At 48.9% G+C, this 115,343-nt stretch carries 83 protein-coding genes, 16 tRNA genes, 1 rRNA gene and 1 pseudogene (1 of these 101 running past the window's edge); 80 read left to right on the plus strand and 21 right to left on the minus strand.

Features of this window, described 5'->3' with window-relative positions; genetic code table 11:
- Position 1 precedes the first annotated feature (1 nt).
- From BN3279_RS03755 to BN3279_RS03845, 19 genes are all read left to right on the plus strand, one after another.
- A 23S ribosomal RNA gene (locus BN3279_RS03755) occupies positions 2-3,058 on the plus strand.
- 122 nt (positions 3,059-3,180) lie between these two features.
- A tRNA-Asn gene (locus BN3279_RS03760) sits at positions 3,181-3,253 on the plus strand.
- Positions 3,254-3,319: 66 nt separating this feature from the next.
- Positions 3,320-3,411: transfer RNA gene (locus tag BN3279_RS03765), tRNA-Ser, on the plus strand.
- Positions 3,412-3,420: 9 nt separating this feature from the next.
- Positions 3,421-3,495 (plus strand) — tRNA-Glu (locus BN3279_RS03770).
- Positions 3,496-3,563: 68 nt separating this feature from the next.
- Positions 3,564-3,639, plus strand: a tRNA-Val gene (locus tag BN3279_RS03775).
- A 15-nt stretch (positions 3,640-3,654) separates the two neighbouring features.
- Positions 3,655-3,728: transfer RNA gene (locus BN3279_RS03780), tRNA-Met, on the plus strand.
- A 16-nt stretch (positions 3,729-3,744) separates the two neighbouring features.
- A tRNA-Asp gene (locus tag BN3279_RS03785) sits at positions 3,745-3,821 on the plus strand.
- A gap of 19 nt (positions 3,822-3,840) precedes the next feature.
- Positions 3,841-3,916: transfer RNA gene (locus BN3279_RS03790), tRNA-Phe, on the plus strand.
- Positions 3,917-3,938: 22 nt separating this feature from the next.
- A tRNA-Thr gene (locus BN3279_RS03795) sits at positions 3,939-4,014 on the plus strand.
- A 3-nt stretch (positions 4,015-4,017) separates the two neighbouring features.
- A tRNA-Tyr gene (locus BN3279_RS03800) sits at positions 4,018-4,103 on the plus strand.
- A 13-nt stretch (positions 4,104-4,116) separates the two neighbouring features.
- Positions 4,117-4,190, plus strand: a tRNA-Trp gene (locus BN3279_RS03805).
- A gap of 33 nt (positions 4,191-4,223) precedes the next feature.
- Positions 4,224-4,299, plus strand: a tRNA-His gene (locus BN3279_RS03810).
- Positions 4,300-4,322: 23 nt separating this feature from the next.
- Positions 4,323-4,394, plus strand: a tRNA-Gln gene (locus BN3279_RS03815).
- Positions 4,395-4,405: 11 nt separating this feature from the next.
- Positions 4,406-4,480: transfer RNA gene (locus BN3279_RS03820), tRNA-Gly, on the plus strand.
- 11 nt (positions 4,481-4,491) lie between these two features.
- Positions 4,492-4,565: transfer RNA gene (locus tag BN3279_RS03825), tRNA-Cys, on the plus strand.
- 10 nt (positions 4,566-4,575) lie between these two features.
- A tRNA-Leu gene (locus tag BN3279_RS03830) sits at positions 4,576-4,661 on the plus strand.
- 21 nt (positions 4,662-4,682) lie between these two features.
- Positions 4,683-4,761, plus strand: a tRNA-Leu gene (locus tag BN3279_RS03835).
- A gap of 209 nt (positions 4,762-4,970) precedes the next feature.
- On the plus strand, positions 4,971-5,549 hold the full coding sequence (locus BN3279_RS03840) for a TetR/AcrR family transcriptional regulator (RefSeq protein ID WP_059049326.1): 579 nt from the start codon (positions 4,971-4,973) through the stop codon (positions 5,547-5,549).
- A 146-nt stretch (positions 5,550-5,695) separates the two neighbouring features.
- Positions 5,696-6,544 (plus strand): SDR family oxidoreductase, encoded by an 849-nt coding sequence (locus BN3279_RS03845; RefSeq protein WP_059049327.1) that lies wholly within the window; start codon positions 5,696-5,698, stop codon positions 6,542-6,544.
- A 139-nt stretch (positions 6,545-6,683) separates the two neighbouring features.
- Here BN3279_RS03845 and BN3279_RS03850 read toward each other — a convergent pair whose 3' ends face one another.
- Positions 6,684-9,761 (minus strand): family 43 glycosylhydrolase, encoded by a 3,078-nt coding sequence (locus tag BN3279_RS03850; protein WP_059049328.1) that lies wholly within the window; start codon positions 9,759-9,761, stop codon positions 6,684-6,686.
- 202 nt (positions 9,762-9,963) lie between these two features.
- Between BN3279_RS03850 and BN3279_RS03855 the strand changes: the two genes are divergently transcribed.
- The 9 genes from BN3279_RS03855 (at position 9,964) to BN3279_RS03895 (ending at position 20,243) form a co-directional block, all read left to right on the plus strand.
- Entirely contained in the window at positions 9,964-10,641 is a 678-nt protein-coding gene (locus tag BN3279_RS03855; protein WP_059049329.1) for a response regulator transcription factor, read from the plus strand.
- A 43-nt stretch (positions 10,642-10,684) separates the two neighbouring features.
- Positions 10,685-11,668 carry a HAMP domain-containing sensor histidine kinase gene (locus BN3279_RS03860; RefSeq protein WP_059049667.1) on the plus strand — a complete coding sequence of 328 codons (984 nt, stop codon included), beginning with the start codon at positions 10,685-10,687 and terminating at the stop codon, positions 11,666-11,668.
- Between the two features lie 70 nt (positions 11,669-11,738).
- On the plus strand, positions 11,739-12,611 hold the full coding sequence (locus BN3279_RS03865; protein ID WP_232436749.1) for a DegV family protein: 873 nt from the start codon (positions 11,739-11,741) through the stop codon (positions 12,609-12,611).
- Positions 12,612-13,051: 440 nt separating this feature from the next.
- Positions 13,052-14,206: a sugar ABC transporter substrate-binding protein gene (locus BN3279_RS03870; RefSeq protein ID WP_157686438.1), complete on the plus strand. Its 1,155-nt coding sequence runs from the start codon at positions 13,052-13,054 to the stop codon at positions 14,204-14,206.
- 49 nt (positions 14,207-14,255) lie between these two features.
- Complete coding sequence (locus BN3279_RS03875; protein ID WP_059049331.1) at positions 14,256-15,146, plus strand: carbohydrate ABC transporter permease; 891 nt, start codon at positions 14,256-14,258, stop codon at positions 15,144-15,146.
- The gene (locus tag BN3279_RS03880) at positions 15,143-15,973 is read left to right on the plus strand and encodes a carbohydrate ABC transporter permease (protein ID WP_059049332.1); all 831 of its coding nucleotides are present in this window, start codon (positions 15,143-15,145) and stop codon (positions 15,971-15,973) included. Before BN3279_RS03875 ends, BN3279_RS03880 begins: the two co-directional genes overlap by 4 nt.
- 33 nt (positions 15,974-16,006) lie before the next feature.
- A complete protein-coding gene (locus BN3279_RS03885) occupies positions 16,007-17,566 on the plus strand; it encodes a glycoside hydrolase family 3 N-terminal domain-containing protein (RefSeq protein WP_059049333.1) in 1,560 nt (519 codons plus the stop codon).
- Positions 17,567-17,636: 70 nt separating this feature from the next.
- Complete coding sequence (locus BN3279_RS03890; protein WP_059049334.1) at positions 17,637-18,806, plus strand: ROK family transcriptional regulator; 1,170 nt, start codon at positions 17,637-17,639, stop codon at positions 18,804-18,806.
- 75 nt (positions 18,807-18,881) lie between these two features.
- On the plus strand, positions 18,882-20,243 hold the full coding sequence (locus BN3279_RS03895; RefSeq protein WP_059049335.1) for a hypothetical protein: 1,362 nt from the start codon (positions 18,882-18,884) through the stop codon (positions 20,241-20,243).
- 59 nt (positions 20,244-20,302) lie between these two features.
- Here the strand turns inward: BN3279_RS03895 and BN3279_RS03900 are convergent, their stop codons facing one another.
- The 7 genes from BN3279_RS03900 to BN3279_RS03930 form a co-directional block, all read right to left on the minus strand.
- The gene (locus tag BN3279_RS03900) at positions 20,303-21,667 is read right to left on the minus strand and encodes an alpha-L-fucosidase (RefSeq protein ID WP_059049336.1); all 1,365 of its coding nucleotides are present in this window, start codon (positions 21,665-21,667) and stop codon (positions 20,303-20,305) included.
- A gap of 25 nt (positions 21,668-21,692) precedes the next feature.
- On the minus strand, positions 21,693-22,577 hold the full coding sequence (locus BN3279_RS03905; protein WP_059049337.1) for a carbohydrate ABC transporter permease: 885 nt from the start codon (positions 22,575-22,577) through the stop codon (positions 21,693-21,695).
- An 18-nt stretch (positions 22,578-22,595) separates the two neighbouring features.
- Complete coding sequence (locus BN3279_RS03910) at positions 22,596-23,495, minus strand: ABC transporter permease (protein ID WP_059049338.1); 900 nt, start codon at positions 23,493-23,495, stop codon at positions 22,596-22,598.
- Between the two features lie 96 nt (positions 23,496-23,591).
- Complete coding sequence (locus tag BN3279_RS03915) at positions 23,592-25,280, minus strand: extracellular solute-binding protein (RefSeq protein WP_059049339.1); 1,689 nt, start codon at positions 25,278-25,280, stop codon at positions 23,592-23,594.
- 127 nt (positions 25,281-25,407) lie between these two features.
- The gene (locus tag BN3279_RS03920; protein WP_059049340.1) at positions 25,408-27,078 is read right to left on the minus strand and encodes a response regulator; all 1,671 of its coding nucleotides are present in this window, start codon (positions 27,076-27,078) and stop codon (positions 25,408-25,410) included.
- Complete coding sequence (locus BN3279_RS03925; protein ID WP_059049341.1) at positions 27,071-28,837, minus strand: sensor histidine kinase; 1,767 nt, start codon at positions 28,835-28,837, stop codon at positions 27,071-27,073. Before BN3279_RS03925 ends, BN3279_RS03920 begins: the two co-directional genes overlap by 8 nt.
- A gap of 140 nt (positions 28,838-28,977) precedes the next feature.
- A complete protein-coding gene (locus tag BN3279_RS03930; protein WP_187377733.1) occupies positions 28,978-29,619 on the minus strand; it encodes a GntR family transcriptional regulator in 642 nt (213 codons plus the stop codon).
- Positions 29,620-29,913: 294 nt separating this feature from the next.
- Here BN3279_RS03930 and BN3279_RS03935 point away from each other — a divergent pair, with 294 nt between their 5' ends.
- The 5 genes from BN3279_RS03935 to BN3279_RS03955 are packed head-to-tail and all read left to right on the plus strand — an operon-like array spanning position 29,914 to position 34,026.
- The gene (locus tag BN3279_RS03935; RefSeq protein ID WP_059049343.1) at positions 29,914-30,837 is read left to right on the plus strand and encodes a phosphate/phosphite/phosphonate ABC transporter substrate-binding protein; all 924 of its coding nucleotides are present in this window, start codon (positions 29,914-29,916) and stop codon (positions 30,835-30,837) included.
- A 4-nt stretch (positions 30,838-30,841) separates the two neighbouring features.
- Positions 30,842-31,666, plus strand: a complete 825-nt coding sequence (phnC, locus tag BN3279_RS03940; protein ID WP_059049344.1) for a phosphonate ABC transporter ATP-binding protein — start codon at positions 30,842-30,844, stop codon at positions 31,664-31,666.
- Positions 31,659-32,459, plus strand: a complete 801-nt coding sequence (phnE, locus tag BN3279_RS03945; RefSeq protein WP_059049345.1) for a phosphonate ABC transporter, permease protein PhnE — start codon at positions 31,659-31,661, stop codon at positions 32,457-32,459. Before phnC ends, phnE begins: the two co-directional genes overlap by 8 nt.
- 19 nt (positions 32,460-32,478) lie before the next feature.
- Positions 32,479-33,261, plus strand: coding sequence for a PhnE/PtxC family ABC transporter permease (locus BN3279_RS03950; protein ID WP_059049346.1), 783 nt, complete (start codon positions 32,479-32,481; stop codon positions 33,259-33,261).
- 18 nt (positions 33,262-33,279) lie between these two features.
- Positions 33,280-34,026 (plus strand): tyrosine-protein phosphatase, encoded by a 747-nt coding sequence (locus tag BN3279_RS03955; RefSeq protein WP_059049347.1) that lies wholly within the window; start codon positions 33,280-33,282, stop codon positions 34,024-34,026.
- A gap of 19 nt (positions 34,027-34,045) precedes the next feature.
- Here the strand turns inward: BN3279_RS03955 and BN3279_RS03960 are convergent, their stop codons facing one another.
- The gene (locus tag BN3279_RS03960) at positions 34,046-34,750 is read right to left on the minus strand and encodes a helix-turn-helix domain-containing protein (protein ID WP_232436750.1); all 705 of its coding nucleotides are present in this window, start codon (positions 34,748-34,750) and stop codon (positions 34,046-34,048) included.
- Positions 34,751-34,976: 226 nt separating this feature from the next.
- On the opposite strand from BN3279_RS03960, the gene BN3279_RS03965 reads away from it, so the two are divergent.
- Entirely contained in the window at positions 34,977-36,227 is a 1,251-nt protein-coding gene (locus tag BN3279_RS03965; protein WP_059049348.1) for a MalY/PatB family protein, read from the plus strand.
- A 430-nt stretch (positions 36,228-36,657) separates the two neighbouring features.
- On the opposite strand, the gene BN3279_RS03970 is transcribed toward BN3279_RS03965, so the two are convergent.
- Together BN3279_RS03970 and BN3279_RS03975 are read right to left on the minus strand one after the other, a co-directional pair.
- A complete protein-coding gene (locus tag BN3279_RS03970; protein ID WP_148466807.1) occupies positions 36,658-37,542 on the minus strand; it encodes a hypothetical protein in 885 nt (294 codons plus the stop codon).
- Positions 37,543-37,566: 24 nt separating this feature from the next.
- Positions 37,567-40,131 carry a GH39 family glycosyl hydrolase gene (locus tag BN3279_RS03975; protein WP_059049350.1) on the minus strand — a complete coding sequence of 855 codons (2,565 nt, stop codon included), beginning with the start codon at positions 40,129-40,131 and terminating at the stop codon, positions 37,567-37,569.
- Between the two features lie 498 nt (positions 40,132-40,629).
- Between BN3279_RS03975 and BN3279_RS03980 the strand changes: the two genes are divergently transcribed.
- The 8 genes from BN3279_RS03980 to BN3279_RS04015 all read left to right on the plus strand — a co-directional run bounded on the left by BN3279_RS03980 (position 40,630) and on the right by BN3279_RS04015 (position 49,563).
- Complete coding sequence (locus BN3279_RS03980) at positions 40,630-42,093, plus strand: sugar ABC transporter ATP-binding protein (RefSeq protein WP_232436751.1); 1,464 nt, start codon at positions 40,630-40,632, stop codon at positions 42,091-42,093.
- A gap of 54 nt (positions 42,094-42,147) precedes the next feature.
- Positions 42,148-43,068 (plus strand): ABC transporter permease, encoded by a 921-nt coding sequence (locus tag BN3279_RS03985; RefSeq protein WP_187377734.1) that lies wholly within the window; start codon positions 42,148-42,150, stop codon positions 43,066-43,068.
- A gap of 35 nt (positions 43,069-43,103) precedes the next feature.
- The gene (locus BN3279_RS03990) at positions 43,104-44,243 is read left to right on the plus strand and encodes a sugar ABC transporter substrate-binding protein (RefSeq protein ID WP_059049353.1); all 1,140 of its coding nucleotides are present in this window, start codon (positions 43,104-43,106) and stop codon (positions 44,241-44,243) included.
- A 68-nt stretch (positions 44,244-44,311) separates the two neighbouring features.
- Entirely contained in the window at positions 44,312-45,292 is a 981-nt protein-coding gene (locus tag BN3279_RS03995; RefSeq protein ID WP_187377735.1) for an ABC transporter permease, read from the plus strand.
- Positions 45,293-45,329: 37 nt separating this feature from the next.
- Entirely contained in the window at positions 45,330-47,033 is a 1,704-nt protein-coding gene (locus BN3279_RS04000) for a glycoside hydrolase family 3 protein (protein ID WP_059049355.1), read from the plus strand.
- A gap of 15 nt (positions 47,034-47,048) precedes the next feature.
- On the plus strand, positions 47,049-47,927 hold the full coding sequence (locus BN3279_RS04005; RefSeq protein WP_059049356.1) for an alpha/beta hydrolase: 879 nt from the start codon (positions 47,049-47,051) through the stop codon (positions 47,925-47,927).
- 5 nt (positions 47,928-47,932) lie between these two features.
- Entirely contained in the window at positions 47,933-48,607 is a 675-nt protein-coding gene (gene pgmB, locus BN3279_RS04010; protein WP_059049357.1) for a beta-phosphoglucomutase, read from the plus strand.
- Between the two features lie 176 nt (positions 48,608-48,783).
- Positions 48,784-49,563: an ABC transporter ATP-binding protein gene (locus BN3279_RS04015; protein ID WP_059049358.1), complete on the plus strand. Its 780-nt coding sequence runs from the start codon at positions 48,784-48,786 to the stop codon at positions 49,561-49,563.
- Between the two features lie 29 nt (positions 49,564-49,592).
- Here BN3279_RS04015 and BN3279_RS04020 read toward each other — a convergent pair whose 3' ends face one another.
- The gene (locus tag BN3279_RS04020) at positions 49,593-50,474 is read right to left on the minus strand and encodes a LysR family transcriptional regulator (RefSeq protein WP_059049359.1); all 882 of its coding nucleotides are present in this window, start codon (positions 50,472-50,474) and stop codon (positions 49,593-49,595) included.
- 155 nt (positions 50,475-50,629) lie between these two features.
- Between BN3279_RS04020 and BN3279_RS04025 the strand changes: the two genes are divergently transcribed.
- From BN3279_RS04025 to BN3279_RS04055, 7 genes and pseudogenes are all read left to right on the plus strand, one after another.
- Positions 50,630-51,466, plus strand: coding sequence for an ABC transporter permease (locus BN3279_RS04025; protein ID WP_059049360.1), 837 nt, complete (start codon positions 50,630-50,632; stop codon positions 51,464-51,466).
- 79 nt (positions 51,467-51,545) lie between these two features.
- Positions 51,546-52,388, plus strand: coding sequence for an ABC transporter permease (locus BN3279_RS04030; protein WP_059049361.1), 843 nt, complete (start codon positions 51,546-51,548; stop codon positions 52,386-52,388).
- Positions 52,389-52,448: 60 nt separating this feature from the next.
- Positions 52,449-53,456 carry an ABC transporter substrate-binding protein gene (locus tag BN3279_RS04035; protein WP_059049362.1) on the plus strand — a complete coding sequence of 336 codons (1,008 nt, stop codon included), beginning with the start codon at positions 52,449-52,451 and terminating at the stop codon, positions 53,454-53,456.
- 10 nt (positions 53,457-53,466) lie between these two features.
- Positions 53,467-54,255, plus strand: coding sequence for a class II aldolase/adducin family protein (locus tag BN3279_RS04040; protein ID WP_082672952.1), 789 nt, complete (start codon positions 53,467-53,469; stop codon positions 54,253-54,255).
- A 368-nt stretch (positions 54,256-54,623) separates the two neighbouring features.
- On the plus strand, positions 54,624-55,946 hold the full coding sequence (locus BN3279_RS04045) for an LLM class flavin-dependent oxidoreductase (protein WP_059049364.1): 1,323 nt from the start codon (positions 54,624-54,626) through the stop codon (positions 55,944-55,946).
- Entirely contained in the window at positions 55,943-56,914 is a 972-nt protein-coding gene (cysK, locus tag BN3279_RS04050) for a cysteine synthase A (RefSeq protein WP_059049365.1), read from the plus strand. The genes BN3279_RS04045 and cysK overlap by 4 nt, the downstream gene beginning before the upstream one ends.
- Positions 56,915-56,929: 15 nt before the next feature.
- A pseudogene (locus BN3279_RS04055) lies at positions 56,930-58,302 on the plus strand (gamma-glutamyltransferase family protein).
- A 64-nt stretch (positions 58,303-58,366) separates the two neighbouring features.
- Here the strand turns inward: BN3279_RS04055 and BN3279_RS04060 are convergent.
- Positions 58,367-60,352: a Na+/H+ antiporter gene (locus tag BN3279_RS04060; protein WP_059049366.1), complete on the minus strand. Its 1,986-nt coding sequence runs from the start codon at positions 60,350-60,352 to the stop codon at positions 58,367-58,369.
- A gap of 361 nt (positions 60,353-60,713) precedes the next feature.
- On the opposite strand from BN3279_RS04060, the gene BN3279_RS04065 reads away from it, so the two are divergent.
- The 10 genes from BN3279_RS04065 (at position 60,714) to BN3279_RS04105 (ending at position 71,474) form a co-directional block, all read left to right on the plus strand.
- Positions 60,714-61,895: a cation:proton antiporter gene (locus BN3279_RS04065; RefSeq protein WP_059049367.1), complete on the plus strand. Its 1,182-nt coding sequence runs from the start codon at positions 60,714-60,716 to the stop codon at positions 61,893-61,895.
- Between the two features lie 96 nt (positions 61,896-61,991).
- On the plus strand, positions 61,992-62,594 hold the full coding sequence (locus BN3279_RS04070; protein ID WP_059049368.1) for a TetR/AcrR family transcriptional regulator: 603 nt from the start codon (positions 61,992-61,994) through the stop codon (positions 62,592-62,594).
- 367 nt (positions 62,595-62,961) lie between these two features.
- Positions 62,962-64,077 carry a radical SAM/SPASM domain-containing protein gene (locus BN3279_RS04075; RefSeq protein WP_059049369.1) on the plus strand — a complete coding sequence of 372 codons (1,116 nt, stop codon included), beginning with the start codon at positions 62,962-62,964 and terminating at the stop codon, positions 64,075-64,077.
- Positions 64,074-64,364 carry a PqqD family protein gene (locus tag BN3279_RS04080; protein ID WP_059049370.1) on the plus strand — a complete coding sequence of 97 codons (291 nt, stop codon included), beginning with the start codon at positions 64,074-64,076 and terminating at the stop codon, positions 64,362-64,364. The genes BN3279_RS04075 and BN3279_RS04080 overlap by 4 nt, the downstream gene beginning before the upstream one ends.
- Entirely contained in the window at positions 64,357-65,712 is a 1,356-nt protein-coding gene (locus BN3279_RS04085; RefSeq protein WP_059049371.1) for an MATE family efflux transporter, read from the plus strand. The genes BN3279_RS04080 and BN3279_RS04085 overlap by 8 nt, the downstream gene beginning before the upstream one ends.
- A gap of 169 nt (positions 65,713-65,881) precedes the next feature.
- Positions 65,882-66,049 carry an aspartyl-phosphate phosphatase Spo0E family protein gene (locus BN3279_RS23330; RefSeq protein WP_082672931.1) on the plus strand — a complete coding sequence of 56 codons (168 nt, stop codon included), beginning with the start codon at positions 65,882-65,884 and terminating at the stop codon, positions 66,047-66,049.
- A 98-nt stretch (positions 66,050-66,147) separates the two neighbouring features.
- Positions 66,148-66,969, plus strand: a complete 822-nt coding sequence (locus tag BN3279_RS04090) for an oxidoreductase (protein ID WP_089153425.1) — start codon at positions 66,148-66,150, stop codon at positions 66,967-66,969.
- A gap of 86 nt (positions 66,970-67,055) precedes the next feature.
- Positions 67,056-67,715 carry a TetR/AcrR family transcriptional regulator gene (locus BN3279_RS04095; protein WP_059049373.1) on the plus strand — a complete coding sequence of 220 codons (660 nt, stop codon included), beginning with the start codon at positions 67,056-67,058 and terminating at the stop codon, positions 67,713-67,715.
- Positions 67,716-67,903: 188 nt separating this feature from the next.
- Entirely contained in the window at positions 67,904-69,739 is a 1,836-nt protein-coding gene (locus BN3279_RS04100) for an ABC transporter ATP-binding protein (RefSeq protein ID WP_059049374.1), read from the plus strand.
- Complete coding sequence (locus BN3279_RS04105; RefSeq protein ID WP_059049375.1) at positions 69,732-71,474, plus strand: ABC transporter ATP-binding protein; 1,743 nt, start codon at positions 69,732-69,734, stop codon at positions 71,472-71,474. Before BN3279_RS04100 ends, BN3279_RS04105 begins: the two co-directional genes overlap by 8 nt.
- Before the next feature lie 69 nt (positions 71,475-71,543).
- Here the strand turns inward: BN3279_RS04105 and metE are convergent, their stop codons facing one another.
- Positions 71,544-73,823, minus strand: coding sequence for a 5-methyltetrahydropteroyltriglutamate--homocysteine S-methyltransferase (gene metE / locus BN3279_RS04110; RefSeq protein ID WP_059049376.1), 2,280 nt, complete (start codon positions 73,821-73,823; stop codon positions 71,544-71,546).
- A 117-nt stretch (positions 73,824-73,940) separates the two neighbouring features.
- Complete coding sequence (locus tag BN3279_RS04115; protein WP_059049670.1) at positions 73,941-74,852, minus strand: LysR family transcriptional regulator; 912 nt, start codon at positions 74,850-74,852, stop codon at positions 73,941-73,943.
- 492 nt (positions 74,853-75,344) lie between these two features.
- Between BN3279_RS04115 and BN3279_RS04120 the strand changes: the two genes are divergently transcribed.
- From BN3279_RS04120 to BN3279_RS04160, 9 genes are all read left to right on the plus strand, one after another.
- Positions 75,345-76,133, plus strand: coding sequence for a FadR/GntR family transcriptional regulator (locus BN3279_RS04120; protein ID WP_059049377.1), 789 nt, complete (start codon positions 75,345-75,347; stop codon positions 76,131-76,133).
- Positions 76,134-76,148: 15 nt separating this feature from the next.
- Positions 76,149-77,333 carry a M20 metallopeptidase family protein gene (locus tag BN3279_RS04125; protein WP_187377736.1) on the plus strand — a complete coding sequence of 395 codons (1,185 nt, stop codon included), beginning with the start codon at positions 76,149-76,151 and terminating at the stop codon, positions 77,331-77,333.
- A gap of 18 nt (positions 77,334-77,351) precedes the next feature.
- Complete coding sequence (locus BN3279_RS04130) at positions 77,352-78,902, plus strand: ABC transporter substrate-binding protein (RefSeq protein WP_059049378.1); 1,551 nt, start codon at positions 77,352-77,354, stop codon at positions 78,900-78,902.
- Positions 78,903-78,982: 80 nt separating this feature from the next.
- Entirely contained in the window at positions 78,983-79,900 is a 918-nt protein-coding gene (locus tag BN3279_RS04135) for an ABC transporter permease (protein ID WP_089153426.1), read from the plus strand.
- An 81-nt stretch (positions 79,901-79,981) separates the two neighbouring features.
- On the plus strand, positions 79,982-80,851 hold the full coding sequence (locus BN3279_RS04140) for an ABC transporter permease (RefSeq protein WP_392396837.1): 870 nt from the start codon (positions 79,982-79,984) through the stop codon (positions 80,849-80,851).
- A gap of 36 nt (positions 80,852-80,887) precedes the next feature.
- Positions 80,888-81,859 carry an ABC transporter ATP-binding protein gene (locus BN3279_RS04145; RefSeq protein ID WP_059049379.1) on the plus strand — a complete coding sequence of 324 codons (972 nt, stop codon included), beginning with the start codon at positions 80,888-80,890 and terminating at the stop codon, positions 81,857-81,859.
- Entirely contained in the window at positions 81,856-82,863 is a 1,008-nt protein-coding gene (locus tag BN3279_RS04150) for an ABC transporter ATP-binding protein (RefSeq protein WP_059049380.1), read from the plus strand. Before BN3279_RS04145 ends, BN3279_RS04150 begins: the two co-directional genes overlap by 4 nt.
- Complete coding sequence (locus BN3279_RS04155) at positions 82,860-83,606, plus strand: creatininase family protein (protein ID WP_059049381.1); 747 nt, start codon at positions 82,860-82,862, stop codon at positions 83,604-83,606. Before BN3279_RS04150 ends, BN3279_RS04155 begins: the two co-directional genes overlap by 4 nt.
- Positions 83,607-83,640: 34 nt before the next feature.
- A complete protein-coding gene (locus BN3279_RS04160) occupies positions 83,641-86,106 on the plus strand; it encodes a S9 family peptidase (protein WP_232436752.1) in 2,466 nt (821 codons plus the stop codon).
- Between the two features lie 96 nt (positions 86,107-86,202).
- Here BN3279_RS04160 and BN3279_RS04165 read toward each other — a convergent pair whose 3' ends face one another.
- From BN3279_RS04165 to BN3279_RS04175, 3 genes are read right to left on the minus strand one after another with little or no spacing between them, the layout of a single operon-like run.
- Complete coding sequence (locus tag BN3279_RS04165; RefSeq protein WP_059049382.1) at positions 86,203-88,029, minus strand: ABC transporter substrate-binding protein; 1,827 nt, start codon at positions 88,027-88,029, stop codon at positions 86,203-86,205.
- A 38-nt stretch (positions 88,030-88,067) separates the two neighbouring features.
- The gene (locus BN3279_RS04170) at positions 88,068-89,549 is read right to left on the minus strand and encodes an ABC transporter permease (protein WP_059049383.1); all 1,482 of its coding nucleotides are present in this window, start codon (positions 89,547-89,549) and stop codon (positions 88,068-88,070) included.
- 13 nt (positions 89,550-89,562) lie between these two features.
- Positions 89,563-90,966, minus strand: a complete 1,404-nt coding sequence (locus tag BN3279_RS04175; RefSeq protein ID WP_059049384.1) for an ABC transporter permease — start codon at positions 90,964-90,966, stop codon at positions 89,563-89,565.
- A gap of 176 nt (positions 90,967-91,142) precedes the next feature.
- On the opposite strand from BN3279_RS04175, the gene BN3279_RS24330 reads away from it, so the two are divergent.
- From BN3279_RS24330 to BN3279_RS04195, 4 genes are all read left to right on the plus strand, one after another.
- Positions 91,143-92,882 (plus strand): ABC transporter ATP-binding protein, encoded by a 1,740-nt coding sequence (locus BN3279_RS24330; RefSeq protein ID WP_059049385.1) that lies wholly within the window; start codon positions 91,143-91,145, stop codon positions 92,880-92,882.
- A 179-nt stretch (positions 92,883-93,061) separates the two neighbouring features.
- Positions 93,062-94,732: a spore germination protein gene (locus BN3279_RS04185; protein ID WP_059049386.1), complete on the plus strand. Its 1,671-nt coding sequence runs from the start codon at positions 93,062-93,064 to the stop codon at positions 94,730-94,732.
- A gap of 54 nt (positions 94,733-94,786) precedes the next feature.
- A complete protein-coding gene (locus BN3279_RS04190) occupies positions 94,787-95,890 on the plus strand; it encodes a GerAB/ArcD/ProY family transporter (RefSeq protein WP_059049387.1) in 1,104 nt (367 codons plus the stop codon).
- Positions 95,883-97,076, plus strand: a complete 1,194-nt coding sequence (locus tag BN3279_RS04195; protein WP_059049388.1) for a Ger(x)C family spore germination protein — start codon at positions 95,883-95,885, stop codon at positions 97,074-97,076. The genes BN3279_RS04190 and BN3279_RS04195 overlap by 8 nt, the downstream gene beginning before the upstream one ends.
- A gap of 65 nt (positions 97,077-97,141) precedes the next feature.
- Here the strand turns inward: BN3279_RS04195 and BN3279_RS04200 are convergent, their stop codons facing one another.
- The gene (locus tag BN3279_RS04200) at positions 97,142-99,232 is read right to left on the minus strand and encodes a GxGYxYP domain-containing protein (RefSeq protein ID WP_089153431.1); all 2,091 of its coding nucleotides are present in this window, start codon (positions 99,230-99,232) and stop codon (positions 97,142-97,144) included.
- A gap of 263 nt (positions 99,233-99,495) precedes the next feature.
- On the opposite strand from BN3279_RS04200, the gene BN3279_RS04205 reads away from it, so the two are divergent.
- The 8 genes from BN3279_RS04205 (at position 99,496) to BN3279_RS04240 (ending at position 114,218) form a co-directional block, all read left to right on the plus strand.
- On the plus strand, positions 99,496-100,728 hold the full coding sequence (locus BN3279_RS04205) for a GntR family transcriptional regulator (RefSeq protein WP_059049390.1): 1,233 nt from the start codon (positions 99,496-99,498) through the stop codon (positions 100,726-100,728).
- 212 nt (positions 100,729-100,940) lie between these two features.
- Positions 100,941-101,939: a carbohydrate ABC transporter permease gene (locus BN3279_RS04210; RefSeq protein WP_059049391.1), complete on the plus strand. Its 999-nt coding sequence runs from the start codon at positions 100,941-100,943 to the stop codon at positions 101,937-101,939.
- Positions 101,911-102,834 carry a carbohydrate ABC transporter permease gene (locus BN3279_RS04215; RefSeq protein WP_059049392.1) on the plus strand — a complete coding sequence of 308 codons (924 nt, stop codon included), beginning with the start codon at positions 101,911-101,913 and terminating at the stop codon, positions 102,832-102,834. Before BN3279_RS04210 ends, BN3279_RS04215 begins: the two co-directional genes overlap by 29 nt.
- 44 nt (positions 102,835-102,878) lie before the next feature.
- The gene (locus tag BN3279_RS04220; protein ID WP_059049393.1) at positions 102,879-104,324 is read left to right on the plus strand and encodes an extracellular solute-binding protein; all 1,446 of its coding nucleotides are present in this window, start codon (positions 102,879-102,881) and stop codon (positions 104,322-104,324) included.
- A 26-nt stretch (positions 104,325-104,350) separates the two neighbouring features.
- Positions 104,351-107,398: an alpha-mannosidase gene (locus BN3279_RS04225; protein ID WP_059049394.1), complete on the plus strand. Its 3,048-nt coding sequence runs from the start codon at positions 104,351-104,353 to the stop codon at positions 107,396-107,398.
- A 21-nt stretch (positions 107,399-107,419) separates the two neighbouring features.
- The gene (locus BN3279_RS04230) at positions 107,420-109,687 is read left to right on the plus strand and encodes a hypothetical protein (protein ID WP_059049395.1); all 2,268 of its coding nucleotides are present in this window, start codon (positions 107,420-107,422) and stop codon (positions 109,685-109,687) included.
- 48 nt (positions 109,688-109,735) lie between these two features.
- Complete coding sequence (locus BN3279_RS04235) at positions 109,736-111,766, plus strand: glutaminase family protein (RefSeq protein WP_059049396.1); 2,031 nt, start codon at positions 109,736-109,738, stop codon at positions 111,764-111,766.
- Between the two features lie 220 nt (positions 111,767-111,986).
- The gene (locus BN3279_RS04240; protein ID WP_059049397.1) at positions 111,987-114,218 is read left to right on the plus strand and encodes a heavy metal translocating P-type ATPase; all 2,232 of its coding nucleotides are present in this window, start codon (positions 111,987-111,989) and stop codon (positions 114,216-114,218) included.
- Positions 114,219-114,220: 2 nt separating this feature from the next.
- Here the strand turns inward: BN3279_RS04240 and BN3279_RS04245 are convergent, their stop codons facing one another.
- Both BN3279_RS04245 and BN3279_RS04250 read right to left on the minus strand, forming a co-directional pair.
- A complete protein-coding gene (locus BN3279_RS04245) occupies positions 114,221-114,598 on the minus strand; it encodes an ArsR/SmtB family transcription factor (RefSeq protein ID WP_059049398.1) in 378 nt (125 codons plus the stop codon).
- 185 nt (positions 114,599-114,783) lie between these two features.
- Positions 114,784-115,343: the 3' portion of a YitT family protein gene (locus tag BN3279_RS04250; protein ID WP_059049399.1), read on the minus strand. Its footprint extends 283 nt past the window's final position; only the last 560 of its 843 coding nucleotides appear in the window; its start codon lies beyond the right edge, outside the window; the stop codon is at positions 114,784-114,786.

Genomic DNA, 115,343 nt, shown 5'->3' on the forward strand with positions numbered 1-115,343 from the left:
TGGTTAAGCTACTAAGAGCACACGGAGGATGCCTAGGCGCTAGGAGCCGAAGAAGGACGTGGCGAACAACGAAACTGCCTCGGGGAGCTGTAAGCAAGCATCGATCCGGGGGTGTCCGAATGGGGAAACCCGGCTAGGTTAATACCTAGTCACTCACTGCTGAATACATAGGCAGTGAAGAGGCAGACCAGGGGAACTGAAACATCTAAGTACCCTGAGGAAGAGAAAACAAAAGTGATTCCGTCAGTAGCGGCGAGCGAACGCGGAGAAGCCTAAACCAAGGAGCTTGCTCCTTGGGGTTGTGGGACGTCTCACACGGAGTTATAAAGGAGCATGTTAGACGAAGAGGTCTGGAAAGGCCCGCCAAAGAAGGTAAAAGCCCTGTAATCGAAAGTGTGCTCTCTCCGAGACGGATCCCGAGTAGTGCGGGGCACGTGAAACCCCGTATGAATCCGCCAGGACCATCTGGTAAGGCTAAATACTTCCTAGCGACCGATAGTGAAACAGTACCGTGAGGGAAAGGTGAAAAGCACCCCGGAAGGGGAGTGAAATAGATCCTGAAACCGTGTGCTTACAAGAAGTCAGAGCTCTATTAATGAGTGATGGCGTGCCTTTTGTAGAATGAACCGGCGAGTTACGTTTGCAAGCAAGGTTAAGGTGAGAAGCCGGAGCCGTAGCGAAAGCGAGTCTGAATAGGGCGTTTTAGTTTGTAGGCGTAGACCCGAAACCGTGTGATCTACCCCTGTCCAGGGTGAAGGTGCGGTAACACGCACTGGAGGCCCGAACCCACGTATGTTGAAAAATGCGGGGATGAGGTGGGGGTAGCGGAGAAATTCCAATCGAACTCGGAGATAGCTGGTTCTCCCCGAAATAGCTTTAGGGCTAGCCTCGGTGGAATAGTCGTGGAGGTAGAGCACTGATTGGGTGCGGGGCCCGCCAAGGGTTACCAAGCTCAGTCAAACTCCGAATGCCATAGACTACTAACCGGGAGTCAGACAGTGAGTGCTAAGATCCATTGTCAAAAGGGAAACAGCCCAGACCATCAGCTAAGGTCCCCAAGTGTGTGTTAAGTGGGAAAGGATGTGGAGTTGCACAGACAACCAGGATGTTGGCTTAGAAGCAGCCACCATTGAAAGAGTGCGTAATAGCTCACTGGTCGAGTGACTCTGCGCCGAAAATGTAACGGGGCTAAACACACCACCGAAGCTATGGCTTGATACTTAAAAGTATCAGGGGTAGGGGAGCGTTGTATATGCGTTGAAGGTGTACCGTAAGGAGCGCTGGAGAGTATACAAGTGAGAATGCCGGTATGAGTAACGAAAAGATCAGTGAGAATCTGATCCGCCGAAAGCCCAAGGTNGGGGTAGGGGAGCGTTGTATATGCGTAGAAGGTGTACCGTAAGGAGCGCTGGAGAGTATACAAGTGAGAATGCCGGTATGAGTAACGAAAAGATCAGTGAGAATCTGATCCGCCGAAAGCCCAAGGTTTCCTGAGGAAGGCTCGTCCGCTCAGGGTAAGTCGGGACCTAAGGCGAGGCCGAAAGGCGTAGTCGAAGGACAACAGGTGGAAATTCCTGTACCACCGTAATCCGTTATGAGTGATGGGGTGACGCAGTAGGGTAGTGACGCAGGCTGATGGATGCCTGTCCAAGCAGTGAGGCTGGTGTGTAGGCAAATCCGCACACCGTAAGGCTGGGCTGTGATGGGGAGTGAAAATTACAGTAGCGAAGGTCATGATCTCAGACTGCCAAGAAAAGCCTCTAACCAGGAGAAGGTGCCCGTACCGCAAACCGACACAGGTAGGCGAGAAGAGAATTCTAAGGCGCGCGGAAGAACTCTCGTTAAGGAACTCGGCAAAATGACCCCGTAACTTCGGGAGAAGGGGTGCCCCGGTAGTGTGAATAGCACGAGGGGGCCGCAGTGAAAAGGCCCAAGCGACTGTTTAGCAAAAACACAGGTCTGTGCGAAGCCGCAAGGCGAAGTATACGGGCTGACGCCTGCCCGGTGCTGGAAGGTTAAGGGGAGCGGTTAGGAGCAATCCGAAGCTGTGAACCGAAGCCCCAGTAAACGGCGGCCGTAACTATAACGGTCCTAAGGTAGCGAAATTCCTTGTCAGGTAAATTCTGACCCGCACGAATGGCGTAACGACTTGGGCGCTGTCTCAACGAGAGATCCGGTGAAATTTTAATACCTGTGAAGATGCAGGTTACCCGCGACAAGACGGAAAGACCCCATGGAGCTTTACTGCAGCTTGATATTGGACTTTGATACGATTTGTACAGGATAGGTGGGAGCCTAGGAAGAGGGAGCGCAAGCTTCCTTGGAGGCGCCGTTGGGATACCACCCTGATCGTATCGGAGTTCTAACCTGGTACCGTGAACCGGTATGGGGACAGTGTCAGGTGGGCAGTTTGACTGGGGCGGTCGCCTCCTAAAGAGTAACGGAGGCGCCCCAAGGTTCCCTCAGAATGGTTGGAAATCATTCGCAGAGTGCAAAGGCAAAAGGGAGCTTGACTGCGAGACTGACAAGTCGAGCAGGGAGGAAACTCGGGCTTAGTGATCCGGTGGTACCGCATGGAAGGGCCATCGCTCAACGGATAAAAGCTACCCTGGGGATAACAGGCTTATCTCCCCCAAGAGTCCACATCGACGGGGAGGTTTGGCACCTCGATGTCGGCTCATCGCATCCTGGGGCTGAAGTAGGTCCCAAGGGTTGGGCTGTTCGCCCATTAAAGCGGTACGCGAGCTGGGTTCAGAACGTCGTGAGACAGTTCGGTCCCTATCTGTCGTGGGCGTAGGAAATTTGAGAGGAGCTGTCCTTAGTACGAGAGGACCGGGATGGACGCACCGCTGGTGTACCAGTTGTTCCGCCAGGAGCATAGCTGGGTAGCTAAGTGCGGAAGGGATAAGCGCTGAAAGCATCTAAGCGTGAAGCCCCCCTCAAGATGAGATTTCCCAATTAGTAAGACCCCTTGAAGACGACGAGGTTGATAGGCCTGAGGTGGAAGTGCAGCAATGTATGGAGCTGACAGGTACTAATCGGTCGAGGGCTTATCCAAAACAACTCCGAAGCGTGGCGTCAGGCTGAATAAGCCGTGAAGAGCACTTCAGGAGAACTAATTCGCAAATTCGTTTCGTATCCAGTTTTCAAGCGATTAAACGCTTGAAAACTTCATAATGATCCCTGATAGCTCAGTTGGTAGAGCACTCGACTGTTAATCGAGTTGTCACAGGTTCGAGTCCTGTTCGGGGAGTCAAGTTCCCAGGAAGTAGGTTATACTTCCGAGATATACTTCATTGCTTCCTGGGATCTTATATCTGGAGAGGTGTCCGAGTTGGCCGAAGGAGCACGATTGGAAATCGTGTAGGCGTCACAAGCGTCTCGAGGGTTCGAATCCCTCTCTCTCCGCCATAATATTTAGGCCCGTTGGTCAAGGGGTTAAGACACCTCCCTTTCACGGAGGTAACAGGGGTTCGAATCCCCTACGGGTCACCATTTTCTTGAAATCATAGCTTGATTTACTCTGTTATGATCTGGTACAATAGAACTTGTCTTTTCCCATTGGAGGCTTAGCTCAGCTGGGAGAGCATCTGCCTTACAAGCAGAGGGTCGGGGGTTCGAGCCCCTCAGCCTCCACCATAAGAATTTTACTGACGCGGGGTGGAGCAGCCCGGTAGCTCGTCGGGCTCATAACCCGAAGGCCGCAGGTTCAAATCCTGCCCCCGCAATTGCAATACCTAGTGTGGAGCCGTGGTGTAGAGGCCTAACATGCCTGCCTGTCACGCAGGAGACCGCGGGTTCGAATCCCGTCGGCTCCGCCATTTAACTTATTTTATGTAAGGCTCGGTAGCTCAGTCGGTAGAGCAGAGGACTGAAAATCCTCGTGTCGGCGGTTCGATTCCGTCCCGAGCCACCATTGTTTCACTGACAATTGAAGAGCCGGTGTAGCTCAACTGGTAGAGCAACTGACTTGTAATCAGTAGGTTGGGGGTTCAAGTCCTCTCGCCGGCACCACATGGAGGCTTAGCGAAGTGGCCAAACGCAGCAGACTGTAAATCTGTTCTCTGACGAGTTCGGTGGTTCGAATCCATCAGCCTCCACCAGTTTTACCTATCTAGGGGCATAGTTTAAAGGTAGAACAAAGGTCTCCAAAACCTTTGGTGTGGGTTCAATTCCTGCTGCCCCTGCCACTTTTTCTAAACAACTTAATATTTGTCTTTATGGCGGTCGTGGCGAAGGGGTTAACGCACCGGATTGTGGCTCCGGCATTCGTGGGTTCAAGTCCCATCGATCGCCCCATTTTTATCTAAATAATTGAATATTGGGGATTAGCCAAGCGGTAAGGCAACGGACTTTGACTCCGTCACTCATAGGTTCGAATCCTATATCCCCAGTCTTTTTATATGCGGACGTGGCTCAGCGGTAGAGCATCGCCTTGCCAAGGCGAGGGTCGCGGGTTCGATTCCCGTCGTCCGCTCCATTTTTTTATATGGCGCCATAGCCAAGTGGTAAGGCACAGCTCTGCAAAAGCTTTATCCCCAGTTCGAGTCTGGGTGGCGCCTCCATCTTAACTATGCGGGAGTGGCGGAATCGGCAGACGCACAGGACTTAAAATCCTGCGGTAGGTGACTACCGTACCAGTTCAAGTCTGGTCTTCCGCACTTTGAACAACCTTATAATGCGCCGGCGTGGCGGAATGGCAGACGCGCTCGACTCAAAATCGAGTGGGAAACCGTGGAGGTTCGAGTCCTCTCGCCGGTATAACTGTAACACATGAGACAGCCCCCCTAGATTCCAAATCTAGGGGGGCTGTTTTATTTTGTTTACGGCCTAACTTTCTACCGCGGCACATTTTAATTGCGAGGCAAAGTGTAGCTCTAGAACATCCTTTCGACTACGGAAATATAAAGTGTCATCCTCATCAACTGTTCCAAATGGACAGACAAATATAGCGTTGTTATAATCAAGTTATGAATACTTATGAGAAAATACTCGCAGCAGCTCTTCAGGTTCTTGAAGAGGAAGGCGGAGCAAAGTTTTCCACACGAGCCGTTTGCACGATTGCCCAGGTTTCGGCGCCTACGCTCTACCATCATTTTGGGAATGCTGATGGGCTGTTGAGTGCGGCTATCATGGAGGCTTTCCAGCAGTTGCTTCAAAGAAAAAGCACTGCCGTGCTGTCCAGTCATCCACAGGAGGCGCTTCGGCAAGGGTGGGACAATTTTGTGGGATTCGCTGCAACTCGACCCCGGCTGTATTCGGCGATGATGGGGCGTTTGCTTGAAGGCGCTCAAATTGAGGCTGCTGCAAGGGCATACCAGTTACTAGTGCATAACGTTCAGGCTATTGCAGACGAAGATCAATTGGCGGTGCCTTTGGAGACGGCAGCGGGATTGATTTGGGCCTCTGCGAATGCGGCCTCTTTATTACACGTAACGGCCGAAACTCGTAAGACGCCTCCACCCGAGCCGTCCGTTATACACCTTATTCGAGAAAGTGCCATGCAGCTTATATTAAACTCAGACGATGAAAAGGAAGGGCTTCGATGACGGAGCCCTTTTTGCGTGTTTATACGCCATAATTTACTCCTTTAAATTTTATATAGCAGTGCTATAGACATTGTATTATAGCACTGCTATAATACCGATATAGCGGTGTTATAGTGAGCCGCTTCTGATTCTTAAGGAGGGTTACTATGTCATCCAAAAATCAAGAGCTAGTAGTAGTTACTGGTACGTCTAGCGGCATCGGTTTTGCTACTGCAAAACGTCTGGCGGAAGAAGGTTATCATGTGCTTGCAGGTGTTCGGCGCCAGGAAGATGCCGATAAAATCAGCCAGAAGAATATTGAAGCAGTAATTGTCGATTTAACTAATGTAGACACATTAAAGGAATTGGCAAAGAGAGTGAAAGATGATCCCTATCATCGTCCTTTGAGGGCGGTTGTAAATAATGCAGGCATCGCCATCAATGCTCCCTTGGAAATGGTCCCGCTTGATGAATTGCGCCGTCAGATTGAAGTCAGTGTCATTGGTCAGGTTGCAGTTATTCAGGCGCTCGCTCCTGCCTTACTAGCTAGTGGTGGTCGCGTAGTAAACATTGGTTCGCTTGGTGGCAAAATCTCAATGCCGGGGTTTGGCATTTATTCGGCGGCGAAATTTGCCATGGAGGCAATTAATGATAGTCTCCGCAGAGAAATGGCCTCATCAGGGCTGAAGGTCATTATGATTACTCCGGGTGGCGTTAGCACAAGGATGTCTGAGCAAGGGATTACGACAGCAGAAAGGCTCGCCAAGCTGATGACTCCAGAACAGCATCAGCGTCATGACCGTCTCTTCGCCGCTGTGAAAGCTCAGGCAGAAGCCTGGGCGAGCCATGGTATTTCCCCTGAGAAAGTGGCAACAGTCATTTTACGTGCTATTCAAGATCGCAAACCCAAAACCCGATATGTAGTTGGTCGTGATTCCGTACTACTGACTCGCTTGGTACGGTTTTTACCAGACCGTGTACTTGACCGGATGCTCCGTAGCCAGATGAATTTGTAATAATAACTATTTATAATTAGAATACTCGCATTAGGCAGGATATTATCGTGCTCTGCCTAATGCGAGTGTTGTCAGTAGGACATTTTCTCGTCTGCTTCTTTACCTAAATCATTTGTTCAACCTTTATAGCTAGTATTGCTTATTGGGTAACCTGTATAATGCTTACCATAAATTCATCAAAGTCGATCGAGGCATTAGCATAGCCATCGATGCCGAACCGCTGGCCTGTCAGCATGCTCCCACCGGTGTGGCGGAAGCTGTAGTCCGTTGCGACCGCCACATCATTGATGTAGACGGTATAGGTCTTGGCATTCCAGTTGGATACCATCTTAATGCTGTACCAGGTATTCAGTGAGAAGTTTTGAACGCTTTTCTTCGAGCCCCCATCTTGTGCAATGATTTTATCCCCATCAAAAGCGGTGACCATGGAATAGTTGCCTGTACCACTGTCGTTTCTGACCATAGCCCCATTGGCATAAGGGAAGGTACTGTTCAATCGGGCGCGATATTCAATGACGATACGCTGATCAGCTTCAGCCTTTACTTCGCCTGTAAACGGCAGGAATAGATTGGCTTTGCCCGAAGTTGCGGTTGTCGTCAGTCGCAGAAATTTGTTTCCGTCCTCTTGTTGCACAGTGGCGGTCGCCCCATTAGTCAGATCTTCGGTGGTGAAGCCATAAGGATATTTGCCTACGGTGTCGCCAGAGAAATCCCGGTAGGCGTTATAAACCACGCCATCTTGAATGTTATGGAGTGAACCTAGCAAATCGGCTTCCGCTTGAGCTAGTTGCTCCAGTTCCTCGTCATACTGCTCCTTGCTTAAATCAGCATTCCCGGCCAACTCGTCTGCATGATCCACTTGAGCCACGAAGGCATCATATTTCAATTGGCTGTAGTTGCCCAGCCCCTCACCCAAAGGGTAGGAGAAATTAGCTAGTTTCTGGCGGAGTTGAGCCACAATTTCATCAAGTCCCCAATTAGGAACAATTTCTAAGGGAAGGGTAGAGGTATAATGCTGTCCCTCCAATTGCAGGGTAACAGGTACCTGAATGGTGCCAAGTGAGCTGAGATCAAGCCCGGCCAGTTCCCAACTGACGAGATCAGCCTCTTTGGATACATGATTAGCAACGACATCAACAACGTTAGGCGGGGTAGGAATGACTCCGGAAGGCGTTCTCACGATAGAGATCACGTCAAGCATATCGGAAGCCGAAGTTACCGTTAGTTTATGTGTTGCTATCTTGCCGTTGTATTCGGCAGTAATAACCGTTGTGCCTGGCTGTATGGCATATACCGTTTGGGTGACCGTATCGGCCTCAATCCTGGCTACGTCGGGATCGCTGCTGGTATACTGAGCATTGGCTGTCACATCTTGAACTTCATAGTTGTTATAGTGTGCGGTTACCAGAAGTGGTTCACTTGCCTGCCATCTGGTCAGGATGTGGCCCAATCCACTGATGCTGACGGACTGCACAGATTTAGGCTCGGGCATAACGGTGACGGCGGCTGTCGTTGTTTTCCCGTTATACATCGCGGTGATGGTGGTGCTGCCTGCTCCGATTGCCTTAACCTTAGTTCCTTCGTCAATGATGGCGACGTTCGTATTAGAAGAACTAAGTACAAGGCCTGTATCGATAGCCGTATAGGTAGTGCCTGTTACCGTATAGAGAGGGAGACTGCGGACTTCACCGAGCCCTAACGTGAATCCCGGAGAATCGAATAAAATTGCCGATGTATCCAGTGGGAGCAGATCGATACTGTCGATTTCGGCAAAATGATTTCCCTTGGAGAAGCGAAGGACATTATTCCCTTCCTCCAGATAGACCTTTGCGGTGGAGGCTCCCCAACGATTGGAGCCGGAATAGACCATGTTCATGTTAGCGCCGGAGTGGCCGTTAACCGATAAGAGGTAGGAGGCTTCCGCCGCATTGGGGGAACCGTTGGCATTACGTACAGACAGTATATAAAATCCAGTGTGAGGCACGTTTACAGTAAATTCGGCATAATCATTAGCGTTGTTAAAATTAGCGACCTTCATTCCGCCAGAAGCTGTGGCTTCCCGTCTGACGCTAGGAAAGGTTACACCACTTGGGTCTTTGACCAGCACTGCATTCTCCGCTTCATAGCGCTGCCGCATGGGTTCGCCTGAAGGTATGTTGATGGGGATATTCGGATCGACAGGCTCCCCCAGATTGGGTGTATTGTCTCCATTCCAGGTGAATGGCTGTGTGCGGACATTGCGGGTCCATCCAGAACCAGGCCAACGGGCGGAATGGTAGATAATCCAGTCTTCCGTCCCGTCAGGAGACGTGACAATACTGTGATGGCCTGGTCCGTAAATACCATTGGCGCTAGAGAAGATAGGCTGATCCCGCTTGACCCAGGAGGCAGGCTCCATTAAATCATCGCTGATGCTGGCGGTAATAAGCCCCAGGCAATAACTGTCGGTCCAGCTTCCATTAGCGGAATAGACCAGGTTGATGGTATTGCCCTTAATGGTAATTTGCGGACCTTCATTAATTCGTCCCGGAGATGATTCCCAATCATAATCAGGCGTTGAGATTAAGACTCGCTCTGAGCTAATGGTTCGCGGATCGCTCATCTCGGCAATATATAAATTTTGAAAGCTCCCATCCGTTTCTTCCCATCCGGACCAAATAAAATAAAGCTGATCATTGACCTCCAGTGCTGTACCATCGATAGCCCAGCGGTCGGAAGAGTCGGTAATTTTCCCTTTGAACTCCCAGGTTCCGGTCAGCGGGTTATCACTGGTATTTTCCAGCACATACATGCGGTGATTGGCATTCGTTCCGTTGTCAGCGGCGAAGTAAATATACCATTTGTAGTTGCCGTCGGTGTCTTTGAGGTAATGCATTTCAGGGGCCCATATGTTGGAACTGTACATAGTATTTTTAACCGGTGTCCAAGCAAGGCTTCTCTCGCCTGCTTCAATTCCAGTGATGGTCTTCGCTCTGCGAATCATGATGCCACTGGCGTTAACAAATACGTTATAATAATAGCCGTCCGTGTGCTTATAGACCCAGGGGTCAGCGCCTGTTTGCATAATAATATTATAGAAATCCGACACCTGTGCTCCTTCCGGTGCCGTTGCTGAAGCTGGGGGCTGCTCCGCTTCCGCTGCCGCTGCACTCCATTGGGGCAACATTAGCAGTAGGGCGAGACTGAGCCACACATACTTGAATTTTCTCCTGATCATTTACAGTCCTCCTTGGATTTGAAATGAAATCGCTTTCAAGGTTAACGACCTCATTATACCTTTCGAAAAAAATTAAAAACTGTACAATTTTTAGTTTTTTCTGTAATTATTTTGGGGAAAATCAGCTATCATCCGTATCAATTGAATCTAACTTGAATGAATCATGTTATTCTGTTAATAACTTTACTGGGAGATGGTGCAAATGTTTAGCATTTTAGTAGCCGAAGACGACCAGGCATTAAGAACACTGTTCTGCACAGTATTATCCAAGAACGGTTATGCCTGTTTTGAAGCGGAAGATGGTGCGGAGGCATTGGATATTCTAGACAAGCAATACATTGATCTTATGATTTCAGATGTTATGATGCCGAATATAGATGGATATGAATTAGTAAAAAACATTCGTGATATGGGACACCATATGCCGGTGTTGCTGATTACTGCCAAGGGGGCCTTTGAGGATATACAGAGTGGCTTTCGGGCGGGTACCGATGATTATATGATTAAGCCGGTGAATGTCAATGAAATGATATTACGCGTTCAGGCTTTGCTTAGACGAGCAAGAATTGTAAATGAAAAGAAGCTGCAATTTGAGGGCATGGAGTTATTTTATGATGACCTGACGGTCAGCTTGAATGGTGAAGATATGGTTATTCCGCAAAAAGAGTTCTATCTATTGTACAAGCTGTTATCCAACCCCAACAGAGTTTTTACCAAGCAGCAGCTTATGGATGAAATCTGGGGGATGGACACAGAGAGCACTCCCCATACACTGGACGTGCATATGAGCAGAATTCGGGATCGCTTCAAGGAGAACGCACCATTCGAAATCAAAACGATTCGGGGACTTGGATTCAAAGCGGTGAAGCGAAGTGAATAAGTTCAGGGACAAGCTAACTATTTCACAAATATTTGCACTGATTATGGCAATTATTATTACAGTGTCAATGGTGCTCACTTTCCTGATTATATACATTTTGCTGCGGGTGACGGAAAGTCCGTTAACGGGAGTGATTACCTCCTCCATGTTCATTGCTATTGTGAGTATTGTCGTCGGAACCTTGCTCTCTTCTTACGTATCCAAGAAAATGTTGCGTCCCATTCTAAATATTAATGATGCAGCAAAGAAGGTAGCTAGAGGTGACTTCACAGTGCGTTTGGAGGAAGGCAGTATTGCCAATGAGATTCGAGAAATTGCGGAAAATTTTAATCTTATGCTGCGGGAGTTATCCAATACGGAGACGCTCAGAAATGACTTTGTCAGCAATGTTTCACATGAATTCAAGACCCCTCTTTCGGTGATTGAGGGCTATGCTATGTTATTGCAGGATGAGACCCTGACCAAGGAAGAAGAGAGAAAGTACGTAAGAACTATTTTAGAGAATACAGGCAGGCTGACAGAGTTGACGCAAAGTATCCTTTCTTTATCCCAGATTGAAAATCAGGAGATTATTTTGCAAAAGGAACGATTTCAACTGGATGAGCAAATTCGGCGTGTTCTGCTAGACTTTGAAAGTATTTGGGAGAACAAGAATCTGACTATAGATATCAATATGGATGAAACCTATATATATGGTAGTCAATCCCTGCTAGCCAGGGTGTGGAGTAACTTGATCGATAATGCGATTAAATTTTCCGATCAGGATGGGCTTTTGTCGATTGAATGTTATGAGGAAGGCACTAACATTGTTGTCATCGTAAAAGATACGGGCATTGGTATGGATGAAGTGGTGATGAAGCATGCCTTTGACAAGTTCTATCAAGGAGAGCGTTCCCACCACGTGAAGGGCAATGGCCTTGGTCTGGCGCTGGTACATCGGATTGTCACCTTATGCGGAGGTACGGTGTCCCTAAAAAGCGAGAAAGGCAACGGCACAGCCGTAATGGTAAAATTACAGAAAAGTTAAGCTTTAGTTGAAGGTAATTGAGAAAAAGTTGAGATAAGGCTGATAAAATAAGTACAATGGTTAAAATGAAATGCTGAATGAAAGAAACAAAAATGATGGGGTGGAGCGTTTGAGTCATAAAATTGTAGTTGATAGTTGTTGTGATGTAACTCCGGAGTTAAGTGAAAGCTTGGGAATAGTTACGGTCCCGCTAACCATAACGTTAGGAGACAAGAACGTTGTAGACGACGAGCAGCTTGATTTGCCGAGCTTTATGGAAGAAATGAAAAATTGCACAGGTAAGGTGGGGTCTGCTTCTCCTTCGCCTATGTTATATAAAGAAGCTTTTCAAGGTGCGCCATCCTCTTTTGCAGTTACGATCTCCAGCCACCTGTCCAGCTCATATGCAAGTGCTGTGCTTGGAAAGTCCATGATAGAGGAAGAAGACGCGAATGCTGAGGTGCATGTATTTGATTCAAAGAGCGCCTGTGCTGGTGAGGTGCTAATTGCCGTGAAGCTGGCTAAAATGATCAAAGAGGGTCATCAAAGATCTAAAATTATCTCCACGATCGATAGCTTTATTCATGATATGAAGACGTATTTTGTGCTAGATAACTTTGATAATTTATTGAAAAATGGAAGGCTCAATAAAATAACGGGTAAATTAATCTCGGTGCTTAACATTAAGCTGATCATGAAAGCGGATGATGGAAATATCGGTCTGCATTCTCATGTGCGCGGACAGAAGCAAATTGTTGAGAAGCTGGCAGATACGATTGGCAAGAGTGGCAAAGACACCCGAGGAGAAAGCATGGTTATCGCTCATTGCAACAACCCTGGACTTGCTGAAAAGTTGAGAGACAAAATCAAAAGTCAGTTCCATTTCGATGAAATCCTGATTGTCCCGACAAGAGGAATCAGTTCGGTCTATGCCAACGAGAAGGGCATTGTTATGGCATTTTAAACTTTAGTAAATCAGACAAAAAGAGACCTGCAGCCATCATGGGCGCAGGTCTCTTTTTGTCTGATAGTGTGTCTATCATCACAATATTCAGAAGCGCAATTTAGATGTATCCGCTTTACCATGGCAATTTATGTAATGTTCATGTTAGATATATGTGATGAAAGCTGATTGACAGGTTAAAACAAAAAGCATATATTATTAATAAGTCCAGTGGACGTAATAATTATACTTCTTATGAATAGGAGGATCCGAGCGGTTTTTTGGCGGTAAGTAAATGAGTTTAGGTTCTAATTTACTATTTCGAGGGGGGCATTTCAGAAATGCGTTCAAAAGCGATCTTGCCATTATTTTTTTGTTTTGTAATCGTTCTCGTAGCTGCTTGTGGCAACAATTCTTCCAAAGGATCTCAACCGTCGTCAACTGGTGATACTCCATCCGAAGTGAAAACCATTAAGTTCTGGCAGTTCATGGGCTCCATGGATGACAGTACGGATATTAACATTGCTCCAATCATTGAAGAATTTGAAAGCACCCATCCTGGAGTGAAGGTTGATGTACAGCAACTCACTTGGGATAACGGGTTGGACAAAATTACTACGAGCTTTGCTGCTGAAGAGGCGCCTGATGTGGTGGAACTTGGCAACACCTGGGTTACACAGTTTGCTTCCCAGGATGTGCTACTGGATCTATCGGACAAGGTGTCCAGCATTAAGGACCAATACGTTGGTTGGGATGGTGTAACCTACGATTCCAAAATCTACGGTGTACCTTGGTTATTGGGGACACGCGCATTGTTCTACAACAAAGAGCTGTTTGAGCAAGCTGGCCTGGACCCTGAGAAGGCTCCAATGAACTGGGAAGAGCTGAGAGCAGCAGCCGCTCAAATCACAGAGAATACGGGAGCCAAAGGCTTTGGTATCGCTGCGGGAGAGGCCGAGACTCCTTGGACGCAATTCTCTATGTTCCTATGGAGCAACGGCGGGAATTTCCTGAATGCGGATGAAACGGCTAGTGCCTTAAACGAACCGGCGGCAGTCGAAACGCTTGAGTATGTTCAAGAGCTGTCCAAAGTATCGCTTGTCGCTCAAGATGGCATGATTGGCCAGGAATTTGCGGCAGGGAACGTAGGGATGTTCATCTCAGGTGCCTGGAATCTACGGGGGTTAGCGCAGAATGCGCCTGATCTGAAATGGGGAGTGGCGGAAATACCGGTAGCGCCAGCAGGTAACTCGGTGTCCTTCTCGGGAGGAGAAATTTTGTCCATCTCGGCCAAGACAGAGCATCCTGAGGAAGCTTATCAATTTGTTGAATTCATGACCAGTAAGCAAAATGCAATGAAGATTACAGAGATTGCTACCTCCGTATTCCCAGCCTTCCCGGGAGTAGAAGCTGATCCGTTCTTCGCGGACAAGCCGGAGATCGCTATATTTGCCAAGCAGGTTGCTACGGCTCAGAATCCACCTTCTCTGAAGGCATGGCAAAAAATCTCTGAAGAGGTTACGACTGCGGTAGAGAAAGCTGTATTGCAGCAAACTTCTGCAGCAGAAGTATTACAGACTGCCTCCGACAACATTAATAAATTGCTCGCAAGATAAAAATCAAGGGGCAAGGGGACGTTCATCCCCTTGCCCATGGAGGTATAACATGAACACAGCAGGCCGTAATAAGCTGCGCCAAAACGCCACAGCTTATCTGTTTCTATCGCCGTGGCTATTATCGTTTCTGGTATTCAGTTTGTTTCCAATTATTTTCTCGTTATATCTTAGCTTTACTGAAACCGGATTGCTTAAGCTGGAGTCCAATTGGGTGGGAATCACGAACTATTTGGATACGCTAAGCGACCCTGTATTTAAGAAAGCCTTCTGGAATACCTTGTACTTCGTGGCTGTGACGGTTCCAATTACTACGGTACTGTCGATGGTGTTGGCTATTGCTGTGAACAGCCGCATCCCCGGCAAAATCTTCTTCCGGGTTTCGTTCTTCATGCCAACCGTGACTTCAGTCATCGTCGTATCCATGATGTTCATGCTGCTGTACGCACCTTCCGGAATCTTGAACTCGATTCTAGGCACTTTTGGCATTCAGAAGGTGCAATGGCTCCTGGACATAAGAACAGCATTTCCTTCTATTATGGCGATGTCGATTTGGACGGCCGTGGGCTTCTACATGCTGATGTACGTGGCTGCCCTGCAATCGATTCCTGCCAGTCTGTATGAAGCGGCCATCATTGATGGGGCGGGGTTATGGAGCCAGTTCATGAATGTGACTTTACCACATTTGCGGCATATGAGCATTTTGGTTATTGTCATGAACACCATCAACTCGCTACAAGTCTTCTCTGAGGTGTATGTCATGACCAAGGGGGGGCCTCTGAACTCAACGACCACGATGGTGTTGTACATGTACAATACGGCATTCTCCAGCTTGCAACTGGGTAAAGGGTCGGCGATTGCCTATATCTTAATGATATTCATTATGCTGATATCGGCCGTTCAGATGTGGCTGATGCGTATTAATAAGGGGGTAGGAGAATGAGTCACCGGCAATCAACCTTGCGTACATCCATCGTCTTCCTGGTGCTCCTGATCCCTCTGATCGTTATGGTATTTCCGTACCTGTATATGATTAGCATGTCGCTAAAAGGCGATGGCATGATCATCAAGAGCTTCACGGATATCTTCCCCAAACAGATCACGTTACAAAATTATGTGGATGTGCTGGGCAGCGGGCCGTTCGGCCGTTATTTCCTGAACAGTACGATTATTGCCGTATCCGTAGTGGTCGGGAACATTATATTTGGCTCTATGGTCGGGTATGCTTTTGCGAAGCTGACCTTTGTGGGGAAGAATGCCCTGTTCATGATTATCCTGTCTACGATGATGATTCCATTTCAGGTCACCCTGATTCCGCTCTTTCTCTTAATGAGGGAACTGGGCTGGATTGATACTTACGCAGCACTTATTATACCTAATCTGATCGCGCCAATGAGCATCTTTCTCATGAGGCAGTACATGTCCGGTTTGCCCAATGAAATTATAGAAGCAGCCAAGATCGATGGTTCAACGGAATTCGGCGTATTCTGGCGTATCATCCTTCCGCTGGCGAAGCCGGCCGTGGGTGTGCTCATTATCGTGCAGTTCCTGGGATCATGGAACAACTTTATTTTCCCTCTGATTCTGACCAACTCTGAGCATATGAGAACATTGCCGTTAGGCTTAGCACTGTATAAAGGCTTCAACTCCATTGATTGGGTGCATATGATGGCAGCATCTTGCATCTCAACCTTGCCGGTCCTGCTGGTATTTATTATTTTCCAGAAATATATCATTGCAGGGATGACCAGTGGAGCCGTGAAAGAATAAATGCATTTAAGATCGTTCGGAGGTTCTATATCTATGAAAGTCAATAATGAAGACATGGCTACAATCAAGCTTAGCTTACGGGAAAAGGTAGGGAAAATGTGCGTGATTGGAGTACCTTCCTTGAAGGCGGGAGAACCGTTTCAGGAACGGCAGCAAGCGTACGGGTTTGGCGGAGCCGGCATCTTTCCGCATAACATTAACACCGAAGCCCAGGTACAGCAGCTCGTCGCAGAATTTCACCAACTTCATGAATCGCGCAGTGAGTCCGGTCCCTATTACATTTCAGTAGATGAAGAGGGAGGGAGCTTATCCAATTTCAAAGCCTTCTACCCTTATATCCCCGGCAATCGGGCCATTGCGTCAAGTGGTGATCCGGAAGCCGCCTATATGCAGGGACAGATTATTGGAAGCCAATTGCATGCGCTTGGCATTCCGATGGACTGGGCCCCTGTACTGGACGTGAATACCAACATCAACAACCCTGTCATTGGGGTCAGATCCTATGGGGAAGACCCGGAGACTGTAGGCAAGTATGGACAAGCCTTTATTCGCGGCATGCATGAAGCCGGGGTTGCAGTAACGGCGAAGCATTTCCCGGGGCATGGACAGGTCAGTGGGGATTCCCACTATGTGTTGCCCGAATGTCCGCTCACGTTGGAGGAGCTTGGCAAGGGACCGCTGCTGCCATTTGTGGATGCAATTCAATCCGGCGTAGATTCAATCATGATGGGCCATCTGGTATTTCCGAATATTCCGGAATCCCAGGGGCTTCCTGCTTCACTGAGTCCATTTTTTGTTCAGGAACTGCTTCGCGGGCAATTAGGCTATGAGGGGGTGATCTGTACCGACGATGTGGAGATGGGGGCGATTAAGGACAATTATTCGCCTGAGGAGATTGGTGTTATGGCGGCGAAAGCCGGTGTGGACCAAATTTTGATGTGCCATACACCTGAATTCCAGGAGCGTGTGGTCGCAGGAATCGTGGAGGCCATTGAGCGAGGAGAGCTTGCGGAGGAGCAAATTGACCAGTCCATCGCCAGAATCAGACATTTACATCAGTCATTTGAACGCTATCAGCTTGCAGCCAAGCCACTTCCTCGTGAGCAATGGGAGTCAGAGTCTTTAAAGCTGGCTAGTCGAACGGTTGTGGTGGAGCGTGATCCACAGGGGATGCTCCCTATGAACAAGAACCAACGTTATCTGCTAATTTTGCCGAAGCAAGAGAAGCTGACAGTAGCCGACAATTCTAGCGATTCCGAGATGATTCTTGCTCGGTTACTAGAAGAAGCTGGCTTTCAGGTGCAATCAAGCACATGCTCGCTGGACCCTCAGACGGAAGAGATCACGGCCCTCACTGAACAATTACAGGATTATGATTGCATCATTCAGGGAACGTTGAATGCGCATCTGTTCGGTGGGCAGACGGCTCTCGCCCAACAATTGCAGGCTACCCATAAGCCATTATTACATCTGGTCTTAAGAAATCCTTATGATGTAGACTGCCTTTCGAAGGCTGCGGGAGTAGTCATGGTCGGCTCTACCTCAGACTATTCAGTGAAGGCGTTAACCGGGATTCTCGTAGGAAAAGCTTGATCGATATAAATGTTAGAATTTGAAAAATATGATAAAATAGACGCATCATTGCAAGAAGAGAAGGGGTATTATGGCTGTGACGATGAAAGGTAACCTTCAGTTAATGAAGGAAATTAATACCGCAACCATACTTAATTTGCTTCACCGCAAGCAGCGGTTGTCCAGAGCGGAGATTTCGAAGATAACGCGTCTCAGCGCAACGACGGTATCCGGTCTTGTGGAGGAACTCATTGCTGATAATATGGTCGAGGAAGCCGGGGAGCAATCCATGGTTGGTGCCGGCCGCAGAGCTATGAGCCTGCAAATTAAGCCCAATGGCGGTTACGTGGTGGGCGTCTCCGTCGGGAATACCTGGCTAGTATGTGCTGTATTTAATTTAATTGGTGAGAAGATATCAGAGTATAAGATTGAAGTCCGTACGGGGAATGAGGCAATCATTGGTCAGATCGATGCTTCTATCCAAGCCTGTATAGCGAAGGTGCCTGGCCTCAAGCTGGAGCTAGTCAAAGGGATTGGGATTGCGGTTCCAGGTATCATCAATGAGTCGGGCGAAGTTATTACGCTTTCTAATTTTCTGAAAATTAAAGATTTAAATGTCAAAAGCGAGCTGTCCAGCAAATATCCAGACATACCATTTCAAGTGACTAACGATTCCAATGCTGCTGCATTTGCGGAAATGCATGGCGGGGCTGGCGAGAACAGAAACCACCTGCTATATTTAACCATCAATGAAGGGATTGGCTCCGGGCTAGTGCTTAACAAGGAAATCTTCTCCGGATATATGGGCGCCGTTGGCGAAATTGCTCACATCCCGATTAACTCCAGTGGTGGGAGCATCGAGACAGTAATTACAACACCCTTTATTATGGAACGCTGCAAGCAGGAAGCCAAGACAATTGGAGTGAAAATTCCTGACTCTATGGAAGATATCTTACGGAGATATGAAGCCGGAGAAGAATGGCTCCAGCCTATATTTAAGCAAATCTTGTATGTGTCGACGCTGCTGGTGGCGACGGCTGTTAATTTTATCAGTCCTGAGGTGGTAGTTATCGAGGGCTGGATGATTGATTCGGAATTGTTCTTCGAGAAGCTGCGTGATAATCTCGTACAATTCCCGTTCCCGCTGCCATTTGCACCAGAGCGCTTGATTGCGTCTTCATACAGAGAAGAGGGCTCTTTGCACGGCTCGGCGACGTTGATGCTTCAGAAGTTATTCAAGGCTCCTTCAGTGTTACAGTGAAGGTGCGGAGTTCTGTATAGGGTTGAATAAATATTTTGTCCATTGAACCAAATAAATAGGAAAGAAGGCGAAGGGATGAAAACGAACGTAGTTGGAAGAGTGCTGAAGGTTTGGGTGGCCTTGTTGTTACTGATTGGCGTGTTGCCTGTCATGAAGAGTTATGCGGCAGAGACTAATCTAGTCACGAACGGAGGTTTCGAGTCGAATTTGGCGTCCTGGTCCAATTGGGACGGCGTAACCACCGTGACTTCCCCTGTGTACGAAGGCAGCCGTGCGGCACGGTTAGGCACGGGTGAAAGCGGCGCAGGCCAGATTATTGACGGAATTACTCCCTCCACCAAATATGAGCTTTCCGGGGCAGGACGGGTAAGTGTCACGGGAGAGACAGTGATCCTTGGCGTTGATTGTCTGGATGTCAACGGGGTTAGATTGGCAGGCGGGAAGTTTGAGTTGTTCTATACGACAACGGCTTACGCACCCAAGACGCTGACCTTCACGACGATTCCGGGTACGGCCAAGCTTCAAGTGTATATTTACAAAAATCCGAATATTGGCGGATATGGCTATATAGACGATATTTCTCTCACTCAAGCTACTCCCGATAATGGCACTGGCGGGGGAACGAAAGCGCTCTGGGTATGGGAATTGTCGGACTTGGCAACTCCCGCAGCACGTTCTGAACTCATTCAATTCTCATTATCTAAAGGAATTAACATGCTTTATGTGAATACGGGGACCAATTTGACGACGAACCCGGACCACTATCGTGCTTTCATAGCGCAGGCACATGCTAACAATATGCAGGTAGAGGCTCTGGATGGTCAGTCAGATTGGGTGCGAGCAGAGAACCATCATATTCCTCTTGGCAGATTGCAGGATGTGATTGATTACAATGCAGCTTCTGCGGTGAATGAACGGTTTGATGGTATTCATCATGATAATGAACCCTATACCCTGCCTGATTGGTCGACAAATAGACAAGGATTAAGTGTCGATTATCTTAATTTGGCAGCGAAGTCCCAGCAACTTCTGACAAGCAGCGGCTCTTCCATGACCTTCTCGGGAGATATTCCGTTCTGGTATGATACGTTCTCGATCACTCATAATGGGGTGACCAAGGAAATGCATAAGCATGTTCAGGACGTTATGGACTATGTAACAATTATGGATTACCGTGATTTCGCTGAAGGGCCGGATGGCATTATCCAGAACGGGCAGAACGAGGTTGACTACGGCAGTACCATTGGCAAGAAGGTGGTTATTGGAGTAGAGACCTATGATGTGCCGGGCGATCCGGAGTTCGTCACCTTCTACCAGGAGGGCGAAGCCTACATGAACCAGGAACTGGAGAAGGTAGACGCCTATTTCACCGGCTCTGATGGATACGGTGGGCTAGCCATTCATTACTACACCACTTATAAGAACATGTTGCCTTAACACGGGCCTTACGCAGAAAGAAGCCAATTCTCGTCATCCACGGGAATTGGCTTCTTCTATTACTGTGACCACAGACGAAATACTAGCGCGATAGGAGCCTGCTCTTCAAGCTGAATATCGGCGGGAAGAGATACCTCAATCCCTTCATCTGTTTGATGAGATTGAAGACTTTCCGAACCGCTAACGAGATCCACCCTTTGGATTTTGCTGGCTAGCGGAATGAGAATTTTACTCTCCAAACGCTCAGCCTCCTGATAGAGAGCGAGCGCATAGACATGCTCTGCCTTGCGGGTGAAGAAGAAGCGTCCGCTGGCGTGGAGGTCATGTATTCGGGTACCATAGATGGCCTCCCCATGTAACCCCAGCCATTGCCCCAGTCCCTTGATTCGATCAATGGCTGGTGCGGGCAATCTTCCGTCAGGTTGAGGGCCCACATTTAACGCGAGGTTGCCCCCTTTAGCCACCGTTTCAATCAGCAGATGAACCAACTCGCGTACGGATTTGTACTGGTCCTCATATTTGAAGGAGAAAGAAGTGCCCATCGTAATGCAGCTTTCCCACGGAATATCCATCGGTTGCTCAGGAACGGTCTGTTCCGGAGTTACAATATTTTCATAGGGTCCTCCTACCGTGCGATCGGCTGTCAGCAACCAGGGCTGGTGCTGGCGCATCCGGTCCACCAATTCGCCGAGCCTGATATCCTGCTTGCGCTCTCCGCCGCGAACCCACCCAGCATCAAGCCACAATAGATCAATTCGTCCGTAACGGGTGAGTAATTCCTCTAGCTGACGATGGGTGAACTGGACAAATTGTTCCCAAAGCCAGGGCTGCTTCTCGGGGTCATAGGAAGGCCCGCGCCACATAAAGTCGCCACGCTCCATTCCAGGTGTCCAATAGTAGGGAGTGTGCCAATCCGCCTTGGAGAAGTAGGCGGAAATAGCCAGTCCTTTGGTGCGAAAAGCATTGAACAGCTCCCGGCAAATATCCGCATATTGATGAAGGTGAAAGGGAGTATCCGGTCCTGTAATCCGGTAATCGGTCGTATGGGTATCCCACATGCAGAAGCCATCATGATGTTTGGTTGTGAACGTCAAATATTTGAAGCCATTCTCGGCGGCTAGCTCCGCCCATACCTCGGGTTGAAAACGGATGGGATTAAACGTGCGGTTCAAATCAAAATACTCCCGTTTGAAGCCGGCCATATCCGTGGTCCAGTCCACATCATCCCGTGACCAGGTACCATCCTCATCACTAAGCGCCCAGGACTCCACCAGTCCGATCTGGGAGTAAGGGCCCCAGTGCATCATCAGCCCCAGCTTCTGATCCTTGAACCATTCCAGCCGCTCTAACAGCAGCGGGTTGTCCGGCTTAACCCAACTGGATTCCGTACTATAATGGTGTACCCCTTCCAGCAGTTCGCTCATATCTCGATCCCTCCAGATTTCACAACTATTCCTTCACACTGCCCATCACGATCCCCTTAACGAAGAAGCGCTGGAGGAACGGATATACACACAGGATTGGCAGAGCGCCGATAAAGATTTGAGCAGCCTTGAAGGTCCGATTGGATACCTCCGCCAGCATGGCGGCCTGATCCGCGGTCACCTTGGTCAGATTCTCCTGTACAATGACGGTCTGCAAGTAACTGGAGAGCGGATATTTCTCCGGCGTGTTCATCAGCAGCAAGCCGTCGAACCATTCATTCCACTGTCCAACGACCGTGAACAGGGTTACTGTAGCCATGGCCGGCAAGGAGAGAGGCGCGTAAATTCTCCACAGACTGGTCATATAACCGCCACCATCGATGAAGCTGGCTTCCTCCAGCTCTTTGGGGAGCCCCCGGAAGAAGTTAAGCAGCAGGATGACATTGAACACGGCAACTGCGCCCGGGATGACGAGTGCCCAGAGGGTGTCAATCAACCCCGTATCACGAATGGTCATATATCTGGGAATCAAACCGCCGGAGAACAGCGTAGTGAATACGAAGAACCAGGCGTATTGTGTACGGAAGGCAAAATCCTTGGCTTCCTTGGACAAGGGATAGGCAATCAGCAGCGTCAGCAACATACTGATGCTCGTACCCAGTACGACGCGCTGTACGGTAATCCACATGGCCTTCAGAAATTGCGGTTTGGTCAGCACATATTCATAAGAGCTGAGTGTAAAGTCGACCGGCCACAGCCCGACCATTCCTGCGGTTGCCGGTCCCTTGGAACTGAACGATAGAGCGAGAATATGGACCATAGGCAGAACACAAAGCAGCCCGAGTGCAATCAGAAAGGTATAGTTGCAGGCCATAAAAATTTTGCGGCTAAGTGATGGTTTGATATGCATGCCCTATTTCCTCCCCGATTAAAATATTCTGTAGTTAGCAAATTTGGATGCCAAAGCATAAGAGGTGGTAATAAACACGAGTGAAACGATAGATTTAAAGAAGCCGACCGCTGTACCTACACCATACTGTGCGTTCTGCATCCCGATTCGATAAATGAAGGTATCCAGGACATCGCCGCTCTGGTAGACCTGCGGACTATACAGGTTAAATACCTGGTCGAAGCCGGCGTTCAATACATTCCCCAAGGAGAGTGTAGCCATCAGGATGACGATGGGCATCATGCCCGGCAGGGTGATGTGAATTGTTTGCTTCCAGCGACTGGCACCATCTACGGTGGCCGCTTCATACAAACTCGGATTAATCGAGGACAAGGCCGCGAGATATACGATGGTGCTGAACCCGAATTCCTTCCAGATATCGCTCATGACCAGGGTATAAGGGAACCATTTATTGCTTCCCAGAAAGAAGATCGGTTCAACGCCAAACCAGCCCAGCACCTGATTCACAATCCCGTTGGTGGGAGATAAAATATCGATTAAGATACCGCCGAGAATAACCCAGGACAGGAAGTGGGGCAAGTAAATGAGCGTCTGCACGCCCCGCTTGATCAGTTCGTTGCGAAGTTCATTCAGCAACAGGGAGATGGTGATGGGAGCGATAAGTCCGGCTCCAATCTTCATAATGGAGATAAAGATGGTATTCCAGATAATCTGTCCGGTCTCCGGTAGCGCAAATACATAATGGAAGTTATCAAGCCCAATCCACTTGGAGCCGAACAATCCCTTGAAGGGTGTGAATTTCTGAAAGGCCATTGCAATTCCGACCATGGGCCAATAGCTGTAGATGAGTACCAGAATAACTCCTGGAAGAATCATCAGATGAAGCGGCCATTGACGACGAAATTTTTTGGCGAGCATAGCGGATCATCCTCCTTGGGGGTTTTTGGGGGAAAAGAAAGAGGAGAGGGATGAATGGACTCCTCTCCTCCTGATCAATCAGTTACTTCGGATGGTTTATTTGGATGCATTCCATTCGTTGACTTCTTCCGTGATGGCATCTCCGCCAAGCTTCTTCCAATTGCTTACGAAATCATCGAAGGAATCGGGACTGGCTTCGCCAAGAATAATTCGAACGAAGGTTTCCTGCTCCAGCTTATCCAGCGTAGCTTTCCGGTCCGCCATCGTTTCGGTCGGTGCACCAACGAAGCTGTTGCTGATCACTTTTTTCTGATCGTTAAGCTCGCGCAACTGTCTCATGGAGCCGTCTGGACCATTGGCTACATACCCGGACCATCCGGCTGGATTAGTGCCGTCAAGGAAAGTCTGGAATTCCTTGAACATGATCTTTGTCTCCGAACTGGAGATGGCGGCATCGCTGTTCGTTTTCAAAGCCTCTTCCAATTCCTGCTGACGAATCAAATCCTTATTCGGATTAACGACCTCAACCAGGGAGTATTTATTCACTCCGATGGACACCTCATCAACGATGACTTGACCGTAAGTATCAAATTCAGCTTCATCGCTGTACAATTTTTGATAATAGAGGTTAGCCAGCTTCACAATGACTTCCGGATGCTCATAATCCTTGGTCAACACATAATAGTGACTAACGGAGAATGGCATTTGTACGGTAGCAGTACCGCCGTCCACAGAAGGGATCGGATATGATTTCCACTTTACACTTTCATCTTCTTTGACCATATCCCAGAACGGCCAGGCCGGATACCAACTTGGCCCTACCACCATACCAATCTTGTGGCTAGTGATGGATTCAAACATTTTAATCGTATCTTTAACCCCGAATTCCGGGTCAATCAGCTTGTTCTTGTACATTTCCTGCAGCTTGGTGAGAGTTTCCTTCACCTCAGGCTGAATGCTGCCATACTCCAGCTTGCCATCCTTCTCAATCCAAATCCCGGGGTAGGCTTCGAAAGAATTGAACAACCCGAGGGAAGTGGTAGCGAGTCCGATATCTTTGGTCAACCCGATGCCGTAGGTATCCGATTTACCGTTGCCGTCAGGGTCCTGGCTTTGGAAGGCCTGAGCAATCGCTACTACATCATCGAACGATTGAGGGTCTGGCAAGTTCAACTTCTCCATCCAGTCCTCTCTTACCCAAAGAAGTGGGGCAGAGCCACCAATCACCGGCTGGGTTGAAGGGATAGCCAGTAATTTCCCATCAAATGTCGCTGAGGGCAGCGCATTATTCTCAATAGACATTAATTCCTTGAGATCATCACTAGCATATTTCTCAAAGGCATCCGTCAAGTCTGCTAATTGCCCGGCATCCGCCAATTGTCTTAATTGCTCTTCATTAACTTCCATAAAATCGGGCAAGTCGTTGGAGGCGATCGCAATGTTGACCTTGGATTCATATTGCTCCTGGCCTGTAACAATCCATTTATAATTCACGTTAATACCTAAGCTTTTGTAGAAATCCATCCAGACATTGTTATTAATGTCATGTCCATTCGGGAACTTGGTTGATTCACTGACATAGCGAATGGCACTTAGTTCAATCGGAGAATCGTATTTGCCAAAGGGATCGGCATTCTCATTGTTGACAACGCTTTCATTATTACTTCCACTGTCTGCAGCCCCTTGATTAGATGCAGCATTGTTGCCCGTGCCGCAGGCGCTTAATACTAGCGAGAAAGCCATGATCATAACCAGCGTACTTAAACCCAGCTTGCTTTTCTTCATGTGTACCCTCCTCAAGAATCTGCTAGATATTGCTTTTTTCTTCAAGCGTTGTATTCTCTTCTCTTTAAATTATAGAGAGCAGCCCAAGCACGATCTACTTCAAGCTTTTTACATTCCTATCTTCCGTTTACGTATTTTTTAACTCTCGATACTCCTGAGGAGTCAAATGGGTAGCTTTTTTGAAGAAACGATAAAAATAAGGCGGTGAAATGAAACCGACAGAAGCGGCGACTTCATGAATTTTAATGTTGGTGCTGCTGAGCAATTCCTTCGCTTTGGCTAATCTGGCTGCTGTAATCGATTCGGATAGGCCTTCTCCTGTAATTTGCTTGTACAAGCGAGACAAATAGGAGGGGTTGTGTCCGACCATCTCTCCGATCTGGGTTAATGACAAATCGCCTGCCAGATTTTGCTCAATGTAATGATTGACCTTAATGATGACCTCGTGTTGCTGCTCGTATTTATTCTGTTCCTTGTGGGAGAAGATCAGGTCTGATAACTGCCGCAGAAAAGCGCAAGCAGCTTCCCAGGATTCATGTGCCTTGAACTGGGTCAGTTCGTCAAAATTAATCTGCTTCGTTCCACACACTTCCTGGAATTCGACGATATGGGGAATGAAGACGGCAACCAATTCGTAGTATATTTCCATGCGCAGCAAGAACTCATAGCTTCCCGATGAGGCATCCGATACACTCGTCACCTCAGTAAGCAGTGTATAAAATTCTTCCTTCTCTCCGTTATCCAAGCAGCCGCGAAGCAGTTCGATTCTCTTCAAATGAATTCGCGAACGCGCCTTCATGCCGGACTCTACAGCAGGCTGTACTTCGAGAGCCGCCTCGACGAGCAGGGATTCATGGCCAATGCCCAAGCCGCTGCTCAGCAGCTCGCGAAGGGTCTCCAGCTTGGAGGGGAGCTGCTTCCATGACACCCATTCATTAGAAGCGGCAAATGAGGTTTTGAGCTTCAGCAAAGTTCGGCATTCCGTTTGAATTTGTTCCAGCGTCCCGTGAACAAAGCGAGTTACCCGTTTTACGGCTTCCTCATGGCTTTCGCCTGCCTCCAGTTCACCTTCACGGTATTGGAGCAGCCACACCATCTTTGCTCGGTCATATTCCACCGCGATATAAGACACCATAGGACTGAGCAATTCGCTCATAATATTCTCGATGGCATACAGGTATAGAGAACGCATCCCCAAGGAGTCCTGGTCATTCCAGGTATCCACCCGGCACAGCAGCATCAGGGAAGGAAGCTGGGCATGAAGCGGCATATCCAGTTCCTCAAACCGCTCATGGATGTTCTGGGCCTGCAAATATTCAGGTCCACTTTGCAGCCAATCAAGGACAAATCTTTTTTGGAGGAAGGGGAGGGCCTTGCGCATATTCTCTTTGGCTTGGCTGACCAGGCTGCCCGCCTCCATATCCTGATCAAGCAGGCGAATTCCCTTCTCTAGCGCCCTTAGCACGGCATCGTTGCCTTCTGCCTTGAGAATATAATCAATACTGCCCCCTCGGGTAGCCTCTTGAATGTAGGAGAACTGATCGTGTCCGGTCAGGAAAATAATTTTGCAATTGGGCCAATAACGACGGATCTCCTTCTGGAGGGCCAGGCCGCTGAGTCCAGGCATCTTGATATCCGACAAGACGATATCGATCTTTGTGCGCTTGAGCCAGTTCAAGGCCTCGCTGGCGGAGTAGGATTTATAGACCTCCACATCAAGCGTTGCTGCCCCTTCGCACAGGTCCGCTAATCCATCTACAATATAAGGTTCGTCATCAACAATCAGCAATCTATACATCGTGCCTCGTCCCCTTTTCTGGTGGAAGTCTCATCTCGATTTTCAATCCACCCAGGCGGCTGCGTGATAATTGCAATCCTCCGGCTGGACCGAATTTCAGTTGTAAGCGGCGGTGCACATTAAGTAGCCCGGTAACCTCGCTGTTCACCTCAGGACAAGCTAGTAAGTCTCGCAACTGAGTCAGTTTGCTCTCCGTCAGTGCTTCTCCGTTATCTTCTATACAGATGGTCAGGCCATCAGAATTATCAGACATACTAATTTCGATGCGGCCATTCGCTTCCTTGTCCTCAAGGCCATGCTCATAAGCATTCTCAATCAAGGGCTGCAGGACAAGCAAGGGCACGCCGTAGCTGGTATATGCCTCGGGAATTGGCTCCCAGTGAGCCGTAATTCGGTGGCGGAAGCGGATCGTCTGAATATCGACATAAGCTTTGGCATGAGCTACTTCAGCCTCCAAGGCCACATCATCCGAGGCATTTCGTGTTATGAACTTGAAGTATTCCCCTAAGATTCGGGTAAAGCGGACGATATTTTCGAAGTCATGCATTTCGCCCATCTGATGCAACGTAAAGAAGCTGTTGTAGAGAAAATGTGGATTGATCTGCGACTGGAGTTGCTTCAACTCGAAGCGTTGGGAGCGAATCTTCTGCTCGTAGACCTCATCAATCAGTACCTCAAGTCGTTCGACCATCAAATTGAATTGCTCATAAAGATAGCGGAATTCATCATTATGTACATGCGTGAGCTTCACCTGCAAATTACCGATATCAATCTTGCGGAAGGCGCGTACCATACGGTGAAGTGGACGATGAATTCGATTATAAATCCAATAAGAGAATACGATCACGACGATGATTGAGAAGGTGGATAACCCGAATAGGATCATGCGGTATTGACTGAGTGGACCAATGAATTCCGATTGCGGCACAAACATGACCAAATCGGCATTTAAATAATCCGAATGCATGACGCTTGTCCAATAAGCAGCATTGCCAACTGATATATTCTCATCATACGACTGCTTCAGTAAGCGGGCCTCCGCCAAGCCTTCTTGGTCAACCTTGCTCAGAATTTGAGCTCCGAGTTCTTCACCTCCGGCGTTGAAGATCGACCAGCCTTGATCCGAACTGATGATGGCCGCCCCTCCACTACCTGTAGCCAGTGTTAACAGAGCTTGCTGCAAATCCGAAATGGAGAGTTCGGTGACAATGACGAAGCCCGGGTCCTTACCTGAACGTGGATAGTCCGGGTTGGCCAGACCGAGGAGCAGCTTGTGATTCCAGCTAAATATCACATTATTCGGCGCATCGATCAACGCAGCTACTTGATTTTCCGGGAGTGGGTCTACATAAGAGGACTCCTGAATGGTCTTACTGATTAATGGAATATATACTTTGGCAGATTCAATGTATTGATTGGAGCCTTGAAGCAGACGCATCTTATCGTGCAATCGGTTAACAGACTGGAAATATTCCGAGCGGGGCATAGCGGGTGCAATGGTACTTAGCTTTTGCAGATCAGAGTCCTGGGATAGATTGTTCATCAGCATTTTGGTACTGCTTAATTCCTGCTCTAGTGAGCGCATATAGAAGGTCATCCGGGCATGAATGGATTGGGTGTTCTTCTCCCGGACATGATTGGCCCCGGATTCATTCAGAATCATCGCTACAATGTATACGGGGATAATGGCTAACAAGAAGCCCGTAACGAGCTTCGGGTAGATTGAGTTGTTCCATAGACGGCTCACGGGTGCGATCATCCTCCAAAGAAGTTCTTGTAGCCGTTTCTCCTGAAAGGGGCTGGCAGGTCACAGGCAACGGGTTCTTTGTGTTGCGATCATCGTTGATAGGTTGTGGCCAACGAAGAGCAGCATGAAAACACTTCTGGTGTAATTCAATACTAGTAACTTTTGTATATTCTTGAATTCAAAATTGATTCGCGGCTATCCAAGTATTTTTGCCTGCACATTTGCTTGGCCTTGGAGTAATTTGCGGAACAGATTGCTTCATAAATCGATGTATTTAATAGATTGCCAGAATAGTGAATCTGATTAGGGGTTAGCTTCCAATTGACGATACCGAACTGAATCATTTTATCTATTATGGAGTCCATTAATTTGAGTATCACTTGGTTGTTTGCAGCATAGACTAAGCTGCGATTGAATGCCATTGCATGATTGATATAAGCAATATAATCATTTTCTTGCTCTGCCTTTATTTGCGCATTTAAGTGTATTTCAAGTTCCTCGTTATTTAGCGAGGAGTCTCTCTCGATTACGGTATTTATAGCAAATTCCTGCATACACAAAAAGGCCTCTAAAACATCAAAAATCTCCTTTAAAGACAACTCCTTGACAAATATCCCTCTATTTTTGAACGAAGTCACAAATCCCTCTACTTCTAAATGGGCAATAGCACTTCTAATGGGCGTTCTGCTCATACTTAGTGTCTCAGCCAATTCATTTTCCGACAGTAAATCCCCGGGCATATAGTGGGCAGTTATTATTTTTTCTCTGATTTTGCTGTAAGCAACGTCAGCCAAGGATGGAGATGGCATTTTTCATTTCCTTTCCAATAGATTAGCAAAATAATCTTATCTTATATTCTAAGCTCATGCAATCCATTCATAAAGCAATACGCGGACAAGTTACGACGTTGCATTTTTACATGAATATGAATATTTCACTATTCAAAATTTACAATTTCTCGCTATCATTTATAAAATACGAGTTGTATACAACTACTATAAAGGAGGATTAGCTACAGGGTAAAGGACGAAAGGCATTGATGGTGATCAACATATGGGAGTCCACAATTAAGAGGAGGAAATGTTTTTATGTTACTCAAAAAAATATTACTTATGGGTTTGACTGTAGGTTTGGCAACAACGCTTTTAGCGGCTTGCGGAAATGAAAAGGGCACTTCTTCAAAGGGGACTGGCTCAGAAATGCCGGACAAAATTACGATTGTACAAATGCCTGATGAAAACAATCCAGATGCAGGCACCAAAAATGATGCTTTTCGTGAGGCTATGGAAACAACGCTTGGCATAGAGGTAGAGGAGCTAGAGGGCGCTGAATATTCAGTAGGACTTGAAGCTCTGAAGGCTGGCAAACTTGATATTTTGCTCGTCTCTCCTATGAGTTATTATCAGGCTAAAAAAATGGCGGACGTAGATCCGTTGGTTACTACAAAAACAATGGGTGCTGATCCTTATAAAACGGTATTTGTAACGCAAAAATCAAGAACAGATATTAATTCCCTTGAGGATTTAAAAGAAAAAACATTTGCCTTTGTTGATCCGGCATCCTCGTCTGGTTATATGTATCCCAAAGCTAAATTGCTAGATGCTTTAAAGCTTGATACAGAGCAATTGGAGAATCCAGGTTATTTTTTCAAAACAACTGTGTTTTCAGGGAAACATGACACAAGCCTGATGGGTGTTGCTAAAGGTGATTACGATGCCGCAGCAGTAGCATTTCAGACGATTAACATGATGGACAAAGCGGGTTTGATTAACAAGGATGAGATCAAAATTATTGACGAAACGGCAGAAATTCCAAATGCTTTATATGTCATTAGGCAAGATCTGCCACAAGAGCTGAAGGACAAAATCAAGGATTTTTATCTTCAATATGCGGATGAAGTCTATTTTCAAACCTTTTATCAAGATTCCGCTACTCGCTTTATAGAAGCAAAGGATGCCGATTATGCTGAAGTGGAAAAGATGGTTAAAATTTTGAAAATAGAGGAGGAATAGAGTTTTGAGTAGTCCGCTATTATCAATTAGAAATTTAAAGAAAACTTATGATAAGCACAAAACATATGCTCTAAATGGCATCGATATCGAGTTTGACGCAGGTGAATTTGTCGTAGTCATTGGTCCATCAGGCGCGGGTAAATCGACGTTTATTCGCTGTATCAATCGGATGATTGACTCATCTGCAGGCGAGATTGTATTTGATGGAGTGCATATGGAGCAAATTAAAGGACGTTCATTAAAGATGCAGCGTGCTAACATCGGTATGATTTTTCAGCACTACAATTTGATTGATAGAGTGAATGTAATTAAAAATGTATTGTATGGACGCTTAGGTAAAATGTCTCTTTTTCGCAGTACTTTGGGGTTATATAGTGCGGAAGACAAGCGTGAAGCATATGATTTGCTCAAAAAGGTTGGTCTTGAAGAGCATATTTATAAAAGAGCGTCTGCCCTTTCGGGAGGGCAGATGCAACGGGTAGGAATTTGCAGAGCGATTGTGCAGCAACCCAAATTGCTGCTGGCTGATGAGCCGATAGCCTCTTTAGATCCGCAATCTGCAAATGTTGTAATGGATCAGATTAAAGAAATTACGACTGAAAGAAATCTGACGTGCATCGTTAACCTACACCAGGTTGATTTTGCCAAAAAATATGCAAGTCGAATTGTAGGGATAAAAGATGGCTTAGTAGTGTTTGACGGCAAGCCAACTGAACTAACCGAAGATATGATTGCCCATATTTATAAAGGAAAAGAAGAACAAATGACGTTAGCCTCCCAGCAGCACCAAGTTGAACTTAGCGATAAGGAAGTATCTTCATATGCGTAATGAAATTGAAAATGCTGATTTAGCCTTATCAACAGTAAATCGTTGGAAAACAAGTTTGATTGTTTTGCTTGTTGCAGCTATCATTATCGGCGCATTTATTTTGCTGGAAATTAATCCGTGGTCAGCATTTATTGCTGTGCCTGAATTTATCGCATTTTTTGTTAACAATTTTCTACCGCCCAATTTTGATAATATCAATAAATATGTGCCGTTAATTGTCGATACTATTTTATTTGCTGTTGTAGGAACCTATATCTCTGCTGTGCTAGGCTTATTGTTTGGCATTTTACTCTCAGAACAAACAAATAGGTTTGCTTGGCTGAGGTTCACTGTTCGGTTTGTTCTATCGTTCCTTCGCAATGTGCCTGTATTGGCATGGGCAGCACTTCTTGTGTATATATTCGGCATTGGCAATATGGTGGGGCTGATTGCGCTGATTCTGGCAACATTAGGTTTTCTGGCACGTTCTTATTCAGAATCTATTAATGAAATTGCAGGCTCTAAGCTTGAAGCCTTGAAGGCTTGTGGAGCATCATATTGGCAAATTATTATTCATGGTCTGATCCCTCAATTTATACCCGCCTGGATTAACTGGACTTTATTTTCCTTTGAAATCAATATGAGAGCATCTGCTATTTTGGGAATGGTGGGAGCAGGAGGTATCGGGATTATGATCCAGACCAATATGAGATTGTTCAAATATCATGAAGCGCTCTCGTTAATTATTATTCTTGCTGCCATGGTTCTTATTACCGAATACTGCACAAATAAGCTGCGTAAGCTGATTCACTAAGGGAGAGAGGAGGCAGAGGATGAACACGACGGTTAAATTGTCTAGAACGAAGGACAAAATCAGAACAGTTAGCATTACTGTCGCTTTAATCGCTCTTTTTTATGTTAGCTTTACGTCCTTGGATCTGGATATTGGTAAATTTATTACACGCATTGGTGATGCGGGAACAGTACTAAGTAAATTAATGACGATTGATTTGAGCAATATTGGTCCTATTTTATTAGCAATGTTGGCATCAGCGGCAATCGCAATTTGTGGACTGTTTATTGGTTTAATTATTGCCATTATTTTATCATTTTTATCAGCTAGCAATATCACCCCGAATGGAATTTTAGCAGCGTTTATTAAAGGAAGTGTTGCCGTTATTCGAGCTGTGCCTGCCTTAGTATGGATTTTGATGGTAGTGGCAAGTCTTGGCTTCGGCAGTACAGCCGGAATGATTGGGTTAATTATATCAACAGTAGGCTACCTGACCAAAGCATTCACAGCTAGTATTGAGGAACAGGGTTCTAATATTATTGAGGCACTCAAAACGACGGGGGCAGGCTGGATTTCCATTGTAATTAAAGGCTTGCTTCCCAGCGTAATTAGACCATTTATGTCATGGACAGCTATTAAGCTGGAAATTGGTATTGCAGAATCTATCAATCTAGGGATGGTAGGCGTAGCAGGTATCGGAAGTATGTTAATGAAGTCGCTAGGCAGATATGATTATGCCGCTATTTCTACGACTATTATTGTTATATTTATTAGCATGCTGATCGTAGAGATTGTTGTGAATCGATTGAAAAAATTGATCTAAAGGAGTCTATAGGTAACTATGAAGAATATGGTTCATCTACCTTTAAAAAATGCTTTTAACGTAAGAGAATTGGGCGGATATCCGACAAAAGATGGGCAGGTAACTATGTATTGTAGCTTCCTACGCGGGGATGATTTATCAGCATTAGATCAGCAAGACATCGATTTTTTATTAAATTATGGTCTAACCTCAGTTGTAGATTTACGAAGTGCTGCAGAGCTTGATAGTCATCCTGATGCCTTAGCGGCCGTTAGCCCAATTAACTATATTAATATCCCCTTGGTTGGATCTGATGCAGTAAACCCTGATCTTACGAAAGCGAGAACAATACTTCCAGAACAATTTATTATGGACTTTTATCTGGAAATTCTTAAAAGTGCAACGGACGCTATTAAACAGGTTTTTGAATTTATGGCGGCACAGGAAGGATGCGTGTTGTTTCATTGTGCAGCAGGCAAGGATAGAACCGGTATTATCGCGATGTTATTGCTTGGCTTAGCGGGTGTTAGCAAACCGGATATTATTGCTAACTATATCGTTACAGAGGTATATATTAAAGAAAATCCAATACTGCAACAATATCAAGAAGATTTACCATTGGAGCTAATGCAATCCAAGCCAAAGTATATTGAGACAATGCTTGATTATATATTGTCTACGTTTGGAAGTTTTGAAGGTTATCTCATGCATATTAACTTAACGCAAGAGACGCTGTTGCTTGTTAAAAATAAACTTGTTACAGAATCATTTCAATTGCAGTCCTAACAGCGGTGTATGGGACGGATCAAGTCACAGACAGCATGTTATAGAGCTTCATTTTGCGGATATCGTCCTTAGAGATCTTCAATTCGTTAATCATTTCCTTTGTTTCCTCCAAGGGAGTCTTCGAGAATAACATCTTCAGCGCGATGGGCATGAAGGGACGGAAGGATACACCGGACATCAGCCCCCACTTCTGCTCCGATTCCAGAAAGGAAGCCAGAATATGAATAGTGAGCTTCTCCAGGGGCGTTGCTTGATTCGTCAGGATCAGCGTGGTTAGCGTGTCGTAGTGCACGGTGTAGCCGGAATATGAATTCTCGCATTGCAGATAATGCTCGAAATCCTTGACGTTCATGTATAGCAGCGTTTTGTAGCCGCCGCCTTCTGTCTCGGCCATCATATCCACTACGCATCTGACCAGCTTATTGATTCGGCCATCATAGAAGTAGGAATAGAATCGCGTTGAGTTCCGGAAGAAGCTGGCCGGAAGGCTGGGGGTAAGCGGCGCGGGAGTACGAGGCTCCATATACAGCAGTTGCTCTACCTGTACATTCAACGCCTTGGCTATGGCGTATAAGGTCTCTACATCCAAGGTAATGCTGCCGCGTTCATATTTGGATACGGTGGCCTTGCTCTTGAATATGAGAGTGGCCAAATCCTCCACGGAAAGTCCCTTATACTTGCGAATACTCCGGATCTTCTTGCCAATCTCCTCATTAATCTGCACGATCGGTTTCCACTCCTTTAGAGCTGTTTCGTTAGAATACACTAAACTGCAAAAAAACACATACATTGATTTTTTTCATGATTATAGCATGTTTTTCATTGTTAAGTGTATTTAAAAGAAACAAATGTAAGGTTTTGTTTCTTATGGCGATATTATTGTCTCGTGAGGCGATCCTGAGAATATGGAATAATGACTCTAAGAGATTTGGAAGAAGGAGTCGAGCAGCATGAAATACAACTTTGACGAGATTATTGATCGGACAGGCACGAATGCGATGAATACGGACGGCTTCCGTGAATTTATCTTTGGCAATCACGACCCGCAGTCCTTGAGCTTTCCATATCCCGATGAAGAACTGACACGCATGTGGATTGCCGATATGGAATTTGCCACGCCGCCGGAGATTATTGAGGCGATTACCCATCGTCTGGACAGAAGAATTCTCGGCTACAGTCAGGTGTTCGATCCTGCTTATTATCAAGCTGTGGTGTCTTGGACCCGGAGATATTATGATTGGAGCTTCCCCGAGGAACAGCTCTGTACTTCTCCAGGCATCATCCCGGCCTTGTATGAATTGTGCGAGTATATCTGCAAGCCCGATGAGAAGGTGCTATTCCTGACACCATCGTATGCTTACTTTCAGAAGGCAGCGGACCATCATGGTCTGGAGTGGATATCGTCGGAGATGATTTATGATAATGGGCAATACACCATCGATTTCGCAGACTTGGAGCGGAAGGCCAGCGATGAGAAAGTAACCCTGTGCATCTTCTGCAATCCTCATAATCCCACCGGACGTCTGTGGACCCAGGAGGAATTGCAAAGAGTCGGAGACATCTGCCTGCGCAACAATCTATGGGTAATCTCCGATGAAATTCATTGTGATCTTCTACGGCAGGGTCTTACCCATACGCCTCTGGCCAAGGTACATCCGGCCTCGGACAAGATCATCACTTGCATGGCCCCAAGCAAGACATTTAACATGGCGGGCCTGATGTTCTCCAACGTGATTATCCCCAATAAGGAGCTGCGGGAGGTCTGGTGCAAACGTCATTATGCCTTCAAAAACCCGTTAAGCATTGCGGCCACGCAAGCGGCTTATGAGCATGGTCATGATTGGCTATCTGAGCTTAAGAGCTACCTCGACGACAACTTCAAGTTTACACAGGCTTTTCTGGCAGAGCATCTTCCGTTAGCCGTGTTCCAGATTCCCGAGGCAACCTATCTGGCCTGGGTGAATATTAGTCATTATGTGGAGCGTGGAGAGGACTTACCCCTATTCTTTGCCTTGAAGGCAGGCGTACTGCTGGAGGATGGTTCAATGTTTGTGGCTAATGGAGAGGGCTGTATCCGGCTTAACCTGGCCTGTCCAAGGGTAACTTTGCAGAATGGATTGGAGAGAATCGCGGGTCTGTTGAACCAGGAAGCTCAAGCCCGGCAGGAAGTATCACTGGTGGGTCACATATCGGCGATCTGAGGTTCCAATATAAGAGGTAGTTCAAAAAGTCGTCTTCCCAGGACGAAGCTGTTCAAGAAGCGAATTCGACATCGAATCTTGAATTCACCCGGGCCAAGCGTAGGCTTACGTAGCATGTTTCCTTCAGAAACATTGTAGTTGCTCACGTACCCGTATGCTTCCGAAGTCGTTTTCTCCGAAAAAGTGTAGCTCCGCTACTCAGTCCCTGGCTTCATCCAACCTAAAGCGTTTTGAAAAAACGCACATCGGAAGCATAATCTTCGGTCCTGAAAATTCGATTTTTTGAACACGTACTATAAATGAAAAAGCACCGATCCCTAAGCAGAGGGATCGGTGCTTTGTTGATAAAATAGTCACGAATTAATGTTCTACCCCATGACTGTATGTAGAAATGATAGATGGATTAGTTACCACAGGTCCGAGGATTACACTAAGCAGGCAAAAAACTACCATCACGGAAAGATATGTTTTTTTCATGACTCAATTCCTCCTTAAGAAGTTGATGGATCATTGAAGAATATCGCAACTGCTGATCTTCACTAGTCTTGTTGCGAATGGATTCAAAAATGATAGTAAACTTTCTAAATGCTCTGGTGTCACTAAGCAAATTAGAGAATTCCAATCCTTGTAAGATGGTATCTATTGCAATATGATAATGTTTTCTTGCGAGATAATAGATGGATAATTTATTAAGCACTTTCATGATGTATAATGCTCTTTTATGTTTATAGTAATCCATGGCTCTATTCATTTCGATCTTAAACGACGCTAATAAATCGTCAATTTCAAAATCATTCTTCAGCGAAGAATCAATAATGTTAAGTAATCCTGGCATTAGCTCATCCAATCGTGATTCTCTTAGAAACTGAACATAGGGATCAAGGTACTCCAAATTCCCTTCAAGAACATTGACCGCAAGCAAATTAGCTTTGGCGAACATGTTGAAGAAGGAGACCTCTTTGCTTGCCTCTTTACTTCCATCCTCCAGCCAAGAAAGATCGCTATAATTATCTATAAGTTCTTTAGCTTCGCTATACTGTCCCTTATTTTGTAAGGCGATTCCCTTCATTAATTGGCTGTAGCCAACGTAATATACGATATGCCTTTCACAACTGGAACGTTTGATTTTTACATTTTCTTCAGATTCTTGTGTAGTCTGATAGAGCTTGTCCGAGATTTCAATCATTTTGTCCCAGTCTTCCAAGGTATAGGTAGCCTTTAACAAGTCTACCAAGGAATCGACTTTGAGGTCGTTAAGATATAACGAATCCAAAGAAATACCTCCCATCCACATTTTTCCTTTTTTAATTATCATATAGAGTAATTTACCATATGTCAATTATTTGGAATCTCTCCACTTATTGCTGGAATGGGCGGATGGGAATGCAAGGGTGGCCTCCCCCTCATGAATTTCGGAAATTTCGATCAGGCGGATTTCGAAAGGCTCCAGCACCGCTTGAATCGATAATATATCGCTAGTAAAGCATAGCTCTTTTTTAATCCTGGGAATGGAAACTTGTCTGAGGTAATCGATATCTCCAGCCGACCAATCGGCCGCTTGACCCAGATTCAAGGCATTATCATAGGCACTGCCATAACTACGGTTTACGATAGAATGCTTGATCTCGTAATGTCCAACCAAGGGGGCAAGTTCTAGCCGCAGCTCTCGTTTGGTTTTGTTGGGAAAATGGGAATAACGCTCTTTGTGCGAAATGCTGATCGAGATGCCATTAGCGTAAATATCATCATAATGATGGTAATTATGCAGTAGAATTTGATAATTTCCCCCTTGCCGGGTAATAAAATAGCCCTCTCCCTGGTCTATCAGTTCATCTCCAAGCCGGTTCAAGAAGTAAAAGGCGTGATAGGCTGGCTTCTTGATGTTGTTATACGTAAATAAACCAAGCCCGCCGTGGAACAATTGCTGTGGCAACCGGTTCTCTTCATGCATGTCGGTCAGGAGCCAGTAGCCAAAGGAGTCCAGACGATCATAATTTTCGGTAATGTTCTTGATCACGTAAGAGGATTTGAAGCAGGTATCGCTCATCAAGTCCTTGTGAGACACCGTGGAGTTCCACTCCGTCATGTATACCGGCAGATGGGACAAGCTTTCTTCCGAGAGACGACCATGGAGCCGGTCGATAAATTGTTGGAAGGAATCGGTCACCGGGCTAAGGTTAAGCTGCTTGTCCATACTGAGATGGTTGTTCTGCGGCACGAGGTCGATGTCGTAATAATGAACGGTGATAAAGTCAGGCAGACAGGCATGATCCCGGCTGAAGTTCAGGAAAGAGAACAGCCAGTCCTCGCTCTTGTTGTAGGTTGAGAAGGCGGCAGGTCCGCCAAAGGATAACAGCGGATCGATGCTCTTCACCGTGTCGTAGGTATTCTTGTACAGGGAGAAGAAGGTCTCATCCTGCTTGAAGCCAAAGAGCAGATTGGATGAACTGGGCTCGTTCCACACACAGAACATCCAGCTTCGCACTTCCCTGATACCGTAACGTCCGATCAAGTGCCGCGTCAACGCCTCGACTAATCGGTTCCACTTATCCATATCCTTAGGTGGGCTGGTGTTCATGTTGGCGTAGAAGACCGTTTTGGACAAATCACTGGCCAGCTTGCCGGGCATAAATGAAAACTGTACGAGGGGCTTTAAGCCAACGGATAGTAGAAAGTCGAACGCCTTATCGATCAGCCGAAAATTATAGATGGCCTTCCCCTCGGCATCCTCCCCGTACACCATCAGATCATCATCTAATAGCCCATGCATCTTAATGTAATGAAACCCGATTTCCTGCTGGGCCGTACGCAAGGCTTCCTGAACATCGGCATATAGCACTTCCTTCACCCGGCTCACGCCGATGAAGTTCTTGAAGTGATGCTTCAGCTCTACAATCGGCTTGTTCACATTCACCTGGAGGGTGGTGGAGAGCTGCTGCAAATGGGTCTGTGGCGGGATTGCGGCCAAGGGCTCCCCCAAATTATTCTCGATAAACAAAGAAATTTCCTGGTGATAAGAGTGAGGTTCGTCCTGATAATAATTCACAGACTTCTCTTTGGTTGTCTCAATGCTTCCCGATACTTCCTCCGCGTGCTTCTTGCGCCATATACTAGGAAGCTCACCATATTTCTCACTGAATGCCGTTACGAAGGAGCGCACATTGGGGAATCCGTTCTTGGCGGCAATCTTGTCGATCGTCAGCGATTCGTTCAATAAATCGTTTACCGCATAATGCAGGCGCAGATCCTTCAAATATTCACTGAAAGATAAGCCAAGCTTCTTCTTAAAATACTTGGACAGATAAGGAACGGACAGGAACTCTTGCTTCGCCACCTCTTGCAAGGACAGGGGTTCGTTGTAATGGCTGTTCACATAATCAAGAATGCGGCGCAGCCGATCCAGAGCTTCCTTGGGCTGGCGGGTACCCCCTTGTTCCTCACTGCTGAAATGCGTGCATAGCTCGTAAATCAATTCATAGACGAGGGAGGCATTCTTCAAATCAATAAACTCCGAAGCATTGATGTTGTGCTGGAGAATTTGGGCGACGATGCGCTTGATATTTCTGAACATCTCGGGTTGGTTCGTCTTGGCTGTATTACAGTCGAAATACATCTTCTTCAGATCGACAACGACTTCCTTGAGCAACTCCAGCTTGATTTGCAAGGCGACCATCGTGGCGTCTTCGGAATGTAGCTCATGCACTTCGTTGGAATTAATGAGAATCAGGTCTCCAGCGCCTAGCTGATAGGAGATATTGTTGACATTGATATTGACCTGTCCCTTCATGGTTACAATAAGCTCTAAGGACTGATGCCAATGTCGGCTTACACTGCCGATGCGGTGCAGGAAAAACTTGATAGGGAGCTTTTTGGGGAAGTTGATAATCTCATGGCGAAATTCCAAGCTCAAGCACTCCTTGATGGTTGGTTTGTTAATTCCATGCTTTTTTCAGAGTGTACTAAATATTAATGTAATCCACAATGCTAAAGAGTGAAATGTTGGAAATTAATGATTTAGGTTAAATTATTACTCTATCCATGATAAAAACTATAGTTAATATTTAACCTGTTCTATGCTAAGATATTTGGTTTCCCGGGATATAGGAGCTTCAAAGAGAAAAATCAGGACGCTTTCAGTAGAAAGTGTGCTTTTTTGTTGTTTGTGACGCTCATAAGGGGGAGAATTTTAACTTTGTGTCAGCATTTCTAGGATTTGGCGATTATGATTGGTTAAATTATTGCCCTAATGAAGATAAATGAAGCAGTTATAGCGCATTCTTGATCGTGTTACACTTGGGCCACGGGAAGAAAGCGATATCAAAATTGAAGGAAGGTTGACATGGACAAACCCGTTTTTTTAGAAACCAGAAACATCGTGAAGAGATTTAATGAGGTTTTGGCCGTGAACAAGGTGAGCATGAAGATTTATCGTGGGGAGATTCGTGGACTGATTGGTGAAAACGGTTCCGGTAAATCAACCATCTCCGCGATGATCAGCGGCTTGCTGCCGAAGACGGATGGGGACATCTACGTCGAAGGTGAGCCTTATGTTCCCAAGAATCCGCTGGATGCCCGGGCCAGAAAAATCTCCATGATTGTGCAGGAGACCGGAACCATCGGTCCTTTGTCCATTGCGGAGAACATCTTTCTGGGAGATGAGAAGCGATTCCTGCGCAGAGGTTTTGTTGATCGCAAGCGGATGCTTGAGGAGGCAGAGAGAGCGCTGGAGCTTGTGGAGTTTGGCCCGGTAGACGTATCACAGCCGACCTTCACCTTGAATTTCGAACAGCGGAAGCTAATTGAAATCGCGAGAGCGCTGTATCATGAGCCGGAATTGTTCATAGTGGATGAGACGACCACGGCATTGTCGCACGACGGAAGACTTCTGATTCATCGGTTGATGCACAAGCTGCGTGATCTGAATAAAGCAGTCCTATTTATCTCTCATGACCTTCCCGAGTTAATGGAGGTTTGCGATGCGCTGACGATCATGCGCGATGGTGATTTAATTACGACCATAGACCGCGCAGACTTCGAAGAAAATCATATCAAGCAATCGATGGTCGGCAGAGTGATTGAAGGCAACTACTATAGAAGCGATGATGTCGCTTCACGTGGGGAGCAGGCCATGATTCAAGTGAAGGACGTTCACACGGACACCCTTCACGATATTGACTTCGATCTGTACCAAGGAGAAATCCTCGGAATCGGCGGATTGTCAGGCAGTGGTATGCATGAGGTAGGGAAGGTTATTTTCGGTGAGTTGAAGCCACAGCAGGGCGAAGTTATCGTATATGGGCACAAGAATCCTGCGGGGGGAGAATTATCCCCCACCAAGATCAGAAATGTCCAGACGGCGATTGCCAACCGGGTCGGATATGTGTCCAAGGACCGGGATCGGGAGACCTTAATTATGGAAGCCTCGATCAAAGAAAACCTCGTACTGTCGGCCCTCGGGAAGCTAACCCAATTCGGTCTCGTCTTGCCGGGAGCTGAGAAGCAGTTTGCCCGCAAGCAGATGGAGGGACTGAATATCAAGGCCAGCGGGATGAATCAGCGCGTAGGGGAATTGTCAGGGGGCAACAAACAGAAAGTCTCCTTCGGTAAATGGATCGGCAATGATTCCAAGATTCTGATTCTTGATAGTCCAACTCGCGGTGTTGACGTTGGCGTGAAGACCACGATGTATCAACTGCTCTATTCGCTGAAGCAGCAGGGCTATGCGATCTTGATCATCTCGGAGGAACTCCCCGAATTGATCGGCATGAGCGACCGGATTCTGATGATGAAGGACGGAAGAATTAATAAGGAATTCCGGCGGGACGAGCAATTAAGTGAATCTATGCTGATCGACTACATGATTTAGGCAAGGCGGTGAGAAACAACGATGAAACTTTTTTTCAAAAAACATCAACACACGTTGATCCAGTATGCCGGGCTGGTGCTCGTATTGCTCGTGTTCACGCTCATGACGGACGGAGCGCTATTATCTGAATTCAACGTTCGAACGATACTCAAGCAACTCGTTATTTTATTTACGATAACCGTAGGAATGATCTTCATTTTCTCCCATGGGGGGATGGATATTTCGGTAGGGGCGGTGTTGGCGCTAAGCTCCATGGCTGCTATTTACACGATGAATGCAGGGGCACCGCTTGTGCTAGGGATTTTGGTGGCCTTAATCGTATCGGTCACCTGTTATATGGTCAATGTGCTGATTGCCAACCAGTTTGGCCTTATGGCCGCCATTGCCTCATTGGCAATCATGATTGTATCCCGTGGAATCGTTACCTATCAGGTGTCCACCTCCGTGACTAAAATTGCCTTGGTGGATGTCAAGCCGTTAAGGGAATTGGGAAGAAACATGCCTCTAATCGTAACCATTATCGTGCTGGTGGGTGTGGTTGGTTATGTATTGTTCCATCTGACGAAGATGGGCAAGCAAAACAAAGCGATTGGCGACAATACGCTGGCCGCATCACAGAGTGGTGTACGAGTGAAGAGGACCAAGGTTATTGCCTATCTGCTGGCGGGTATCCTGGTGGGGGTCGCTTCGATTCTCTCCTTGTCCCGCTCGGCGGTGATTAGTGAGAACACCGGGATGGGACTGGAGATGGACGTTATCGTCGCGCTGATTCTGGGTGGCATGGCGCTCAACGGGGGTAGCCGTTCCAGAATGAGCTCAGCCTTTGTGGGAAGCATTACCTTGGTATTGCTGAACAATGGTCTGGTGATGGTGGGCGTTCCACCTGAGGTCGTATCGCTGGTGAAGGGTATGATTTTCCTCGTTGTCGTGTTCCTGCTGCTGCGGAGACCGGCCACTGAGGTTATGCCGAGATAAACAACAATAATAGATCAGAAAAGGGGTACATTCAAATGAAAAGAAAACAGTGGATCTTCTCTTTGGTAGCGTTGATGCTTCTGTTCAGTGTAGTTCTGTCCGGTTGTGGCGGGAACGGCAACAGTGCAAACGGCAATGAAGGCGGCAAGGCGAAAGACAACTATACCATAGGAGTCATGCTCTACAATTATACCGATATTCAAGGACAACAAATTAAAGCTTATTGCTCGTATCTGGAGAAGAATTTCAATGTGAAATTCAACTTTGCTACGGTAGGACCTAGTGAAGAAGGACATATCAGCGGTCTGGAGAACCTGCTGGCCTCCGGCGTGGATGCCATCATTAGTGGTTATGATACCGCACTGGAGCAAAGCGTCAGCCTGACGGAAGAAGCCGGTGTCTATTATGCGGTCGCACTGGGTGAAGTGGACGAGAATGTAACGAGTGACTATTTTGTAGGTGGAATCAAGCAATTTGGCGAGAATCCTGAGGAACTGGGAGCCAAATATGCGGAACAAGCTTATGCATCTGGGGCGAAGCATATTGGGATGACGTCATTCCTGGAGTTTGCCTTTGTTGATGCTCCGGCTATTATCAAGGGCTTCACGGATAAGATGAATGAACTGGATACGCAAGGAGAAGTGACCGTGTATCCGACAGAATTCCATTCCTTCGCTCCGGAAAATGCGGCCGATGCCGTGACCAAGGTGATCTCCGATCATCCCGAGGTGGATGCCATTGTAGGCTTGGGTTCCGGTATGGATTATGTGTATCCAGCCATTCTCAACAGCACGAAGCCAGATATTCCACTGCTGGCGCTTGGTTATAACGATAGCGCGGAAGATGGCTTTGCCAGCGGCAAGGTGCTGATGGCCGGAACAAACAACTATGGTCAGCTTGTCGCGAACTCCTTCGCCCAGCTCTATGATCGGCTGAATGGCAAAACGTATTCGGATTGGAAGGCCAATGGCTATATCAGCTATGTCACGATGACTTCCATTGAAGAGGTACAAGATTTCAAAACTTACGTTATTCCGGAAGATCAATCCCAAGGTCCTGTGACGGCAGAGGAATTGAAGAGCGTTATGCTAACGTATAACGATGCAGCCACATGGGAATCGTTGCAGGAGCTGACGAATCGTACACTTGCCGAGATTAAGGCGGCCAGAAATTAAACCATGCTTGCTTTGGGAAAGAAGTTTGACAGGCAAGCGGACAATGGAGTGAAACTATGCAAGCCTCAATGTTGAAATATGCAGTTAACCTGCTAAAGACCTTCATGTTTCCAATTGCTGTGTATCTCAGCTTTCTGGTTATAACGCTTCTCATGAGCAAAACAGGGTACGTATCCTTCGGAGCCTTCGACCGGATTGTACGGGGCAGCGTGCTGACGACGATTACGGCTTATGCCATTGCGTTGCCTTTATCCGGCGGAAGATGGGACTTTGCACCAGGGATCATCATCATGCTCGCCGGCATCATTGGGAGCAATATAACGATTGATCTGGGGCTCGGCCCCGTCATGCTGCTCATCATTACTATCGCGGTTGCCATTGTGCTGAGTTTGTTTGAAGGGCTCCTGTATGTCTGGATTCGGGTGCCTACGATCATTGTCTCGCTTGGCGTGGTGATGATGTATGAGGCGATATCCGGCGTCGTCTATGGAGGTTCAGGTACCCAGCTATTTATGCATGCTAACCTGACGATCTTCGCAAGGTCGCCCTGGATTTATATCCTGTTGGCCGTAGTCATGGTGTTGTTCTATTACCTCCTGGGTCACACCAAATTTGGCTATGATACAAGATCGTTGTCGGCCAATCCGAGACTTGCGGTCAACATGGGCGTGAAGGAGAAGAAGAATATTTTGCTGACCTACCTGGTCGTAGGGGCGCTCCTTGGCATCTCTGCCGTTATTAACGCCTCCACTGTACTGGTATCACCAGCCGGTAATCTTAGCTCCACCGCCTTGATGTTCTCTTCCATGGCTCCCGTATTGATGGGGCTGTACCTTGCGCAATTTACGAATTTGCCGTTGGGCATTTTTGCAGGGGCGCTGGGGATGAATTCCTTATCCTACGGGATGGTGGTCATGGGCATTAACAGTTCCTTGCAAACCGTGGTCATCGGGGTGTTCATTGTAGTCTTTATGGCTTATACCACCAATCAGGAGCGCATCCGTTCCTATCTTAGCCGGATCAAGACAGGGAGAAAAGCGAGCGCATAGAGAAAAGCGAGCATCTGGAGAGGAGAGAGATAAGCGGATGGACATTCATTTGCTACGGCAAAAGCCGTTCAATTTAGAGGAAGAGGATTTGCAGTGGGTGACTTCTACCTTTGAGGGACTGACAACCGATGAGAAGATCGGGCAGTTGTTCTTCATGGTAGGGTACAAGCAGGATGAGCCCTTCCTGACAAGGCTGGCAGGAGACTTGGGCATAGGAGGACTGATGTGCCGGTCGATGGACAAGGAGAGTGTGATGGCCACCGTCTCTACCTTGCAATCTGCCGCCAGAATTCCGCTGCTGATTGCTGCCAATTTGGAAGCCGGGGGCCAGGGCATTACCAAGGATGGGACAAAGATTGGCTCCAATATGACGATTGCCGCTACCGACGATCCCGAGATGGCTTATGAGTTGGGCAAGATTTGTGCCCTGGAGGGCAAGAGCGTTGGCGCCAATTATGCGTTTGCCCCTGTGGTTGACGTGGATTATAACTTCCGCAATCCGATTACCAATACCCGAACCTTCGGGAGTGATCCGGAGCGGGTAAAAGCCATGGGCGCTGCCTATGTACAGGGAGCGCAGGAACAGGGTATGGCGACCTCGATCAAGCATTTTCCCGGGGATGGTGTAGACGAACGGGACCAGCATCTTGTCACCTCCGTCAATACATTGACCACAGATGAATGGGACCGCAGCTTTGGAAGTATCTACCGTCATTTAATCGATGAGGGAGCGAAGACGGTTATGATCGGGCATATCGCGTTGCCTGAATACTCCAAGAAGCTTGATCCGTCGCTGAAGGACGAGGATATTTTGCCCGCCTCGCTGGCCAAAGAGCTACTCCTCGGGTTGCTTCGCGAACAGCTAGGCTTCAATGGCTTGATCTTGACCGATGCCACCACGATGGCGGGGATGAATATTCCGATGCCAAGGCATGAATTGGTTCCACGTTCAATTGAGAATGGATGCGACATGTTCCTGTTCACCAAAAATCTGGACGAGGACGTGGCCTTTATGAAGCAGGGATTCGAGCAGGGTCTGCTGTCAGCCCAAAGGCTGGATGAAGCAGTTCTGCGGATTCTCGGGTTGAAGGCCTCGCTGGCTCTGCATAAATCCAGCAATATCCCCTCTCCGGACACGGCGGAGAATATACTCAGACAGGAGCATCATCTGAATATTGCGGAGCAGGTGGCTGACCGCTCCATCACACTCGTGAAGGAGGAGCAGGGCGTATTGCCTATTACCAGCGGGCGCTTCAAGCGGGTCCTGCTCTATGATATCGAGAGTGAAGCGAATGCTCTGGGCTACAACAAATCGAGCGGATTGGCCGCTTCCTTCATTCCATTATTGGAGGCGGAGGGTTTTGAAGTTACACGCTTCGAGCCCAGCGGCGTTTACGAAGGACTTCAAGGCTCGTCCCGAGACATGCAGGATCGTTACGATTTGATCCTCTACCTGTGCAATCTGGCGACCAAATCGAATCAAACGGCCGTGCGCATCGAATGGATCAATCCGATGGGAGTGAACGTGCCGATTTATATGCAATCTATTCCGACGATCTTTATTTCGACAGAAAATCCTTACCACCTACTGGATGTACCGCGGGTTAAGACCTTCATCAACACGTATGGGGTTAATGACTACACCTTGCCTCTGCTGGTTCGTAAGCTGACGGGGCAATCGGCATTCAAGGGCAAGAGTCCTGTAGATCCATTCTGCGGAAAATGGGATACCCGATTATAGAAAGAAGGAACTCATGTGATTCATGAAACGATAAAACTGTTCGAACATTCTTCGGCAACCTTGACGACTTACGTGCAAGAGGACGGGGAGTATGACCGGAAGGGCCTGGTTCGTCCGGCTATTCTAATCTGCCCTGGGGGAGGTTATGCCTTTATCTCTCAAAATGAAGGCGAGCCGGTGGCACTGGCCTTCGCCAGAATGGGCTATCATGCCTTTGTCTTGACCTATTCCGTGAAAATTGACAATCCGTTCCCAACCGCCCTACGCGAGTTGGCTCAAGCGATGTCTATCATTCGGGCACAGGCTGGTGAATGGCGGGTCGATACAAATGATATTACCGTGGCCGGCTTCTCCGCCGGGGGCAATTTGGCCCTGAGCCTGGGGGTTCACTACCGTAATGCAATCATCACAGATGAGATTGGGCTGACTTCAGAACAGATCAAGCCCAATCAGTTGATTTTGGGTTATCCTGCGGTCACCTTGGAGCCACGTTCTACAGAGACGCCGGCCTTCCTCATTGAGTTGATGGATAAGGGGCTGATGCCGGATTTCCGTGGTCCGAATATTCGGGAAATTCTGATGGGCAAGGAGAATCTCACCGCAGAAGAAGAGCAGTCGCTTAATCTTCTCCCCCTCGTAAGCGGGGACACACCGCGCACCTTTATCTGGGGAACCTATGAGGATACGGTGATTCTGCCAACCGATCTGCTTGGACTTGCCAGCAAGCTCCATGAATATCAAGTGCCTTGTGAATTGCATCTGTTCGAGAAGGGACCTCATGGGATGTCACTGGGTGATGCCACCGTCAAGCCGGAGGATCAAGTAAATGCCCTGAGTCTGGGAAGCTGGGTGGAGCTAAGCCGGAAATGGCTTGAGCAAGGAAGAGGGAGGTAACCAACATGCAGCCGCAAGCTTTTATCTTCGACCTGGATGGAGTCATTACGGATACCGCCGAGTTTCATTATTTGGCCTGGAAGGAAGTTGGGGAAGAGCTAGGCATCCCGGTAGACAGGGAACTGAACGAGCAGCTTAAGGGAGTCAGCCGACTTGAATCTTTAGAACGAATTTTGTCGGCCAGCCCCCGTCCGATAAGTCTGTCGGATGCGGAGAAGGAGCAGTGGGCAACTCGGAAAAATAACCATTACCGTGAATTAATTGAAGCCATTCGTCCCAGCGACATCCTGCCCGGTATCACGGAGTTGCTTGAGGAGATTCAGGCAAGGGGGCTGCGGATCGCCTTGGGATCAGCCAGCCGCAACGCAACCTTTGTCTTGGAGAAGCTGGGACTTACCAAGGCATTCGAGTATATTGTGGACCCTGGACGCATTGCCTTTGGCAAGCCACATCCAGAGACTTTCCTCAATGCTGCCGATGTCCTGGGCGTTCCTTACGCCGCTTGCATCGGCGTAGAGGACTCCGAGGCGGGTATCGAGGCAATCAATCAGGCGGAGATGTTCTCGGTAGGGGTTGGAGCACCGACATTTCTGCATGAAGCGAACTATTTGGTGCCAGATACCTCACGACTCCAGCTTGATGAAATATTGAAGGCATACACTGATTACACGGCTCGTTAAATAAAGTGATGATAAGTAAGATCAGCCATACAGCATCCACCGGGAGATTCCCGGCGGGTGCTGTATTTGGCTAGGGGAGCTCTGTAGGTTGTTGACAGGTCCAAGGGGTTTGGGTATTATTCCTATTAAACAAATAGGAATAATTTAATCTGAGAACAAGAAGGGGAGGGAATCCATTGAGCGAGACATGGCTTGACATTTCCGGTCTGGAGAAGAAGTTCGTTAGCAATCAAGGCGTAGTTCATGCGCTGCATAATCTACATCTGAAGGTGGAAGAAGGCGAATTCATTACAGTGATTGGTCCAAGCGGCTGCGGCAAGAGTACCCTGCTGCGTATTATTGCAGGCTTGGATACGAAGTATGACGGCCAAGTCCAATTGGCCGGGGAACCGATCAAGGCGCCGGGCATCGACAAGGGGTTTATATTTCAAGAGCCCCGGTTGTTTCCCTGGTTAACGGTGGAGAAGAATATTGCCTCCGACCTCTCCCTAGGCAACGCCGAGGTGCGACGCAAGGTAGGGGAACTTATCGAACTGGTTCGCCTACAGGGGTTCGAGAAGTCATTCCCGAAGGAGTTGTCCGGAGGGATGGCCCAGCGGGTAGCGATTGCCCGGGCGCTGTTACGCAATCCGCGTATCTTGCTGCTGGATGAGCCGTTTGGAGCGCTCGATGCCTTCACGCGGGCTCATATGCAGGATGTCCTGCTGGACATCTGGCAAGCGAACAAGACGACGATGATCTTCGTTACTCATGATATCGATGAGGCTGTATTTCTTGCTGACCGAATCGTCATTCTTAAGCCCCGTCCCGGGGAAATACAGAAGGTTATCAAAGTGGATTTACCGTTCCCACGCAAAAAAGCAAGCACAGCGTTCCAGGAATTCCGTTACGCCGTGCTTCGCGAGTTCGAGCAAATCGATGAATTCAGACCGGGCGAGGCCGGCGCTGGTATTTAAACTGAATAATGAATGTTGCCCGGAGGCCTTTATTTATACAGGTAGCGCATGTTCAGCATGAGTTCCTGAATAAAGGCCTCTGTCGCTATGGATGTACTCTGCTTGGAGCGAATCCAATACAATTTGACCTCGACCTTCTCCTTGATGGGAATGGGTAATATTCGCCCCATCAGCACATAAGGGTCCTTGACCAAGGAAATATCAAGGTAGAAGCTGGTAGCCATGCTCTCCGAGATGATATGCTTGGTAGCTTCCGTTCGCGTCGAATGAAAAATTTCCTTGGGCGTACCATGCTTCATCAATTCCATCTTGATGTTATCGGAAATGTTCACCAGCGGGTACTGAACGATGTCGGCCAACGAAAGCTGGCTGTTGCCCGCCAAGGGAGATTCCGGTCCCACGCAAGCCACCAGTTGGCAAGACAGAAATTGCTCCGCCTCCAAATGCTTAAACTCATGCTCTCCCAGTAATCCTACCAATCCCAAATTCAGCTTCCCTTGAATCACATCTTCCTCAATTTCATCGGAATTCGCTTCAATAAGCTCCAGATTCACGTTGGGATATTTGTCCTTATATCGAGACAACAGCTTCGGCAGGAAGCTGTTGCATGCTCCAGGAACCGCCCCGATCCGGATTTGTTCATAGATGAGTGCGGATTGGTTCCTTGCGGTCAGCTTCAGCTTATCCAATCGCTCCAGGATGTCCTGAGCCTGGGCAATAAGCGTCTTCCCGATCTCTGTGGGCTCGGTTCCCCCGCGTTTGCGATGAAATATCTGCACGCCTAGTTCTTCCTCCAGCGTATTCAGAGCATAGCTGATATTCGGCTGGGAGGAATGGAGCTTCTCCGCCGCCAATGAAATAGACCCCGTTTGAGCGATCTCCACCACATATTGCAGTTGTTCAATCCGCACAGGCCATCGCCTCACATTTTAATAGTATAAATTTCATTTATGCAAATATAAAAAAATTATAGTTTACATTATACAGATTTATATGTTTAAATAAACGAAAATAATTCCTAGTATCCTTGTAGGAGTAATAGATAAAAGAGGGGTGATGGTCGAATATGCGGTTTCAAGAGGCGGCAACCGCGAAGTACAATGTGGCAAAAGCAAGCAGGCAGAAGCGGTTAAAGACAGGGATTGGCCGGCATGGCGGATACCTCAGAACGCTCAGGGGTCTGGTCCTTCCTGTGTTGCTTCTGGCGGTGTGGGAATATCTGAGTGCTCACGAATATATCTCTTATTTGCTATTCCCGGCCCCCTCCCGCATTGCCGAGACCTTTATCTCCCTGGTGCAGTCGGGGGCATGGTGGAGCAACCTGGAGATCAGCTTGCAACGTGCGTTACTCGGATTCTTGCTGGGCGGTGGCGCAGGCTTGCTGCTCGGAATCGTTGTGGGGTTGTTCCGCTGGGTGGAACGAACGATGGACCCGGCGGTGCAAATGCTGCGCATGGTCCCCCATCTGGCGGTGACCTCCTTGTTCGTACTTTGGTTCGGTATAGGTGAGACATCGAAGGTGCTGCTAATCGCCAAGGGGGCATTCTTCCCGCTTTATATTAATGTCTTCCTCGGTTTGCGGGGTGTGGACAACAAGCTGTTCGAGGTAACCCGGGTGCTGGAATTCAGCAGGCTCCGTCAGGTCATTCAGCTCATGCTTCCAGCCTCGCTGCCTAATCTCTTCCTTGGTATTCGGATGTCGGTGGCGATAGCTTGGCTTAGTCTGGTGGTCGCGGAAATGATGGGTGCTTCCTCAGGCATCGGCTATCTGATGATGGATGCCCGGGCGATGAGCAAAACACCGGTTGTCTTCGTGGGTATATTCACCTTCACGCTAATCGGCGTGTTGAGCGATTGGCTGATTCGGCGTATAGAACGTTATTTCCTTCGCTGGAAGGACTAAGCCAGGCGAAGCTAATAAATGATCAACGATAGCAAGGGAGCGACTAGTGTCATCGATCCCATAGAAAGGAGGAACCGGAATGAGCAGGCTGGTAAATGCACTGAAATGGCCGAGACGCAGCAAGGATCTGCACGGACGCAGGCCAAGCTCGAAGCGGAAGCTGTCCTTGGGGGAGATTGCTCTGGGTGCAGCGTTGCCGATTGCTATCCTTGCTGTCTGGCAAGTGTTATCCGATCGACAGATCATCGATGATTTGTTCATGCCATCGCCGCTGGTCATTGCGAGCACCCTCGTCGAGCTTGTATTTACAGGTCAGATCTTCGGGCATTTGGGCATCAGCTTATGGCGTGCAGCAATTGGCTTCCTGATTGGGGGCGGGCTTGGTCTAGTGTTGGGCCTTCTGGTTGGATTCTCTAAGCGGACGGAAGAGTATGTTGATCCGTCCTTGCAACTACTGCGGCTGACGCCTAATCTCGCGCTCGCCCCGCTCTTTATTCTCTGGTTCGGCTTTGGTGAGATATCAAAAATCGTAATTATTGCCAACATTGCTTTTTTCCCACTTTATATGAACGCTTATGCTGGTATCCGTCATGTCGATCCCAAGCTTGTCGAGGTCTCCCGGGTGCTGGAATTCAGTCGCATTCGGCAAGTAACGCGATTGATTCTTCCAGCCACGGTTCCCAATCTGCTGCTAGGCCTGCGTTTATCGTTAGCCAGCTCATGGTTGGGCCTGGTCGTAGCTGAAATCATCGGTTCCCAGGAAGGCATTGGTTATTTGATTACCTTTGGCCAATCCAATAACCGCACGGATATTATCTTTGCCGGTATTCTGATCTTTGCGCTCATTGGCAAGCTGGTGGACTCCTTCGTGCGCTGGCTGGAGCGTCGCCTGTTAACCTGGCAGGACAGCTTCAAGGGTTAGTTAACAGGTGAGAGGATTAGGATGAACAACAAGAATCAGAACCAATAAGGAGGAACGATCATGAAAATAAAGAAATACGGGTTCCATTTGGCTCTAGTCGCTGCACTTGCCCTGTTGTTGCAAGGTTGCGGTGCGGGCGCCGCTTCTCCGGGAGGCGAGGGGAACAAAGAGGGAGCGAGCGGTGGCGATACCCCTACCGTCTTGAACTTTGGTTACGTGGGCGGAGCTACCAAGCTGCCAGCCGATGCAGAAGGCTGGGGCTTCCATACAGGCATCATTCAAGAGCATCTCAAGGAGCATGGCATTGAAGAGGTCAACATTACCGGATTTCTGACTGGCCCCGATCTGAATGAATCGCTAATTAGTGGTCGCCTGGATGTGGGCTTATCCGGAGATGCCCCTGCAATCAACGCGAAGGCAGCCGGGGCCAAAACCAGGCTGATTACGCTCCGCACGGTGAACGGCCGCAGCATTCTTGTTGCCCCCGAGAATGGGGCCAAGTCGCTGCAGGATCTGGAGGGCAAGAAGGCGGCTGTGGTCAAAGGCTCAGCGATGCATCGTTATTTGTTAACCATCCTCAGTGAGGCCGGAGTCAACGCGGAAGTCATTAACATTAACTCTACGGGAGACTCGCTGGCTGCCTTGAAGCGAGGCGAGGTCGATGCGGTTGCGACGGTGCCGTATCTGCTGGTGGTGCATCAAATTTTGCAAGAAGGCTTTACGGCCATTCATGATAGCGCCAGTGATCCGAATTTGGCTTTTGCCTCAGCGGATGTGGTGACGGAGAGCTACCTGGAGAAGTTCCCTGAATTCCCCCGAATTTGGAATGAAGCCAGAGAGAAGGCCATTGCGGACCTGAAAGCCAAACCGGACGAGTATTACGCCTGGCTGGCAGAACTGACGGGGGCTCCGGTCGATGTGGTTCCCGAGCTGTATCCGATTGAGGATATTTCCGAGACTGCCATTACGGATGAAGGAGTTCGCCTGATCACCGTATCCAAGGACTTTTTGGTGAAGGAAGGCGTAGCGGCCGGAGATTTTGATGTAGAAGCCTGGATTGCCCGTTAAACTTTATTTTATGATCCGCCAACCAAGGAGGAATTCAAATATGACTACTCAGCCCAAACAACGTCCACGCCCGCAACCGCCTGTGTTTGCAACGCTGGAGGAGGAGCGGCAGCATCGGAAGGAGCGCCTCGCCGCAGCCTTCCGGATCTTCTCGAAGCTGGGCTTCGATGAAGGAGTGATGGGCCATCTGGTTGCCCGCGATCCGATTCTTACAGATCACTTCTGGGTGAACCCGTTTGGCGTAAGCTTCGCCTTGATCAAGGCCAGCGACCTGCTGCTGCTTAACTATGATGGAGATATTGCTTACGGGGAGGGCTTTGTGCATCCAGGAGCGATGCTGCTGCATCCCAAGCTACTCAAGCTACGCCCGGATATCGTAGCGGCAGGACACACTCATTCGGTATATGGCCGTATCTGGTCCACTTATGGCAGGCTGCTGGACCCGATTACGAACGAATCGGCTGTTTTCTTTGAGAAGCATGATATTTATGACAGCCATGCGGGCGGTGAAGGGGAGAACCTGGTCAAGGCGCTCGGTACGGATAACCGGGGATTGATTCTCAAGAATCATGGCATTGTGACAGTGGGTCATAGTGTCGATGAAATGGCTTACTGGTTCGTTTCCCTGGAGAAAAACTGCCAGGTACAGATTCTCGCAGAAGCCTCAGGTACCCCGCAGCCGCTGGACGCCGAGGTGGCGCGCGGTATCGCTGCCCGCACCACACCTGCATCCGGCTGGCTGAGCTTCCAGCCGATGTACCAAAGCATTGTTAAGGAGCAACCGGATTTGTTGGGTTAACTGAGGCTGCTAAGACTGGACAGAGTTTATGTGAAACACAAGGGGCAGCGATTTGCTGCTTACTATAAGTTGAATCAAAGAAGGATCAAAACAAAAACCAATATACCTCTAACGCGCTTTAACGGGAAATCCTCCCGCTAATTCGCCTGTATTTTACTAAATATCATAAATAGCGGGAAATCCTCATGTTAATTTTGGGCTTTTCCCCAGAATCGACCATTTCATAATAATTAGCATGAGAAATTCCATATAAATCCCCAATTTTGGCGGATATGAGCAATTTAACGGGAGGTTTTCCCTATAACAAGAAAGCTATACCCTTAAGCATCAATTTGTATTATATAGTCAGAAAAAGGAGGAGATTGGGCATGGCAGAGCGTCAGTTGAAATTAGGTATTTTTCTTCAAGGAGGAGGCGGACACTGGAAGGACCCGGACGTCCGGGCCGATGGCGCCGCCAATATTGCTGCTTATATCGAATCGGCGCGCATTGGTGAAGCGGGCAAATTTGATTTCGGGTTCATTGCCGACTCGGCATTTATTAGCGAAGATTCAACGTGGCCCTTCTTGAGCCGATTGGAGCCAATGACGGCGCTCGCCGCCATTTCGTCCGTGACCACGCACTTGGGTCTGGTAGGCACATTCACTACCTCCTACAGCGAGCCGTTCACAACCGCACGACAATTGGCGTCGCTGGATGTAATCAGCCGTGGCCGGGCCGGGTGGAACGCCGTTACCTCCGCGCTGGAGGGAGTCGCCCGCAATCATGGTCATGACAAGATTCATGATCATGCACTACGCTACCGAATTGCCCATGAATATATTGAGGTGGTCAAGGGATTGTGGGATTCTTGGGAGGATGATGCCTTTGTCCGTGACCGGGAGCGCGACGTTTACGTCGATTTGAACAAGATGCATACGCTAAATCATCGAGGAGAATTCTTCTCCGTCCAAGGGCCGCTGAATATGGAGCGTTCCCCGCAGGGACGGCCCATCGTCTTCCAGGCCGGAGCTTCCGAGACGGGCAAGGAACTAGCGGCCAAGCATGCTGATGCCGTATTCTCCACATGGACGAGTACGGGAGACCTAGAGGAAGCGCAGAACCATTATAGAGACTGGAAGCGTCGTGCCGCTTCCTATGGCCGCTCCTCGTCGGAGTTGCTGATTTTCCCGGCCATTGAGCCCATCGTCGGCGACACGCAGGAGGAAGCGGATGCGTTGTACCAGAAGTCTCTGGATTATATCGACATTGATTTTGCGGTGAAATATTTGAGCCGTTACTTCAGCTTCTTCGATTTCTCGCAGTTCCCGCTGGATGAGCCACTACCTGATCTGGGTGATGTCGGCAAGGACAGCTTCAAGTCGACGGCTGAATATTACTTGCGTATCGCGAGGGAGCAGAAGCTGACCTTGCGCCAGTTAGCGCTGGAGGCGGCTAACCCGAAGGGGGATTTCGTGGGAACGGCCGAGTATATTGCCGACAAATTCGAGACGTATTTTACCGGGGAAGCGGTTGATGGATTTATTCTAAAAGGTACCCATTACAATCAGCGCCGATTTGTAGAGAAGGTCGTGCCGATTTTGCAGGAGCGCGGCTTGTTCCGTAAGGAGTATGAATCTGATACACTACGGGGTAACTTGGGTATTCCTTATCCGGTCAACCGCTATACGGAAGGAAAGGTGCTGTCATGAGCAAGCTTACACAGGAGAAGCAAGGTACAGGGGCTGTAAAAGGAGCTTCGCGGGTCAAGGTCGTCCAAAGTATTACCGAATTAATCGGCGATACCCCGGCGGTGCGCATTCATCGCTTGACCGGACCGGACGATGCCGAGGTCTACGTGAAGCTGGCATATTTTAACCCTAGCGGCAGCGTTAAGGATCGGGCCGCTTACAATTTGATCGCAGAAGCAGAGCGGCAGGGCCATTTGCAGCCGGGCGCGACGATCATCGAGCCAACGAGCGGCAATACGGGCATTGGCCTGGCGATGAACGCTGCCGCCAAGGGGTATCGGGCCATTATGGTCATGCCCGACAATGCAACACAGGAGAGAATCAACCTGATCAAGGCGTACGGAGCCGAGGTTGTGTTGACCCCGGCAGCGGAGCGGATGCCCGGCAGCATTGAGAAGGCGCTGGAGCTAAGCCGGGAGATTCCCGGCAGCTTCATCCCCCAGCAGTTCGAGAATCCGGCTAACCCGGATATTCACCGCACCACAACGGCGCTGGAAATTCTGGAGCAAATGGAAGGGCGGCTAGATGCTTTTGTGGCGACCTCCGGTACAGGGGGCACGATTACGGGAACTGGCGAAGCGCTCAAAGAGCAACTGCCCGAAGTTCGCGTCATTGTCGTGGAGCCGCAAGGCTCGCCGGTATTGTCCGGCGGCGAACCGGGACCGCATAAGCTGGTGGGGACGAGCCCGGGATTCATCCCGGCGATTCTCAACACGGAAGTCTATGATGAGATCGTCCAGGTCGCCGATGAAGCTGCCCTGGAGACCATTCGGCAGTTGGCCGCACAGGAAGGCATTCTGATCGGTCCCTCCGGCGGTGCCTCTGTCTGGGCTGCATTGCAGGAGGCCCGTCGTCTCGGACCGGGGCGGCGGGTATTATGTATTGCGCCGGATACGGGAGAACGCTACTTAAGCATGAATTTATTCTAAGGAGAGAGGTGCTTCATGGCATTTGATCCGCTGTATCATCCCTACTCGTCCCATCGCGTTCCGGTCTATGGCGCGCGGGGCATGGTCGCTACGTCCCAGCCGCTGGCTGCGCAGGCCGGGCTGGATGTGTTGAAGCGCGGCGGCAATGCGATTGACGCGGCCATTGCTACGGCCGCGGCCTTAACCGTGCTGGAGCCTTGCTCCAACGGCATCGGCGGCGATGCTTTCGCGTTGGTGTGGAGCGAGGGCAAGCTGCACGGCTTGAATAGCAGCGGCCCGTCGCCCGCTGCTATTTCGCTGGAGGCAGTGCGGGCGCTGGGCCATGACCGCATGCCGCAGTACGGCGCGCTGCCGGTCACCGTGCCCGTTCGCCTGCGCACGCGGCGACGCTGCGCCTCATCGGCGAGACGGACGCCGATTCGTTCTACCGCGGAGCGCTGGCAGAACGAATCGTGGCATGCATCGCCGAGCATGGCGGGTTCCTGGACGCCGGGGATTTGGCGGCGTTTGCGCCCGAATGGGTGGACCCGATCTCGACGAATTATCGCGGATATGATGTCTGGGAGATTCCGCCCAACGGTCAGGGCTTGGTGGCATTGCTGGCCCTGGGGATTCTCAGGGGCTGGGAACGGCACGAGCGAGAGGAGATTGAGACGGTTCATCGTCAGATTGAGGCCATCAAGCTGGCCTTTGCCGATGGGCAGCATTATATCAGCGATGCTCGCGGCATGAAGATCAAGCCGGCTGATCTGCTGAATCCGACATATACCGATGCCCGTCGCGCTCTGATCGGGGACACGGCGGCACTGCCGGAAGCAGGTAAGCCGCCGGCAGGTGGCACAGTGTATTTAGCTACCGCTGACGATGAAGGCAACATGGTCTCATTCATTCAGAGCAATTATACCGGCTTCGGTTCCGGCCTGGTCGTTGAAAATACCGGTATTGCCTTGCAGAACCGGGGTTATGGATTTTCCCTTGACCCGCTCAGCATCAATCGTCTGGAACCAGGCAAGAGAAGTTATCATACGATTATTCCGGGCTTTCTTACAAGAGGTGGGGAAGCGGTGGGTCCGTTCGGAGTCATGGGCGGGCTGATGCAACCTCAAGGTCATGTTCAGGTGCTGATGAATACGCTCGACTTCCACTTGCATCCCCAGGCGGCGCTGGATGCTCCGCGCTGGCAATGGCAAGGGGGCCGAACCGTGCTGGTAGAGCCTGGCTTCCCGGCACATATTGCTCAGGCCTTGGCCCGGCGGGGACATGATATCCAGGCTGCTGCCGATGCATATAGCTTCGGACGTGGCCAGATCATTTGGCGTGATCCGGGCAGCGGAGTTCTGGTCGGCGGCAGCGATAGTCGTACGGACGGGCTGGTGGCAGCCTGGTAATCGTCGGAGGGCGAGCACCAGACTTCTCTGGCAATTGTGCAGCGGAGGGCTGAAACAGCAAGTTTTACAGGGCCTCCACTTTGAGATCTTGTTCCATCAAAGAAATAACCCGTCTCAGTTCGGTCATCGCAGCTCTGGAAATCTGCCCATTCTCGAAGGCAGCATGGGTGTAATCACGTTCTAGCTGAATCCCGATTCTGGCTAATTCATCGAATTCTTGTTCGAAGGCCTGAGGGCTAGAGAAGTTATTGCTATTCGATACCCTTGCAAGTACATTCTGATAACGCAAGATTAAAGGATTGATAACCTCTGTCTCTGTTGGGGCTTCGGCAAGAGCTTCCCCCAGTTTGCGGAGCACAAATTCGCAGTTCTTCGCATGGAAGGCATCAATCCTTGCTTTGCGTTGCTTTCTTTCATCGTGGGAATCTGGCCTTCTTCGCAGAAGATGAGTCAAATTCTTGAGAGGTAACTTATTGCCACGGTAACGTACATCGCTCGTATAGAGATGTAATCTCCGATCCAATCGATATAGGTAGCGAAGCAAGAATAACAGGTCGATCTCCTGATTCTCAATCGCTAGATGGGTACGTTCACGCTCCCACTCCAGACAGGAAATCCACCATTTGCGTTGTTTCTCTTCCCCTAAATCTTGTGTGTCCAATGTTTGAATTCGGTTGACATAGGCGTGGATGACCACCTGAAGCGCCAGCTTGTTCTCTTCGGTTGCCTGTTCATGCAGGCTAGCGATTACCTTGCGCAAAATTTCAACCTTGGCTTCCTCCTCTTCGATGTCTCGCTTGGCCTCGCTCTCTTCGCCAATGAGAACGGGGAGCAGGAAGTTGGTTATCAGCAGCGTCGTCAGAATTACCCCAGCGGCCAGGAAGATCATCAGATCTCTTGCTGGAAATGCGGACCCGTCAGCAAGCAGCAAGGGCAGAGACAAGGTACTTGCGAGTGTAATGGTACCTCTGACCCCGCCAAAGCTTAGAATCAGTCCTTCCCTCCATTTGCGGGATGGGCTGTCCTCTTCTCGCTTGATTGAGGGATTGACTGCGATCATTACCCATAGGAAGCGCAGACCCAAGAGGAACACGGTGATAAGCAGAATATAGAGGATCAGGCGGGTATGAGTAATGTCCCCGCTGATCCAGATGTCACGGGAAATATTCAGAAGCTGTGTCCCTAGCAACAGGAACACGAGTCCATTCAGCGTGAAGATAATGACGGACCAGGTATTTTTGGAAACAACACGAAGCTTGGCCAACTCCGGGTCCAGTCTTCGGAAGCTGAAAGAGTGGGCAATCCCGGACGCGACAACGGCAAGTACGCCGTTGACACCTAATTCTTCAGCGGCCATGAAGATGAGGAATGGAGTCAACACTTCAATCAGCATATGTAAGGTTACGTCTTCCATACCCAGTCTACGAATCCAGCGCACAAGGATGGATTTTACCAGCGTGAGGGCTAGTCCCAACACAATGCCACCCAGTGAGATAAATAAAAATCCGAGACTTGCGGATGCCAAGGAGAACGCTCCGGTCATCATGGCTACTACGGCGAATTGAAAAGACACCAGACCAGATGCATCATTAATTAACGATTCCCCCTCCAGGATGTGCATGATACGTGGAGGAATTTTTACCCGCTCTTTCAACGCGCCAACAGCAATAGCGTCGGTTGGTGCGAGTGCTGCGGCCAGGGCGAAAGCCGCGGCAAGCGGAATAACGGGGATCAGCGCGTGCAGGGAATAGCCAAGCACAAAGACCGTAGCGAATACAAGCCCAAGCGCCATGAGGAGGATCGGCTTCTTCAACTCCCATAATGTCTTCTTGTCCGTATGCCTGCCATCATTGAACAGTAAAGGAGCAATGAACAGCACCAGGAACAACTCCGGGTCCAGTTCAATCGAGTGCTCCAATGGCAGCAGTGAAATCCCCACACCCAAAGCAATTTGGATGATAGGGATGGAAAGTCTGGGCATAAATCGATTAATCAAATAGGACAGGGATATGGCGGCCAGCATGAGTAATATGTGTTCGAACGATTCCATTAGAGCCCTCCTTGTCAGTAGTAAGCAAGATGCCTATTACTATTTGTTAGAATGAACAAATTTATCGAAATAAAAAGAGCGTAGTGTACTTGCTTCAACTAGGGTATGGCTTGATCCAATTTTAACTCCTTTCAACTCTTAAATAAACAGAGGTGGTGCCTGAGGCAGGTATTGTCTTGAAATTTTTACTGAAATGACTTATGATTAATTTTAATTCAATATGTATGACTCGGTGGAGCCTGTCAAATACGGGATACTTGTATTTATTTACAAGAAATCGTGTGTTGATGGGCTCTTTTTGTTTTCAAAATTAGCTAGGTCGGTCATATACATCATTTACTTCAAAGGAAGGGGATTGTTGATGTCATTTATTTTGAGTCTTATTCTGATTATCGTTTCAACGAAGCTGGCCGGAGATTTGTCCGTGCGGCTTGGTCAACCGGCTGTATTAGGCAAGCTGCTTGCAGGGGTACTGATTGGTCCCGCTGTTTTGAACTGGGTGCATAGTGGAGAGCTGATTCATGCTTTTGCGGAAATCGGTGTGTTGCTACTTATGTTTATAGCCGGTTTGGAGACAGATATGGAGCAACTGCGTAAAAATTGGCTTCCTTCCTGTGCGGTAGCATTCGGGGGAATCATTCTTCCTTTTATAGGAGGCTATGGCTTGGCTGTAGGCTTGGGACTGTCTCAAACATACGCTTTATTTATAGGAATTCTTCTGTGCGCAACCTCTGTCAGTATCACAGTTCAGACCTTAAAAGAGATGAATCAACTGAGTTCCAGGGAGGGAACCACGATTCTGGGAGCTGCTGTGGTGGATGACGTGGTGGTAGTCGTTCTCTTTGCGGTAATGATGAGCTTGCTGGGGACGGCAGAGGCCGTGTCCATTCCTTTGATGATCTTCAAGAAATTACTCTTCTTCACCATAATTATTGCAGCAGGTTGGTTTGTAGTGCCATGGGCCTTAAAGCTGATGGCCAAATTCAAGATAACTGAAGGTATTATGAGTGGCGCTCTGCTGATATGTTTCGGCTTTTCTTACTTTGCGGAAATGCTGGGGGTGGCAGGAATTATAGGGGCCTTTGCCGCAGGGTTAGCCATCTCAAGAACGTCTTATCGACATATTGTGGAAACGAAGGTAGAGCCTATTGCCTATACGCTTTTTGTACCTGTTTTCTTTGTAAGCATCGGGCTTAATGTCACCTTTGAGGGAATGGGGAATCAAATTGGGTTCATGCTGTTACTCACGTGCGTGGCGATTTTGACCAAATGGGTTGGTGGCGGCTTGGGTGCCTTGTTGACCGGATTTAAATTCCGCGGGGCCGCAGCAATCGGTTCGGGGATGATCTCTAGAGGAGAAGTGGCCTTAATCATTGCTTCTTCAGGCTTATCCGCAGGTTTGTTGCCAGAGGAATACTTCACATCCGTTGTGCTCGTCGTCACTCTGACCACATTAGTAACGCCACCATTAATCAAGTTAGTGTTCCAATCTAACTCCGCGCCCCAGGCTATCAAGAAGCAGGGACGCCAGCAGTCCCTATAGTTCTGCATAAGAACGCCTCAAAACCCAGTGTTTCGTAGCTCATGTATCGTAAAGTATGAGGCGTTTTGTTAGAATACACTCAAGAGGTGTAATGAAATGCAACCGAAAAAAGAGCGGAAAGACGTCATTAAATCCAGACTGCGTATTTTAGAGACGGCACAATCGCTATTTGCAGAACATGGAATCAATAACATTACGATGAGGAAGATTGCAACAACAGCAGGAATTGGACAAGGTACGCTTTATAGGCACTATGCCCATAAAGGGGAGATATGTCAGGACCTGATCCAAGAAAGCAGCCAGGAGTTCGTTGATAAAGTAAGCAGCTATCTGCAACAAAATAAGGAGATGTCTCTACAAGGAAAACTGGTGGCATTGATCCATTATGCTGTCGAATTTATTGACAAGCACTCCAACTGGCTAGTTTATATCCAAGGACCCTCCTGCGAAGAAGGACAGCAAATTATATACAAATCTCAGGTGTATAACTTCTTATATGCACAGGTGTATGAACTCATTGCAGCATCACCGTCGATGCAGAACAATAAGGACGGCGATGCCGGATTTAGAACGGATGCCTTGTTAGCCACCTTGACACCAGATCTGTATCTCTTTTTTAAAGCACAGCGGGGCCTAACCCATGAAAAGATTAAACAACACATTGTGAATCTGTACATTAATCCTTTATTTCAACAATGATTACAGCAGAATGAAGCAAGGCTCTCATTTTTTAATGAGAGTCTTTTTGCTGCCGTTATTACTGGAAATTAAATATAAAGAAATAAAAATATTTACAAATAAAACCATAAATTCTATATTTATTAATAGGAGGTGATAATAGATGAAATCTTACACAAAACCTGAATTAAAGCCAGTTATTCTTTGGGGTAAAAACCATGTTATTTCTAGTGACCCTATCCGTAAAACATCTTAAATTAATGTGTATTGATAAAAGCTAAGATTAGAATAATCTTAGCTTTTATCAATAGCAAAGAGGCTACCTTCAGAAGGTTGATTTTATATATTAGGGCCAAGAAAGCATTAATTTATAGTGGGAGGCTTACATATGACTAATTCTGTTGTAAGAAAACCTTTTTATGCTGATTTTTCAGTTACATCTAGATGTAACCTTAATTGTGATTTTTGTTCAGCATCAGCGCCTGATATTAAAAATAATATTAATTTTCTGGAGTTGTCAGATATTGATAGAATATTTATGCAGTTGGATGAGTTGGAGGTTATGCGTGTTAGCTTAGAAGGAGGAGAACCTTTTTTAAGATCAGATTTTTTAGAAATAATGAAATTAGCGGATAAGTATGATTTTGAATATTACGTAAATACAAATGCAACTCTAATAAATAAGGAAATAGCCAAACAAATTAGTGAAACAAACGTATCCAAAATTTGTATAAGTATTGATGGTCCGGATGAAAGCATACATGATAAGTGTAGAGGGCAGTTAGGTGCTTTTAATAAAACAGTTAAGGCGATAAGGAATTTACATGAGTTTAACATACCAGTTGATGGAATAATTACTCTAACTAAATATAATGCCCCATATGTGCTGGAGACGATACAATTCATAGCTGAGATGGGGATTGAAAATGTTGCGATTATGTTGCTTGCATCAGTGGGCAATGCTTCTGAAAACTTCTCTGATGTATATCTGGATTTTGATGAGTGGTCAGCAATACTCCTTGAATTAACGACGCTTAAGAAAAATCATGCACTCCCAGTAAATTTAAATATTGTTTCTACAGGAGAGAGTAAATGTCCCTGGGAATTATATTTACCCCTATTAAATAATGGTAGGGAAGATGACATTGATGTATGGATTCGTAATGATGCAGAAACTACTTTTGATGAGCATGAGTTTTTTTGCACAGCAGGCAAAGACAACTTGGCAATAGATGGAAAGGGAAACGTCTACGGTTGTAGTCTTATGATCTCAGAAAATGAATTAAGTGCCGGAAACCTGCTGGATAAGAGCCTATTGGAAATATGGAATTATTCTGAAATATTTAATTTATTTAGAACAGCTTCAATTAATAATATAACAGGCGCTTGTAGAAACTGTGATTTGTTAAACAAGTGTGGTGGAGGTTGTAGAGCGTGTGCTTTTGCTATGAACAAGAGTATTTATCATTCTGATACAAGGTGTCCGAAGGGGGTCTTAGTGTGAAGAAGAAAATAAAAAATCTTGGGGTGCCTTTTATATTAAGAACAGAGGATGACGGAACAGGTGTATTGGCGATTAATGGTAGTGTCCTGATGATTAATGAAATAACAGTTGAAATAATTAACAGATTAGAGGAAGGTGAAAATTTAGAGAACATAGCAACAACTATCGCTCTAAATTATCATGTGGGCTACGATGAAGTAATTTCAGATATAAAGGAATTTTTAACAGAATTAGATAAATACATTACAATTAAAGATCAAAAGTTAAGAGATATCATGTATGCTTAAAAATTGGATTAAAGAAAATAAAAGCGATATGCAACTCCTGATTAACTTTGTAGGTCCAATGGTGTTAACACAAATAATTCAAGTTTTTTTTCAGATTGGTGATCAAGCTATTATAGGAAGAACCCTGGTTCATGAATTTGCGGCAGTCGGTATTGCATCATCCTTTCTGTTTTTAATTACAGGAACTATCGGTATGATTTCAATGGCTTTCAATATTATTGGTGGGAGATATTTGGGCGAAAATAATCTAACTATGTTCGGAAAAGCATTTAGCACAAGTGTGAATTTATGTATCGTGATTGGCTTACTGTGCGAAATTATTATCCTCTTGTTTGGAAAACTAATTTTGAAAAACATATATGGTCTGGAGCCTTTGATTTTAGAACCTGCTACTGAATATTTATATATTGGTGGGTTAGGAATTGGACTAAATATGGTATTGTTTAATTTTTCAGCTTTTTTCAAAAATATAAATAAAACCAAAATCTTTCTCATGAGTTTTATCCCGGCAAGTATAATTAATGTGTTTTTTGACTATGTGCTTGTTTATGGGAAATTTGGATTTCCCAAACTTGGAGTGAAGGGGGCTGCAATTGGTACTGTTTTAGGCTTAGCTGTAAATATGATCATTTACATTTTTGCCTTTTTTAAATGGAAAAAAATCAGCTTCTCGTTCAGCCTTAATAAAGCTATTTTAGCTAAATTAATGAAATTATATTTCCCACTTGCGTTACAGGATTTGATTGAGTTTACGCTCTTTGCAATGATGCTTTCTATTTTAATTGTACGTATTGGGGTTGAATCTATAGCTACATACAGTGTAGTCACCACATTACTTGAATTTCTTCTTATACCTATGTACGGGTTCTCTGGAAGTTGTTTAACTCTGACAGCTCAAAGATATGGTAATAAAAACGGCCATTTTCTAAAGCTTATTCCGCTGTCAATTACGCTTGGATTAATTGTTACAATTCCACTATCTATTCTAATAACTGTTTTTGCAAATCCTGTAGCCAGCTTAATGACAGATAAAATTTCTATAATTACGCTAGTTGTTCATATTCTTCCTTGGGCAGCCTTTTTCAGCTTAATTAATGGTATTCAAATTATTGTAAAGTCAGCCTTACAGGCTATTGATTTAGAAAAGTGGGTACTAGTATACTCCACCTGCATTTACGCTATGTTACTCCTGTTTCTTTATATTTTTATTCATCAGCTTGACTTACTAGGTATTTATATTGGTCTAGGCTTGGGATATGGGCTATTATTGTGTGGTTATCTGTTTAAAATTAGAAAAATATCATTACAATCGGGGCAATACTCATCAGAAATGATTCAGAATAGTTAGGTCTAATTCTAATACAGCAAGTGAAAATTAATGATTTTGAAAGAGCGCGAAGATCACTCCCATTTTTGTAATGGGAGTGTTTTTGTTTTAAGAGATTGCCGTAAATAAAAAAATCAATGATTCGACAATTCATCCTAAAATATTACAAGAGAGGAAGGGATGAAGAACGATGGAAAGGAGAAAAAAACTAAGCGAAGAAATTGAGAAACAGCGAAAGGAATTAAATAAACTGGCCGAGTTGTACGGTTTGCAAGGAAAAAAGGTAATTCAGAAATCACAGCAATTAGATCGCTTATTAAATCTGTACAATCAACTACATAATCATGAAGCAAAATAAAATTGACAAATGACCTAGGGTCATTTATAGTCGACCTTAGGTCAATGACCTGAGGTCATTTGTATTTTAATCATTTATTTTGCATGGGAGGGTATGGTATGGAACGAAAAGTGATTCTGATTACCGGGGCATCATCGGGGATTGGGAAGGAAAGCGCCAAGAAGCTGCTGTCCGAAGGACATATCGTTTATGTTGCCGCAAGACGGATAGACCCCATGAAGGATCTGCAAAGCCTGGGAGCGATTCCGATACAAATGGATATTTCCAAGGACGAAGATATACAGGCCTGTGTTCAGCGAATCTTGAAGGAGCAATCCAGAATCGATGTACTCTTCAACAACGCGGGTTTTGCTCTCTACGGCAGTGCCGAGGAAGTCAGTCTGGAGGATGCCAGATATCAGTTCGAGGTCAATTTGTTTGGTCTGGCCAGAATTACCCAGTTGATCCTGCCACAGATGAGACAGCAAGGGAGCGGCAAAATTATTAATACCTCTTCGGTGGCCGGAAAAATGCATTCCCCTCTGGGTGCCTGGTATCATGCCAGCAAGCATGCCTTGGAAGGGTGGTCCGATTGCTTAAGAGTTGAAGTGGAACCGTTCGGCATCGATGTTGTGATTATTGAGCCAGGTACGATTGATACGGAATTCGCCCAAGTATCAGGAAGCCCGATGTTGAAAAATTCCGGAGAGGGTCCCTATAAGGAGCTTGCTACGGGCGTAGCCAAGCTGCATGCTAATTCGTACAAACCCGGTGCCTCTTCACCACCAACCGTGATTGCGGATGTGGTCGCTCAAGCGATAAAGGTAAACCGTCCCAAAACAAGATATGCGGTAGGCAAAATGGCCAAACCCTCTGTTTTGATGAGTAAATGGTTAAGTGACCGAACGTTGGATAAGGCGATCAGAGGGATGTTGAAATAGAGCGATTGCTTTGCATTGACAAGCCAAGTGCATTTTCATACCATTGACCTTAAGTCAATAGATATTCCGGGATATGAGGTGATGGCATGAGAAGAGCGATGACAGACGTTGCCAAGGCCGAGAAAGCCAAGCTGATACTGAACGTGGCATATGATTTATATAAGAACAGCACGTTTGAAGACATTAAAATGATTGATATCGCCAAGGCGGCCAACGTGTCGAAGGGGACGATGTTCTTTTATTACAGCACGAAGGAAATTCTCTTTATGGAGATTTTATTTCTGGAATATGAGAAGCGGTTCAAGGGCTTTGAGGAATTGCTGCTTCCATTAGGGAAAATGACATATGAAGAGTTTAAAGTCTTCTTCCTGCAGGAAATGGCAGGCATTTTGGATGAGAAATCTGTCTTTATTCGACTGAGCGCCATCAAGAGCACCATTTTGGAGCGAAATATAGATTATGAGACGACAGTAAAGGTTAGCTTGGGGATGTTCACTTCATTAGAACGTATTGTACGTTTGTTGGTGGAGCGGGTGGCGGGATTTACGGAAGATGACTTCTATGAACTGTTCCAGGCCCAGCACGCCATCATCGTAGGATTTAAAAATGTGGTCAGCATGCCAGAAGCTATGAGCCAGGTGATCATTGACCAGAAGATAGAACGGTATAGAGTGGAATTCAAGAGCCATGCCCTGATAGCTATGGAGTATTATCTGGAGGGCTGGAACGATAGACAGAGGAAATAGATGGGTCTCCCAAGACCTCAAAGACTTGCAACTTCATCGTTGCATCTTTGGGGTCTTTCTGTTGCTTTGTACAATTATTAGTGACGCCATAGAGAAAAGGGTTGTCAAAGCATCAAATCTAATTGATAATAATAATCATTATCAATTATTAGTCGCCTACTGACTTCAAAGAATAAGGAGAATGCCAGATGAAAGCGAAATCCGAGGTATCGGGACTGCTTAGAATAGCGGGGGAGAAGAAAGCATTGCTGATTACGGCGAGCGTATTCTCCGTCATTTCCAGTCTTTTGCAAATTGCTCCGTTTGTTGCGATATACAAGATTATTGAAGAACTGCTTCTACATGCGCGGGACCCCATGAATGTTGATAAGGACCTGATATTGTTTTGGGGAATGACCACTTTCGTTGCTCTGCTGGCTTCCTTGATCACCCTATATATTGGGGGGATGTGCTCGCATATTGCAGCCTTCAACATTTTGTATCAACTGCGGGTGCGTCTGGCTGATCATGTAGCCAAGGTGTCTATGGGCTATCATACCAGAACGGCTACGGGCGAATTAAAGAAAATCATCGAGGTTAGTGTTGAAAAAATGGAGCAGTTTATCGCCCATCAACTACCTGATATAGTTAGTGCGGTAGTTGTGCCGCTGCTTATGATCGGCTACCTGTTCTGGCTCGACTGGCGGCTGGCATTGGTGCTGCTTCTGCCGATTGCCTTCGGCATCTGGCTCCAATCCCGCATGTTCGGCAGCGAAAACGGGCAAAAAGCCTATCGCGAATTTCAATATGCGGTGGAAGAGATGAATGCGACGGGGGTGGAGTATGTAAGAGGGATGCCTGCCGTGAAGGTATTCGGCATTACAGCGGACTCCTTCCTGACATTCAAGCAGGCCGTAGATAAATACCGTGATATTTCCTTGAGAATTACGAATTTATGTAAAACCTCCTATAGCTTGTTTTTCGTTATTATCAGCTCGTTGTTTGTCTTTATTGTCCCTGTCGGCATCCTTATCTTCAACGGTGATTCGGCTAACCAGGCTTTTGCTATCACCTTTATTTTATTCTTGATTGTCGCGCCAAGCTTGTCCGCACCGCTGCTGAAGCTGTTATATCTGGGCGGTGGTCTGCGGGAGATCGTGGAAGGCAATCGGCGTATCGAGGCTATCTTCGCTGAACCGATGACCGAGGAGCCTGCGGTTCCGCGCATTCCGACCTCCTATGATGTCGTCTTTAACCAAGTATCCTTTGCCTATGAGAGCCGGGAGAGCAAGGATTACAAGCCTGTACTGAACGGGATTAGCTTTATAGCCAGAGCTGGAGAAATGACGGCGCTCGTGGGGCCTTCCGGTGGAGGGAAATCAACCATTGCCAATCTGCTTTTGCGCTTTTGGGACGTTCAGGAGGGTGAAATTACGATCGGTGGTGTGCCAATTCGGGACATGGGCACGGAGAAGCTGATGGATGTCGTCTCCTTTGTGTTCCAGGACGTGCATCTTTTTTACGATACTATTGAAGAGAATATCAGGATGGGCAATACAACGGCCACTCGTGAAGAGGTTGTCCAGGCGGCGAAGACGGCTTGTTGCCATGACTTTATAGTCCAGTTAGAAGAGGGCTACAATACCCGAATTGGCGAAGGGGGCACCTATTTATCGGGCGGTGAGGCACAGCGAATTGCGATTGCCCGGGCGTTGTTGAAGAATGCGCCAATTTTGGTGCTGGATGAAGCTACGGCTTATGCGGATGCCGAGAATGAGCACAAAATTCAGCAGGGTCTGGTTGAACTGGTAAAGGGAAAGACCGTGCTGATTATAGCCCATCGATTGTCCACCATCTGTGGAGCAGAGCAAATTCTGGTCGTGAATCGTGGAGAAATTGTTGAACGTGGCAAGCATGAGGAGCTTCGGGAGAAGCGAGGACTATATGAGCAATTATGGCGGGCTCATATGAGTGCGGCCACCTGGAAGCTGGGAGAAGTGGATAGAACGGTGTCTGGCATGAAGGAGGGAATGGAGAATGCTTAAATATTTCCACAATATATCGGGCGGCAATATTCGCAGTTTGGGTCCGGCCACATTCGCCGCATTGCTGGATGGGATGGCGAAGATTGTGCCAGCGGCGCTGCTGGTGGATATATTCAACACCATTTACCGCTTCTTCTCCCAGACCGGGGCGACAGAGCTGAATGTCGGACGCTTGTGGACGGTTAGCCTTATTCTACTTGCTTGGCTGGCTGTGCAATATGCGGCTTACAGCTCGCTTTATGATAAGACGTATAAGGTAGCCTATAGTGTCGCGGCCACGGGTCGGCTGTCCTTGGCAGAGCATATTCGTCACCTTTCTCTGGGCTTTTTCGGCAAGCGTGATCCTGGTGATATCACCAATCTGCTCCTTGGGGATTATGGACAGGTTGAACAAACCATCTCTCATAATGTTCCCCAATTGATCAGTGCGATTATGCTGCCTGTAATAGCCCTGGCCGGGATGGTCTTTCTGGATTGGAGAATGGCGCTTGCTATGTTTGTAGCGATTCCATTCGGTGTATTGCTGCTCTGGCTTACAGATTCAATGCAGGCGAGGTTGAGCGAGAACCATGTAAAGGCCAAGAATGAGGCGGCCAGCCGTCTTCAGGAATATTTAGCAGGAATCCGTGAGATTAAGGCTCACAATATCGGCGGGAAACGCTTTGAGCGTCTAAGGCAGTCCTTCGATCAATTGAAGCGTGCCTCCATTTCTTTGGAAGGAATTATGGGCCCCATGATTATGGGGGCTATGCTGTTGACTCGCTCCGGCATGACGCTGATGATCTTTGCAGGCAGCTACCTGTTGGTGGGCGGTGAACTGGCGCTTTCTTCATTTTTGCTGTTCCTGCTGGTTGGGACCAAGGTGTTTGAGCCGTTAACCACTGTACTTATGAATTATGGAGAGATGCGCTATTCTGCCTATAGCGCTCAGCGAATTATGGATGTGCAGCAGGAGTCTCCTTTGCAGGGGCCGGCGAGCATTCAACCGCATACACCTATTGAATTTGACCGGGTCACCTTTGGTTATGATGATAGCAAGCCGGTTCTTCGGGATTTGTCCTTCCGCATGGAGCCGAACACAATTACGGCGCTGGTTGGCCCATCAGGCAGTGGCAAGAGTACGGTGACGCGTTTGCTGGCTCGCTTCTGGGACATCCAGGCAGGAGAAATTCGGATTGGGGGAACGGATATCCGAACGATGGACCCCTCCAGTCTGCTACGGGATATCTCGATGGTGTTTCAGGATGTGTATTTATTCCAGGATACGATTGGCAACAATATCAGAATCGGCAAGATGGATGCGACTCAGGCAGAGATTGAAGAAGCGGCCAAGCGTGCCTGCTGTCATGATTTTATCTCACGTCTGCCGCAGGGCTATGATACGCCGGTTGGTGAAGGAGGCTCAACCCTGTCGGGAGGAGAGAAGCAGCGCATTTCCATTGCACGTGCTCTTTTAAAGAATGCTTCCATTGTCCTGCTGGATGAGGCAACCGCTTCTCTGGACCCGGAGAACGAGTCTGCCGTACAGCAGGCCATCAATGAGTTGGTAGCTAACAAGACGGTGATTCTGATTGCGCATCGCCTAAAGACGATTCAGAATGCGAATCAGATTGTTGTGTTGGAGCAGGGAAGCAAGATTGAGGAAGGGACGCACGCCGAATTACTGGCACAGCAAGGTCTGTATGCAAGCTTGTGGAATTTGCAGCAAAATACAGATGGATGGCGGGTTAAATAATGAAAACCGTCCTGTTGGCGATTTCCATGCCTCCAGGACGGTTATTTATGTTACGGCTGTAACTCTTATTTATTTACCATACTTACTTCTGGCTTGTTCTGTCGCTTCTACCATAACGCGCAGAGCGGCTACGGTTTCTTCGTATTTCCGCGTTTTGAGGCCACAGTCCGGATTGATCCAGAACTGATCTGGACTCAGTACGTTCAAGGCCCGGTCGATCATGACGCTCATTTCTTCGACGGAAGGCACGCGTGGGCTATGAATATCGTATACGCCAAGTCCGATTCCCTTGTCATAGGTGTTCTCTTCAAAGCTGCCGATCAATTCCCCATGACTACGGGAAGTTTCAATAGAGATGACATCGGCATCCAGCGCATTGATGGAATCGATAATATCGTGGAATTCACTATAGCACATATGCGTATGCACCTGTGTCTCATTCTTGACGGTGGAAGTGGACAAGCGGAATGCCTTGACTGCCCAATCCAGGTAAGCTGCCCATTGCTCGCGCTTCAGTGGCAGACCTTCCCGCAGTGCTGGTTCGTCGACCTGAATCATACCGATTCCGGCAGCTTCCAGAGCCTCAACCTCTTGGCGCAAGGCCAGGGCGATTTGGTAAGCCACCTCCTCACGAGATTTGTCATCCCGCACGAAGGACCAGTTCAAGATTGTGACCGGACCGGTGAGCATTCCTTTGACCGGTTTGTCAGTCAAGGATTGTGCATAAACGGTTTCTGCCACGGTGATCGGAGCCGTCCAGTCGACATCTCCATAAATAATCGGCGGCTTCACGCAGCGCGAGCCATAGGATTGCACCCATCCGTTCGCTGTAAAGGCAAACCCGGCAAACTTCTCGCCGAAGAATTCCACCATATCTGTCCGTTCGAATTCTCCATGTACGAATACATCCAGCCCCAGGTCATCCTGAATTTTGATCCACTCTGCGATCTGCTCTTGAATGAACGTCTCATAACGCTCATTGCTCCATTCGCCCTTACGCCACTTTTGGCGTGCACTGCGAACTTCCGGCGTTTGTGGGAAGCTCCCAATGGTTGTTGTTGGCAGCAACGGCAGGTTCCAACGCTTCTCCTGAATGCCCCGGCGTACAGCATAGCTGTCCGGACGGGATGTCGGCTGGGAGGCCAGTCCGGCAATCCCTGCTTCCACCTGCTCGCGATGACGGGCGCTCGATTGTTGCAAGGCTTGACGCGCTTGCTCGACAGCAGCGGCTTCGTTGCTGATTGCTTCATAACCGGATTGTCCAGCCTTGGCCAGCAATACAAGCTCTTCCAGCTTCTCCTCGGCAAAAGCGAGTGCTCCGCGTAGAACAGGATCGAGCTTCTGCTCACCGGCTGCGCTGAATGGTACGTGCAACAGCGTCGAGGAAGGTTGAATGAGCAATCGGTCGGCAGAAATCACTTCCGTCAATACGTTCAGAACGTCCAGCTTGCTCTTCAGGTCTGCCCGCCAAATGCTGCGTCCGTCGATCAGTCCGGCACCCAGCAGCTTGTCTTGCGGGAAGCCAAGCTCGCGGATCGACTGTAAGTTCTGTCCATGATCATGGACGAAGTCCAGACCGATACCATGAACCGGCAACTCTGTAACAGCCTTATAATGATCTACGGCTTCGAAGTACGTTTGCAGGAACAGCTTGATGCCTGGTACTTCTTGCGCCAGCTTGTTATAGATTTGGCTAACTTGCCCGATTTCTTCCACGGAGAGCGATACGCAAAGGATAGGTTCATCAATTTGTACCCATTCAGCGCCTTCTGCCGCCAGTTCTTGCAAGACTTGAATATATAAAGGAAGCAAACGGTCGATCCAGGCCTGAAGCTGATCTGGACTATAGCCCTTGGACAGCTTGAGGAAGGTGTAAGGACCAACAATGACGGGTCTTCCTTCAATGCCAAGCTCAGCCTTGGCTTCACGGTAAGCTTCAAGTGGCTGATTACGAGTCAGCTTTGGCTGAAGCTCGCCTAGCTCTGGTACGATATAGTGGTAGTTCGTGTTGAACCATTTAGTCATTTCGAAGGCAGCGGCATCCCGATTGCCTCTGGCCATTGCGTAATACACGGACAAGTCCGGAGTACCGCCAGTGTAGCCGAATCTTTGTGGAATCAGACCGAACATCACAGCCAAATCCAGAATGTGGTCATAATACGTAAAGTCTCCCACCGGGATAACTTCAACACCCTTGTCTTGTTGCAGCTTCAAGTTGCCAAGACGAATGCGTTTTAGCTCGGCGTGCAGGTCTTGTTCCTCCAGCTTGCCCGACCAGAAGGCCTCCAATGCTTTTTTCCATTCACGATTACGTCCTATACGGGGGAACCCCAGATTTGCGCTCTTCATGTACGTCTCCACTCCTTAAGTGATTATCCTCATTAAATTGATAGGAATAAGATAGCACACTTTGTCATTCATAGAGTAAGTCTAATAAGCTATTGCCCGCTATAGCTAAAAGCTATATCAACGTTCTTCGTACTGTACCGTTTCCTCCAATGCTTCGATATAAGCCGCGCCCAGCTTGGTCAGCTTGGCATTACGATGGCAAATCCAGCCGACATTGATCGTCTCTTCACTGGCAAGGGGTACCGGAATAATCTCATTCCCATTCAGATCAGAGCTTAGTACGCCGGTGGAGATGGTATATCCGTTAAGTCCAATCAACAGGTTGAACAGGGTAGCCCGGTCGTTCACCTTAATGCTTTTGCGGTGAGACAATGTACTCAGAATCTCTTCAGCGAAATGAAATGAGTTAAATTCCCCTTGCTCGAAATAGAGGTATGGGTAATCCTCTAACTGCTCAAGAGTCACGATTGGATGCTGTGCCAGGGGATTGCGAATACTGACAAAGACATGAGCCTTGGCCTTGAACAAGCTGTTAAAAATCAAGTTGCCATCGTTCAGCAGACGGTTGATGACCTTGGAGTTGAATTCGTTGATATAGAGAATGCCAATTTCGCTGCGCTGACTCTTCACGTCATTGATAATCTCATGCGTTTTCGTCTCGCGGAAGGCCAATTCATATTCGTCCTGCCCGTATTCATCCACCAGCTTCACGAAGGCATTAACCGCAAAGGCGTAATGCTGGGTGGAGACGGAGAAGTGCTGCGGCGAAGGCTTGGCGTTGAGATATTGATTCTCCAGCAGTTCGGCCTGCTCAATCACCTGTCTGGCGTAAGCTAGAAATTCGGCGCCTTCCTTAGAGAGCAGAATTCCCTTGTTCGTCCGTTCAAAGATGGTGACACGGATGTTCTCCTCCAACTCGCGGATCGCATTGGAGAGACTGGGCTGCGAAATGAACAGGCGGCGGGCCGCCTCATTCATCGATCCCCGGTTAGCTACTTCTATAACGTAACGGAGCTGCTGCAATGTAATTTTCACGCAGATATCCCCTTCCTTTCACTATAAGCTAATAAGTCCAATTCGTGATTTACGCAAAGAAGCAGACGAGAAAATGTTCTTACGATCGCTGTTGCTCATAGATTTCTCCTATTCAATAAATTCTTATAAGGTAGAAATCCATTCACAAAGGCGAACACTTCGCTTCTTCAGAATCATTTTTCTCACTTGCTTGTTATGCTAATTTTTATTTCAACCTATTAGCTCTATAATATCACACAGCGGCAGACTCTTTCTTTGTTCTAATGGGTACATTAAGGAGGAATTAATGAACTGTATGTTAGGAAACATAACATTCCTAGTTGAAAATATCGGTTGTTCCTTCTGAATGACATGAAATCTATCGTATAAAGCTTCAAACTTGATTAAAAAGACTAATATATATTGACATGGTCGGAAAACAGGGATATAGTGAGAAAAAGTTTCTTAATGGTATAAGGTGTGAACCTTAGATCTTTCTAAAATACAATGAACGGGTGTGGTGCTGTGTCCTTGAATCTGCCTGTGCAATTTGAGAAAGTGTCCTCCAAGAAAATTAGTGACTTCATCTTCGGGCAGTTGGAAGAAGCCATTATATTGAAGGAACTGAAGAGTGATGAGCAAATTCCTTCGGAACGGGACCTGGCCGTTATATTTGGAGCGAGCCGTCTGGCGGTCCGTGAAGCACTTGCCCAGTTGGAAGAGCTAGGACTGGTAGAGAAGCGTGTTGGGGCCAAGGGCGGAACCTTTATCCTGCCGCTGACGCTGAATTCGCACCGTCGTAATCGGGAAGAACTGATTAGGAACTGGGATGCGCTGATGGAGGTCTTCGAGTATCGGACGATCGTAGAACCACAGGCGGCTCATTTGGCGGCTCGGAAGATTACCGACGAGGAACTTCACAGACTTCGGGAATATATTGAGGCTAGTACCGACCCGGCTTGTACTCGGGAGACTTTCCGGGCGCTGGATGTGCAAATTCATTTGAGCGTAGCCAAGGCCTCCGGGAATGCTTACTTGTACCGTTCGATCCGGCAGATTCGTACCAAGATCAATCCCGCATTGGATTTGATGCCTTATAATGAAACGATTCGTTCACATAATAACGAGGAGCACCAGGCCTTGTATCAAGCTTTATCTAGGCGCGACGCCGAAGCTTCCAGAGACATCATGTGCAGGCATATCAGTCAGTCGGCTGAAGCCATATCCTCAAGAATGTTTGAGGAGCAAGGGGACATTCCCTCAACGCTGGACTCGGCACCCACATCAAGATTATAAGGAGGCAGACACGTTTTGACTATGGACGAGCTGCTGCATAAATCGCAACAATTGCAAGAACAACTGATTTCATGGCGAAGAGATTTTCACCAACACCCGGAGACGGCTTATGAGGAGCTTCGTACGGCTGCTGCGGTAGAGCAGCATCTGCGGGAGCTTGGGCTGGAGGTTACTGCTGGCGTAGGCAGAACCGGGGTTGTAGCGGTGCTTCGCGGCGAAGAGCCCGGCCCGACAATCGGCTTGCGGGCGGACATGGATGCCCTGCCGATTCAGGATCAAAAGACGGCGGACTATGCCTCACAGACACCCGGGAAGGCGCATCTATGCGGACATGATGCCCATACATCCATGCTTATGGGCGCTGCCAAGCTGCTTACCGAATACGGCAAGCCGAAGCGGGGCAACATTAAGTTTATTTTCCAGCCTGCGGAAGAAGGATATGCCGGAGCCAAGGCCATGATGGACGATGGCGTACTGGACAATCCCAAGGTGGATGTCATGGTGGGGCTGCACGTGTATCCGGGCTTGCCTACAGGCTCCATCGGAGGCAATAAAGGCGTCGCCTTTGCTTCAGCCGATCCTATCGAGATCGAAATTATTGGCAGTGGCGGTCATGCCGCGAGACCCCACGAGGGGATCGATGCGATCGCCGCTGCTGCACAAGTGGTCACAGCATTGCAAAATGTGACCAGCCGCATGGTCGACCCGCTGGAGCCAGCCGTGGTCACCATCGGCACGATTCACGGGGGAGACATGGCGACGGCCATCGCTTCCTCGGTGCGAATGACGGGAACCGTAAGGACCCTCTCTCCGCAGGTACGCAAGCAAATGCCGGCTCTCATCGAGAGAGCGGTCAAGGGAGCTTCCCAAACATTAGGAGCGGATTACAAATTCCGCTATGAGGCCAGCTATCCGCCGGTTATGAATGATGAGAAGATGGTGGATTTCGTCATGGAGACCAGCGAGAAGCTGTTCGGCAAGCCGGTCTGGACTCCGCTCAAGCCTTCTACGGGCGGTGAGGACTTCGCGTTTTACTCCGAAGCCGTCCCTAGCGTATTCTTCCGTCTTGGCGTTAATGCCGGCGAGCCGCGGACCAGCTATCCGCTGCATCATCCGATGTTTGATTTGGATGAGAAGGCATTGCCTCATGGAGTGGCTTTGCTGTCTTCGATTGCACTCACGTATTTACAACTTACTTGATAACTAGGGGGCATACACATGAAGAGAACTTGGATGAAGAGTATTACAGCACTTGTGTTGGTGATGTTAGTGGTTTCGGGTTGCGGCAACGCTGCGAACAGTCCGGCAGCAGACCCGGGCACGAACAATGCAAGCCCTAATAACGGAACACTGACTATTGCAAATGCTACGGATATTGAGAGCTTTGACTTTCATAACAATAACACCACCGTCAGCGAATCTGTTCTGGTGAACATGTTCGATTACCTGATCAAGAATGATAATGATGGCAATAAGCTGCCGGTTCTTGCGACTTCCTGGGAACAGGTAGACGATACAACATGGAGATTTGTGCTTCGTGACGATGTTACCTTCCATAACGGTGATTCATTCACAGCGGCGGATGTCAAATTCACGCTGGAGCGAGTAGCCACGGATGGCACGCTGAAGCAAAATTCGCTGTACAAGCAAATTACTGCCGTGAATATTGTGGATGACCATACGGTGGATATCGTAACGGACGGTCCTGATCCGCTCTTGCTGAACCGTTTGTCCCGCATGGGCTCGGGGATGTTGCCTTCGAAGTATATCGAAGAAAAGGGCATGGATGAATTTTTGAAGGCTCCAGTAGGTACCGGGCCGTACAAATTCGGAAGCTGGCAACGCGATGACCGGGTTGAACTCTTGAAGAATGAGAATTATTTTGGCGATGCGCCTAAATGGGATAAGGTGGTCTTCCGCTCTATTCCTGAAGCCTCTACCCGTGTCTCGGAATTGTTGACCGGTGGGGTGGATATTATCGCCTCGGTTCCATCGACAGATGTGGGTCGTATTGAAGGCGAGGGCATGAACGTGGTTACTGCTCCGATTCAGCGTGTTCTCCAGCTTATTTTGCGTCAAACCGAAGGCACCCCAACGGCTGATCCTAAGGTTCGCGAGGCTATTGATTTGGCGATTGACAAGAAAGCCATCGTCGACAGTATTGCTGGGGGCGCAGGCATCCTGACCCGTACCTCAGTCACACCAGGCAACTTCGGTGCCGATCCAAGTCTTTACGAGCAATCGTTGTACGATGTGGATCAGGCCAAGCAATTGCTGCAAGATGCTGGTTATGCTAACGGTGGTCCCGAGGTCTCCATGTCCGTTCAATCGCAATACAGCGAATATGCTCAGGTGGTAGGGGCTATGCTGACCGAGGTAGGCTTTAAGGTAAATCTCGACGTATTGGAAGCCAGCACTTTCAGTGAGAAGATGACCTCCAAGACCTTTGGCGAAATATTTATGATCGGGATTGGCAACTCCATGAATGATGCTTCCAATAACTACACCCGTTATTTGGCGGAACGCGCCAAGGGCGAAACGGACTATAACAATCCGGAAGTTGAAGAGCTGCTGCAAGCCGCTTCCCAGAACATGAATCCGGAAGAGCGCGAGAAGCAATATCAGCAGGTTCAACAGATCTTTGCTAAAGAGCGTCCAGCGGTGTACCTCTTCCAGATGGAAGGCATGTATGGCGTAGGGGCGAAGGTGGACTTCTCGCCGCGCCGGGACGAAATGTATTTTGCCGATGAAATTTCACCGAAAAACTAATTGAAACAGGCAGCGGGAAGCGGGCGGGAATCTTGATTCTCCGCCTGCTTCCCGTCCATTCACCGGGGGGGAACGAGGCTGTGGGCAAATTTATTGCGAAATCATTATTGCAAATGATACCTGTGCTCGTATTGATTTCGCTGATTGTATTTATACTTGTTCGGGTTACCGGCGACCCGGTCGCCTTGATGCTTCCAGAGACGGCGACGGATGAGGACAGGGCTCTGCTTACGCAGGAACTGGGCTTGAATGAGCCTCTGTACAAGCAATATGGATTGTTCATCGTAAATGCAGTGCAGGGCGATTTCGGGACTTCCTTCCGCTATAATCAGCCTGCGCTACCACTTGTGCTGGAACGCTTGCCTGCCAGCTTCGAGCTGGCGGTAGCGGCCATGGTATTTGCTATTGTGATAGCTGTACCTGCGGGCATTTGGTCCGCAGTCAAACGTAACACCTTCTCCGATCTGTTCATTTCGGGGTTCTCTGTGCTGGGGAAGGCTATGCCTAACTTCTGGATGGGAATTATGCTTATTTTGTTCTTGTCCGTCATCTTCAAGATCTTTCCCGTATCCGGCCGGGGTGGCTTCAGCCATCTGGTCCTGCCCGCAATTACGCTTGGCGTAGGCCTGGCGGCACAAATGACAAGATTAATTCGCTCCAGCATGCTGGAGATTTTGAGTCAGGATTATATCCGTACTGCTCGGAGCAAAGGCATTGTAGAGGCGGTTGTGGTTGGCAAGCACGCTTTGCGCAATGGGCTTATTCCCGTTGTCACCATTATGAGCCTGCAGTTCACCAGCTTAATTGGAGGCACGCTGATTACGGAAACGGTATTTGCCTGGCCGGGACTCGGCCAACTGCTGGTATCGGCGGTAAATACCCATGATATGGCGATTGTGCAGGCGGCTGTATTCGTGATTGCCGTATTCGTCATCTTGATGAACCTGCTAACGGACGTAGTCTATCGGCTGCTCGATCCACGCATCAAGTACAGCTAAGGAAGGGGGAGGATCTTATTGGCAGCTTCATCATCTTCGTCATCGAACATACAGTTGCCCGGAGCGGACGAGCTAGAGCCTATTGCCGTGCGGCAGCGTGGGTTCAAGCATGTTCTTAGGCTTCTCTTAAAAAGTAAAACCGGTACCGTTGGCGCCGCATTAGTGCTAATTGTTGTGCTGATTGCCGTCTTTGCCCCTCTCCTGGCTACGCATAACCCGGGTCAGGTAGATCCGATCAATCGGCTTAAGCCTCCTTCGTGGCTAAGCGAGGGAGCGGGCGGGCACCTGCTGGGAACAGATAATTTGGGCCGCGACATTTGGAGCCGGATTGTCTACGGGTCACGGGTGTCTCTGATCGTCGGCATCGGTGCCGTACTCGTATCTGGCGCCATTGGCGCGGTGCTGGGCCTGCTTGCGGCGTATTATGGCCGGTGGGTGGACGCCTTGATAATGCGGGTAGCTGATGCCTTTATTGCCATTCCGACCATTTTGCTGATGCTGGTAGTGTTGGCTGTGGTGGGCCCAGGGCTGGGCACGCTGATCTTCGTCATCGGATTTACGAATTGGGTGTCTTATGCCAGAGTGGTGCGCGGCGAGGTGCTGAGCATCAAGGAGCGGGATTTCGTCAAGGCAGCCAAGGCCGTGGGCTCCCGGAACAGCCGGGTGATCTTCCGGCATATTCTGCCCAACGTGTTATCCTCCTTCATCGTCATATCGGGGATGAACGTAGCCACAACGATTATTCTGGAGGCTTCGCTGAGCTTCCTGGGCCTGGGCATTACACCGCCGGATGTATCCTGGGGCGGGATGCTGAGCGATGGACGCCAGTATGTGGCGACGAGTTGGTGGGTAGCCACCTTCCCCGGCATTGCCATTACGGTCACCGTGCTGGGCGTAATCTTCCTGGGAGATTGGCTGCGTGATGTGCTGGACCCACGGATGAAGGCTTAACGATTGAAGTGTGGAGCAGAAGGAGGCGATGCGAACATGAGTTTACTTGAAGTGAAATCGCTAAGAACAGTATTTCATACGGATAATGGGACGATCCCGTCGGTGAACGGCGTCAGCTTCTCCGTGCAGGCGGGCGAGACGCTGGCAATCGTTGGCGAATCCGGCTGTGGCAAGAGCGTCACCTCTCTGTCTATCATGCGCCTGGTGTCTGCACCCGGAAAGATTGAGGGCGGCTCCATTCTGTTTGAGGACAAGGATCTCTTGAAGCTGTCTCCCCAGAAGATGCGAAATGTGCGGGGGAACGAGATTTCAATGATTTTCCAGGAGCCGATGACGTCACTGAATCCTGTGTTTACGATCGGTTTTCAAATTGCTGAAGTGCTGCGTAGGCATCGTGGCTTGAGCAAGCCCGCGGCCAAGGCTCAAAGCATTGAAATGCTGGAGCGCGTAGGAATTCCGGCAGCAGCCAAGATAGCTGCTCAATTTCCTCACCAACTGTCCGGCGGGATGCGCCAGCGGGTAATGATCGCCATTGCCTTGGCCTGCCATCCGAAGCTGCTGATTGCCGATGAACCTACAACCGCTCTGGATGTGACAATTCAGGCCCAAATCCTCGAGCTGATTGATTCGCTCGCCAAGGAGGAGAATACCGGCGTTATCCTCATCACGCATGATCTGGGTGTGGTGGCAGAAATGGCCGACCGGGTTATCGTGATGTACGCTGGTGAGATCGTGGAGGAAGCGACGGTGTATGAACTGTTTGAGCGCCCCGGTCATCCCTATACCATGGGCTTGATGGGCTCCTTGCCTACCATGACGGAGCAGAAGGAACGGCTGGACTCCATTCCGGGTTCTGTGCCTAATTTGCTGCAAATGCCGTCCGGTTGTCCCTTCCATCCTCGTTGTCCCTACGCGCAAGATATTTGTCGTGAAATCAAGCCTGCATTGGAAGAGAAGCGGGATGGCCACCGGGTTAGCTGCCATCGTGCCGAGGAGGTTGCTCTATGAATGAAGAACAAATTGAGACAGCCCCTCTGTTGGAGGTGCGTAATCTTAAGAAGCATTACCCGATATCCAAAGGATGGTTTAACCGCAGCGATGGAGCCGTTCGAGCGGTAGATGGCTTAACCTTTAACGTATTTCCCGGGGAGACGCTGGGGCTTGTGGGTGAATCCGGCTGCGGGAAGTCCACGACCGGACAGTTGATCACGCGATTGCTTGAACCAACAGAGGGCGAAGTTGTCTTTGACGGTAAGCCATTGACTGACATGGGTGGAGAAGCGGTCAGAGAGGTCAGACGGGATTTGCAGTTTATTTTCCAGGACCCATATTCTTCCCTTAATCCACGAATGAAGGTTTTTGACATTGTAGCGGAGCCGTTAATCGTACATGGCCTGGCCTCGGGCAAGGAACTGCGTAACGAGGTGTTGCGGCTTTTGGAAACGGTAGGATTGGGCGAGCATCATATTGACCGGCATCCCCATGAGTTCAGCGGCGGGCAAAGGCAGCGCATCGGGATTGCCCGGGCACTTGCCCTAAGACCGAAGCTGATTGTGTGCGACGAGCCGGTATCGGCGCTGGATGTTTCGATTCAGGCGCAAATTCTCAATCTGCTGAAGGATTTACAGGAGCAATTTCATTTAACTTATATATTTATCGCCCATGGCTTGCCGACGGTCAAGCATATCAGTGACCGGATTGCTGTCATGTATTTGGGCAAAATTGTGGAGATGGCGAAGCGGGATGAACTGTTTGCCAGACCCCTGCACCCTTATACCGAGGCATTGCTGGCAGCCGTTCCGGTTCCTGACCCCCGGCTGCGCAAGAAGCGGAAGCCGCTGTCCGGGGAGATGCCAAGCCCGGCGAATCCGCCGCAGGGCTGTGCGTTTCACACGCGTTGTCCTTATGCCCAAGAGACGTGCCGCGTGCATACGCCAGAGCTTGTCGATCACGGGGACGGGCATTTGGCAGCATGTCATTTTCCCCTAAATGAAGGAGGCTTGGAAGCATGAAGAACAGTTCCTTGATGAAGGAAATGAGCTGGACGGAATTCCGTGAACGCAAGGCCAAGACGGACCTGGTCATATTGCCGGTAGGTGCGTTTGAGGTTTATGGTCCCCACTTGCCGCTAGGTTCGGATACGCTGGTAGCTGCGGGACTGGCCGAGCGAGTTGCCGAGCGGGTAGATGCCTTGATCGGACCTACGCTTGAGGTGGGAGATTCCTCGATGCTGGATGAGTTTCCGGGTACAGTCACCATTCGTCCCGAGCATTTCAAAGCCTACTTGAACGATGTAGTGGACAGTTTGTTGAAATGGGGCTTCAAAGACTTTCTATTTATTAACGGACATGCGGGCAATGTGCCGATGATTAGCCAAATTGCCTATTCCCTACGGGAGCGCACAGGTATTCGCAAAGCGCAGATTGATGTGTGGCGGTTTATGCAGCGTGTGGATCAAGATGTGCTGAAATCCGGACCACTGGCCCATTCCCATGCCGGGGAAGCAGGTACATCGGTCATGCTCGCATTGCATCCTGAGCTTGTGAATATGGAGAAGACTATGTCTGTAGAGCGAAAGAAGCAGGATGCCTTCCCGGAAATTATGAAGTACGGCAAGCTGTCCGACAACAGCGAATGGGGCACGGTCGGTCATTCTAATCAGGCCTCGGCCGAGAAGGGACAAATCCTGGTCGACCGTGCGGTGGAACGAATGGTGCAGTTTCTAGGTGAGGTCTGGGGTATTCCCGGGAAATAACGGGTGGCCAGCGAACTGATGAGGAGGGATTGGATTGAAGCCTGAAAGACTTGTGATGCCTGACGATCTCTATGAATACCGCTGGATCAGCGATCCGGTTATCCATACAAATGGAACGATTGCTTATGTATTGAAAACGATAGATGCCATCAAGAACGAATATGTGACGCAAATTAGGGCTGTAGCTCCGGATGGTGGCGATGATCGTCCGCTGACGGATGGGGGCAAGGATATGGCCCCGGCCTGGTCGCCCGATGGCTCGCAGCTTGCTTTCTTGCGGATGCACGAAGGCAGTCGACAGGTGTGGGTTCTCCCCATGAATGACGGAGAGTGCCGTCCGCTTACGGCCGTGAGGCGTGGCGTAAGCGCCTTTGCCTGGTCGCCCGACGGGAGTCGGCTAGCTTATTTGTCCGCATTAAGCCTTGATGCAGGGCGGGAAGCTCTGACGCTGGAGGAAGACCGCAAGCGGGAGTCTCAGGCTGGCAAGCTCTATACCCGCACCGTGCCAAAGGCTGAGGGGAGCGGCTTGTGGAATGGACTTCATACCCACTTGTTCGTGCAGGACCTGAATAGCGGCGAAGTTGTCCAGCTTACCTCAGGAGCCTTCGACGTTGCCCAGCCTCGCTGGTCGCCGGATGGCCGCTCTGTGGCTTATCTGGCCAAGCAAGTGGAGGATGAGCAAGCCGATCCTGACTTGATCGCCTTTAACGATATCTTTGTTACCACTGTTGAGGATGGACAAAGTCGAAGAGTGACGGACTTCACCCTGGCAATCAGCCAGTTCGGCTATTCACCGGACGGAAGTGAGTTCGCGATGATAGCCAATGACCGTGCCTATGGGAGCGGGACGCAAAATCGGCTCTACACCGTGCCTTCCTCTGGGGGGAAGCCGGAGCCATTTATAGATGAATTTGATGTGCAAATCGGCAACTTCGTACTCAGCGACATGAAGGCGGCGGGTCCTTCCCCTGCTCCGCTGTACGGGCCAAATGGCGAGTTGTATGCGATTGGTACATTACATGGCAGTGCAACGGTCTATGCCTTCCGACCTGATGGGAGTTATGAGCCACTCGCCACCGGGGAGCGAGATACATATCAGTTCGCTCTTGCACCGGATGGCGCCTTCATGGTGACAGCAACCGCCTTGGTGAATGCGCCCGGGGAATTATTCCGATTGAATCTGGAGTCGGGAGATGAGCTACGCCTGACGGATAAGAACGATGAACTGATGGGGCAACTTGCTATAAGCACGCCAGAGTCCTTCTGGTTCGAAACGGCTGCGGACATTCAAGTCCAGGCCTGGATGATGCGCCCGGCAGGGCTGACAGCGGGGGAGAAGGCTCCGCTCATTCTGGAGATTCATGGTGGACCCCATGCCATGTACTCCGGCACGTATAGTCATGAATTGCAGTGCTTGGCGGCTCAAGGTTATGCTATTTTGTTCCTGAACCCGCGTGGCAGCTTCGGTTATGGGCAAGAATTCGCTCGGGCCGTGCGCCGGGACTTCACCGGTTGCGACTATGATGACTTGATGGCAGGACTTGACGAAGCATTGAGCCGGTTTGACTTTGTTGATGACACGCGCCTTGGCGTCACAGGCGGTAGCTACGGCGGGCTGATGACCAACTGGATTATTGCTCATTCAGATCGATTCCAGGCTGCGGTAACCCAGCGTAGCATCTCGAACTGGATGTCTTTCTATGGCATGAGTGATATCGGCATTTCTTATACAGAAGGCATCGTTGGCGGCAATCCTTGGGAGAACCCCGATCTGCTCTGGCGCTTATCTCCACTTGCTCATGTCCAGCAAATCCATACTCCGCTGCTTATCATTCATGGAGAACAGGATATGCGTTGTCCGGTGGAGCAAGCGGACCAACTTTATGTGGCTTTGAAGCGGTTGGGCCGGGAGACAGCACTGGTTCGTTATCCAGCCTCCAACCATATGCTGCTAAAGACCGGGAAACCTAGCTATCGGACGGATGTGCTGCACCGGGTGAATGACTGGTTTGTGCGTTATTTGCCGAAGGAGGTGGCGCAAGTGGGCCGGGTATTGCTGTCCATTCCCGTGGGGATGCTGATCGAGAACTGCCGAAGTGGTGGAGTTAGTGATGAGGAAGTGATTGCCTGCCTGAAATCCGGTGATTTCAGTCCGATTCTGGACCGGGTTCATGATCCGAAGATGGACTTTGCCGAGCGGCTGAACACGGCCAAGGAGCTTGACGAGGATTGGGAACGGGCTATTCGCGAGGGTTACAGCTTCAAGTTCTTGCACATCGGTGGCCTGAAGCGGCTGCTGGGCTTTCGGTTCGGCAAAGCCGAGGGTACCGACTATGTGCAGTTGCAAGATGCATTAGCCTTGGATGGGCTGGATTTGTCCAAGCCAGAGGCCGATGAATTGGAACAAATCATTCATCGCCAATGGAAGCTTGTCCGCACACAGGTAGATCCTTCGTCCGGCCACGGGACTATCCGTATCGAGCTGCGACATCAACAGTAAGGCAGTCAACAGAAAGAACCTTCAAGCCCGCAATACAGGGACGTATCCCTGCAAGCGGACGTGAAGGTTCTTTATATTATCTGGTTAACATTCTGTTTATTTACTGTTATGGTATTCGTTCAAATATTCCTTGACCTTATTGGCATCCGCCACTAATTCATTACCGGTGTCAACCAGCGGGCTTACGGTGGAGACGGCCTTGATCTTGTTATTATTGTAGAAGGCCAGAATGTCATCCTGATTGATAGAATACAGGACGGCCTTTCGGAGTGCCTCACTGCTTGCTACTTCGCGGTTCTTGGTATTGAACAGCAGGTAGGTTACCCCATTGCTCTCGATGCTTTGCAGCTTGAGCTTGCTGTCATTCTTCACAATATCATATTTGGTCTCAGGTACACCGTAGTACAGGTGAATCTCACTATTGCGTAAGGCGGACAGGGCACTATCTGCATCGGCGATAAAGCGAACGTTTACCGTCGAAATTTTAGGCTCATGCTCCGATCCCTTACGATAGCCGGGGTTTTTGTAGAAGATTCCCTCATAGTCGTTCTTGTGCGACAGAATGTAAGGACCGCTGGCATACAAAGTATTATTGTATTGCGCACCCTCAGTGACGGTATTTTGATCGCCGTAAGGGATATCCTTGTTAACGTCGAAGTTAGCTACGTCATAAGTATTAATGCTTTCTACCTGCTTCTTGGATACGATCCCGGCCGATTGGTGAGCCAAATAATTCAGGACTTGCGGGAATGGCTCGGTCGTGGTCAACTTGATCACCTGATATTTGCCCGCCTGGCTATCCGCTTGGGCTTTGTCGGCCACAAGTTCCTTGATGCCGGTATCCAGTCCTGTCTCCAGGGCTGCCTTCACACTGCCCCCTCCGGAAGCTGACTGAATAGAGTCAAGAGAGGCTACATCCGTGACAATCTCTACCGTCTTGATATGCTCATGCAAGCTGTAGGTCCGGTGGTCGGGAACCGAATCCTTGTCTTTGGCCCGGTTCAGCGAGAATACAACATCGTCGGCTCCTACGCGTTCGCCAGTATCAACGGCTTTCTTATTATCAATCTTGGCAAAGCTGATATCGTCCCGCAGCAGGAAATAATACTCTGAATTCCCTTCGGCAATGGTATGGTTGAAGCTCAGAGAGCCATCGGACGTAATTTGATCGTCATCCGTCAGATTAATGAGACGAACATACATATTAGTATTTAACTGATTGATTGAACCGTCGTTACCCTTGATCGGGTCCAGGGAGGTCAGAACGGAAGCGGTCTGAGTCAGAATCAGCGGGTCGCTGTCCCGCTTGGACGTATCCTTGAAGTCAATGCTCTCCCAAGCCAAGGCACGTGATTTGGACAGTCTCACTGTATCGGCATTGAGAATATCCTGGTTCACTGCCTGGCTCTTCAAGGAAATATACAGCGGTGCGATATAGGCCTTGTCGAACACGAGCCGTTGCTCCAGTTGCTTATACGTCTCCTTGTATTGCTCAGGCGTTTCTGTCGCAGCTTGATTAATCAGCTTATCAATTTCAGGATCGTTCTGAATGCTATAGTCCCCTCCTGATATGAACAGGGAGCGGACCGCATAATCGGGGTTGCCTGTAACCGTCGTCCATCCGGAATGGGCAATATCATAATTCCCGGCGTCTTGTTGAGCCTTGAAGCTGCCGTAGTCAGGCTGGATGTTCAGCTTGACCGTGAAGCCGTTCTTAACCAGTTGGTCGCGAACGATATTTAAGTCGGATTCATTGGAGGCAATGCCAAGTAACTCGATATTGACAGGACCAGCCTCCGTGACCGTTTCAGTAGAGGGTTCATTTGCAGCAGGTTCGGTCGCCTCGGATTTTGTCTTCACAGTGCAGGCGCTTGCCACCAGAGTAAACGTTAGTAATAGGGCAAGCAAAGAAATTTTCTTCATCGTTGGTTCCTCCTAAGTAAAATTATTTGATATATAATTCAGCCCAGCTTGGGATCAAGTGCATCACGGAGCCCATCGCCCAGGAAATTGAAGGACAGGACGAGCAGGATGATAGCCAGACCGGGGTATATCGCCAAGTAAGAGTGAGATTCCAGATACGTGCTTCCGAGCTTCAAGATATTGCCCCACTCTGGAATGTGAGGTTCTACGCCTAGGCCCAGGAAGCTGAGACTGCTCGTCGATATGACGGCGGCGCCGATCGTCAAGGTAGATTTAACGATCATCGGTGCCAGCGATCCTGGAATGATGTGCTTGATAATAATGAGTAAATCCCGCGTGCCCAAGGCCCGGGCGGCCTCTACATACTCAAAGGTAGATACTAGCAGGACGTTAGCTCGCATTGTCCTTGCGTAAGTGGGAATCGCCCCAACACTAAGCGCAATAATGAGGTTGAAGGTGTTCGCTCCAAATGCAGCAATGATAGCAATAGCGAGCAGGATGCCGGGAATGGCGTACAGCACATCCAGCAGCCGCATGATGATATTGTCAGTACGCCGGCCGTAATACCCCGATATTGCTCCAAGCGCTCCGCCAATGACCACGGGAATCAACGTGGAGAAGAAGCCGACAATGAGCGAAATCCGGGCACCGAACACGATTCTTGTAAATAGACATCGGCCAAAATTATCCGTGCCCAGCGGGTAAGCCAGGCTGGGATGCTGAAGAATGGCGGAGTAATTGTTCTCCGTAGCCATGGCATAATCGAAGGTAAAATAGCTGCACACTGCCATTGAGAACAAGAACACGATGAAGAACAATCCAATCATCGAGGTGGTGCTCCGTGTTAACTTTCCCCATACCTCTTCCCACTTGGCCGTGGCCGGCTTCCCGTTGTGACGGATCTTGATCAGCAGATTAATGCCAAGCAGCAGGGCGAAGAGGTTCCCCGTTACTGAAGTCAGGATGAGGAGAATTGCAACCGGGCTGAGCCACGGGGCTGCGATTCTCCCCTTCATGAACCTGGCAACCAACAGCAAGCTAATGAGATGGAATCCTGTCGTGATCAGCAACAAGGATATCGCCGGCAAAAACGTATCTGCGACATACGGCTTGAACAGATTAAGCGCAGAAATGGCGATGACGAACAAACCTGTTAGCAAGGTATAGACCGCCAGCGTATATTCCGTATTTCTGTCCCTCTTGATCAGATGCAACGCCGAGGCGGTGATAAACAAATTGCCACTGAACAGACTTAACAACTGGATGTAACCTAACGCCCGGGTTGAGCTTCGAATAGCTCCCGAGCGCGCGATATCGTTGCGAATTCGCCAAGCGAGCCCAAGCTGTAACAGCGCAAACAGAAGATAGACAAGCGCTATGATCAGCACAGAAGGCCTTACCGCTTGAGTCCATAGATCGTAGCTGCTAAGCAGCAGAATCACTGCAATCCCCGCTGTCACAATCCACGAGAATGTTGCCTCGCTATATTCCAAAGAAGATTTAAACGTTAATTTAGCCATAAATGCACCTGCTCTAGTAATGTTTCATCTTGGTCCGGATACGCGGATCGAAGAAGGCGTAGAGGACGTCGATGATGACATTAATCAATGAAATCGTAATTGCGGTGTAGACAACCCCGCCTAGAATGCTGGGAATATCGGGAATAAATTGTTTGTCCACGATGTAGCTTCCGATCCCGCTGATGTTAAATACCTTCTCCGTAACTGCCGAGCCACCAAGCATGGCGCCGAATTGCAACCCAATGACGGTGATAATCGGAATGATGGCGTTGCGAATGGCATGTCTGAACAGAATTTGCCGTTGATTCAATCCCTTGGCCTTGGCAGTTACCATGTAATCCTCCAGGATTACTTCCAACGTGGAAGAGCGGGTCATTCTAGCTACCGCAGCCGTCAGCCCGGTTCCCAGTACCACAGTAGGCATGATGAGCGACAGGGCATTTTGCGGATTATAGGTGGCCGGAAGCCAGTGCAGCTTAATCGAGAAATTCAGAATAAAGATCAGACCTTGCCAGAAGCTCGGAATTGATAAGCCTATCAATGCGATGAACATAAAAGAATAATCCCAGAATGAATTCCGCTTCATGGCAGACAGGATGCCGATCGGAATGGCTATCAGCACGGACATCGCCAGTGATATAACGGTTAACGTCAGGGTAATCGGGAACTTCCGGGCGATCGTTGCTGTTACTTGCTCGTTCCCCGCAAAGGATTTACCCAAATCGAAGGTAAGGATGCCTTTGATATTGTTCCATAACTGGACCAGGTAGGATTGATCCAACCCGTAAATTCTGTTGAACTGGGCAATTTGCTCGTCCGTGGCCGTCTCTCCCAAAATGTTGGCGGCCGGGTTCATCGGTGACAAGTACAGAATAGTGAAGACGAGCACCGAAACGCCAAGAATAACAAACAAGCTCATGACGATGCGCTCGAAGATGTACTTCACATAAGGATTGCTATATACCAGCATCAAGGCATACATAAGTATTCCGGCAATCAGTGAAAAGCCAAAAAAAATCGGGCGAGCAAGCAAGTTCTGGACAACACCTACGTAGCTGCTTTCGGATACCCCGCGGCGCTCCAGCTTGCGTTCCGTCTCTATGACGGCTTGCTGCCGGAGTTTGTCTGCGGTTACGCTCTCCACTTGCCGCCTCAGCCTCTCCGGGGAAAGAGTCTCTCCGAAGAAACTCATCTTACATCGCAGTTGCTCCAGCGTTTCAGCCTCTATCCTGAGCTTGACATCGGACTCTAGGAGCGCTGCATGAGTCTCGTTGTATAGAACATGATAGGCATCCTTTCTCCGTTGAACCCAATAGACAACCAGAGCGGCAAGATTGACCGGGGCTCCAAGAAGGAGCAAGAAATATTTATAGGATGGATCTGCATACATTTTCGCGTAGGTGGCTGCAGGTTTCATCAGTGCCTGACCTCCCTTCTCTCTCTATAAATTGCATTATTCCGATGGATATAGTATATATTATTGGAGGATATTTTTTATGTCAATGACGATTTTTTTTATACTGAAAGGTGCGAGTTCAAAAAGTCGGGTTTACAGGACGACTTTTTGAACAACCTCTGAAAGGTGTTGCCGGTATGGAGTCTATATTGCAAGTGAGCCATTTATCTGTTTCTTTTGAGGCACGGGACCGGGAGGTCGCCGCTGTACGCGATGTAAGCTTTGAAGTTAGAAAAGGGGAGACGCTGGGGATTGTTGGTGAATCGGGCAGTGGCAAGAGCGTGACGGCTCGCTCCATTATGAGACTGTTGCCTTCGCCTCCTGCTTATATCAACGGCGGGGAGATTTGGTTTGCCGGAACCAATCTGGCGGAATATAGCGAGAAGCAGATGGAGGGCATTCGGGGGAAGGATATCGGCATGATCTTCCAAGATCCGATGACCTCGCTCAACCCTACGATGAAGATTGGAGAGCAAATCTCCGAAAGTTTGATCAAGCACTTGAAGGTGTCCCGTCAGGAAGCCAAACAGCAGGCGCTGGAGATGCTGAAGCTGGTTGGTATTAGACATGCCGAACTGCGCTATCATCAATACCCACATGAATTTTCCGGAGGAATGCGGCAGCGGGTCATGATTGCCATTGCCCTGGCTTGCCGTCCGGCTCTCTTGATTGCCGATGAACCGACGACCGCGCTGGACGTGACCATTCAGGCTCAAATTTTGAGCTTGATGAAGAGCATGCAGGAGCGCTTTGGAACATCTATTATTCTCATCACGCATGATTTGGGTGTTGTTGCCGGGATGTGCGACCGCGTGCTGGTCATGAAGGATGGGGAGATCGTGGAGCGCGGAACCACCGAAGAGATCTTCGACCATGCCCGTCATCCTTATACATTGAAGTTGTTAAACTCGTTGCCTCGTCTGGATGAACAAAAGGTGCCGAAGCCAGCGGCAACTATTATATCCGGTTCACCGGCCAAACCGCTCATTGAGGTCAAGGCATTGAAGCAATATTTTGATTTGGGTAAGGGAAGGGTATTGAAGGCAGTCAATGACATTAGCTTCCACATTCACGAAGGTGAGACGCTTGGGGTAGTTGGCGAATCAGGCAGCGGAAAGTCCACGACCGGGAGGGCGATATTGCGTCTGCACCAGCCTACGGGGGGAGAGGTGCTGTACCAAGGCATGTCCGTAAATCACTTGTCATCCAAGGAAATGAAGACCATGCGCCGCTATATGCAAATGATCTTTCAAGATCCCTACGCTTCACTCAGCCCACGTCTTAAAATTGCTGATATTATCGGTGAGGCACTGGACGTACATCGTTTGGCAGGGAGTCGTGCTGAACGGAAGAAGCGAATCGAAGAGCTGCTGGATTTGGTTGGGCTTGACCCCGTGTTTGCCGAGCGTTATCCTCATGAATTCTCCGGGGGTCAGCGGCAGCGTATCGGTATTGCTCGTGCGCTGGCGGTAAATCCGAAGTTTATCGTATGCGATGAGCCGCTCTCCGCGCTTGATGTCTCCATTCAAGCCCAGGTAGTTGGTTTATTGGAGGATTTGCAGCAGCGACTGGGACTGACCTACTTGTTCATTGCTCATGATCTGTCCATGGTCAAGCGAATCAGCGACCGGGTTGCGGTTATGTATATGGGCAAAATCGTGGAGCTGGCCGAGAGTGAGGAATTGTACGCGAATCCCCAGCATGCTTATACCAAGTCTTTGCTAGATGCCATTCCGGTACCTGATCCGAAGATTGAATCTCGGAAGAAGAGGGAGCTAGTGGAGGGGCCTTGGGAAGAAGACAGATACCATGTGGAGAACTCGCGATTAGTAGAGGTGAGTAAGGGACATTGGGTTGCCTTGCCGCTGGAGGCTTAAGTGGGCCAGACAAAAAAACGTTTATAGCCAAGCAACAAGTTCAAGTTATATGCAGGGAACAGAGACAGCCAGGCTGCTTCTGTTCCCTGTTTTATTGTTGCACTATGAAACAACATCCTGCGATGCTCATAGAATGGCGTGGTTCGGGGGAGATTAGGGAGAACAATTCGCGTAGGGGAATGGTTCATGTGTGGTGGTCAAATATCGTTTCTTATATCCCGGATTGGCCGGTCTTTGTGCAGGCGGGAGCCACGCTGCTTATACCTGTCGTCCTCTACTTCACCCATCGTTGGTTCCGCTCGGTGGTGACGAATGGAGGGGGTTCTTCGGAGAAGCTGACGGCAGCGACCGAAGAATCCGATTCCTTGCTGACGGGTGACTATGATGCAGACCTGGACTCGATCAAGCAAGCCATTGGCAGCAATGACGATTTGCATTTTCGGGAATACAGAGTGGCAGAACTCGGCATACGGGCAGCCTTAATCTATATTGACGGCATGCAGGAAGACCAACTGATCGATACCCAGGTCATGCAGGTACTTATGGGCAAGGGAGATTTTGTGCCGGAGGTAGAGCTAGAGTCATCGCTTCCTCCCGCGGACAGGCTGGCTGCTTATTTCCGGCAACGCATCTTGCCGGTTGTTGAAATGGAGGAAGTGCAGGGAACACAATGTCTGCATGAAATGGTCCTGACGGGATATACTGCTCTGCTGGTTGAAGGTATGCCCTCGGCCATATTGGTAGGTAAGCCGCGGGGGAAAACAAGGTCGATTACCGAGCCAACCTCGGAAGCACTGCTACGTGGGCCGAGATTAGGATTTACAGAAGCGCTCAGCGAGAATACTTCCATGCTGCGGCGTCAGGGGCGCACGGAGCTGATGGAAATCAAGAAGTACACGGTAGGCAATACGCTGAAACGGGACTTGGCCGTTGTGTATATGAAATCGATTGTAAATCCCGACCTGCTGCAAGAGGTGGAGAAGCGGGTCGCCAAGATCGATCTGGATTTTATTGCTGAATCCGGTTATGTGGAGCAGCTTATCGAAGACGATATTTTGAGTCCCTTTCAACAGGCACAGAACACGGAGCGACCGGACCGGGTCATCAATGCGTTGATGGCAGGCCGGGTGGCTTTACTTCTCGACGGAACGCCGTTTGCGCTTATCGTTCCCGTAACCTTCAGCATGCTGCTGCAGTCTCCGGAAGATTATTATGAACGGTGGATGGCGGGTTCTCTGCTGCGCCTGTTGCGCTTTTTTGCCGCCTTTATGTCGCTGATGATTCCTTCACTGTACATTTCCTTCATCTCCTTCCATCCCGGTTTGATTCCCACAGAGCTTGCTATCACCATTATTGAGACCCGTGAGCGGGTTCCCTTCCCTTCGCTGATCGAAATTCTGGTGCTGGAAGTATCAATTGAGATTTTGCGCGAAGCCGGGGTACGCTTACCCAAGCCAATTGGCTCCGCGATGGGGATCGTTGGAGGCTTGATCATCGGAGAAGCGGCTGTACAGGCCGGGATTGTCAGCCCGTTTCTGGTCATTGTCGTTTCGGTTACGGCTATAGCTTCCTTTTCCATTCCGATGTACAGCGCTGGAATAACTTTGCGTATGCTGCGTTTTGTCGGAATGTTCTTCGCCGCTGCGTTGGGGATATTAGGGACGATTTTGTTCTTCCTGCTGATTTGCAGCCATCTTACCAAGCTGAAGAGTTTTGGTGTGCCCTACATCACGCCTGTATCGCCTATTCGTCTGCATGATTGGAAGGACTTGTTCGTTCGTGCTCCGCTCACCTTGATGAAGTTGCGGCCAGAGATGATGAAGACGGAACGCAAGCGCCGCAAAGCCTGACTCTTCGGCAACTGATCCCTCAGACTTCTAATGACGTACACCAGGAGGTTGCCCGTGTTCACACGTTCCGATGATAAGATCACAACATCACAAGCGGTAGTATTTCTGACCGACAGTATACTGGGGGCGGGTATTCTCACTATGCCGAGGGATATCACGGAGAAGGTGAAGACGCCGGATGCCTGGTTATCCGTGCTGCTGGGGGGCGTCGTTATACTGCTGGTCGTATGGGTGATGACCAAGCTGAGCCAGCAATTCCCGGGCAAGACGATCTTCGAATATGCCCGGAGCATCGTGGGTAAGATTCCTGGCAGTATGATGTCGCTGCTTATGGTCATTTATTTTCTGGTTATTGCCGGTTTTGAGATTCGTATTTTGGCAGAGGTCAATATCTTCTATCTGCTGGAAGGCACACCGGTGTGGGCTGTGATTATCCCGTTTATCTGGACAGGGGCCTATCTGGCCTCAGGCGGCATCAATTGTATTGCCCGGTTGTTTCAGATTATTTTCCCCATAAGCATTTTTATATTGCTGCTCAGCTTTCTGCTCAGCATGAGATTGTTTGAGATTGATCACCTGCGACCGTTCCTTGGCGATGGTCTGCCGCCCGTCCTGAATGGGTTGAAGTCGTCCATCCTCATTTACACCGGCTTTGAGATTGTCATGGTTCTGGTGGGTCATATGCAGCACCCGGAGAAGGCGGTCAAGACGATGCTGCTTGGGGCAGGTATCCCCATCATTTTGTATGTGTTCGCAACCATGATTGTAGTGGGGGGAATGTCAATCAGCGCCGTGTTGCGCAGCACTTGGCCAACGCTTGACTTGTTGCGCAGCTTCGAGATTACCGGGTTGTTCTTCGAGCGGTTTGAATTTCCGTTCCTGGTTATATGGATGATGCAGATGTTTTGCAATTTTTGTAGCCAGTTCTTTGTCACTTCGTTGGGGTTATCAAAAACCTTTGGCATCAAATTTCCGATCGTTCTGTTTGCACTGATGCCAATATTGTTCCTAGCCGCGCTTATTCCGAGAACGATGAATGATTTATTCACATTGGGTGGTGCCATCGGGTATATGAGCGTATTCTTGTTTGTACTTGTAACAGTGCCGCTGTGCCTTATTTACCTCATTCGGAAGAAAGGACTCAGGAAACATGCGTAACCACCGGATGCTGATGCTACTGCTTGTAGTCGGACTGATGGTCACTCAAACAGGCTGCTGGAGCAGCAAAGAAATCGAAGACTTAAGTATGTACATCGGGTTGGCTTTGGACGATGGTAAGCCTACTCCTACGGAGCAGAAGCTGGACAAGCAAGGACAAGGCTATCCCAAGCGCAATTTAATCACTGCCACCGTACAAATTGTCCCGGTCAAGACGGGCAGCAACAATCAGCATGAGAAGGGGGCGGGAAAAGGAGACGGCTTCTTGAACGAATCGGAAACGGGTGATTCCTTGCTGCAAGTGATGCGGCAATATTCGTTGCGACGGGAACGGGCCGTTATTGGTCATCATCTCAAAGTGATTATCATTTCCACCGAGCTGATTCAGAAGCAAAGTATCGACAAATTGATGGATTTTGTGCTGCGGGACAACGATATTCGTCCAAGCTGCATCACACTATTAAGCCGGGGGATGGCCCGGGATACACTGGTGGCTGGACACTCCGGGGAAATTCCTGCGTTCAAGCTACAAGCGATGCCAAGGGGACATTTTCGAACAGGGAAAATTATGAGAGGGGTTAACTTGACCCGATTGGACAGTCTGATTGGCTCCAAGCAAAGCTTCATTCTACAAGAAGTAGCCACAAGCGGAGGAGAGGCGGAGTTCTCCGGGGCGGGAATTATTAAGGGAGACACCGGCAAATATATAGGTTCACTCGATCAGACGGATGTACAGAGTATAGCCTGGATCAGGGGCGATATCCAGGGTGGAGTCATCAAGAGCTATGACTGGCATGATGAACCGATGACGTATGAGGTCGAGGGGATGAAGAGCAAGATCATTCCCCGGCTGGAAGGCGATCAGCTTTCGTTCCAGGTCAAAATTGAATCGGAAGGAAGGATGATTGAGAACTGGGATGTGGAAGAAGACCCGTCCAAGGCGGAGTTTCTGAAGCGAGCGGAGAAGGTATTTGAAGATACCTTGCTCCAAATGCTTGAGCATCTGCTGGTCAAGCTGCAGTCCAAGCATAAGGTGGATGTGTCGGGATTTGGCAAACAGCTCAGTGTAGATCACCCTCAATATTGGAAGAAGGTCAAGGACCGCTGGGATGAGGTGTTCAGCCAGACGCCTGTTACCTTTGATGTAAAGTTCACCATTACGGATTACGGTTCTTCCAAAAAATAAGGCCCTTTCCTGTCCTCGTCCAGAGAACACGAAAGGGCGGGATAATCAAGATTCGTTAGTCGGTTTTACTCGAAGTTGTCTATTGCGCTATCGCCTATCTCCAGCGCATAAGGCTTTACGGGAAGCTTGTAAGCTTGGCGAATTAGCGAGAAGTAATGGTCGCCACGGACGACCTCATATTCCTCTCCCAATTGATTGGTCAATTGGACCATATCGGATGGGGTCAGGCTCCAGGCCAGCAATCCCAAAGAGACGAATAAGGGAGATTTACCGTCCCAGTTTGCCTTGGCTTCTTCCAAAATACGCAAGCCATCTTGAGTTGTGCTAATGCCCTGAATGGTGGAGACCGGAAGTGAACCGTTCACAATCTCCACGCCATAGCGGTCCTCCCAGCTCAGGAATAACCCTGGAGACTTATAATGCTGCTCGTAGGCCTTGGCATAGGAGGTGCCCAGCGGCAAGTTCTCCCCATCGATGCGATTAAGTACATAGGTCAGGGGCATCTTTGTTTTCTGCATATATTTATAGCTTTGCTTCAAGTAATTGGCGAAGGTGGTTTGCGGCCATGCTTCCGGATAGAAGTAACCGACACCCGATGGTCCGGCGATAATCAGATCGTTCGTGGTACTCGACTGCTGATAGTAATTCAGTATGGCCGGAGCGGCATCGTATAGCAGGGGGCTGGAGGTCCAGTTCAGCGGAATTTCTCCGCGGGCCGGGTCATCCCACAGATTACGCATCTTGTGCTGATTGTACTGGAAGTTGTCACCTTCGCTGAAAGTGTAGGTCACGTAAATTTTATTTGCCAGCTTGGGTGCCGGTGGAGTCTTGAGCTTGAATGGTTTGGACTCTGTGCCGGAGAAGACGGTCAGATTGCTGAACCAGTCGGCAGCCAGCACGTATACGCTATGATTGGAGGCCACCTCGACCGAACTGAATTCCCCTGCGACATCGTTGCTGAACCAGCCGAGATAAGGCGTACCAGGCTTGACGTCGCTCAGAATCTTCTCAAACAGTGCCCGCTGCTCGGGATCGTTGACCTCCAGCCAGAAGACCATCGCCTTGTTGGCTACGGCATAGTCACGCAGGTACCCGTAAGGCTCCTTCTTCTCCGAGGACAGAGGCTGAACATTGCCTGCCGATACCTTGTATTGGTTCCACATCGTGACGGAGGCGGTCAACTCTTGCGTCCCTTGGGGAGCTTCGAACCGGTACACGAAGTAACGCCCGTTGTCCGCGAATCGGTGCCCGCCGTCTCCGGCTGATACTTGAGATTGCTGACGGTCATACAGGAACTTCTCTTCTTCGGACGTATCTGCGATAAAGTCAGCGATGAGCTGGCCATCCGCCTTCACGACGACCCGATGAACAGCCGAGCCCCAGCCGTCTTGGCTGAATGCATCGTCAAAGCGTAAGAATACGGCACCCTTGCCGAGGAACGGGGTAAGGTTCAGGTCATAGGTATCCTTATTGCCAGCATCGCGGACTTGCTCGGTTTCTTCCGCAATAACTTCGAACGAGTCAGGCAATCCTGGCGGAATGGCGATTGGAGCATCCGGGCTCAAGCCGACCAGCATACGCTGGGTGGTCTGCTTCCAGAGATGCTCATATTGCCAGGTGTACGCATCCATTCGATCCTCGAATCGCCCACGTAAATCCTCAAGCACCTTGAGCTTGTAGGGTGAAGATTTGAGCTTGTTAGCTAACTCGGGGCTTGCTACTACAGCGTTCTTGAGCCCGGCTAGCGTTGTGGCTACGTTGATGGAATCCGGAACTTCCGGATCGTAAATAATGATGCCTTTCACCTCATGCTTGTATTTCTTAACAAGATTCCAAATGTCGTCATGTACCGTATAAGGGACCTGAAGATCGCCTAGCCAGGTCAGCTTACCTTCTTCTTCGCTCTCCAGCAGATAGATGCGGGGCTCCGTACGGTTCACGATTCCTTGCAGTGTAGCCAATAACAGACGGGTATCGCCGGGAGCTTCAAGCACATCCGCGACGTCCAGCCTTTTTACCTTCGTAAAATTTGGAAGCGCTTGCGATTTAGGCCAGTTAATCGTTTCTTTCCATTTGTTAGAACTCGAGGATTGTGCAGTAGCAGAGGTGGTGCCAAGGGTTAAGGACAACGCGCATAACAAAATGAAACCTGCCATCGTAAGCTTTCGTATCAAGCTCGTTCACCTCGTATCCTCATTATCAGAGACTATCGCTTGAGGCTCTCCCGCAGGCCGCGAACACCTCTATTCCTCCTTTTTGCCGACTGTCTGCGGCAGGAACAAACGATAACACCTGTATAATATGTTTAATATATCCAATACTTAGTGTCAAGCAAGCGAACAATATTTTGCCAGATTGACGAAATGACATAAATGATATAACTTAGATGTATTGAGAGAAAAGATAGGAGAACTGTAAGATGCAGAACGAGCGACAACCGTTATACATGCAAATTCAGCAGCATTTCAAGAACTTGATACTTGAGGGCGACCTGAAGGAGAACGACAAGATTCCTTCGGAGAAGATTCTGATGGAGCAGTTTGACGTGAGCCGGATTACGGTGGCTAATGCACTGATGCAATTGGCGAAGGATGGCTGGATTTACCGGATTCCCGGTCGAGGCAGCTTCGTCAGTGAACGGATCGGGGAATTGCTGCGCCAAGGCCAAGGTACTATGGGACAAGGGGGAGGCGGTCTACGAATCCGCCGGGAAGGAGAGGCGGCACAATACAACTCGGCCGGAGGCGTAGACACCCTTCCTCTGGTGAGAGAATCGCTGGATGCTTCGGGCAAGAAGAAGACGATCATTGGACTGGTGATTCCGTTGCTGGTGGACTACTTCGCCATCCGGCTCCTGCAAGGAATCAACAATGTTCTTGAGCATAGTCCTTACAGCTTGCAGATTGTTCTTACCTACAATTCCATCGACCGCGAGAAGGAGGCCATTAATGAACTGATTCGCCAGGGAGCGGCGGGATTAATCATCTTCCCCTCGGATGCAGAGACCTACAACGAGGAGATATTGTCCCTCAAGCTCCGTGGATATCCCTTCGTGCTCATCGACCGTTACTTGCCGGGAGTGGCGACCAATGTTGCTCGCAGCGACGGCATGATCGGGGGACAATTGGCCGTAGATTATTTATGGGGACTAGGCCATCGAGACATTGCCATCTGCTCGGATGCGCGGCTACCGACCATCACGGTAGAAGATCGGATTAACGGGTATATGGAGGCATTGAAGCAGAAGGAAGCCATGATTAATCCGGCGTTGATCCTTACCGACTTCAATGTGGATTACAGCAGTCTGGACAGCAGTCATCCCTTGTACCGGTTCATCAAGAACCGGATTGCCTCGGCTTATATTACTCTGAATGGCAGATTGGGGCTGCACATCTATTCTATCTGCAAGGAGCTTGGGCTGAGAGTGCCGGAGGATGTCTCCATCCTTACCTTTGATGATCCATCACCCGGGCTGCATGAATGGGGTTATTTTTCGCATATTTCACAATCGGAGCTCGAAATGGGAGAGGCAGCAGCTAACATTTTGCTGCAAATTTTCCAACAATCCGATATCCGGGAATCGGGATATACGAAGATTATTCTGGAGCCCAAGCTGATCGAAAGTCAGTCTACAGGGCCATTTCATCCATGAGTGCCCCCAGACTTCCGAGACTATTCAGCACTATAGACACCTGCTTGCTCCATAAGCGGGTGTCCTTTTTTGTAATAAATTAGCAATAAATGATATATCTAATATCTTGACATAAATGACATAGTGCAATATATTTAATAATGCAAATAGTGTTTCAGATACCACCTGTCATTGATGGAAGGCGGAACTTTGTAAGGGGGGTTGCTGGTGTTATGGGAAAAACGGTAGCACAGGGAGGAAGACAAACGCTGAAGCAAGCTTTTGGAAGGCATAAGGACGCATGGATTGCCACCGTTATCCTGGTACCGATGTTTTTCTTTTGGTTACTGGTTTCAGGATTTCCTACCATGTTCGGATTTGTGCTTGGCTTCTTTCAATGGGTAGGCTTGGCCGACACGCCCAAGTTTATCTGGTTCGACAATTTTATCAGCTTCTTCAATAACCCGGTTTATACGGATGCGTTGTGGAGATCAATCTGGCTGGGCGGTCTGGTGACTGTCATTACGTTAGGTGCCGGTTTCGGAGCGGCATTGCTTATGAACATGCCACTGTTCGGCAAGGGCTTCTACCGTTCCATCTGGTACATACCCGCTGTAACGGCGACCGTAGCCACAACGCAAGTCTTCAATATCTTCCTTGATTCCAATAATGGAGTCATCAACAATATCCTCAAGTCCATGGGCAAGGACCCTATTGTATGGCAGTATTCAGTGGGCTGGGGAATTTTCTGGATTGTGGTTTATTCCGTCTGGAAGGGCGTGGGCGGAGCGGCACTGATCTGGCTGGCGGGTCTGCAATCGGTAGACCTCACCTTATATGAAGCTGCGGAAATTGACGGGGCAGGGCGCTGGGATAAGCTGCGTTACGTAACGATGCCAGGGCTCAAGCCAATTGCAACTTATATTGTCATTACAAACCTGATCGCTGCAATTCAGATTTATGAACAGGTGTTGTTTATTACCAACGGGGGACCTTATGGTCAGACCGAGGTGTTGGTATTCCGAATTTATCGTGACGGCTTCTGGGACTTCAACCTAGGCATGGCGGGGGCTTCGTCCCTGATTATGGCGTTGATCATTATTACCGTGACCGTCATGTACTACAACTGGTCTACCAAGTCAGATCGCCGGACGACCATACCAATCAAGCCGATCAAACCGATTGCAAAGGGGGGAAGCGGGCATGGCCGAAGCACTAAGCGTGAGGTTTAAGAAACAGCTCAAGCCCGTTCATTTACTGGGACATATCATCTTGCTTGGCGTCGGACTTATTTTGCTGTATCCCTTAATTTTTATGATCTTTGCCGGTTTTTTCACCAAGACGGAGTTCACCTCTACGGTACTGGGCATCCTTCCGATTCCGAAGGCCCCAACACTGGAGAACTTTAAGGCCTTGATTGTGGGTTCAACGGATGCCGCAGTGGCAACGTATTTCAAGAACTCATTAATTCGCACATCCTACAATACGGTCTGGGCGATTTTGACCTCCTTCCTGGCGGGGTACGTATTTGCCCGTTTGCATTTCAAAGGCCGGGACACTTTGTTCCTCATTTTACTGGCTACTCAGATGATTCCCGGTACACTGGCTATCATTCCGACTTATCTGGAATTTGCCCGCTTCCCGTTTGCCGGAGGCAACGATATATTTACCGGGGGAACGGGGATTCTGAACTCTTGGTGGGTGTACCTGCTAGGCGGACCTAGCATCAATATTATGGGGACCTTTCTGGTCAAGCAATCGCTAGAGAAGGTTCCGTTAGAAATCGATGAAGCAGCCACGGTGGATGGAGCGGGTACGTTCCGATTGATTTTCCAGATTCTCTTCCCGCTACAGCTTCCGATCATGGCATTCATTGCCATTACCACCGCGCTGGGTACATGGAATGACTTTATTACTCCGTTCTTCTATACCACTAGCGATCATTTGCAAACGCTTCCGGCGGCAATTACAAGGTTGTCCTCCGTTGGCGCAAGTCCCGGTGCTGTGATTAACTATCCATTGATCATCACGTTAAGTCTTGGCATTACCGTTCCCGCACTGCTGATTTTTGCCTTCTTCCAGAAATATATTGTTCAAGGCTTGGCGAATACGGGGATCAAAGGATAGTTCATCTTATAAAAAATCAGCTTTGAAAATGGAGGGGTTCAAGTATGTTTAAGAAAGTATCGTTTATGCTTCTTTCACTTGTGCTAATGGCAGGGCTTGCCGCCTGTTCGTCAGGTGGTAATGCGGGGGGCAGTGGCTCCGGAAATGCAACGGGTGGCGATTCATCCAATAATGATGGAGCCGGTCAAGTTACAACCATTACGGTGTTAAATGAAGGCGCTGTAGCAGTAGGTGTTGGAGAGCTTGAAGGTTTGTTGGAGAAGAAGAAACAGGCAACGATTGCTGATGAAACGCAAGAGCCGCGAGTTGTGGAGGAGGATTTCAACTACACTCCTGGTCAGACTGCAAAAGGGGCAGTGTTCCCTTACCTATACCAATCCATCATCCATGATCGTCTGAGCAGTAAAGGCATTGCGGTGAAGACAGAAGACTGGGGATGGGGAGAGCAACTGATTCAGAAACAGACCGCTGGTTTCCTGGCCAAGAATATTCCTGACATCATTGTGGGCGAAACCCAGATGCCAGGCTTTGCACAGCAGGGTTTGCTTGAACCGTTTCCCGATGATCTAGCCCAGGATATTCGCGATAAAGTGGCTCCGGCCGCATGGAGCCCTATGGAATATGATGGTAAAATTTATGGATTTGCCTCACAGCCAGGAGTGAGCAGCTTGTTCTGGAACAAGGATCTCGTGAAGCAAGCAGGTCTTGATCCAGACAAAGCACCAGCCACCTGGGATGAATTTTTGAGCAATGTCACCAAGGTGACAGAAGCAGGCGCCGGGAAATTTTACGGTGGTGGGGTCTATGCCGGACCTAATGCCGGGGGATACCTGCGGTACGGTACGCTTCTGGTCATTAACGGCGGCGGGTTTGCCGATGATCAAGGACAACCGGTATTTAACTCTGACGCCAACGTGGAGACTGTCCAGTTCCTGAAAGAGTTGAACAAGAATCATCCTCCGGGCTTGATGGCCAATACCAATGAAGGTGCCTACTTTGATGCCTTCAAGAAAGGTCAAATTGCCTATTTGATTGACGGACCTTGGCGGGCAGGAGAAAGTGCCCATCTTGATATTGATTACGGTATGGCTCAAATCCCATTGTCCTCAGACGGTCAACCGGGCAATATTACGATTGGTGCTGCTTTTCACTCAGTACCTAAGGATGCCAAGAACAAAGAAGCGGCGTTTGAATATATTCGCATTATGTTTAGCGAGGAGATTCAACAGCTTATTGCAGATACCGGTGCACGTTCGCCTGTATTGAAATCCATTGCCGAATCGGAAGATTATAAGTCCGCCCATCCGGAGATGTACCAGCACTATCTAGCTATGTCCGGTAATGTGCAAGGGCTTCCGACATTTGCGAAAGAAGACTCGAAAATTTGGCAGATGTTTGGTGATGCGGTGACCAAATCGCTGATGACGAACGAGGATGTTAAGTCGATTCTAGACGATGCGCAGAAGAAGGCGGAGGTTAGAACGAAGTAAAACTATTATTGAAAGAGTGATGCAGCATGCCTTATGAAACAAACCAGATTATGATCCAAAAGGCGAAGGGACGGCTAGCCAAACTGCAAGAATATATGTATCGGCCGGTGTCGGAACTGGAGGTTCGCGCATGGGTGACAAAGGAACCTGTGTCCTTTGCGGAGAGAACGGACGGCAGCTATCTTGAGCTGCAGCCCGGGAGCAAATGGGGCGAACTTTGGGAATGCGCTTGGTTCCATTTTCAAGGCACTGTGCCGTCATCGGCAGCAGGTAACAAGGTGGTGCTGTTGATCGACGTCAGCGGAGAACTGTGTCTTGTGGATGAAGGCGGCAGCCCGCGTCAGGGACTGACAAATATTAATTCTGAATTTGATTTTAGCCTGGGGCGGCCTGGCAAACGTGTGGTTGATGTGAGCCCGGCAGCCAAGGGCGGCGAAGTTATCGATCTGTGGGGAGATGCCGGTTGCAACGATCTGTTCGGACGTTTCCGCAGCGGGACGCTCAAGGAAGCATCCGTTGCGATATGTCATGAAGAGGCCCGGCAGTTGTACTACGATCTTGAAGTATTGATAGAACTGGGTGAGCAATTGCCGGAATCAAGTGCTAGAAAGGCACAGGTACTGCAAGCAGTCTATGAGGCGGCTAATATACTGGCCGAGGTCAGCGAGGAGACGGTTCATCGGGCGAAGCAAAGGTTGGCTCCCGTATTGAGCAAGCAAGGCGGCGACCCTGTGCTGACGGTTAGTGCCATCGGTCACGCTCATATTGACCTGGCCTGGTTATGGCCGATTCGGGAGACGATTCGCAAGGGAGCACGCACCTTCTCCACTGCCTTACGCAACATGGAGAAGTATCCCAATTATGTATTTGGGATGAGCCAACCACAACTCTATCAGTGGATGAAGGAGCGTTATCCTCAGCTTTATGCCGAGGTGAAGGAGCGTATCCAGGAAGGCCGCTGGGAGGCGCAAGGTGCGATGTGGGTGGAGCCGGACACGAATATATCTGGCGGGGAAGCGCTGGTTCGGCAGATCCTGTACGGGAAGCGATTCTTCCGCAAGGAATTCGGCAAGGACATGAAGGTGTTATGGCTGCCCGACGTCTTCGGGTATACCGGTAGCTTGCCGCAGCTTCTCAAGAAATCCGGCGTTGATTATATGATGACGCAGAAGCTGAGCTGGAGCGTCTACAATACGCATCCTCATCACAGCTTCTTCTGGGAAGGCATAGATGGAACTAGGGTGTTAACCCATCTGCCGCCGGAGGATACGTACAATAGTCCGGGAGCGCCAAGGTCGCTGACCAAGATTGAGCAGAGTTATCTGGACCGTAACGTATCCGAGCATGCCTTAATGTTATTCGGCATTGGCGATGGCGGCGGGGGTCCGGGTGAAGAACATCTGGAGCGGGTGGAACGGGAACGTAACCTGCTTGGGTTACCTCCCGTAGTTCAAGAGCCTGCTATTACGTTCTTTGAACGTCTGGAGCAGGAGAGCGATCGCTTCCATACGTATCGTGGCGAGCTTTATCTGGAGAAGCACCAAGGGACACTGACTACCCAGGCGCGTAATAAATGGTATAACCGCAAGCTGGAAAAGGCGCTACGCGAGTTGGAATTCGCGGCATCGTTGCTTTGGGCGCTAGATAAGAAGGCAGCCGATTATCCTGCCGAGCGACTGGAAGAGATATGGAAGGAAATGCTGCTGTATCAATTCCATGATATTTTGCCAGGCTCATCAATCACGCGGGTATATGATGAATCACTAGAACGTTACGGCAAGCTTCTCCCTGAAGTGCAGGCGCTGGCGACCGAAGCTTATGGGCGGGTGGCTGGAAGCAGTGGCATTCAGTCAGGCGAGTCAGTGTTATTCAATTCCCTGCCTTGGGAGCGTCGCGAATGGTTAGATACGAAGGAAGGTCTACGTTTGGTCAAGGTCCCGGCCATGAGCTGGGTTAAGTTGAAGGAAGCAGTTCAACCTGGTGAAGTATCGCCAGCGACGCTGATCGCCGAAGACCTCAAGCTGGAGAACGAGCGGCTGGCCGTTCGCTTTGCCGAAGACGGCAGCATTCTTTCGCTGCTTGACAAGGCCGTAGGCCGGGAGACGATTCGGACCGGGGCGCAAGCTAACGTATTTACGGTATACCATGATGATGGCGATGCCTGGGACTTCCCACGTGATTATCGTGACACGGTTGCCGGTACAATGAAGCTGGCGAGCCGCCGTACCTATGTTGCCGGGCCGCAAGCCGTAGTTGAGCAGGAGTACCGATTCGGGGAGTCTGTACTGAAGCAAACCATCCGCTTGCTCGCGGGCGAGGAACTGCTGCAGTTCGAGACGGAAGTCGATTGGCGCGAGTCCGGCAAGATGCTGCGAGTAGCTTTTCCGCTTAACGTGGTCAGCGATCAGGTCAATTGCGAGATTCAGTTCGGGGTGTTAAAGCGCCCGACGACTCGCAACAACGCCATTGAATTTGCACGGGACGAAATTTGTGCCCACCACTATATTGATCTATCACAACCGGATTACGGGGTGGCGCTGTTAAATGACAGCAAATATGGCCATAGCGCAGAGGATGGCATTCTGGATCTCAATCTGCTGCGTAGCCCGAGTTATCCCGACCCGGTCGCCGATCAGGCGGAGGGGCACTGCTTCACCTATGCTTTGTACCCGCACCAGCATGACTTTATTCAAGCCGGGGTATATCGCAAGGGGTACGAACTCAACGTGCCGATTTCTATCGTCGAATCGATCGCTCCTGCAGAGGGGGGAACCTCCTCTGCGACTCAAGCGACTGCTCCATCAGAAGCCTTTGCGCTGGTAGGAATTGATCATTCCCATGTGATGCTGGAAGCGGTGAAGAAGGCAGAAGATAGCGATCATTTGATTTTGCGGCTGTATGAAACGTCCGGTGCGGACAGCGAAGGCATTCTGCGCTTCGGTCTAAATTGCCGGACAGTTGAAGAGGCGAATTTGCTGGAAGAACCAACGGCTTTGCTGGCCGAGCAGGTGAAGGAGCTGCCTTTGAGGTTTACTCCGTTTGAAATCAAGACGATTCGCGTTCAATTTGATTAAACCGGAAGGGGACTGATCAGCTTGATTCAGAACTCTCGGGTAGAGGAACGAACGGGCTTCCAGGAGGGAAGCCCTTACGGTCCCGCCTATGATTTGCAGACGGACTTCGTTATGGTGTACGGCATTGGGGAATCGATGCAAGAACGCATTGCTGCCTGGACCGACCGTGGATACCGGGTGCACCTGATGACGGGGGTATCCTGGGGCGGTTATCAGGATTATCTGGAAGGGCGTGTAGATGGCCGTTCTCACTGGGATGAGGCCCAAACCTACAGCGATGGAGAGAAGATCATCCATGGCACCTCCGCAGACATTCCGTACATGGTGCCTACGTTAAGTTATGCCGACTTTCTAATAGAGCGGATTCGCCCGGCCGTCGATGCCGGTGTGGAAGCCATTCATCTGGAAGAACCGGAATTTTGGGTAGAGGGGGGCTACTCGGAGGCCTTCAAGCGAGAATGGCAAATTTATTATAATGAGCCATGGATTGCCCCGCACACCTCTGAAGATGCGCAGTACCGCGCGTCCAAGCTCAAAGCGTATCTGTACGCCCGCTGCCTGGACCGCATTTGCTCGGCCTTGAAAGAATATTCGCTAGTCCAATATCATCGGCCCTTGCGGTTCTATGTCCCTACGCATAGCTTAATTAACTATACGCAATGGCGCATTGTTAGCCCGGAGTCGAGATTACTGGATGTTCCTTCGGTGAATGGCTATATTGCGCAAATATGGACGGGAACATCGCGAACGGCCAATGTGTATGAAGGGGTACGCGCAGAGCGAACCTTTGAGACCGCGTTTCTGGAGTACGGTATCATGCAGGAATTAGTCAGGGGTACAGAGCGCCGGATGTGGTTCCTTCATGATCCGGTGGAGGATGACCCGAAGCGTACTTGGAAGGACTACCGCGAGAATTATATCAAGACATTGATTGCTTCTCTGCTGCATCCTGAAGTGGCCAGGTATGAGGTATCCCCATGGCCCCGTCGCATCTTCCAAGGGAACTATCCAGCCGAGTCTGGAGGCAAAGAAGGTATCCCTGCGGAATATGCAACAACCCTGTTGACAGTTATGCATACGCTTGGCAAGATGGAACAGAAGGACGTCCGTAATTTTGGAAATACGGTTAATATTGGTCTGCTTCTGGCAGATTCCGCGATGTTTCAACGCAAGACGATCGGAACGAAGACCGCCGGATTTATGATGAAATATGACGGCACGAACGAAGTAGAACTTACAGATCAGAATGCGGTAGAGTTGTTGAATTTCTCAGCGTTCTATGGGTTAGCACTACCTCTTGTGAAGCAGGGGCTGCCGGTAAGGCCAGTCCAGCTTGATAACGTAAGACGGTTTGCGGGTTATCTGGACGATTATCGCGTGCTGGTCTTAAGCTATGAATTCATGAAGCCGGAATATCCGGATCTCCATAACGCACTGGCCCAGTGGGTCCGGGATGGAGGCGCTCTGGTCTATGTTGGTGACGACAGTGATCCGTATCATGCTGTTCGGGAATGGTGGAATACAGGCAAGCGTCGTTATACCTCGCCTCGTGAACATCTATTTGAATGCTTGGGGCTAAGTGCTACTGCTGTGCTAGAAGGAATCACCCCGGTAGGCTCGGGGGTAGTCCAGTTCTTGCGTACCAGTCCGAAGCGGCTGGCGGAGAGCAAGGAGGCGGCAGATTCGCTTCGGGTAGCTGTCCGGGAAGCGATGGCGGCGGTGTCTGGCGGTAGTCAGGCGGAGTGGGAACCGCTGAATTATTTTCAGCTTCAGCGTGGTCCCTATGTGATTGCTTCGGTATTGACGGAATCATCCAGCGACCAGCCACTAACGCTGCAAGGTAGCTATGTTGATGTGCTGGAAGCAGGCTTACCCGTGAAGGAGCAAGTAATTGTTGCTCCGGGGCAGCAGGCTCTGCTTTACGATTTGAACTATCGCGGCCAGGAAGAAGAACGTATCATTGCGGCCTCCTCGCGAATTGAAGATTTGCGCGAGGACGGGAACGTGATTGCCTTTACCGCTAAAGGTCCACGGCCCTTGAAAGCGCTAGCGAGAATTCGCTGTGAGACACGGCCAGCGTCGGTCTTGCTGCGACAGGAGGCTGGCAGCGACCTCGCAAATTCCACTGACAGTACAATCGTCACCGCAGTGGAGGGCTTGGAGAACTCCCGTGTTTCCGAATGTTCGGCGACCTTCGAATGGGATGATAAGACGCGCACCCTGCTGGTTTCTTACGAGCATGGCGAAGTCGGAGTACGCATTACCATCACCAAGCAAGCTGAATCATGATCTTATACTTATCAAGAATTGGATGACCCCTTAGGAGGCAGATAACTAATGAAAACAACGTTACGTCCACCAGCAGTGCCTTTGATAACCATTGATCCGTATTTCAGCGTTTGGTCGATGGCGGACCGCTTAACCGACGACTTCACCCGGCATTGGACGGGTAAGCGTCAGGCGTTAACCGGACTAATTCATATTGATGGCGTACCTTGGCGCTTCGCCGGGCTTGTGGAACCAAGCGCGGAGCAATATTATACAGAGCCGGAAGCGATGGCTCAGACTGGACTGGAGGTTACGCCACTATCTACTCGCTATCAGTTCGAGGCGGGTGGGATTGCCTTGGACGTTACCTTTACAAGTCCGCTGCTTCCGGATGATTTGGAGTTATTGTCCAGACCGGCTTCCTATGTCTCCTTCCAGGTTCGCTCCTTGGATGGCCAGGCTCACCGTGTCAAATTGTATGTGGATGTGACGGGTGAATGGTGCGTGAACGTCAGTGACCAGGAAGTGGTATGGGGGCAGCAGGAGTGGGATGGACGCACCGTCTTGCAAATGAGTCATGCAGAGCAGCATGTACTGAACGCTTCGGGGGATGATCACCGGATCGATTGGGGTACGTTCATGCTGGCAGCGAATCCTTCACCGAACGTTCAGACCTCCGTTCACCGGGCAGAGGTACGCAAGCATTTTGTACGAACCGGGGGAATTCAGCAGAACGAGCATGCGGCTCCTCTCAATCAGCCGCATAAGGCGCGGGACAATGGTCCGGTTATGGCCTGGGTCTGGGATTGTGGTGAAGTAGCTGGATCGGCACAATCTTCCGAGTGGTTCGTACTCGCTTATGATGATGTTTATGCGATTGAATATTTCGGCGAGAAGCTGGAGGCTTACTGGAAGAAGGACGGGAAGACGACTCAGGCTATGCTGGCAGATGCTTTCAACCAATATAATGAACTGCTTGATCGCAGCGCCGCTTTTGACGAACAGTTACGTGCAGAAGCTGTGCAGGCCGGGGGCGAGAAGTACGCCGATATTCTGGCTATGTCTTACCGTCAGGCTATTGCCTCTCACAAACTGGTCAATGATACCGAAGGACAGGTATTGTTCATGTCCAAGGAATGCTTCAGTAACGGTTGTATTGCAACTGTGGATGTCAGCTATCCTTCAATTCCGTTATTCTTGCTGGTACAGCCAGAACTGATTCGCGGGATGATGCGTCCTATCTTCAGATATGCTTCCAGCGATGCTTGGCCTTTCGAGTTTGCTCCACATGATGTTGGGCAATATCCGCTTGCTAATGGTCAAGTATATGGGGAGAATAAGCTGGAAGCGCAGATGCCGGTGGAGGAATGCGGCAATATGCTGGTAATGGCAGCGGCAGTCGCCAAAGCGGACGGTAACCTTCAGCTTGTGAAGGAGAACGATACTCTGCTATCCCGTTGGGCCGACTACTTGATAGAGCATGGACTTGACCCGGCTAACCAGCTTTGTACCGATGATTTCGCGGGACATTTGGCCCGGAACGTCAACCTCTCAGCCAAGGCTGTAATGGGAGTAGCCAGCTACTCCCTGCTGTGTGAGCTCTTAGGAGATTCGTCCAAGGCGGCTCACTACCGTAAAGCTGCGGAGGAAATGGCAAATAGCTGGACGGAGATGGCTGTGGAGCAAGGCGGCGAGGGTAGCCACACCCGCTTGGCCTTTGGCCAGGACGGAACTTGGAGCCTGAAATATAATCTGCTGTGGGATCAAATCTTTGGCACACAATTATTTGATGAAGCGTTGCTTCGTCGTGAAGTGGCCTGGTATTTAGAGAAGCAGGAGCGTTATGGTACACCGCTGGATAATCGCGAGACATACACCAAGTCGGATTGGCTCGTGTGGGCTGCTTCCTTGGCAGAGAAACGCGAGGACTTCCTGAGTCTGGTTGAACCGCTGTGGGATTTCATGAATGAAACGAGTGACCGTGTGCCGTTCTCCGACTGGTACGATACGCGTTCGGGAAGACAGATTGGCTTCCAGCATCGCAGTGTAGTGGGGGGGCTGTTCGTCAAGCTACTGAAGGATCGCGGACTCGGTCAATAAGAGATGAATCCATAAATAGAAGCAAGTAATGTTGTAACATCTTATATCATGATAAATAGGTTGCTCGTATGATGGCTTAAGGGAATAACCCGGCCGAAATACGGGCAACCTTTGTTATTGGAAATTTTAATTTCTTTAGCATTGACACAGGAAAGCTCATGGGAATATACTATATATGAACAAGTGATCATATATAGTCCCCAAAGGGAGTGAGCAAGTGATGGAAGCAACTACAAGCACTGTTAAACGTAAATTTATATTAGAAGGTTTGGATTGCGCGAACTGCGCATTAAAGATTGAGAACGGCGTAGGCAAGATTGAAGGAGTATCGTCCTGCTCGGTTAATTTCGTCAATAAAACGTTGACGATGGAGATGGCCAGCGATGCTTCTGCAGATATTGTGACGCAGACCAAGCAACAAATCCGCAAGCTGGAGCCGGATGTGAAGGTGCTGGAGCATGCAGCTAGTGGAAGCTCGACTGGTTCAGCGCACCATGATCATCATGACCATAGCCATGGTGATGCACATGGGAACAGTCACGGTGATGAAGCTGGGGATGATGGTCATGGTCATTCGCATGACCATGGAGCACAGGGCGTGCGCAAGATGATTGGCCGTCTGGTTGCGGCTCTTGTCATCGGTGCAACAGCGATGCTGCTGCCCTTGGAGACGGAGCTTCAGTTGATGTTGTATGTGGCTGCATATCTCGTGATTGGTGGCGACATCGTCTACAAGGCGATGAAGAACATCGTACGTGGTCAGGTGTTTGATGAATACTTCCTGATGTCTATAGCCACAATCGGGGCCTTCATTATCGGGGAATATCCCGAGGGTGTCGCAGTCATGCTCTTCTATCAAGTAGGCGAGCTGTTCCAGAGCATTGCCGTCAACCGGTCACGGAAATCAATCAGCGCATTGATGGATATTCGGCCCGACTTTGCCAATTTGAAGTCAGGATCTGAATACAAACGGGTTCGTCCAGAGGATGTTCAGATTGGAGATTTAATTCTGGTACGCCCTGGCGAGAAAGTGCCGCTGGACGGGAAAGTTATTGAAGGTAGCTCGGCCATGGATACTTCGGCACTAACCGGTGAATCGGTGCCGCGTGAGGTAGCTGTTGGCGATAATGTGCTGAGTGGATTCATTAATAAGAATGGCGTATTGACTCTGGAGGTTGCAAAGGTATTTGGTGAATCCACTGTGGCCAAAATTCTGGACCTGGTGGAGAACGCGAGCAGCAAGAAGGCACCAACAGAGAACTTTATTACGAAGTTCGCTCGTTACTATACACCGTTTGTTGTCATTGTGGCCGCGCTGCTGGCAGTTATTCCGCCCCTGCTGATCAGCGGTGCAACCTTCTCGGACTGGGTATATCGGGCTCTGGTCTTCCTGGTTATCTCCTGCCCATGTGCGTTGGTGGTATCCATTCCGCTTGGCTTCTTCGGCGGCATCGGGGCTTCTTCCAAGAATGGCGTATTGATCAAGGGAAGTAACTATCTCGAAGCGTTGAATGACGTGAAATATGTCGTGTTTGACAAGACGGGAACTTTAACCAAAGGGGAATTCAAGGTTGTTGGCATTCATCCGGCGGCTAATACCTGGACAGAGCAGGAGTTGTTGCGTCAGGCGGCATTTGCTGAGATGCACTCCAGCCATCCCATTGCTCAATCGATTCGCGAAGCCTATGGGCAGGAACTGGACGAAGCTCAAATTGCCGAGTACAACGAAATATCCGGGCATGGGATTCAAGTTACCTTCGAAGGTAGAGAAGTGCTGGCGGGAAATGCCAAACTGATGAAGCTGGAGGGTATTGAGTATGTGGTGCCTTCCGAGCATGGCAGTATCGTTCACCTTGCTATAGATAAGCAGTATGCCGGTTATCTGGTCATTGCTGATGAAGTCAAGGAGGACTCGGCACGAGCGATTCGTTCATTGAAGAACCTTGGTGTCAAGAAGGTTGTAATGTTAACAGGTGACATTAAAGCCGTGGCAGATTCTATCGGCGAACAGCTTGGTGTCGATGAGGTTCGTTCGGAACTGTTACCTCAGCATAAGGTTGAAGAGCTGGAGAAGCTGGATCAGGAGAAAGGTAGTAAAGAGAAAATTATATTTGTGGGTGACGGCATTAATGATACTCCGGTGCTGGCGAGAGCCGATGTAGGTGTAGCGATGGGGGGCCTTGGCTCGGATGCCGCTATTGAAGCCGCCGACATCGTCATTATGACGGATGAGCCTTCCAAATTGTCTTCGGCAATCCATATCGCCAAGCGAACACGACGAATCGTGTGGCAAAATATTATTTTTGCCCTGCTAGTCAAAGCAGTCTTCCTGTTACTCGGAGCGTTCGGTATTGCGACGATGTGGGAAGCGGTATTCTCCGATGTGGGTGTGACTCTTCTGGCTGTCTTGAACGCAATGCGTGTACTACGCACCAAGACAGACCTGGTGTAAGATTATCCGTGCTTGGTATGCTGGAGCGTTTGCAAGAAGATTTGCTCAATATGTGTGTCATCAAGAGAGTAATACACGGTCTTTCCAACCTTGCGCCGCTTAACGATTCTCAGGTTGCGCAAGTACCGTAACTGGTGGGAGATTGCCGACTGACCCATCTCGAGCAGCACCGTCAGATCATGCACACAAAGCTCTCTTTGCAGCAAAGCCCCAATGATTTTGACGCGGGTGGGGTCACTGAAGGCCTTAAACCAATCAGCAAACTGAATGGCGGACTGGTCGTCAATCATCTCCAGCTTGATGGCTTCCAAATCCGTAGTTGTGGATGTGCCGGAGCAAGCCGTATCGCACTCTTCTGCAGCAGGGGTGAGTCGTGTCATGGATCGTCCTCCTCCAACTTAACCGAAATGATTACTATTAACAATCGCTGTCCTCACAGTACCATATACAGCAGGGATGAGCAAGATAGAACTCAAGAAGCGTGGTGAACAATGGAGAGCCCAAATGGCTCGGCAATTTGTTCACCACGCTTTTCATGTAATCCTGTTCCGGTCATTCACCGGATTTATGAAAATGTAATTTCACTCTCATGGTCGCAAAGCCGGACGATCGATTTCAATCGAGCGCGTTCCAGAAAGTGACAATCACATTCCAGAACGCCGTATGCGTCGGCACGTTCTTCCGGCTTTTGCTTGTAAGTGACTTTCATATTCAGGCTTCGCTGCAATTGCTCCTGTATGGTAGAGCAGTGTCTACTCTTAATGCGGGCGACTTGCCCAAACCGGGTACGCCGCATCGGAAATTTGACCGCTTCGAAGGCAAGGATATAGGCGATGACCGAGTAAGCCGCTTGTGTGAAGCCGAAGTGAAAGCCTGCGGCAATCAAGATGCCGCAATTCAAAATCAAGAGCAGCTTCTCTGGTGATAATCGCTTGTAATGCAGAGTCTCTACGGCTTTGCTGGCGATATCCAGCGCGCCTCCAAATCTAAGCGAGAGTCCCAGGCCCAAGCCAAGTGAGGCTCCGCCCAGCATTGCGGCCGGTAGCGGGTCACTGGTCAGTGCTGGATAGGGATGTAGCACGACGGTACCTAAGGAGAATACCAGTATCCCGAGAACCGTAAAGA

The sequence above is a fragment of the Paenibacillus senegalimassiliensis genome (genome assembly GCF_001486585.1).
GTDB classification, from domain to species: Bacteria; Bacillota; Bacilli; order Paenibacillales; family Paenibacillaceae; genus Fontibacillus; species Fontibacillus senegalimassiliensis.

Bases quoted from the DNA above. Each gene is read 5' to 3' on its own strand.
- BN3279_RS03840 (WP_059049326.1), top strand. From the start codon at position 4,971: ATGAATACTTATGAGAAAATACTCGCAGCAGCTCTTCAGGTTCTTGAA.
- BN3279_RS03845 (WP_059049327.1), top strand. From the start codon at position 5,696: ATGTCATCCAAAAATCAAGAGCTAGTAGTAGTTACTGGTACGTCTAGC.
- BN3279_RS03850 (WP_059049328.1), bottom strand. From the start codon at position 9,761: ATGATCAGGAGAAAATTCAAGTATGTGTGGCTCAGTCTCGCCCTACTG.
- BN3279_RS03855 (WP_059049329.1), top strand. From the start codon at position 9,964: ATGTTTAGCATTTTAGTAGCCGAAGACGACCAGGCATTAAGAACACTG.
- BN3279_RS03860 (WP_059049667.1), top strand. From the start codon at position 10,685: ATGGCAATTATTATTACAGTGTCAATGGTGCTCACTTTCCTGATTATA.
- BN3279_RS03865 (WP_232436749.1), top strand. From the start codon at position 11,739: ATGCTGAATGAAAGAAACAAAAATGATGGGGTGGAGCGTTTGAGTCAT.
- BN3279_RS03875 (WP_059049331.1), top strand. From the start codon at position 14,256: ATGAACACAGCAGGCCGTAATAAGCTGCGCCAAAACGCCACAGCTTAT.
- BN3279_RS03880 (WP_059049332.1), top strand. From the start codon at position 15,143: ATGAGTCACCGGCAATCAACCTTGCGTACATCCATCGTCTTCCTGGTG.
- BN3279_RS03885 (WP_059049333.1), top strand. From the start codon at position 16,007: ATGAAAGTCAATAATGAAGACATGGCTACAATCAAGCTTAGCTTACGG.
- BN3279_RS03890 (WP_059049334.1), top strand. From the start codon at position 17,637: ATGGCTGTGACGATGAAAGGTAACCTTCAGTTAATGAAGGAAATTAAT.
- BN3279_RS03895 (WP_059049335.1), top strand. From the start codon at position 18,882: ATGAAAACGAACGTAGTTGGAAGAGTGCTGAAGGTTTGGGTGGCCTTG.
- BN3279_RS03900 (WP_059049336.1), bottom strand. From the start codon at position 21,667: ATGAGCGAACTGCTGGAAGGGGTACACCATTATAGTACGGAATCCAGT.
- BN3279_RS03905 (WP_059049337.1), bottom strand. From the start codon at position 22,577: ATGCATATCAAACCATCACTTAGCCGCAAAATTTTTATGGCCTGCAAC.
- BN3279_RS03910 (WP_059049338.1), bottom strand. From the start codon at position 23,495: ATGCTCGCCAAAAAATTTCGTCGTCAATGGCCGCTTCATCTGATGATT.
- BN3279_RS03915 (WP_059049339.1), bottom strand. From the start codon at position 25,280: ATGAAGAAAAGCAAGCTGGGTTTAAGTACGCTGGTTATGATCATGGCT.
- BN3279_RS03920 (WP_059049340.1), bottom strand. From the start codon at position 27,078: ATGTATAGATTGCTGATTGTTGATGACGAACCTTATATTGTAGATGGA.
- BN3279_RS03925 (WP_059049341.1), bottom strand. From the start codon at position 28,837: ATGATCGCACCCGTGAGCCGTCTATGGAACAACTCAATCTACCCGAAG.
- BN3279_RS03935 (WP_059049343.1), top strand. From the start codon at position 29,914: ATGTTACTCAAAAAAATATTACTTATGGGTTTGACTGTAGGTTTGGCA.
- phnE (WP_059049345.1), top strand. From the start codon at position 31,659: ATGCGTAATGAAATTGAAAATGCTGATTTAGCCTTATCAACAGTAAAT.
- BN3279_RS03950 (WP_059049346.1), top strand. From the start codon at position 32,479: ATGAACACGACGGTTAAATTGTCTAGAACGAAGGACAAAATCAGAACA.
- BN3279_RS03955 (WP_059049347.1), top strand. From the start codon at position 33,280: ATGAAGAATATGGTTCATCTACCTTTAAAAAATGCTTTTAACGTAAGA.
- BN3279_RS03965 (WP_059049348.1), top strand. From the start codon at position 34,977: ATGAAATACAACTTTGACGAGATTATTGATCGGACAGGCACGAATGCG.
- BN3279_RS03970 (WP_148466807.1), bottom strand. From the start codon at position 37,542: ATGATAATTAAAAAAGGAAAAATGTGGATGGGAGGTATTTCTTTGGAT.
- BN3279_RS03990 (WP_059049353.1), top strand. From the start codon at position 43,104: ATGAAAAGAAAACAGTGGATCTTCTCTTTGGTAGCGTTGATGCTTCTG.
- BN3279_RS03995 (WP_187377735.1), top strand. From the start codon at position 44,312: ATGTTGAAATATGCAGTTAACCTGCTAAAGACCTTCATGTTTCCAATT.
- BN3279_RS04000 (WP_059049355.1), top strand. From the start codon at position 45,330: ATGGACATTCATTTGCTACGGCAAAAGCCGTTCAATTTAGAGGAAGAG.
- pgmB (WP_059049357.1), top strand. From the start codon at position 47,933: ATGCAGCCGCAAGCTTTTATCTTCGACCTGGATGGAGTCATTACGGAT.
- BN3279_RS04025 (WP_059049360.1), top strand. From the start codon at position 50,630: ATGCGGTTTCAAGAGGCGGCAACCGCGAAGTACAATGTGGCAAAAGCA.
- BN3279_RS04030 (WP_059049361.1), top strand. From the start codon at position 51,546: ATGAGCAGGCTGGTAAATGCACTGAAATGGCCGAGACGCAGCAAGGAT.
- BN3279_RS04035 (WP_059049362.1), top strand. From the start codon at position 52,449: ATGAAAATAAAGAAATACGGGTTCCATTTGGCTCTAGTCGCTGCACTT.
- BN3279_RS04040 (WP_082672952.1), top strand. From the start codon at position 53,467: ATGATCCGCCAACCAAGGAGGAATTCAAATATGACTACTCAGCCCAAA.
- BN3279_RS04045 (WP_059049364.1), top strand. From the start codon at position 54,624: ATGGCAGAGCGTCAGTTGAAATTAGGTATTTTTCTTCAAGGAGGAGGC.
- cysK (WP_059049365.1), top strand. From the start codon at position 55,943: ATGAGCAAGCTTACACAGGAGAAGCAAGGTACAGGGGCTGTAAAAGGA.
- BN3279_RS04060 (WP_059049366.1), bottom strand. From the start codon at position 60,352: ATGGAATCGTTCGAACACATATTACTCATGCTGGCCGCCATATCCCTG.
- BN3279_RS04065 (WP_059049367.1), top strand. From the start codon at position 60,714: ATGTCATTTATTTTGAGTCTTATTCTGATTATCGTTTCAACGAAGCTG.
- BN3279_RS04070 (WP_059049368.1), top strand. From the start codon at position 61,992: ATGCAACCGAAAAAAGAGCGGAAAGACGTCATTAAATCCAGACTGCGT.
- BN3279_RS04075 (WP_059049369.1), top strand. From the start codon at position 62,962: ATGACTAATTCTGTTGTAAGAAAACCTTTTTATGCTGATTTTTCAGTT.
- BN3279_RS04085 (WP_059049371.1), top strand. From the start codon at position 64,357: ATGCTTAAAAATTGGATTAAAGAAAATAAAAGCGATATGCAACTCCTG.
- BN3279_RS23330 (WP_082672931.1), top strand. From the start codon at position 65,882: ATGGAAAGGAGAAAAAAACTAAGCGAAGAAATTGAGAAACAGCGAAAG.
- BN3279_RS04090 (WP_089153425.1), top strand. From the start codon at position 66,148: ATGGAACGAAAAGTGATTCTGATTACCGGGGCATCATCGGGGATTGGG.
- BN3279_RS04095 (WP_059049373.1), top strand. From the start codon at position 67,056: ATGAGAAGAGCGATGACAGACGTTGCCAAGGCCGAGAAAGCCAAGCTG.
- BN3279_RS04100 (WP_059049374.1), top strand. From the start codon at position 67,904: ATGAAAGCGAAATCCGAGGTATCGGGACTGCTTAGAATAGCGGGGGAG.
- BN3279_RS04105 (WP_059049375.1), top strand. From the start codon at position 69,732: ATGCTTAAATATTTCCACAATATATCGGGCGGCAATATTCGCAGTTTG.
- metE (WP_059049376.1), bottom strand. From the start codon at position 73,823: ATGAAGAGCGCAAATCTGGGGTTCCCCCGTATAGGACGTAATCGTGAA.
- BN3279_RS04120 (WP_059049377.1), top strand. From the start codon at position 75,345: ATGAACGGGTGTGGTGCTGTGTCCTTGAATCTGCCTGTGCAATTTGAG.
- BN3279_RS04130 (WP_059049378.1), top strand. From the start codon at position 77,352: ATGAAGAGAACTTGGATGAAGAGTATTACAGCACTTGTGTTGGTGATG.
- BN3279_RS04145 (WP_059049379.1), top strand. From the start codon at position 80,888: ATGAGTTTACTTGAAGTGAAATCGCTAAGAACAGTATTTCATACGGAT.
- BN3279_RS04150 (WP_059049380.1), top strand. From the start codon at position 81,856: ATGAATGAAGAACAAATTGAGACAGCCCCTCTGTTGGAGGTGCGTAAT.
- BN3279_RS04155 (WP_059049381.1), top strand. From the start codon at position 82,860: ATGAAGAACAGTTCCTTGATGAAGGAAATGAGCTGGACGGAATTCCGT.
- BN3279_RS04165 (WP_059049382.1), bottom strand. From the start codon at position 88,029: ATGAAGAAAATTTCTTTGCTTGCCCTATTACTAACGTTTACTCTGGTG.
- BN3279_RS04170 (WP_059049383.1), bottom strand. From the start codon at position 89,549: ATGGCTAAATTAACGTTTAAATCTTCTTTGGAATATAGCGAGGCAACA.
- BN3279_RS04175 (WP_059049384.1), bottom strand. From the start codon at position 90,966: ATGAAACCTGCAGCCACCTACGCGAAAATGTATGCAGATCCATCCTAT.
- BN3279_RS24330 (WP_059049385.1), top strand. From the start codon at position 91,143: ATGGAGTCTATATTGCAAGTGAGCCATTTATCTGTTTCTTTTGAGGCA.
- BN3279_RS04185 (WP_059049386.1), top strand. From the start codon at position 93,062: ATGGTTCATGTGTGGTGGTCAAATATCGTTTCTTATATCCCGGATTGG.
- BN3279_RS04195 (WP_059049388.1), top strand. From the start codon at position 95,883: ATGCGTAACCACCGGATGCTGATGCTACTGCTTGTAGTCGGACTGATG.
- BN3279_RS04200 (WP_089153431.1), bottom strand. From the start codon at position 99,232: ATGGCAGGTTTCATTTTGTTATGCGCGTTGTCCTTAACCCTTGGCACC.
- BN3279_RS04205 (WP_059049390.1), top strand. From the start codon at position 99,496: ATGCAGAACGAGCGACAACCGTTATACATGCAAATTCAGCAGCATTTC.
- BN3279_RS04210 (WP_059049391.1), top strand. From the start codon at position 100,941: ATGGGAAAAACGGTAGCACAGGGAGGAAGACAAACGCTGAAGCAAGCT.
- BN3279_RS04215 (WP_059049392.1), top strand. From the start codon at position 101,911: ATGGCCGAAGCACTAAGCGTGAGGTTTAAGAAACAGCTCAAGCCCGTT.
- BN3279_RS04220 (WP_059049393.1), top strand. From the start codon at position 102,879: ATGTTTAAGAAAGTATCGTTTATGCTTCTTTCACTTGTGCTAATGGCA.
- BN3279_RS04225 (WP_059049394.1), top strand. From the start codon at position 104,351: ATGCCTTATGAAACAAACCAGATTATGATCCAAAAGGCGAAGGGACGG.
- BN3279_RS04235 (WP_059049396.1), top strand. From the start codon at position 109,736: ATGAAAACAACGTTACGTCCACCAGCAGTGCCTTTGATAACCATTGAT.
- BN3279_RS04240 (WP_059049397.1), top strand. From the start codon at position 111,987: ATGGAAGCAACTACAAGCACTGTTAAACGTAAATTTATATTAGAAGGT.
- BN3279_RS04245 (WP_059049398.1), bottom strand. From the start codon at position 114,598: ATGACACGACTCACCCCTGCTGCAGAAGAGTGCGATACGGCTTGCTCC.